Here is a 115,343-nt window from a genome sequence, read left to right on the forward strand (position 1 = left end):
GCAGGCAAAAGCACAGCGTAATCAGTATTTTGAGTCGCAAATTCGCGACTCTATTATTGATAACGAACTGCTGATCCAAGTGCATGGCGAGGTCATCGGGCAGGTCAATGGCCTCACGCATATTGAGTTGGGGGATGCCAGCTTTGGTTCACCTATACGTATCACCGCACGCTGTTATCCTGGTAAAACGGGCCTCATTAATATTGACCGCGAAGTGAATATGAGTGGGCCAAACCACGATAAAGGGATTTTCATTTTGCAGAACTGGCTCAGTGCTAGCTTTTGGCAACTGGCGCCGCTTAGCTTAAATGCCTCATTGGTGTTCGAGCAAGAGTATAACGGTGTAGAAGGGGATTCCGCATCTTGTGCTGAGTTGTTCGCTTTGCTTTCGGCTTTGGCAGGCTTACCTATTCAACAGGGCATTGCAGTGACTGGTGCTCTTAATCAGTTTGGTGAGGTGATGCCGATTGGTGGTGTCAATGAGAAAATCGAAGGGTATTTCCGCGTATGTAAAGCCCTTGGCTTAGACGGGAAGCAAGGTGTAATCATCCCAAGACGGAATCAACGTCATCTACTGTTAGATCAAGCCGTGATTGCGGCAGTGCAAGCTAAACAGTTTCATATTATTGCCATTGATCATGTGCTGGAAGGCATCGAGTACCTGACTGGCTTGCAGGCGGGGATACAAAATCACTTGGGGAACTATCCTGAAGGTTCCGTGATGGGCTACGCCCAACAGGCACTGGCCAATTACCGTAAAACGCTTGAAAGTAATCAGGCGCGACTACACCAGCTACCATTGATCGAATAAGCGTTTTTTAAAAGATTTGAATATGCCAGTAATACTATTTTACAGTGCTAAGCTTGCTCGCTACGATAACAAGCTTTACCATGCGCCCAGCTGTTTTTGTGGCCTTACTTTATACAATCATGCGTCTGGCGCTAGTATCAACTGATATGTTTTGAGTGTTTTCATGGTTCATTCAGCATCTGCAAAAGAAGATCAGCACTGCCGCTTGGATAAGTGGTTGTGGGCAGCACGCTTTTTTAAAACGCGCAGTATTGCTGCAGATGCAGTTGATAGTGGAAAAGTGCGTGTCGATGGCGTCCGTGCAAAAAACGCAAAAGAAGTGAAGCTGGGGATGTTGATTGCCATTAAAAATAAAGACATTGAAATAGAGGTGAGTGTAACTGGCTTATCGAATGTGCGGCGTGGTGCACCAGAGGCAGCGCAACTATATGCTGAAACTGCAGAAAGTGTCGCCAAACAAACGGCATTGAAATTATCACACGAGACTGCATCGGCGGTGCGTGAGCGCGGTGCTGGCAGGCCAACAAAGCGCCAGCTACGTGATATAAAAAAATTTACGGGAATCAAGTTTTAGTGCCATAATTAATAACTATATGGCTAGTTAATTGAAACCCATTACTGCAACAAAAAAACAAAAAATAGGCGTTTGAATATGAAAAAAGAAGTGACCAAAGCAGTGTTTCCAGTGGCCGGATTAGGAACGCGTTTTTTACCGGCAACCAAAGCCAGTCCCAAAGAGATGCTTCCGGTGGTGGATAAGCCACTCATTCAATATGCTGTGGAAGAAGCGATAGAAGCGGGCGCTACCGAATTGATTTTCGTGACAGGGCGCAACAAGCGCTCTATTCCAGATCACTTTGATAAATCTTATGAGCTGGAAGCCGAATTAGAAGCAGCCAATAAGCATGATGTGCTGAAAATGCTGCGCAGCATTTTGCCTAAAAAAGTATCTTGTATTTATATTCGGCAACCGCAAGCCTTAGGACTTGGACATGCCGTGCTATGTGCACGTCCAGTGGTCGGCAATGAGCCGTTTTCTGTGATTTTAGCGGATGATTTAATTGATGCTAAGGTATCTGCAGTTAAACAAATGGTAGATATTTACGACAAGCATCAATCTTCCGTGTTGGGCGTTGAGGATGTGTTGCCGTCAGAAACAGCCAGTTATGGCATTGTGGATGCGTTCCCAATCGAACAAAATTTGTTGCAGCTAAAAGGGATCGTTGAGAAACCACAACCGCAAGATGCACCTTCTACACTTGCAGTGGTAGGTCGCTATGTGCTGAGCGGTAAAATTTTTGAGTGTCTAGAAAAAGTGAAGCCAGGTAAAGGCGGCGAAATTCAACTGACCGATGGTATCGCGATGCTCATGGAATACGAAAAAATACTAGCCTATCGCTTTGAAGGTAAACGTTACGACTGCGGTAGTAAAATCGGCTTTATGCAAGCCAATGTAGAGTTGGCATTGAAACACCCAGAAATCTCACAGCATTTTGCCGAGTATCTCAAGTCTGTCGTCTCCGAGATTAAGTAATCGTCTTGCAGCCAGTGGTAGATCCGCATCAACTTATCGCGCATTCCTCATTAGTCTACACGGCGGATGAGGTAGAGCGTGCGGTTGATGCCGTGGCAAGTCAAATCAATCAACATTTTGCCAGCACATCAATCGTACTCATGTGCGTTATGACGGGCGGTTTATATTTTTCTGGTAAATTACTGTCAAAACTCACTATGCCAGTGGAGTTAGATTACGTACAAGCCAATCGCTATCATGATAAAACCAGTGGCGGGGAGTTGGTTTGGACTAAGCAACCTTCATTAACGCTTATACAAAAGCAAGTGCTACTTGTTGATGACATTCTGGATGAAGGCGTCACGCTCGCAGCCGTATATCAGAAATGCTTAGCGTTGGGAGCAAAGTCAGTTGTGACGGCAGTCATGGCAGATAAGTCCAACCACCAAACCAAGCCGATTGCTGCAAATTTCGTGGCGTTGACTGTGCCTAATCGTTTTGTGTTTGGCTGTGGGATGGATGCACATGGTTGGTGGCGAAATTTAGCAGAAATCCGAGCATTAGATGACGAGGCTAGTTAAGCAAACGCATAGTGTTAGACTGTTGTGAATGTGACACTAGTGTTGATAAATAAATCAACACCTGCGTTTTTAGTAAAAAGTTTATTATTTAACTTTATGTTTTTAAAGGGTTTTTATAAAAATTAGAAGTTGGTACTGTTTGTGCAAGGCTACATCTGAACAATTCAGTTATTGTGAGAGATGGGTCAAATGGTAAATTTAAAACAAAATTGGGAAACAATTTTTGAAGTCATTCAGAAATCTTATGCGATTGAAAAGCATGTGGATTTCTTTAACTGGCTCAAGGACGATGTCAACCCTGTGCTTCCTCATGACGTGCTGCTGGCTGCATGGGGCGAGTTTGACGGGGGAGAGCTCAACTATGATGTTGCTTCCAATATTCCCGGGCTAACCACACAACGTTTAATTGATGCGCCAGGTATTGTTTCGTATCTGATGGCAAATCTGCACAAGCGTTGGATTGATAATGATGAAAAGTGGTTTGTTATCAATAGCTTTGATGCTGCAGGCATTCATGCACAATCGCCTACACCTTTTACCAGCAATCTGATTGAAATGCATTCATTATTGGTTTACGGCGTAAAAGATTTACGTGGCAAACACGATTGTATTTATGTGTTCTTTGATAAATCCCATGTCTTTAATATCCAGCATTCATTGTTAGGCTTATTAATGCCGCATTTAGATGCCGCACTTAGACGTGTTGAATACATCGAACCGTCCATGTCTGACGAAGATATCTTAGAGAGTATTGCCTTGGGTTCACTCAGTGACCGTGAGCATGAGATTTTACATTGGGTCAGAAGCGGAAAAACCAATATTGAAATTGGCATGATCTTGTCGATTAGCTCCAATACGGTTAAAAACCATCTTAAACGTATCTTCCAAAAACTAGACGTTTCTTGTCGTGCGCAAGCGGTAGCAAAATTGGCGCCACACAAAGGAAATTAAAGCATTTAAAAAGTTAAAAACTGTTGCAAAATTAGCGAATTACGTGGTTTTTCTAAAGTTACCCGTATGGACTAATATAAAAATAACGATTGTGTGTTATCTTTATATTATTATTAAAGTCATACGGAGGAAGTTTATGAATATGATTCGCTATATGGGGTTAGTTGCATTTGGTTTTGTTGCGTTCGTTCAATCATTCAATGCGGTTGCTGAAGAGAATTACCGGTTACATTATGGTGACGCGGTATTTATCTCTGTCTGGGGTGAAGACACCCTCCAAAAAGAAGTCAAAGTACTGCCAGATGGAAGTGTTACATTCCCATTAGCAGGCAGAGTAGATGTAGAGAATGCGACCACACAAGAAGCACAAAAACGTATCACAGAAAAATTAAAAGTTTACTTAAATGATCCACAAGTAACTGTCGTGGTTACCAGCGTAGAAGGCAATAAAGCGTATGTGATTGGTAAAGTGCTGAAAACAGGTGCGATTCCACTGAGTGGGCCAACTACTGTACTGCAAGCCCTAAGCTTAGCAGGTGGTTTTGATAAGTTTGCAGAGCTCAGCAAAATTAAAGTCTTACGTACAGTGAACGGTAAACAGACAGTGAGTGCTGTCAATTACGAAAGACTCATACAAGGCCAAAGCTTGGAAAGCAACTTGTTGTTGCAACCTGGCGATACGATTCTTGTGCCATAATCAAACTAACTCACTTAAGAAATCTAGGTTTATTGCATGAGAACCACACCTGTTAAATCTTCTGTGTACTTAAAGTACGCTTGCCTGTTCGGTTGCTTGTCACAAGTTCATCCATTGTATGCATTGGAATTTAAGACAGGTTTTTACTTGCCGACTTCTATCAATTACGACAGTAATTTGCAAATGGTGGAAAATGGCGAGGAGTCAGTAAGCTTCTACAATATTGCTCCAAGACTGAGTCTGGTCGGTGCTGACGAGGTGAATACCATCAACTTGGATGGTAGTATTCTTTTTCAGCGCTCTTCAGATGACCGTATCAGTGAGAGTCGTCGAGATCCAACCGTTGGTTTAGGGTGGACACGTGATTTCACAAAAGGGCAGTTTACGCTTTCAACTAACTATAACAAAACAAGCACACGTGTTTCTGAGCTAAGAAGGACAGGGGTCGTGTTCACAGACGGTAGCGCAGTGAATCGCTCTATTAATGCCGGTTTAAGTTACTTGTTGACAGAGAAGTTAAATTTAACGACAGGCTTGGGTTATCAAGAAGTGAATTACTCAGGTGCTGGGCTGACAGACTTTAGCTCAAAAACAGCAAATGCCAAGTTGAATTATTTGTACAGTCAGCAACTTTCCCCATTTGTACAATTCTCGATTAATAAATACGAGAACGACACCAATACAGTCAATACGATTGTGGGTAGTGACAGTAGTGTTTCTAGAAACGTATTGGTCGGTTACACCTATCAAATCAATCCACAGACAGATTATTCAATTGCAGCAGGTGTAAACCGGGTAAGCTCTGCCGGAAGTGGCTGGATTGGTGTGGCTTCTGCGCGTTATGCCATCAATGAAAAATCTAATGTCAGTGGCGCCATTGCTAGATCGATTGTAGCCAGTGGTTTGGGTGGTTTTCAGAAAAGCGATAGCTTGAATCTTAACTATACTTATGACGTCAATCAAAGTAATCATGTGGGTGCGGAGTTTAGCTGGAATATTAACCGCGCACTGAATGATACGCGTTTTAAACAAATTAACGGATTCTATACTCACGATATTTCAAACAGTTGGGGTGTCAGAACCTACGCTCAATATCGCATGCTTGACGGCAACAATACCAGCGCTGATGGCTATCAAGTTGGTGTTTCACTTAATTATAACAACCCCAACTTTTTTTAAAGAATTAATGCATGTCTGCTGAATACGAATTAACGTTTAACGACTATTTGTCTATTTTTAAACGCAGGATATGGCAAATTGTCATTGTTGCCAGCGTGATTATCATCGCATCAATCCTCGTTGCTATCTTACTACCGCCTGTTTACCAATCGACAGGTACCATTTTGGTCGAATCACAACAAATCCCAACGGAAATTGTGCAGTCTAGCGTCAATAGTTACGCTGATGAACGTATTGAAGTGATTAAACAGCGTGTGATGACGCGTGAAAACTTGTATCGCATCATGCAAAAATACGGATTGTATGAGGATCGCCTTAGTAAAGACTCCACCTCATTCTTACTCAATGAAATGCGTAATAATATTGGTGTGGAGTTGTTGAGCTCCAATACCGGAAACGATTGGGAAAAGAAGGCCACCATTGCCTTCAACGTTTCATTTTCTTACAAAAGCCCGGATGTAACACATAAAGTAGCCAATGAACTGGTGACTTTGTTTTTGGATGAAAACGTCAAAGCCAGAACTGAGAAGGCGACCGAGACCACAGAGTTCTTGAGCCAAGAAGTAGAAATTCTGCGTAAAGAGCTAGAAGCGACCGAAAGTAAAGTGGCTTCATTTAAAGAGCAATATTCAGGTGCATTGCCTGAGCACATGGATATGCATATGACCATGTTGCAACGCTCTGAGATGGACATTAAAGAGATAGACCGTGACTATAAAGCAGCGCAAGAAGAACTCAGATACTTGGATGTAGAACTTGCCTCAGCGAGATCCGGTATTAATCGTAAGTCTGTCGATGCTCCAGTGATGCTTTCTAGTGAAGCAGAAATTGATAAGTTAAAACTAGAGCTGGAAAGGGCACAATCGCTTTATAGTGATTCACACCCTACTGTTAAAGCGCTGAAAAGACGTATTGATAAATTAGAAAGCGCGGCAGCAAGTAAACCAGCACCAGGGTCAGATGACGCCAAGCCTAGACGTGGCGATATCGAGACAGATTTGATGGTGGCGAAGGTGCAAGCACAGATTCAAGCCGCAAAAGCACGACTAGAGTCGCTTGCTGAACAAAAAATTGCTATGCGTAAACGTGTAGATCAATTACAAGCCAGAATCTCGATGAGCCCAGAAGTTGAAAAAGGGCTTTTCAAATTGATGCGTGATTATGAAAACGCCAAAACTAAGTATGAAGAAGTGAAGTCCAAGCAAATTAACGCGAAAATTGCCGAGAACTTGGAGCAAGAAAACAAAGCCGAAAGATTTACGATGTTGGAACCGCCAATCTTTCCTGAGAAGCCGGTGAAACCAAACCGTAAAAAAGTGATTGGCTTAGGCGTGTTTGGTGGGATTGCAGCTGCATTGGGATTAGTCTTCTTGTTGGAAACGATTAATGCACGTGTGCGCGGTGTAGATGCGTTGGAGTCTATTACCAAAGTGCGTACCTTGGTGACGCTACCTTACATTAATACGCAGGCGGAAATTAACCGTAAAAAACATTTCTACCGCTATTTGTTCTTAGGATTTTTGGCCTTTATATTGATCTCTTCCATTATTGTGCACTTTCTAATCATGCCGTTGGATTTGTTAATCGTTAAAATTCTGAATAGATTTGCATAAGGTGTAACGCATATGGAAAAAATCAAAGACGCATTAGAAAAAGCCAAAGAAAAGTCAGCAACGAGCACGAATACTCGTCAGGCCAGCACGAGCAATAGTCCAAGCGCTGCTTATGCCCAAGCTGAGCCTACTGCTGAAAGTGTATTGGAGCAAGCAAACGAGACCAAAATCAATGCGATTAACTACACCAACACTAAGACGATTGAATTAAACCCGCAACACTTAGAGAAAAATCGTATTGTTGCTTACAATAAAAGCGAGTCTGCCACTTGGATTTTTGATAAATTGCGGACACAAGTACTGCAAAAGATGCAAGAGAACAATTGGAAAACACTCGCGATATTGTCACCCACACCAGCATCTGGAAAATCCTTTGTCGCCATTAACTTGGCAATCAGTATCGCCAATCAACCTCAAAAAACTGCCATGCTGGTAGATTTTGATTTGAGAAAACCTAGGGTTGCTAAATATCTTGGTATTGAGTGCGAAAAATCACTGAATGAATATTTGGAGAACCGCGCGGAATTACAAGAAGTACTGGTCAATCCTGGTTTGCCGCATTTGGTCATTTTGCCTACTATGAGACCAGTGAGTCATCCTGCAGAAGTGCTGTCTTCTGCCAAAGTGAATGCACTAATGCAGGATATTGCTACGCGTTATGAATCACGTATTGTGATTTATGATTTGCCGCCAATTTTAAATGCAGATGATGCATTGATTATGCTCAAAAAAGTGGATTGCGCATTGTTAGTAGTTGGCAATGGCATGGTGAAAGAAACGGAAATTGAAGAAGCGATGCACCACATCCCTAAAGACAAGCTGTTGGGCGTGGTATTGAATAAAGCTGAAGTCGGTGTTGAAGAGTATTATTATTAATTAATACGGCGAGCATGCAGGACGTGCATGCTGACGCTTAGCAATGCCAATACCATTTAGCTTGATGGATACTCAAGCTTATTGGTAAAGCGTTGTGACGAAACAGTTTATTCAGAGTACTTTACGCTTTTTATTCTAAACCATAACGAGTGTTCAACCATCCGTTGATTTTTTAGTCAGACCTCATTCATGATCACTAAACTTCTGCCTGTGGCCAAATATGTCCGCGGTATTATCAAAAATAATATTTTGCAGGCTGATAAAAACTTATATCAGTTAGCGGAGGCGCAAGGGCAGAGTCTGAATGTGGTGTATATTTTGCCATCTAATAAAGCCTCAAAAGCTGGGGGCGATAAAGTCATCTATAAGCAGTCTGAGTATATCAATCAAATGGCCTATCTTGGGGTCACTTCTCAGATACTACATCCAGATAATCAAGCATTTAAGCACAGCTGGTTTGAGCATCAGGTTGATTTCAAGCTCAATAATCAGCTTTCAGCACAAACGGATTTTGTCGTAATTCCTGAGGTGATGGTCATTCCACATGCCAAAATGTTGGCCAGTTTAGGCATACGTTTTGGCATTTATGTCCAGAATGGGTACTCGGCCAGCATTCCACTTTATGTAGGCAGTGAGCAGGATTTGCGTGATGCCTATCATGCCGCTGAAGTCATTTTAACAATTTCTGACGATACTAGTGAATGCATGCAGTTGGCTTTCCCACATCTTGCAGACAAGATTCAGCGCATCTATTACTCGGTGGATAGTGGTAAGTTTAAGCCACATGCACAAAAAGAGAATTTGATTACGTATATGCCAAGAAAATTGGCACGGCATTCGGATTTGGTGCGGTTTTTTCTACAGGACAACTTGCCTGCAGGATGGCGCTTGGCGGCGATACATGGATTGAACGAGACCGGTGTTGTTGACTTGCTGTCTAGGTCTAAAATATTCCTATCTTTTAGCGAGTTTGAGGGCTGCCCATTACCGCCCGTAGAAGCTGCGCTTTCTGGAAATATGGTGGTTGGTTATACCGGTGAGGGCGCGCGTGAATACTGGCAGGCGCCTACATTTACCGAAATTTATAATGGTGATATCAAGCATTACGTCAAAGAGATACTACAGACAATTCAACGCTTGGAGACCAATGCGCAAGACGATCAAATGGAGCAGATTCGTCAAAATTTAGCTAGCCGTTATTCTTTAGAGGCTGAGAGGCAAAGTCTTGAGGCTTTTCTTGGCCGTATTGCAAAACGCTAAATCGTAACGCGCAAAACACTCGGTCTTTGGTAGTATAAATCCAAGTGCTAAGTTGGCACTGGCTGTGTCGGCAGACTCTCTAGCAGCAGCACTTTCTTGACTATTTGTGAATATGCTACGCAAAGTGCAATCAGCATATAGTACAAGTAGGGAATAATCAGCGTATCGCTCATGGCTGCAATCATGAACATCACGGCCAGTATGGAGCTGATGAGTGACCGACCAATTTGGAAGAGTTCGTTGTGCACAGTTCTGATTCTCTTCATGGCTCTGTACGCTGCCCAAATAGCAGTTAAAAACATACCGAGATAGAAAAATAATCCAACGTAACCACTGTTAAGCATCACAGAGACATAGATGTTGACCAGATCAATAATGTGCTCGCCTTGGACCATCTTTTTCATTTCAGGCGCTTCTTTGAAATTTCGGTTACCAAACCAAGGTGATTTAGCCACCACAATCAGCGAGGTATCAAGCAGTTGTTGTCTGTAGTCTACATTTTGACTATCCGTTTTACCAACAAATGGCAGTAAATTCATGACCTTACCCCCGATGGGTAGCATGAGCACCAAGGCCAGCGTAAGTATGCCGCCCATTGCCAATTTAAGTAGGTTAGATAAGCCGTTTCTACCAAGGTATAGGTAGATGGTCACGAGTACCATGGCGCCGACCCACGGTCCCCTGGAAAGTGGTGCAATGAGGCCTAAAGCGATAATGCCGAACCCTGCAAGTTTAAAGAATTTGTTTTTAATGGTCGATTGCACAAACAAATAAAAGCCTAAGGCAATCACCATGGTAAAGCCAAAGGCAATGGAGTGGCCGAATGATGAACTCGCACGTAGGCCGCCATCCCGCATTAAGTATCCACCATATTGCCAATATTGATTAAGCGCATGCTGGATAGAGGTGTAGAGTAACCAGCTTTTTCCAGCTTCAAACAAGCCAATCACGGCAGCGGGAAAGCAGGCGACCATGAATCCGGCAAACACTGCCTTAAGATGATCTACATCTTGTACGCGTCGGCTAATGATGTAATAAGGCAAAAACGTCGTCAGAAAGATCACCGCGCACTGACGAATATTGTCGGTCATGGTGGTGCCAATCAAATTAAGACCGATATTGACCAATAGGTAACATAGTAAAAACACGTCTGTGTTAATGCGCCCAAAACTTGGCTGCGGAGACTTGAGTTTAAAGTAGACAATCAGCAGTAGGCCAGCAGAAAGCATCACCAAGTAATCTACTTGCATGAGGTAATTCATGACGCCAAAGCCGGGAATGGCTGCTGTGATGGGTGGTACAGCCGTGAGCAGCGCCATGTATAATGCAAGCGGCTGGGCAGTTTTTTTTACGCGTACGGCAACAAATACGCAAGAAGCTGCTAAAAATAGCCAAAAGTTGAAGGTCAAAAATGCAAAACTGGTCACAACGAGCCAGCTGTTTTTTAAATAATTGAATTGGGTGCTGGGTAAGATACCTGCGGTTGCTTTTTTTGCAAAATGAAAAGCAAATGTTGAGAGCACTAAGATAACAATGTAGGCTTTAATAAACTCAGGCATGAAAACGCATTTTCGAAAATAAAAAACAGAATGTAAGACGCTATCTGTGGTTAAAATTATGTAATGATTATAACAAGTAAGATACTGTCATTAAGTTATATTTATCACTATTTAAAGAATAGCAATTGATTGTTTTTTACAAAGTAAACGTAAGTATTCGAGTAAAGTGTTTTCCGTAAATAGATTGGATTCAGTTTGGTAGACGTATCAATAATTTTCGTGAGTTATAACACGGCTGAAATGACAAAAAAAGCCATTGATTTAGTCAAGCAGTCCAAGCATCAGCTCAATCTTAAAATTTTTGTGGTGGATAATGCTTCGCGTGATGGCTCAGCGGAGATGATTGCACAGACATTTCCAGATGTTACACTCATCACGAATGCAATTAACGTTGGTTTTGGGCGCGCAAATAATCAAGTGCTTCCACAATATCGCGGGCGTTATGTATTACTTTTAAATACCGATGCATTTGTCGAAGCGGATACCATTCAGAAAACAGTTGCCTTTATGGATAGCCACCCAACAACTGGTATTTTGGGTGTTAAGCTACTGGGGCGAGATGGTGTGCTACAACCATCATGCCGTTATTTTCCTACGCCATTCAATATCTTCTTAAACCGCACGGGTCTATTTAAACTGTTTCCAAGTACGCAATTGGTAGATGACATGGCGTGGGATCATCAAAGTGTGCGAGATTGCGATTGGGTGCCCGGCTGTTATTATTTGATTAGAAAAGAAGCGATTGATCAAGTGGGTCTGTTTGATCAACGTTATTTTTTATACTACGAAGAAGTGGATCATTGCTATGCCACCAAGCAGGCAGGCTGGCAAGTAACTTACTTCCCAGATGCGCCTGTTGTGCATATTGGGGGGGAAAGCGCAAAAATAGACCATTCAATTTCTTCTGTCAGCCGACAAGTCAGTGCCTTGCAAATTGAGAGCGAATTATTATATTTCCGTAAGAACCTAGGATTGCTATCTGTGTGCTTACATGTGCTGCTGACCATCATCGCTGAAGCAATTTTAGCAGTTAAACAACTACTTAAAACGCCAGGTCAATTGCGTCAAGTGTTGAATTTTAAAGGGCTTGGCCTGTTTTTAAAGTTAACCTATCTCTCGCGCGCTGGTAGCCGCGTGCTGCGCTAGGTACTTGATATGTTTAATCATATACGTGCAGATTTAACTACTTACCAAAACGATTGGGGAGCCCAAGGGTTTTGGGTGATGGTGGTCTATCGGTTTGGTCGATGGCGCTATCAAATTAACAATACACTTCTGCGGAAAATATGTTCTTTTATTTATAAGTTTTTATACAAATGTGTACAGATACTCACTGGTATAGAGTTTCCTTGTGAGGTGGAAGTTGGCGACGGCTTTGTGATTGACCACTTTGGTGGGATCGTCGTCAGTGGGTATGCCAAATTTGGCCATCATTGCAGAATTAGAAACGGGGTTGTGGTCGGGTTAAAGAATGTTGACGACCCATGCGCGCCAGTGTTCGGGGATAACGTAGATATAGGGGCTGGCGCTAAAATTCTAGGCAATATTCATATTGGCAATAATGTGACTATTGGCGCAAATGCTGTTGTATTGTGTGATGTGCCCGATAATTCGATAGCAGTAGGTGTGCCGGCCGTGGTGAAAGCCAAAAAATGAGTCAGACATTATTAAGCAATGAGTCCACACATGCGTAATGACATCGGGTTTGTTGTCATTGGCCGCAATGAAGGTAGTCGTTTGGTGGACTGTTTGGCATCAATTGCTGCGTATACGCCACGCATTGTGTATGTAGACTCTGCTTCTACCGATCAGTCGGTTCAGCACGCACAGGCACAACATGTACATGTGCTTGAGTTGGATATGTCGATTAAATTCACTGCAGCGCGTGCGCGCAATGCAGGGTTTGAACTACTTCTTCAACATTATCCAGATTTAAGCTACGTGCATTTTGTGGATGGTGACTGCATGGTGGATCAAGCCTGGGTCAGTCATGCTGCAGACTTTCTATCTCATCATGCACAAGTGGCCGTGGTGTGTGGCAGACGGTGCGAGCGTTATCCGCAAGCGACACCTTATAATCAGTTATGCGATATTGAGTGGAACACGCCGATTGGAAAAGCCAAGGCTTGTGGTGGCGATGCCATGATGCGTGTGGCAGTATTCAAGCAGGTGGGCGGGTTTAATGTAAACCTGATTGCCGGCGAGGAGCCAGAGCTATGTATACGCATTAGGCAGCTAGGGTTTGACGTATGGCGCTTGGACCATGACATGACATTGCATGATGCGGCGATTACGCAATTCTCTCAGTGGTGGAAGCGTACGGTGCGGGCAGGATATGCCTATGCTGAAGGCAGCCGTTTGCATGGCGCCGCGCCAGAGCATCATTGGGTCAATGAATCGCGACGTGCATGGATTTGGGGTGGTATCTTACCCGCTTTATGGCTGATTGCTTTGCTGGCATGCCCACTAGTATTTATCGCATTGACAGGTTTGTTTGCAGTGCAGTATTTCCGTTTATTGAGCAAACACAAGCATTTAGGCAACTTTTCTTCAGTCTATGTAAAATACTTGATGTTGGGTAAAGTGGCGGAAATGTATGGGCAATTGCGATACACCTGGCACCGCTTATTGAACGTTAAATCAACGCTTATTGAGTATAAATAATGCTTATTTTAAGTGTATTGACATACAAAATTGCGAACATAACTTAATTCAATATATTTATGACGAATTCAGAAGTTTCTGCTGAAACACCAGACTGGCAACGTGAAAAAAAATCGTTGCTAGAGTGGGCGCCACCACGTGCTTTGTTGGCGAGTATTCGGCGCTATCAACATGCAGATCGCTATTGGCTGGTATTTGCCCGTGTGATAAAGATCGTGGCAGTGTTACAACACCGTTTTTGGTCGGCAGTCACGGGGGCCGATATTCCCATCAATACACAAATTGGCGGCGGTCTATTAATCCCGCATCCCAATGGTATTGTGGTACACCCTGGGGTGAGTATTGGGCCTAATTGTTTGATTTTGCAACAGGTGACCTTAGGTAGCAATGAAGCTGGCGACCTTCCAGCGATTGGTGGGCATGTGGATATCGGCGCGGGAGCTAAGTTGATTGGCAAAGTCCATGTTGGCAACCATGCTAAAATCGGCGCCAATGCAGTCGTTCTTATTGATGTGCCTGCCTACGCAACTGCAGTAGGCGTGCCAGCAAAAATCATTTCCAAGCCGGAAAATTGATGCCGGCATGTATGCAAATATTGCATGGTAAAACAATCTTGAAACACTGCTTGCTCATACAAGCGCCCTTAAACTTATTGAATGCATCGTCAAATGCGCATCACACACTTAATTAATCAATATCCTAAAGTCAGTCATACGTTTATTCGTCGCGAGATTATGGCGTTAGAGCGCCAAGGTTTTGAAGTACAGCGTGTTGCCCTGCGTGGCTGGGATGAAAAACTTATCGACAAAGAAGATATTCATGAGCAAACCTTAACGCAGTACGTGCTAAAAGCAGGATTGCTTGGCTTGCTAAGTGCTGGCTGCAGCGTGTTTTTGGCTCATCCAGTGCGGTTTATAAACGCTGCTATCTGCGCAATTAAGATGGGGATACGTGCAGACCGTAGCGTGCCATATCATTTGGTCTATTTGCTGGAAGCATGTCAAACACTACGTTTCATGCAAGCCTTTCAATCGCAACATATCCATGCCCATTTTGGGACAAACCCAAGCGAAATCGCCATGCTTGTGCATCTATTATCTGGTATCCCGTATAGCTTTACCGTGCACGGGCCGGAAGAATTTGACCGACCACAGTTTTTAAAACTCAAACAAAAAATTGAGCAAGCCAAGTTTGTGGTGGCGATTTCAAGCTTTGGCCGAAGCCAATTACAGCGTTGGGTGGATTATTCACACTGGCATAAAATTAAGGTCGTTCATTGTGGGCTTGAGCCCAGTTTTTATGACGTGGCCATCACGGACAGACAGTATCCCTTAAAGCTGGTTTGTGTAGGCCGCTTATGTGAGCAAAAAGGCCAGCTGCTATTGGTTGAGGCAGCAAAGAAGCTGGCAGATCAAGGGATTGCATTTGAGCTGGTACTGGCAGGGGATGGTGAGTTAAGGCAACCAATTGAGGCGTTGATACAAAAGTATCAGCTGAATACACACATTAAAATCACTGGTTGGATTAGCAGTGATCAAGTGCGTGATTATCTACTGGCTGCCAGAGCGATGGTATTGCCCAGTTTTGCTGAAGGATTACCGGTGGTGATTATGGAGGCGATGTCGCTAAAACGTCCGGTCATTTCTACTTATATTGCTGGCATACCTGAATTGGTAGAACATGAAACCATGGGTTGGTTAGTCCCAGCAGGAGATGTAGATGCACTGACTGACGCCATGAAGAATGCATTATTGGCTTCCGAAGAGACCCTTTTTGCAATGGGGGAGGCTGCATATGCAACGGTCACCAAGCGTCATAACATAGACATAGAAGCCAAAAAATTGGCAGTTTTTATTCAAACAGCACAAGCGAGTAGCCAATAATGACAATATTCGTTGTGATTTTTCTGTTGATATCTTGTGTGGTGTTGATTCCAATAGCCGTACTGTTTGTTCAAATTGTAGCCGCTGTCATTGCCTTGAAAAAACCACAGCATACGCAAACAGTCGCATCATCAATACGTCCAAGTGTGGCGGTAATTGTGCCTGCGCACAACGAAGCGCTTGGCTTAGGCAATACATTACGCTCGATTTTGCCGCAGCTACAAACACAAGATCGCTTGGTTTTAGTCGCGGACAATTGCACGGATGACACGGCAGCAGTGGCACGGGAATACAATGTCATCGTACTCGAGCGTTTCCATCAAACGCAGCGTGGCAAAGGGTTTGCGTTGGATTGTGGTATGCAGTATTTAAAAGATGCGCCACCGGACGTGGTGATGATTATTGATGCAGATTGTGAGATTTCTCAACACTTGATTGAAGAGTTGGCGGTGCAATGTGTTGCGCGGAAACACCCAATACAAGCGAATTATCAAATGCGCTTCCCAACGCCCGGAGGTATCAAGCAGCAGGTGATGGAGTTTGCTTGGTTAGTTAAAAACACTGTGAGACCAATGGGTTATCAATGGTTTGGGTTGCCATGTCAGCTCATGGGCACCGGCATGGCCTTTACTTGGGCAGACTTATCTAATGCTGACTTAGCTAACGGGCATTTGGTTGAAGATATGAAGTTAGGGCTAGATTTGGCTAGTGTAGGCCGTGCCCCTTACTTTTGTGATCGTGTGTCTGTAAAGAGCTACTTTCCAACAACAGCACAGGGCATAGCTACGCAGCGACTACGCTGGGAACACGGCCATCTTGGGTTGATTGCTCAGGAGTTCCCACGCTATTTGCCTAAAGCCATTCAACAAAAAAATGGATTGCTATTTGCGCAACTAATGGATTTAGCAGTGCCACCACTCGCATTATTACTGATGCTAACGTTAGGATTATGGCTGATAGCGTTGTTGCTTGCATGGTTATCGGCGATTGCTTTGCCCTTATTAGTGATGACCATTGCGCTGTGCTTGCTAGGGTTTGGCATATTAATTGCTTGGTACTGGTTTGCGAGAAGCATCATTTCTTTAAACACCTTGTTGCTGGCACCATGCGTTTTACTCATGAAAGTGCCGCTATATTTAAAATTTATAGTGCGTCGACAGGTGGATTGGGTGAGATCAAAACGAGACCATGATTAATACAAATACGAATAAAAGAATCAAATTATTTAACATCGATATCGATCAACTAACGATGAAAGAAACGGTTGAGAGAATTGGACAGTGGCTTTTGTCCGATGAGATCCATAATCACTATGTGGTGACACCGAATGTCGATCATATTGTGAATTTACACAGCAATGTACAGTTCAAACAAGCGTATTCAGGCGCATCTTTAGTTGTGGCAGACGGCTGGCCCGTTGTGCTCACCTCCAAGTTATTAGGCCGTCCCTTGCCAGAAGTCGTTTCCGGAAGCGATTTGGTACCTGCATTGTTTGACTATTTTCAGCATGAAAAAAGCCGACCATTAAGGGTCTTTTTGCTAGGTGCCATGCCAGGAGTTGCTGAAAAGGCTGCAAGCAATATCCATGACAACTGGTCACAAGTGCAAGTAGTTGGCTTATTTAGCCCAGATTTTGGCTTTGAAAAATCAGAGCAGGCTAGTTTGCATATTTGCCAATTGGTTAGCGAGGCGAAAGCCGACGTTGTGATATTTGGCGTGGGTGCGCCAAAGCAAGAGTTGTGGTCTAAACAGTATGCCAAACAGCTCAATACCAAAGTAATTTTGTGTGTAGGTGCGACAATTGACTTTTTAGCAGGTGAAAAAGCAAGGGCGCCGATGTGGGTACGTAAGATTGGTATGGAATGGTTACATCGATTGATGACCGAACCAAAGCGGTTGGCAAAACGCTATTTTGTGGATGCGTTCATTTTTCCAGTCTTGGTATTTAGAGAGTGGAAAGAAAAGTTTTAACGATTTTGATCGCGCGTTTGCGCAAGTACGAACAATACAAATAACAAAGTAGATAGGGTGCGTATGTTTGGTAGTACAAAGCTTTTTGGTAGTAAACAATGGTTGCTGGCTGTGGGTTTGATGCTGACATTGACGTTAGTAGGCTGTGCTTCGCCAGAAGAAAAAGCAAAAGCTTATTATGAAAAAGGGATTGCGCTATTAGAGACTGATCCGGCCAAAGCCAAGTTAGAGTTCCAAAATGCTCTGCAAATGAAAAAAGACATGACCGAAGCCGTGTATGGATTGGCACTGGTTGCAGAAAAACAATCCGATTGGAAAGCATGCTTTTCCCTATTAAATAGCGTGCTGGATAACCAACCAAAACATACAGAAGCGATTGTGAAAATTGCACAACTTTTTTTAGCCGCCGGTGAGATTGATAAAGCCAAAGAAAATGCAGATAACGCGCTAGCCATTACACCAGGCCACTTAGGCGCAACGATGGTGCTTGCAGCGATTGATTTAAAGCAAGGTCAATTTAACCCTGCGGTAGAAAAAGCCAATCAAGTCTTGGCCAAAGACCCTAACAATATAGATGCTTATATGTTGTTGGCTTCTGAACGGTTTGCGCAGAAAGATTTACCAAGTGCACTCAAATATTTAGACCAAGGCATTGCGATTGATCACAAAAGCTTATTGCTTCAACTGTTTAAGGTGAACGTATTGACGGCAACCGGCAACGTAGCAGAAGCTGAAAAAACATTTAAAGCCTTGGTAGAAGCAACACCAAGTGATGCAAACCTCAATGCGAAGTATGCAGAGTTCCTCATGCAGCATGACAAGCAAGCCGAAGCAGAAGTGCAGTTAAGGAAAATTATTGCATTGGATGCATCGGCAATGGCACCTAAAATCAATTTAGTACAATTTTTGCTCAAAACCAAAGGGCCTAAAGTGGGGCGATTGGCACTTGAGCAATTTGTGAAAGAAACCCCTGACGATGTGGAGTTGAATTTTCAGCTAGTCAACTTATATGAATCGCAGCAAGATGCGGCGGCAGCAGAAAGCCAATTGCGCAAAATCATTCAAGTGGCGGGCAACAAACCAGAAGGCTTGAGCGCCAAAGTAAAAGTGGCCACTAAACTATTGGCGAACCACAAAAAAACAGAAGCCATGCAGTTGATTCAAGAAGTGCTGGCGGCAGACGCAAGAAACGTGGATGCGTTGATTGTGAAGTCTGGCGTTGAGATTGATGAAATGCAGTACGAGACTGCCATTGCAGACTTAAGATCAGTATTAAGAGACCAACCAAATTCTGCGCAAGCGTATTACTTTATTGCAAGGGCATATGAGCTGACGGGCTCGAATGCTTTGGCAGACGAAAGCTATACTAAATCGTTGGAGATTAGCAAATACTCGCCAGCTTATGCGGTGCCATACGCAAAATCGCTTATGGGTAAACAAACCTTTGCACGTGCCGAAGATATTTTACAAAACACGTTAAAACGTAACCCCAGCAATATGGCTGCAACCAAACTGCTAGCACAATTAAAACTGGCTAAAGGCGATATTGCAGGTGCGCAAAACATTGCCGATAGCATTCAAAATGCAGCTAACTCAAATTTAGCTGAAATGATTACAGCTGAAATTTTAATGCGCAAAGGGGACGATGTAGGCAGCATTGCCATGTTGGAAAAAGCGCATAAAAAATTGCCGGAAGACATGGAAGCTATCACAGCCATTGTAAAAGTGCATTTGAGTAAACAACGTACAGACACAGCAAAAGCATTTTTAGATACCGTATTAACAGCGCAACCTAATAATTACGATGCAAAATTACTGTTAGCACAAATTTACGATGCCTCGAATGCATCTGCACAAGCACAAGAAATTTTTGAAAATATTATTGTGCTTGAACCTCATAAAACAGAGGCTTATCAACAGCTGGCTTCTTCCTACGCAAAAGCTGGAGATTTGGTGCGTGCAAAAGCGACAATAGAAAAGGGCATTAGCGCCAACCCGAACAGCGCTGAGTTGTATATGCTACTGGCAGAAGTGCACCAGATGAATAAGCACTATAAAGCGGCAATGGAGGTTTATGAGAAAATATTAGCTAGCCATCCGGAGTTATTGGTTGCACTCAATAACTACGTGAGTATTGTGGCCGATTATGAAACCGATCCTAAGTTGCTGAATAGCGCCTATGAGCGCGCGCAAAAACTGAAAGGCTCTGGCATTCCACAGTTTCTGGATACAGTTGGTTGGATTGCGTATCGTGTAGCAAAATATGATGAAGCGTCGCGTTTGTTAAATGAGGCGGTTGCAAAATTACCAGATAATGCGACTTTTCACTATCATTTAGGTAAAGTGTATCTAGCTAAAAATGATCAGGCCAAAGCAAAGGCAAGTTTGGAGAAGGCGTTATCACTTTCAAAAAATCAAGACCAAGCGTTTACTAAAGAAATTGCAGCGCTACTCAAGAACGTATAACGTTTCATTATAAAAAATTAAGGCAACTCACAATATGTATGAAGATTTTTATGGTTTAAAAGAAAAGCCATTTTCAATTCAACCAGACCCAGACTTTTTATTTTTTAGCTTACGCCACAGCATGGCGTATGCCATGTTGGAGTATGGCATTCAGAATCGTGCCGGCTTCTCAGTAATCTGCGGCGAAATTGGCTGCGGTAAAACCACCTTGGTAAGACATCTGCTCAACAATCTGAGCGATCAGTTGCAAGTAGGCATTGTCTACAACACGCATAAACATATCGATGACTTGTTGGGCTGGATTATGCTGGCGTTTGGGCAACCCTATGAAGGCAAGTCCAATATTGCATTGTTTGATGCATTTCAGCAGTTTTTGATTAGAAGTTATGCAGAAGATAAAAAAGTCGTATTGATTGTGGATGAAGCGCAAAATCTCACGGCTGATGCACTGGAGTCTTTGCGCATGCTTTCCAATATCAACGCAGATAAAGACCAGCTATTGCAGATTATCTTGGTCGGGCAACCACAGCTGCGTGATTTGCTAAGAAAGCCAGAATTAACACAGTTTTTCCAACGCGTTTCAGTTGATTTTTACATTCCACCTTTGGAAGACTTTGAAGTGGAAAAATATATCAACCATCGCTTATTAGTGGCAGGCCGAGAAACGCCTTTATTCACGCCTGTGGCCATTAAACAAATCGCATCAACCACCAGAGGTATCCCGCGTAGCATCAACATTTTATGTGATACCGCGTTGGTGTATGGCTTCTCCACCGGTGCCGATAAAATTGATGTTGGCTTAGTGCGCGAAGTGATTAAAGACCGCAATGACTTTGGTGTGCTTGGCTCATAATGCCAGGTCACACGCGTCTTTAGATCTATACTCAGAGAGCTTTTCTTATGCGCCCACTCAACGTATTAATCGTCTGTGAGCATGCTTCTAACATCTTTGGTGGGGAGGCTATGCTTCCCCTCAACTATTTTAGATTGCTATCAAATACGCCACATCAGGCGTACCTGATTACGCATGAGCGCGTCAAAGCCTCTATTCAGCAAATTGCTGATATTCAACAAGATCACGTGTTTTATATTCCGGATACTTGGATGCATAAAATGCTGCATCGGCATTTTGGATTTTTACCAGAACGCGTGCGCGTTGTGATTATTGGTTTTTTAATGCACCTGATTACCCAATGCTACCAATGGAAATTGGCCAGAAAAATCATTCGCGAAAAGAAAATTGACGTGATTCATGAGCCGGCACCGGTTTCTGCCACACAACCGTCCGCCATGTTTGGGCTAGGCGTGCCGGTCATCATCGGCCCGATGAATGGCGGCATGACATTTCCAGAGGCGTTTGCAGATATGTCAGGCAAGTTTGAAAAAGTGGTGTACCGCTTGGTTAAGGTGGTATCAACCTTTTATAACTTGTTGATTCCTGGTAAGTTTTTTGCGGATATGTTGCTAGTGGCAAACCAAAGAACAGCCAATAGCCTGCCACGATTTAAATTGGGTAAGGTAGTTGAGCTGGTAGAAAATGGCGTTTTTACCACTAGAGATGTACCTATTGTGACGCATAAAGACAGCAATATTAATGTGCTGTTTGTTGGGCGCTTGGTGGATTGGAAAGCTGTGGATATCGTGATGGATGCTGTTGCTACCACAACGCAACAGGTGAACTTGATCATTGTGGGCGATGGTGAAGAGCGTGCATCTTTAGAGCAGTACGCCAAAGAGAAAGGCTATAGCAACATCCGCTTTGTCGGCTTGGTGCCACATGTGGAAGTGAATCGTTACTACGATGAGGCCGATATTTTTGTACTACCTAGCCTGCGTGAGTGCGGCGGCGCGGTGGTGTTAGAGGCCATGGCGCGTGGCTTACCAGTGATAGCAACTAACTGGGGTGGTCCAGCAGATTATATTACTGCTGATACAGGATATCTGGTGGAACCCTCCTCTAGGGAGGCCATGGTAAATGCATTTGCGCATCATATTGATGTGTTGGCGGTGAATCCGACACTGCGTTATCAAGTAGGCGCAGCAGCCATTGCGCGCGTGAAAGCGCATTTTATGTGGGACAACAAAATAGACACCATGACGCACTACTATCAGCAAGTTTTATCATCAAATCGATCTTAGCCAATTTATCTATGTCACTTTTTAAAAAAACATTGAGCGAACATTGGCGACTTTTTGTCTTTGCATTGGTCGCTTCAGCTTTAGTGCTTATCTTTAACGATGCCATTTTGGAAATCTGGGTGCGTTGGGGAGAGGAACGTTATAGCCATGCGCCTATCGTCTTCTTATTGGCTATTTACCTAGCCTGGATTAAGCGGCATGAATTAAATGCAGAAAACACCCATGCTTGGTATGGCGTGGGGATAGTTGTCTTTTCGGCCATCATTTTGATGATAGGGGAGCTCAGCGCAATTTGGACTATCGTGCAGTATGCGCTGGTGTTCTTGTTGTTTGGCTTTGCTTGGACCATCCTCGGCGTGCAGATTCGGAAAGTTACCATCCCATTTTTGCATATTTTGGTGGTGATTCCTTTGCCTTACATGCTGGATGTGATGCTTTCCGGCAAGTTTCAACTCATGTCTTCAGATTTAGGTGTGCACATCATTCGCTTGCTCGGTATGTCCGTCTATCAAGAGGGTAATGTGATTGATTTGGGTATCTATAAGTTACAAGTGGTAGAAGCGTGTAGCGGCCTAAATTATACCTACCCGCTGATGACCATCGGTTTGATGATGGGGTATATGTATAAAGCGCCATTTTTTGCGCGGTTTCTGCTGTTTATTACCACCATTCCTATCAGTATCGTCATGAACAGTTTCAGGATTGCGGTGGTAGCTTTGTTTGTCAATCACTCTGGCATTAAAGCAGCAGAAGGCTTTATGCATTATTTTGAAGGTTGGGTCATCTTCATTATTTGCATTATTACCTTGCTGATAGAAGTGAAAGTGATTAACCGTGTGCTTGGTAAACGTGAGTCCTTGGCAGATTCATTTGATTACCTTGAAGCCAAGCATAGCATTGCTGCAGATGCATCCAAGGTCAGGATCAATAAGCGTCCAATCGTGATTGCCTTCATCTGCATATTGGTGACAACCTTATCTACGCTGACCATTCACCATCGCGAAGAAGTCATCCCAACGCGTGTCACGTTTGACCAGTACCCGCTAGAAATAGACGGCTGGGTAGGGCGTCGCCATGAGTTCCAAAACGGCGAAAATGACATACTTAAACTCAAAGATTATTTCTTGGCAGACTATAACCGTGCCAATAGAAACGTAGGCGTGTATTTAGGCTATACCGAATCGCAACGCCGTGGCTTTGTGCCGCATTCCCCCAAAGCGTGTATTCCGGGGGGTGGCTGGGAAATTACTGACACCAAGTTACATCGTATTGACTTGGATGCAAACAAGCATTTTGAAGTGACGCGAATGGTGATTGCCAAAGGCGAGTCTAAACAATTGATTTACTACTGGTTTCATCAACGTGGCCGTGATTTATCGAATGAATTCCCCATGAAATTTGCGCTATTGTATGACGCGATTAAGCTAAACAGAACCGATGGTGCGATTGTGCGTTTTACGACGACAATTTATAAATCTGAAGCTGAAGCCGACCAAGTGCTAAGTGAGTTTGTGCGGTTGAGCTATCCGCAATTTCCAACATTTATTCCAAACTAACAATACGTACTGTGTTGTGTTGAAGTTCCCCTAGAATCGGGTAGATGTAAGCCCGATCCTGGACATGGATTAGTTGTTTGTATGGGAATTTGGTTGTTGTTGCCCAGAGTAGGATTGAAAGATTTAAAGTATCCTCTGTAATCTCCGTCAAATATAGCTCTCAGGGTGATGCGTTTTAAGAAGTACCACGAGAGCACCACATGCGATTCTAGAAGTCGACAATCAAACACTCAATATTAACTGGCGTCCCCGTGGGGACACCAATATTATTTTCGACGCAGCCTGATTGGTTGTATACAACCTTCTTGGCTAAAAACAACCGTGACCGCTTTCAGTATCATAAAGATATACATGTAAATACAGTGGGTTAAGCATTGGTATGTTTTTTGCAAAATAGCCTACTGACTTGTTATCTTTAGGTGCTGAGAATGATGGAGTGGTATGGTATAAATCTGCGGTGGGCATACTCAGAGCTCCTTCCAGGTATCTATCGCCAAACAGTATGTAAGCAGAGTGCATTAGATATATTGCATGATGCGTTAGTACGATTTGCATTGGCAAAGAACCCTAGTCGTTTAGAGCAGCCGCATGCGTTTTTGCAAGTGATTGTGCGTAATCAGTTAATTGATGAATACAATTACAACAAACGCTTTACTTCACTGGATATTGAGTGGAATGGGTCTGACGAAGTAGCCACTTCTGTATCTCATGCGCAAGAAAGTGATGAATTTTTTACTCCCTCAGCAGAGCACATAGCGGACATCAAACAACGACTGGAAGCCACTCAAAGGCTGATAGAAAATCTGTCTCCACGCTGTCAAGAGGCTTTCTGGTTATATAGAATCGAAGGCCTGAATCAAAGTCAAATTGCTCAAAAACTTGGTGTGTCGCGGAATATGGTACAACGTTATGTTACTCGTGCGATGGTTGAGCTGGCAGAAGCGGAAGAGCTGATCAGGTAATTGCGCAATGATCAATAAAATCCAAAAGAGAACACTACGAGAAACTGCTGCAAACTGGCTTTTTCGGCTTCAAGAGATAGAAGCTGATCATCCAGATCGGGGCCGTTTTGAGAGATGGCTTTTGGAAAGTCATGCGCATCAAGAAGCATATACAGAGATGGAGCGCATCTGGCAAAAGTTGGATTCGCCACAACAATTGGGCCTGCTAACAGATGGTCTTAGAGAGAGAAAACACAGGCTGAGTGGTAGTCGAGTCAAATCCGCTATCACTACGCTAAGTGTTATTTTATTTGCTAGTGTTGGCTTCTACACCTATCAACAATGGCAAGATCAGCCTCTATCGCACGTAGCAGCAGTTGGCAGAGCTGGCACCATTAGTAACCAGCAATTGGAAGATGGTAGCAAGCTCAACTTTAGTGCTAAGAGTGAGCTGGATATTACGTATTATCGTGACAAACGTTTGGTCAAACTCAAGCGGGGTGATGTCATTTTTGAAGTGGCTCGTGATGAAGGCCGCCCATTTATCGTAGACTCAGGTACAGCCAAGGTTACGGTTCTAGGGACGCGTTTTGCGGTCAATCGACTCAAAAATCTCGTTCGAGTGAGTGTGGATCATGGAAAAGTGCAGGTTGATGCCCAAGATGTCAACGGAACTCTCTATGGGAAACCACTCATATTGACCAATGGTCAAGTAGCAGAGGTAAATGGTTATCACTCGCCAATCAAGGTAGAACGTGCTGCTTCTGATGGATTCAGCTTTGAGCAAGGCGTTATTACGTTTAATAAAGCTGAATTGCCAGAAATCGCGGAAACGCTTTCCCGATACTATCAACAGCCAGTTGAGCTGCAATCAGCAGATCATATTTACACGCATTTGTCTGCAAGAATCAAAACTCGTAATGTTGGCCTTTTCCTAAGCGGGTTGCCTGACCTTGCTCCAGTCACTATCAAACATGAGTCAAATAGAACAGTCATTTTAGGTCAACAAATTAATCAAAAATAAATTTCACCAACCAGTGTGTAATTTATTTTGCACAGAGTTAGATAGGTATAAGCCATAACTTTTATTGGAATACCGGATGTCTAACCATACACGTGATAGCAACATGCACTTTAAGCGCAAGAAAATTGTTATAGCGCTTTTCACAGGATTCATCGCATCGCATCTGCAAGCTGCTGAGCTAAACACTAAGCTTCCGGCTAAAAAAGAAGCAGAGATGTTGGTTACGATTGATCTGCCATCTCAACCATTGGATATTTCGTTAAGTCAGTTTTCTTTATTATCTGGCATGGATGTTTCATATGATAGTGATTTGGCCCATAAGACACGCGCTCCCGGTGTTAAAGGGCGTATGACTCGTAAAGAGGCGCTTCAAAAACTACTTTCGGGTAGTGGTTTATCCGCTACGATAACTGGCGATAGTGCTCGAATATCCCAAGCGCCTCAGGAAGATAAAACTATCCAACTCGATGAAATCAACGTCCGCGCTAAACGATTTAAACAACTTGGTCCTATGCCGGGTCTTGCTCTCACCAAAGAGCAAATTGCAGGCAATATTCAAAGTATTACTGCCAAAGAAATCAAAGAAGCCCACTCGTTAAGCCTAGCAGACTTATTAAACTCCAAACTGCAGTCGGTCAATGTGAATGATTATCAAGGTAACCCATTTCAAATGGACGTGACTTACCGTGGCTTTACCGCCAGCCCGCAGATAGGGTCACCTCAAGGCCTATCAGTGTTCTTTGATGGCATCCGCGTGAATGAGCCCTTTGGTGATGTCGTGAACTGGGACATGCTGCCCATGAACGCACTCTCTGGTTTTGATCTCATTCCTGGTTCAAATCCACTTTATGGTTTAAACACACTGGGTGGCGCACTAACCATGAAAACCAAAAGCGGTTTTACAGATGCCGGCATCTCTGCTGAAGTGCTGGCAGGTTCATTTGGCCGCAAACAACTGCAAGCCTCTGGTGGCTGGAACAACGCCATAAAGGAAGAAGGCAGCTGGGATACCACAGGTGACTATGCTGCATTTGGTGCGGTTAACCTGTTTATGGAAGATGGCTGGCGTGATAACTCACCCAGTAAAGTGAATCAAGCCTTTGGTAAATTGGAATGGCAAGGTGACCGTGCCTCGCTTGCATTCTCCGCGTTAGGGGTTGTGAACAAGCTGACAGGTAACGGTACTGTGCCACAAGAGCTATATCGGGAAGATCCCGCGGCCGTATTCACCTCGCCAGATGTCACCAGAAATAAATTGATACAGTTTCAAATTGCCGGTGCGTTTGATGTGAATGACAAGGTGAATATTACAGGACAGGTCTATCACAGGCAGAGTAATCGTAGATCAAGTACTGGCGATATTATTGACTATGAATCATTTAATGATCCTGATGCCAGTGCAAGCCATCATGCAAGCCGCCGTGCCGCACCAGGTGAAACGATTAATTGCGCAGTAGCTGACAGTAATCAAGACGGGGTGCCCAATTATTACGTACTGGACGATAGTATGTTATTCCCTTTTTTGTTTTCCGGTAACGGCACACCTTTTAACTACGATTATAGTTTAGCCACGCTCAATGCTGATTTGCCACCAGATTTATTTGCAGCGATACAAAACACTTTAAAAAGCAATCCAATCATCAGTCCGCTCTCCAATGACGGTTGGATTGATACCCCGAGTGGGGGCGGACACCTTTCCCAAATGCTTAGTCCGGGCTTTGGGCTTACTTACGATGATAGGGATGTAGATGGGAATGTGATTGCCACCAAGCATATATTTACCGCCCCCCCCATTAATGCCGATACTTGTGTTTTACAGAGCGCAGGGTTGAATACTGGCAAATTGGGAGAGCAGTTAATATTAGCGGCTTTACCTTATCGAGATAGAGATGGGGCAAATGACATTGTCTCTGGTGGTAAAGCTGCGGGGGTAGTTGAAGGCACTCCTACTGGCATCATCACTAAATCGGGTATTGAACAAACGACAAAAGGTGCGAATGTACAAATCAACTTTAATCTGGATCAACATAAGTTGATGTTCGGCAGCGCAATCGTTCAGTCTTCTTCGGATTATGGTGCAAAGCAGCGTTTAGGTGTGATGGATAATAAGAGAAATGTATACAGCGACCCACTGATGCTGGGTGAGGAATATTACGCAGCAGACCATGATTTTGAAATTAATAAGTTTAACGGTAGCTCCACCACTAAAAGCTTGTACGTGAGTGAAACATGGAGCCCGACACAGACCCTGAATTTGTCAGTTTCTGGTCGTTATAACCATACCAAAGTTAGTAACACTGTTGCGCCTAGGGTGGCCGAGCGCAACTTAACGAGCTTTAATTTCTACAATCATTATCTATTGGATGGCGCGGTAGTGGTGCCGGGTGACACCATTGCAAATAGCCCGATTGACTTATCTAAACCGATACCTGCAGTCAATCCCTATTATTTTGGTGGTGGGGCACCCTTAACAATACTCCCTGGTGCCACTGAAAAATTCAAATATCAACGCTTTAATCCTGCAATAGGCGCTACTTGGCAGGCTAAACCTAATCTCAATATATATGCTAACTGGAGTCAAGGTACGCGTGTACCTTCGGTGATAGAGCTGGGTTGCGCTTACGATGGCACACTAGTCAGCAGGGGTAAAGATCAAAATGGGAACGATATACTTGCGCCACGCAGTATCGTTGAAGGCCGTGGCTGTGCGCTCCCTAGTACTTTGTCTGGCGATCCATACTTGCCACAAGTGAAAGCACAAACCTTAGAAGCTGGGGCGCGTGGCAAGTTTAGTGAGTTCCTTGAATGGAATATCACTGCATACCGCACAGATCTGCGTAATGATATTTATATGACTTCGCTCACCCCAGAGCTTAGTTTTTTTCAAGACATAGGTAATACGCGCCGCCAAGGTATAGAGTTTGGCTTAGCTGGTGAATACGGCAAGTCTGACTTCAGGATTAACTACTCACTCACTGAAGCAACTTTTCAATCCAGATTCAATACCATCAGCCCTAATAACAGTAGCAGGGGCTACTATGGTGTAAACGAAAATATGATTCAAGTTAAGCCCGGTAATGTAATGCCGGGGGTGCCATTCAATAATATCAACTTCAACTGGGGTTATAAATTAACCCCAAAATTTAAAATCAATACCACGGTGGTAGCGCATAGCGATTCGTTTTTGCGGGGCAATGAAAACAATGCGCATACGCCAAGCCAAGGCCCAATAGTAATCAGAAATCTTCAAAACCAAGGTAGGCCGGTCGCAATCAAATTACCAGACAACAATTACAGCGGCAAATCACCGGGTTATGCAGTCATTAATATGAACGCACGCTATGACTTAGGCGGTGGTTGGGCCGCAAGTGCCCTGATTAATAATGTATTAGACAAAAAATACTACACCGCAGGACGTTTAGGCATCAATCCAATTGCGCCATCTACCTTTGGTGCAATTGGGCCAGGTGGATTTAATTACAATTCAAGTGAATGGATCCCATCGCAATTTATCTCTGCCGGCGCACCACGCGGTGTATGGTTTTCGCTTAGCTATGATTTTGACCGCTCTAAAAAAACCGCGCTGAATACGGCCACAATCACCGAACCTAATCTAATCGATATTGACCCCCCTAGCAATGTGCCAAGTATTGAAGAAGCTGCATTTAATAAGCAGTTGGATACTATCAAAGCGTTACCTTTACTTAAACGTACGCAAATATCTACCAAGGTGGCTAAGCAAGAAGTGATCGACAACGTAGAGGTGTGGCGTAAAGCGTTGGCCGAAAATCAAATAAGTGCTTACTTGGCCATGTATGCCGAAGGCTATAGCCCGCCTGGGATAAATCGCGAGCAATGGATAGAGACGGAAAAAATGCGCTTTGTGTTGAGTGCTGGTGAGTCTGTAGGTTTAGATAATCTAGTGGTAGTACCTGAAGGCAAGCGTTTAGTAGCAGTATTTGATCAAAAGACAGCAGCGAATCATCAGGAACAATCGGTTTTAAAAGCACTTACGTTTGAACTTAAAGATGGGCGCTGGCAAATCACGCGTGAGCAAACCACGCCTACTAATCATGTGATGACTACACCCAATAAACCAATAGAGGCTACCCATGAAAAGGCAAGTAGTTTGCAACGGTTAGACAGCCCTAAAAATACAGTGATGACTAAAGCAAATACCCTAGCTTACAGGGAGGCGAAATAATGAATCGATCATTAAAATTTAACCCAAGTAAATCAAACAGAATTAAATTAAATAATCATTTAATACGTATTTCTGTTTTATCAGCCCTGAATTACTTAGCGGTAGTCCATAGCGCATATGCCGATCCATGCGTCGACAACGGCGATGGTACCTATAGCTGCAGTTCTGCCAGCCAAAATGTAGATACAAGCTTGGCAGGCAGATTAATCATTGATAACTCAAGTGGTACAGCTACCTTTAGCAACATCACGACTGAAACCAGTTATTCAGATACGTTTGGTGGGCAGGCAACGATCACACATTCATCTAATAATGTGGGCGCAACAAGTGCCATTAGTTTTAGTGGAAATTACGCCGTTACCATTAACAATATTGGTGGTTTATTAACCATGGATAGGTCTGCCGGTAATTTTAATCCAGCAGGTTGGAGCACTGATTTAGACGGACTGCTTTATAACGACAGGGACGGCCTAGGCCCTGTTCTGGCTGGATATGCTGCGGTAATAAGTGCAGGCGCCAATGTGGATGCTTTAACCATCAATAATATGGATATTTATAATGTTGCCGGATATCCAAATAGTACCAACAGCATACTTGGATTTATTTCGAGCTCAGGCGATTTTTCGCCTACTCATTTTACTGCTACGGTGTTTACAAATACACCACTACTGACCATCAACAATACGACAAATGGCGGTTTTGCCAATATCATTGGCAACGTGGTCAGCTTTGGCGCGGGCACAACATTGATCAACACCAATGGTGGCGGACTATATGGCAATATTTATGCTGTAGATCGTAATCCATTGCTAGTCGCTGCGCAGACTCAATACTTTCAACAGAACGGTGTTGAATTACCTTTGGCATATTCAACCGATGATGTCGGGATTAGAAACAGCACGATTAACAATAGCGGATTTTTGAGTGGCAATATTTACTTAGGTTCTGGTGAGCATGTAATCAACAGTACAAATGCTAATGGTTTTAGTAGTAATATTTTTATTGACCAACGTGAAGTTGCCGTTGTGGATGTTGTTGGCGGTGTGGCAACACCACAAACGCCCATTCATGGCGCGCGTACTTTTACCATGAACGATATTACAGACAGGGGCGGTTATAGCGGGCAGATGAATATCATCGCAACTGCAGACTCTGTGAATACAATCAACATCAGCGCTCAGTTTTTAAATGGCGGTAGTTTTACGGCAAATGGTTTAGGCATCAACACATTGAATCTGAATTGTGCAAACGGGCTTACCTCTACTGACACCACAAAATGTCAAATTATCAATAGCAACGGTAATGTGACAGGATTTACCAGCTATAACCTCACAGGCAATGGCTTTAAGCTGGGAAACAACGTTAATGTTACAGATAGCATCAACTTAAATGCTAACTTGGTCGAATTAACAGTAGCATCAATTTTAACCGCCCCATTAATCACCATTGGCCAGAATACGACAGTTGAATTACTGCAAGACAGCAATAACCCAACTAATCCACTTAATATTGTGAGTAGGGTAGCGGGCAATTTAGTAAATAACGGCACGATCAATCTCAACAGCAATACTTTGGAGGTTGACGGTAACCTTGTAATGAATGCCGGATCTAAAGTGCAGTTGAATGTAACACCTACGACTCAAGGTCATTTCAATAATACAGGTACCGCTACTTTTGATGCTGGCAGCACGTTGGCTCCTGTCGTTAATTTAAGTGCATTTGGTACTTACACAAATATTCGTAATGGTGAGACACGCACCATCGCTAATAATGCCAGTGGAATACCAACGATTGAAAACGCCAACAGTTTATTGCAATGGTTAGCTAGTACAAGCACTGGCGATTTGGTCATTACTGCCAATATTGGAGTGACTGATTTTTTAGCGCCTAAACTGACTACTGCCGCCAAAAATGCAGTCGATGCGCTATTTTCTTATACAGGAAGCGAGAGCTTGTTTTTGGGCTTGCAAGCTCAACTTTTAGCCCAGCGCGATGAAAATCTAGTACAAGCTGCAGAGCGCTTGCACCCGGAAACCAATGATGGTGCTTTCCGTATGGTGCAAGGTAATACCGATAAAGTGTTTGGTATTTTAGAATCGCGGCTGACCAATAACTATCTCAAGGCAACGCCAGAAAATATGCAAGTAGCTACGACAGGAAAGTTAAGTAACCTTGAAGACGGCAGTCCTACGTTAAGCAAAGCTATCTGGGTACAAGGGTTTGGTGATAGAGGTTTACAGAATGGCTTGCAGCAATTTGATGGCTACACTAGTTCAGCAGCTGGCTTTGCAGCAGGTATCGACCAAGCCTTGGATGCTGCCGGCAATCAACAAGTAGGATTCGCTGTAGCTTACGCACGTGGCAATGTGACCAATACGGGTAACACCGTTAATAATCGTTCGGATATCAATAGCTTTTTAGGCGCCGCTTATGCTTCATGGGCAATGGATAATTGGTATATCAATGGCATGGTTGGAGTAGGGCGTAATACTTATGAAACGTATCGTCGATTGTTAGAAAATACCGCTATTGGCCGCCACGATAGCTGGCAGTTCTCTAGCCGGGTCGATGTGGGTATGCCATTATTAATGAGTGATAGTTTTACTTTTATACCATTGGCATCCCTGGATTACAGCCATATTAAGGAAAGTGGTTATAGCGAAAACGGTAAATCTTTAACACCATTATTAGACTCTACTACTCGGCCTGACTTAGCGCCACAGCCAGTCTATATCAATGGCATACCTCAATTTAATCAGGGTCAAACACCTACCAACTTAAAAATAGATGGCCGTACTTTTGACTCTGTGCGTGGTGGATTTGGAGCTAAAGCCATTTATACCTTGCAACAAAATGACTGGGCCGCAGAACTGGAGTTACATGGGTTATATCGCCATGAATTTGGTGATATCGCGCAAGACACAACTGCACGTTTTGCTGCAGGCGGTAACAGCTTTCTTAGCCCAGGCATTAATCCTGTGCGAGATGATTTTGTTTTGGGCGCTAGCCTGCGCCTGACTGGCGACGATGAAAATGACCAGGTGACATTATTAACCACCTATGACGCCAATATACGTAAGCAGTACTTTGGTCAAACCATGACATTAAATTTACGCTATGACTTTGATAAAGCGCCAAGCTATAAAACGGCAGCAAAAGCCAAGCTAGCCAATATGGCGGCAAAAAAAGTACCAGAGCAAAAATTTGGCGCAACAGAAAAAGATATTGCAGCGATTAATCAAGCCATACAGCCAGAAACGCAATTAGCTGATGATGAAAATGTGTTGGATGAAAATCAACAAGCCATTGATACCACTATTAAGAATTGGACTGCAGCGTTAGGTAATAAAAATCTGGATGTTTATTTTAATACCTATGCAACAGACTTTATTACGCCAGATGGAAGCAGTCGCCAACAGTGGGAACGCAAACGCAAGGCAGAGATCAGCAAAGAGAATAACCCTGCTATCAATGTATCGTATCTAACGATAGAACCGAATGGCAACCAAGCCATCGCTGTGTTTACCCAAACGATGGTTGCTGATGCACAACAAACATCCGTGCGAAAAGTAGTGGGTTTAGAGAACAGAGATGGTCGCTGGTTGATAGTGCGAGAGAACAGCATGGCGATTAGCCAGTAAGTGAGAGTTTAATACATGTTAATAAAGCATATAACAACATCCCAGTATGTAAGGTCTGCAGAATTTGCAGATACTGCTACGATTGTGAACGAAGTAAAACAGCATGGATTTTACTCGGAATTTTGTATCAATTTGAATCAAGAAATGAATGATCATGATGCGTTAATTAGTAATATTGAGCACATTGCTGCCCGAGTTGGATTACGTGTAACGTTTAATAAAGAAGTAACAATTTGCATTTTTGAGGATCGGTAATTTTATATAGTTTGATTCTTTGTTTCCAAAGTTTACAGTTAGCCGCTAGTAGTCTTTTGATACTATCTAGAAAAGTGCTAGCTGGTGAGCTTAGGCTTCAATACGCATTAAATAATTTAAACCGCCAATTAAGCGGTTTTTTTATTTCAGTCAACCTGGAAGTTAAATCTAAATCAAAACTAAATGGTGTAAACTGACCGAATGTTGTGTCAAACAACCATAAATAAAATTTTTACGGATAGTTTTGCGGGTAACTTTATCTTGATTTTGATATAAGTTATTGATTTTAAATGTTGAAATTTATTAGATGGTGCCCAGAAGAGGACTCGAACCTCCACATCTTTCGATACTAGTACCTGAAACTAGCGCGTCTACCAATTCCGCCATCTGGGCATCCTGTACTTGCGGCGCATTTTATAGAAAGCACAATTCTTGTCAATTAAAAAAAGTAAAAATAGTTCGCGTGAAAATGATCCATATGCCAAGCGTGAAGCTGCGCAATATGAAACGCCATTACCAAGCCGCGAGCTGATATTACAAGTGCTCTCTGACCAAGGCATCCCCTTGAGTACAGAGCAATTATACGTGTTGCTGGATATAGATACCAGCGAGCGAGAGATTTTTGGTAAACGCCTCAATGCCATGGAGCGCGAAGGTCAAATCATTCGCAACCGCAAAGGCGCATTGTGTCTACCAGAGAAAATTCATTTAATCCCTGGTGTGGTGTTTGGTCACCCTGATGGCTTTGGCTTTTTAGTGCCGGATGACAAACTAAAACATCCTGACGATTTGTTCTTGGGGCCGCGTGAAATGGCGCAAGTGATGCACGGCGACCGTGCCATGGTGCGTATGGCTGGCTTGGATAGAAAAGGGCGTCCGGAAGGTAGAATTGTAGAAGTGCTTGAGCGCGCCAATAAAACGCTGGTTGGGCGCGTGATGCGCGGCCAAGGCGTCACCATAGTAGCGGCAGAAGATAAACGTATCAATCAAGACATTCTCATTCCCTACCATCTAGATATGGATGCAAAAGTCGGCCAAGTCGTAGTGGTGGAGCTCACAGAGCAGCCTTCTTCGCACGCCATGCCCATGGGTAAAATCGTACAAATTTTGGGTAATTATGCAGATAGCGGTATGGAAATCGAAATCGCGCTGCGTAAACATAAATTGCCTTACGAATTTAAGCCGGAAGCGATTAAGCAAGCTGAGGCTTACCCCAAAACAGTACAGCCAGCCGACTACAAAGGGCGTATTGATTTACGTGAACTACCGCTGATTACGATTGATGGTGAAACTGCGCGTGACTTTGATGATGCTGTATTTGCCGAACCACAAGGCAAAGGTTGGCGCTTGGTAGTAGCGATTGCCGATGTGAGCTTTTATGTGAAACCAGGCGATGCGCTAGACAAAGAAGCGTTTGATCGCGGTAATTCCGTGTATTTCCCACGCCGCGTGATTCCGATGTTGCCAGAAGCGCTTTCAAACGGCCTGTGCTCGCTCAACCCGGATGTAGAGCGTTTGTGCATGGTGTGTGATATGCAAGTAGACGGCTTGGGCGTAGTTAAACAATACAAATTCTATCCATCGGTGATGCGCTCAAAAGCACGCATGACCTACACCAAAGTGTATGAAATACTGCAAAACCCAGAAGGGGAGTTGGCACAAGAATACACTTGGTTAATGCCACATTTGCAGCACTTATATAGTGTGTATCAACTCATGCTCAAACAGCGCGAAAAGCGCGGTGCGATTGAGTTTGAATCCTCTGAAACCATGATGATTTTTAACGACAACGGCAAGATTGACAAGATTGTGCCAAGCACCCGTAACGAGGCGCATAAACTGATTGAAGAGTGCATGCTCGCAGCCAATGTCTGCGCAGCAGAGTTTTTGATGTCGCACGAGCATCCGGCTCTTTATCGTATCCACGAAGGCCCCACGCCAGAGAAGTTGGAAGCATTGCGCCTGTTTATGGGTGAATTTGGATTTGGTGTAGGCGGTGGTGAAAAACCACAAGCTAAAGATTACGGTAAGCTCATGGCACGCATTAAAGAGCGTCCGGATGCACAGTTATTACAAACGGTGATGTTGCGCTCTATGCAGCAAGCTGTGTATAGCCCAGATAACGCTGGCCATTTTGGCTTGGCATATGATGCCTATGCGCATTTCACTTCGCCGATTCGACGCTACCCAGATTTATTGATTCACCGTGCGATTAAAGCGGTGGTGAATGGTGAGAAATATAACGCCAAAGACTGGCATGGCTTGGGCACACATTGCTCCATGACCGAGCGACGTGCAGATGATGCGACACGCGATGTGACGAACTGGCTGAAATGCTTCTACATGCAAGATAAGATTGGTGAAGTATTTGAAGGTACAGTGGCTGGCGTGACCAGCTTTGGTCTGTTTGTGGCGTTAGATGAGGTGTACGTAGAAGGCTTGTTACACGTGACAGAGTTGGGCAATGATTACTTTGTGTTCGATAAAGCACGCCACGAAATGCTGGGCGAACGATCAGGGATGCGCTACCGCTTGGGAGATCGTCTCACCATCAAAGTCGCGCGCGTAGATTTAGAAACCAGCAAGATGGATTTTACCCTAGTGAGTAATGGCGGGCTGAGTAACGGTAAATCCAAACAGGTGATAGATGACACGCTAAGCGATATACCAAGCAACCAATCAACCGCTGAAGGCGAGTCTGGCAAAAAAACATTACGCGTAAGCAAACCATTGGTGGAACGTGTTGTGGAAAGCAAACCAAAAACAACACGTGCCTTAGAGCAGGCCAAAAAAGAGCGTAGTGTCTCTAATAACGCAAAGGCTAAGCAGCCCAATGCTGCTAAGTCTGCACACCAAAAGCCTAGTGCTGGTAAAGCCACCAAACCTCCGGCAAAGCATAAACAACGCCTAAAAGATCAAAAAAATAAAGGCAAACCTAAACGTTAATCTGTTTTAAATGAACGTATTTTCTAATTGAATGAATAAGTGAGTAAGCAGTATGTCAGAGTCCCGAATTTTATTTGGCTTCCACGCGGTATTAAGCCGCATGCGCCAACACAGCACCAGTATCCAAGAAATTTTGATCGACCGTGATCGTGTCGATGCACGTATGAAAGATTTGCTCAATATGGCAGACAGTGCCGGCGTGCGTGTCATGCAAGTAGAGCGCAGCCGTTTAGATGGAATGGCAGGTTTAAATGGTCGTCATCAAGGCGTGATTGCACGTGTAGTGGATACGCCGATTCCATATAAAGACATTCACGATATTTTAGAGTCAGATCTCAAAGAGCCGCCTTTTTTCTTGGTGCTGGATGGCGTAGAAGACCCGCATAACTTAGGTGCATGCCTACGTGTGGCTGATGCCATGGGCGTGCATGCCGTGATTGCACCGAAAGACCGTGCAGTGGGCTTGAATGCAACCGTAAGAAAAGTCGCCAGCGGTGCAGCGGAGACGGTGCCATTTATTGCTGTGACGAATCTGGCGCGTACTTTGCGTGAGTTAAAAGACGCAGGGGTCACTGTAGTCGGTACCACCATGGATGCACCTAGCACGCTCCTCAATACCAAGCTTGATGGCCCGATTGCCATCGTTTTAGGCTCAGAAGGTGAAGGCATTCGCCGCTTGACGGCCGAAACGTGCGATGCGTTGGTGACAATTCCAATGTATGGTTCTGTTGAGAGTTTGAATGTTAGTGTGGCTAGCGGTATGTGTTTATACGAGGTGCGCAGACAGCGTAATTTAAACGCTTAATCAAGGACTTGTTATATGCAATACATTTGGCTTCGCAGAGCACTCATCATAGTCTCTTTAGCTAGCTTGGGCTGGTTTATCTTCACAAGCCAGCAGTCTATGTTCATTGTTAAAGTCTATGCAGTGATTGCGGCACTGACATTTATTGCTTATGCGATGGATAAAGCAGCAGCAAAAGGCAATCGTTGGCGAATACCAGAAAGCACTTTGCATGTGCTGGCATTGGTGGGCGGTTGGCCAGGGGCAATATTGGCGCAATCAATATTGCGCCATAAGTCTGTCAAAAGAGAGTTCAGGCTGATCTTTTGGGTAACAGTGGGTATCAACCTATTTGTGCTTGGGTGGTTAGTCACACGCTAGCAAAAGTAGCGTGTATATGGCGATTACATCAAACCTAACGTTTGATGCGTATGTTGTCTTACCCGTTTCAGTAACTCTGCATTGTCAACCAGCGATTCACCGTAAGATGGAATAGCAGCTTTCAGCTTGTGTTGCCAATCTGCTTCTGCAACGCGGTCTTTAAAACAGCGTTGGAGTACATCCAGCATAGCTTGTACGCTGACAGATGCACCGGGTGATGCACCGAGTAGGGCAGCAAGGGTGCCATCTTTAGCGGCAACAATCTCGGTACCAAACTCTAGCTTGCCCCATTTCTCTTCGCTGTTTTTAATAATTTGCACACGTTGCCCGGCATTTTCCAAGGTCCAATCGCTAGCGTTCGCATCCGGTAGAAAATCACGTAAAGCGTTCATGCGCTGCGCATGGGTTTGCTTGGTTTCTTTAATCAAGTATTTGGTTAAATCCATATTGTGGCGGCCCACACTGATCATGGCTTTTAAGTTGTTCATCTTGAGCGATTTGGCTAAATCAAGCTTAGAGCCGCCTTTTAAAAACTTGGTAGTGAACCCTGCAAATGGCCCAAACAATAAGGCACGCTTGCCGTTGATAACACGGGTATCCAAATGTGGTACCGACATAGGTGGCGCGCCCACGGCAGCTTTGCCATACACTTTGGCGTAATGCTGTGCAATGACGGCTTCATTGTGGCAAATCAGCCATTGGCCGCTGACCGGAAACCCACCATAGCCTTTACTTTCGTCAATATTGGCTTTTTGCAGTAAGGGTAATGCACCGCCGCCCGCGCCTAAGAATACGAATTTCGCTTTAACAGTTTGTTTATGTTTTGTTTGCAAATCTTGCAAGTGCACATGCCAGGTATTGTCTTTGGCGCGATTTTTCACTTTGGTCAGGTTGCTGACTTTGGTTTGTTTGAGTAAGGTGAAGCTTGGGCTAGATTGCAGATATCTCACCATATAGCGTGTGAGTGCACCAAAATCAATATCGGCGCCATGTCCAATATAGCTGGCAGCCAGTGATTCGCCATGATGTCTATTGGCCATCATCAATGGCATCCATGCTTGCAGTTGTTCGGGTGTTTCTGAATATTGCATGTCTGCAAACAGATGATGTTGCTTGAGTTGGGCGACCCGTTGGCGTAAAAACGCAATATTCTTTTCACCCCAAACAAAGCTCAAGTGTGGTGTCTTGGTCATAAAGCGGTTGGGTGAGGGGAGTGCGCCTGTTTCTACCAAGTGTGCCCAATATTGCAGTGAAACCTCAAAGGCGGCATTGATATTGAGCGCGCGCTGAATGCCGATGCTGCCATCATCAGCTTGTGGCGTGTAGTTCAGCTCACAATACCCTGCGTGGCCAGTGCCTGCGTTATTCAGTGCATCAGAACTTTCTAAGGCGACATCGGCAAGCTGCTCTACCATAGTGATGGTTAAGCTTGGGTCAAGCGCATGAAAGAGTGTGCCTAAAGTTGCACTCATGATGCCACCACCTACCAACAATATATCTGTTTCTAAATGCGCCACGCGTTCTTTCCAAAGTTAAGAGTTAAGCAAAGCCTCTATTATAATAGTGAGTTATACGCTTTAAAAATAAAAAGCCAGCACGATGGCTGGCAAAAGGTTCTGCTAGGTTTGAACGCAGTTTTTAATATGAGCGTCGTTTTACCGGTGTAAAACTACCTTTGGATTCAATATGTCTAAAGGTAATGCGACCGTTATTGATATCGTAAGGCGATAGTTCTAGCGTGACTTTATCCCCGGCCAAAATGCGGATATGATTTTTCTTCATTTTTCCGCCGGTATACGCAATTAATTTATGTCCGTTTTCTAGTGTGACGCGATAACGTGAGTCGGGTAAAATTTCATCGACCACGCCGTTCATTTCAATCAGCTCTTCTTTAGCCATGTCTGCACTCCAATCTGTAATGAGACCCGTTTTACGCAACAATCTCAGAGGAGCTTGCAAGCAAATTGTAGTGTTTGTTGAGCACTACTTAGGGATATTATGTGAATATGTGCTATATGCACATTCAAAGTGGGCGAAGTATAGACCTGATGCCTCTATATAGCAAATTTGTTGCAATAAGACCATTAATGTGAAGATTATCGCAAAGAGTTAAAATAAAGCTTGACTCGGTTTTATATAGGGCGTACAAGGTGCATTAGGCGTTTTTAAATTTTAATTTGATGAGTCTTGATGACTCTTTTTTTTTGGAAAGTAAAAACTTTCAGGGTGCCTCCCTTTTTAAAGTAAGAAAGTAATATTATGGCAACAGGTATTGTAAAGTGGTTTAATGATGCAAAAGGTTTTGGTTTCATTACTCCTGACGCAGGCGGTGACGATTTATTCGCACATTTCTCAGCTATCGTTGATAGCGGCTACAAAAGTTTGAAAGAAAACGATCGCGTTAGTTTTGACGTGACAGATGGTCCAAAAGGTAAACAAGCTTCTAACATTCAAAAAGCTTAATTCACCTAGAATTCAAACTTGTGAATTCTAAACAATAGAATTCTTAAAAATGGCCCTTATCGGGCCATTTTTTTTACCCATAAGGTTTGCTTGGGCTACACTGACAGTGGTGGTCGCTGTAGTGAATATGCGCTTTGGCATGGTTCCTGCATTGCTATTCATAAAACAATCTTTAAATTAAGCTGTTGAGGGAATGAAGTGGCAATTCGCGTCGCATTACATCATAAAACCAGTTATCAATTTGACCGGCTTGTTAGCCTCTCCCCCCACGAAGTTCGCTTAAAGCCAGCCGCACACGCACGTACGCCCATACTGTCTTATTCCATTACAGTAAATCCGTCGCAACATTTTGTGAATTGGCAGCAAGACCCTTACGGCAATTACATTGCACGGTACGTATTCCCCGAAAAGGTGCGTGCGCTCGATTTTACGGTCGATTTAGTGGCAGACATGACCGTGATTAATCCATTTGATTTCTTTGTAGAAAAGTACGCGGAGCATTTTCCATTTCACTATACAGAGCAACAGGCGTACGAACTTGGTGCATATTTAAAGCCAGAACCTACATCCATTTTACTAACAGAATGGATTACACAAGCTAAACGCGACATTGTGCAACCGGAGTTAGGCATTGCAAATTTCTTGGTGGCACTGAATCAACACTTGCAGCGTGACATTGGTTACTTGGTGCGCATGGAGCCAGGTGTGCAAACGCCAGAAGAAACCTTGACTAAGCGCACTGGCTCCTGCCGTGATAGTGCGTGGCTGCTGGTGCAGATTTTACGCAATTTAGGGTTGGCAGCACGTTTTGTGTCTGGGTACCTCATTCAACTCACTGCTGATATCAAAGCGTTAGATGGCCCCAGTGGTACTACCGTGGACTTTACAGACTTGCATGCTTGGGCCGAAGTGTATGTGCCTGGTGCAGGGTGGATAGGCCTAGATCCTACATCCGGCTTGATGGCGGGCGAGGGACATATTCCTTTGGCGTGTACCGCGGTACCATCTTCTGCTGCGCCGGTAACAGGCTTCACCGATATTGCCGAAGTGACGTTTCAGCATGAAATGACGATTACCCGCATTCACGAAGACCCGCGTGTAACAAAGCCTTATAGCGAGGATGATTGGGCAAAGATCGATCGGCTTGGCAAAAAAGTAGATACTGACCTTAAAAAGCAAGATGTAAGGCTAACGCAGGGCGGTGAGCCTACGTTCGTGTCTATTGATGATATGGATGGCCCAGAGTGGAATACGCTGGCACATGGTGAAAAGAAGCGCGAGTTGGCAGGTAAGCTTGCATTGAAGTTAAAAGCGCATTTTGCCAAAGGAGGTTTGCTACATTATGGGCAAGGCAAATGGTATCCAGGTGAACCGTTGCCACGCTGGGCCATTAATATGTATTGGCGTGTAGATGGCAAGCCTATTTGGCGTGATGCTAGTTTATTCTCCGAGGAAGGCGTAGCAGATGGCTACACCGCTAAAGAAGCAGAGCTCTTTGCGCGGCACTTGGCCATGGAGTTACATTTTCCACAGGCGTGCTTGATTCCCGCCTATGAAGATGTATTGTCGCAAATTAATTTTGAGCAAAACCTGCCCGAAAACATTGATCCGCTAGAAGCGAATTTGAAAGACAGTGAAGAGCGTCGTCGCTTAGCGCGATTGTTAGAAACTGATTTAGGTGCGGTGGTTGGTTTTGTCATGCCGATTAAGCCAGTTGACACTAAAAAGGCAGGGGAATGGCTCACCAGTAAATGGCCGCTCAAACGTGAGCATCTGTATTTGCTTAGTGGGGACTCTCCAATGGGTTTGCGCTTGCCGTTAAGCTCTTTGCCATGGAAGCTACCCAAGGAGATGGAAGCGGAGTTTCCGCTGGATACGTTTGTTGAGCTAGCGTCTTTGGCGGAATATGAGGCAAGCAGTCTTAAACCAACAGTCAGTGTTAAGCATCAATCTGCAAAGCCACTCCCCAAAGAAGTGATTCATACTGCACTTTGTGTGCAAGTACGTGCAGGCCGGTTGTATGTATTTATGCCACCAGTCACACGTTTGGAAGACTATTTGGCGTTGGCTACTGCAGTAGAGAATACAGCGGCCAAACTGAAATTGAAACTGTGGATTGAAGGCTATACGCCGCCACGTGATGCGCGTATCCAAGTATTAAGTGTGACGCCAGACCCCGGTGTCATTGAGGTGAATATTCATCCTTCTGCCAATTGGCAAGAGCTGGTGGATAAAATGACGGTGCTATACGAAGAGGCTAGGCTCGCGCGATTGGGCACCGAGAAATTTATGTTAGATGGCCGCCATACAGGTACAGGTGGCGGTAATCATGCCACATTGGGTGGCGTAACCGCTGCGGATAGCCCGATGTTAAGGCGCCCGGATGTACTCAAAAGCTTGATTACTTACTGGCAAAACCACCCAGCGCTGTCTTATTTATTCTCGGGTACTTTTATTGGTCCAACCAGCCAATCACCACGCGTAGATGAAGCCAGAGATGATAATTTATATGAGCTTTCCATTGCATTTCAGCAAATGGATAAGGTATTGCCAGACATGGCCGAAAGTGAAAAGCCTTGGCTAGTAGACCGTTTATTACGCAACTTATTGGTGGACTTAACCGGCAATACGCATCGCGCCGAATTTTCGATTGATAAACTCTATTCGCCTGATGGGCCCACTGGGCGCTTGGGTTTGGTTGAGTTTCGTGCATTTGAAATGCCACCGCATGCACGCATGAGCTTGCTGCAAAGCTTGTTGCTGCGTGCATTGGTAGCAAGGTTTTGGAAAGAACCTTATCAAGGTAAGTTGATTCACTGGGGCACAGAGCTGCATGATCGTTGGATGTTGCCGCACTTTGTTGCGCAAGATATGGCCGATGTCGTGGCGGATTTACGCGCATTTGGCTACAAGTTTGAAAAACACTGGTTTGATCCTTTTGTGGAGTTTAGATTTCCGCGCTATGGCACGGTGGCTTATCATGGTATTGAGCTGGAGCTACGGCAAGCCATTGAGCCTTGGAATGTGCTGGGCGAGGAAATGAGTGGTGGTGGTACCGCGCGTTATGTGGATTCGTCAGTAGAGCGTATGCAACTGCGTGTGCGTGGCATGACCGATGGTCGCCATATCGTCACCTGTAATGGTCGCCCGCTGCCGTTACAACCTACTGGCATTGCCGGGGAATTTGTGGCGGGTGTTCGCTTCCGTGCCTGGCGTCCGTGGTCAGCCCTGCATCCAACCATTGATGTACAAGCGCCACTGGTATTTGATTTGGTGGATACTTGGAGTGGTCGCGCAATTGGTGGTTGTACTTATCATGTATCGCATCCTGGTGGGCGTAATTATGCGAGTTTTCCAGTGAATGCAAATGAAGCAGAGGCAAGACGCTTTACTCGGTTTTGGGGGCATGGGCATACGCCGGGTAAAATGACAGTAGCGCAGGAGCCAAGGAATCCGCGTTTTCCATTTACACTAGACCTTAGATGGCAAGCCCATTAAACTGTTTGGGTTATGCAATCAATTCTTTATCAAATTCCGTGTCAGGTTGATCACTACAACGAGCTGTTAGACGCTAACGGCTTGCCGCATCCGCATTGGCAAGCACTGATAGAAACCTTGGCGAATGAGCCGGCATCACAGATGCGCCATCGCGTTGAGGCGATTCAGCGCCAAGTACGCGACAACGGCGTGACTTACAATGTATATGCGGATACCAATGGGCTACAACGCCCTTGGGATTTAGATGCGCTGCCGTTTATTTTACCGCATGAAGAATGGGCACACATTGCGGCTGCTGTTGCCCAACGTGCCACATTACTTAATCAGGTGTTATTAGATATTTACGGCGCACAACAGACCTTGAGCGAAGGTTTACTGCCTTCTGCCTTGGTGCATGGGCACGCAGGTTTTTTACGGCCCTGCCATGGCGTGCAGCATGAAGACAATATTGCCTTGCATTTATATGCAGTGGATATTGCGCGCGCGCCCAATGGCCAATGGTGGGTGGTGTCTGACCGTACGCAAGCACCTACTGGCGCTGGCTATGCGCTGGAAAATCGCACCATTATTTCTAGCGCGTTTCCGGATCTATTCCGTGATTTAAATATTCAGCGTTTAAGTGGCTTTTTTACCAGCATGCGCGACAGTCTATCGCACTGGGGGCGGCTGTGCGCGCAAAAGCAAAGCGTGGTGCACCCAGAAATTTTATCGCTGAGCGAAGGCGAGCAACCACTAATTGTCATACTGACGCCAGGCCCTTATAACGAAACCTACCATGAGCAATCCTATTTGGCTGGTTATCTGGGTTTTCCGCTGGTGCAGGGCAGTGATTTAACTGTACGTAATGGCATTGTCTGGCTTAAAACTATTTCTGGGCTGAAAGCTGTACACGTGATTTTACGGCGCTTGGATGATGATTTTTGTGATCCTTTGGAACTGAATGCTGACTCGCTACTTGGGGTGGCGGGGTTGGCACAAGCTACTAGGCAAGGCCACGTGGTGATTGCCAATTCCTTGGGCTCCAACATTTTACAATCCGGCGCATTGTTAGGGTTTTTGCCTAAGCTGTGTGAGCGCTTTCTGGGGGAATCGCTGAAGATGCCTTCCGTGGCGACTTGGTGGTGCGGGGAGCCCAGCGCATTGGAGACAGTGATTGCCAACCTGCATGAACTGGTCATTAAGCCTGCGTTTCCACAAATCAATCAGCATCCCATCTTTGGTGAAGATTTAACTGCCGAAGGGCTCGATGCCTTGATTGAGAAGTTGCGCGAAAATCCACAGAATTATATTGCACAAGAGCAGGTCAAGATCTCGCAAGCGCCTGCTTGGAGCGCACATCATAAGCCTAATCTAAACTCGTTGGCGATTGGCTTACGGGTGTATGCCTGTGCAACGCCCAATGGCTACGCGATTATGCCGGGTGGGCTGGCACGTATTGCCAGTGGCAAAGACGAGCGCGTGATTACCATGCAACGTGGCGGTACCAGCAAAGATACTTGGATTACATCTCCCACAGCAACCTATTACAGCAGTTTGTTGCGTCGCACTATGTCGAGCAGGGATTTGGTGCGTGGCAATACCTATCTTTCCAGCCGCATGGTGGAGAATCTGTTTTGGTTTGGCCGCTACACTATACGTAATGGGCACACCACACGGTTGATTCGCATTGCGATTCAATTCTTAATGGAGTTTTCTGGTGAGCATCGCCCCATTGAGTGGACGACGTTGCGTAGTGTGTGTATGTGGTACGGCTTGATTCCTGATGCAGATGTAGACAGTGATCAGGACACCTCCACAATTGAGCCGGATGACTTGAGCGATGAAGAGATTGAACGCCAGCTTATACACGCTGTGTTCTCAAGTAAAGACCATAGCTTGCAAAGCAGCATACAACAGTTTTTTCAACTGGCGTTTAATATACGTGAGCGTTTATCTGGCGATAACTGGCGCATTATCAATCAAATGTCGCAACGTTTTACGCATAGCAAGCATATGCCCACGCTGACAGAGACATTAGAGCATTTGAATGAGACCTCGGCTTCTTTGGTCACGTTGTCTGGTTTTACATTGGATGGCATGACACGAGACCAAGGTTGGCGATTTATGTCCTTGGGCAGGCGTATTGAACGCTTACAATTTTTGTGCGTACTGCTCCAGCACGCATTGACCATGCCGCCTGAGAGCAATCTAGATTGGTTGCTTGAGCTGACCGATAGCATTGTGACCTATCGTGCGCGTTATTCTGCACAGCCAGAATGGTTGCCTGTTTTGGATTTATTGTTGATGGATGAACACAATCCAAATGCCATGATTTTCCAACTGAAAGGCATGGTCAAATACCTCGCAGAAGTGTCTGCCAACTATGGTGGTGGGGCGCATGAAGCTGTATTTATAGAGCGATTAGAAAGTTTGAAAGCATTGGACCCGGATTTAGCGCTTTACCATGGCAGCTCCACGCTACTGATTTGGCTCAATGATACGTATAAGAAAAGCATTGATATCTCAGACCAGCTTAATTTGCGCTTTTTTAGCTATAGCGGATTGCCCGCCATGGAGCGCTATTAATCATGCGTTATCACGTATTACATGAGACCGAATATCACTACGACAGCGTAGTCACGCTATCGCAGCAGATGCTGCATATGACACCGCGTAACAGCAACGCGCAGTATTGCGAGCAGTATTCGCTCATCATTAGCCCAACGCCAACAGAGCATACGCAGTACTTTGATTACTTTAAGAATTACAGTGACTACATTGCGGTGTTCACACCACACGAGCTGCTCAAAGTCAGTTCTAGCTTTACTGTGTCTTTGCAAAGGCGGCCTTATTGGACAGAGCTGCAAAACAGTTTGCCATGGGAGACCGTGGCACAGCAATTATTGCATCCATCCAATGTAGATTTAGAAGTGGTGGGCTATTTGTACAGCTCGCCCAATGTAAAGAGTAGCCAAGCGTTGATGGATTTTGCATTGCCAAGTTTTTGGCAGGGCAGACCGTTGATAGAAGCCGCGCTGGATTTGACCCAGCGTATTTACCAAAACTTTGAATTTGACCCAGAGGCAACCAATGTGTCTACCCCGTTAGATGAGGTGCTGGCAGGTAAACGAGGGGTTTGCCAAGATTTTGCGCACTTGATGATTGGTTGTCTGCGCTCGTTAGGCTTGGCCTCTCGTTACGTGAGCGGCTATATCTTAACCAATCCACCTGAAGGTAAAGAGCGCCTAGTTGGGGCAGATGCCTCTCATGCATGGGTGTCCGTATATTGTCCAACCTATGGTTGGATAGACTTTGACCCGACCAATAACTGCTTGGTGCAAAGTGAGCATATCACTGTGGCATGGGGCAGAGATTTCAGTGATGTCTCACCTATGCGTGGTGTGGTATTAGGGGGCGGCGCACAAGAGCTGACTGTACGTGTGACAGTCACGCCTGTTCCCTTGATGGCCATGACTTAAAAAAGTTAAAAGTGCGTGTTTTTCACGCCTTCTTCTGCGCCAGCCGCCTCGGTGAGTGCAGCCACATTTTCTTTGGTAAAGAACCCATCAAAACTGCCATAACGCTGTACATACTCAATAATCAGAGATGAATGTTCAGATGCATTGGAGAAGATTTGTTTGAGCCCTTGCTCTTTAGAGCCAATCACATCTAACAAGAAGCCTTTGCCTTGCTGCGTAATGGCATTGACCACAAACTCAATATTCTCCAGCCCATCGCGTTCACCATCTTTCACGGCCAATGCCATGTGGTGTAAACGTGGTCCATAATTACGCACAAAGGTCTCGGTAGGTGAGGGTAGCTTTTCTAAGTGGTTTACAAAGTAGGGTGTGTTGTTGGCGGTAAATACTTTGGCCGGGCTTTTGGATTCCGGTACTTGGTGCACGCTTTTCGTCACATTGGTGGATGAGTTTTGATCCCAAATATTGTAAGCGCCCCAAAAATAATAGCTGCTCCAAGATAAATATTCCAAAATGGCCACTTCACGATTTTGGCTATACACGCGCGTTGCCAAGTGATCGACCGGTAAGATCAAATCATCAATCCGCAAATCCACCTGTAATTGCTTAGCGCCTTCGTAGGCGGCTTGTACATCATTGCGAATGGTACTCATGCCCAACGCGTATACGCGCAAATCGCCCGGATTACGTTCCAAGTACGCCACAATGTTATGTGTATAGGGGGAAGGTTTGCTAATGGCCAAATTGCCAGGCAGTTCCAGCTTACGTACATCGTTCTGATTAAAAAAGCGGAACTCACGTGCTTGCTGGATTTTTTCCACCTCATGCAAATTGGTGACGCGAATAATTTCACCCATATAGCGGCTATTGGGTTTTTGTGACCCTACCGGATAGATTTCATTCAGTGCACGAAAAATGCCCCTAAAATTAGGGTCTTTCACCTCACGTACAATCAAATCGGGGGAGTTTAAATCAATGCGTAAAATGTGTGTCCAGTGAGACTCGCTCTCCAGTGTTACCAAATAATGGTAGGGCGTCATCAAACAGAGCTCAGCAATATAGCTAATCGAATGGTCAGGATCCACCGTAATCATCAGTGCATCAATGTCATGCACCATCTCGGTTAGGCCTAGCCGATCACGCTCTTCTAACAAGCGCTGTAAATACTCTTCAAAAAATGGCGAGTTTTCCTTATCACCATGACGATCAAACTGTAATGAATTCATTCACACACCTAACATACATAAAAATGGCTCACCATATTGGTGCATTGGCCATACAAAGAGCCCCTGCAAAGGCAGGTGCCTGCTATAAAGAAAAGAGACTGCGTATTAAAAGACTTAATAATCAATAAGATGCTAACACTTCCTGCGTTTGACAGCGCTACTTATAGATAGTTATAGCTAATTATGTGCCAATTGTATTGGCTAAAGCATTTGTTGCGTATATGACCAACCCATTGAGGTGATAGCGCGCGCTTGAGTTACTATTTAGCCTGACGAAGGCAACAGTCCAATATGTTGCCGTCATCACTTTTTATTCAATCAATGATTTGCTTATGACCCCACAACGTACATTTTGGACACTGGTGATTTCAGCCGCGGCAATTTTGGCTGTCACGATGGGAATTCGCCAATCCATGGGCTTATTCCTTTCGCCATTAAACACATCAACAGGCCTAGGAGTTGTCACGATCAGCTTTGCCATGGCGGTTGCCCAGTTTACTTGGGGTGCAGCACAACCTCTATTTGGCATGCTGGCGGATAGGGTTGGTTCATTCAAGGTCATCGTGTTTGGCACCTTCATGTTGGCGCTTGGCTTAGTTATCACGCCATTTGTAAGTTCTGGCTTTGGCCTAATCTTTGCAATCGGCATCCTTACAGCGGCAGGCGCAGGTGCAGGCAGTTTCTCAATTTTGATTGGGGCTGCTGCACAAAGGTTGCCAGCAGAGCGTCGTTCTACAGCCGCAGGTTTTATTAATGCTGGCGGTTCTTTTGGTCAGTTTATCTTTGCACCACTCACACAGGCACTCATCAATGCATATAGCTGGGTCATTGCGATACTCGTACTGGCCGCCACATCGCTAACGACCATCCTTTTGGCACTACCATTACGCAATAAAAAAGACGATGCAGAGAAGCATGTCGTAGCACAGTCCGATGGCATCAAACTAGGCGAGCAACTACGTATTGCCTTTAAAGACCGAAGCTATCTTTGTCTGCATGCAGGATTCTTTACCTGCGGCTTCCACATAGCATTTTTAGTGACCCACCTACCTGGCGAAGTGAATTTATGCGGCTTGTCGGCTTCAGTAGGCGCAGCTTCACTCGCTATTATTGGTCTTGCTAACATAGTGGGCAGCATCGGCGCAGGTTGGCTGGGACAAACTAAGCGCATGAAAATGATTTTATTTTGGATGTATGGTTCCCGTGCCGTTGCAATTGCCATCTACCTAGTGGCGCCCAAGACAGAGCTGACCTTTTATATTTTTGCAGCGGTACTTGGCTTAACTTGGCTATCAACAGTACCGCCTACGGCCGGGCTTGTAGGCAAATTATTTGGCACCCGCTATTTGGGTACACTGTTTGGTTTTACACTGCTGAGCCATCAAATTGGTGGTTTCTCTGGGGCTTGGCTAGGTGGCATCGCTATCGTCAAAACTGGAAGTTATGACTGGATGTGGTACGCAGATATCGTGCTTGCAAGCGCAGCAGCACTGGTCAATTTACCCATTCGTGAAGAGCATCCAAAGCGCTTAGTCGCTTAAAAAATCATACTATCCAATAACGATTAGAGGATGCTATCAGACAGTGTTACGCTTATACTTTAAGCAACTGATTTTATCGATATTAAAAGATGTGAATAGCGCTAGAAGTGTATGTAGAAAAGCACACACCAAAAGCAAAAAAGACTTAGGTAGTTAAACCTAAGTCTTTGATATATTTGGCTCCTCGACCTGGGCTCGAACCAGGGACACACGGATTAACAGAGCTCCATAGTTTTCTATATTCCATGCGGGTTTCGGCATGATTCCTGCTCCGCAAAATGTCCGTTTTATACCTCTTTAAAGCCTTATTCTATGCGGGGTCATATTTTTTTGCGGAGCAATAATAAGCCCAAATTTTGAAAAGTATCTCGCTTAGAATTAAGAAAATTAATCAGGTTGCCTAAAGTATTACTTATCATATTTAGAGAGAAATTATTGTTCGGATATATAGTTATATATGAATGAAATTTAGGCGGAATAAATGCGAGTACTAGTTATAGGGGCAGGTGCTAGTATTGAGGAAGCACGGCGGTCTAACGTACCTGAAGAGTATTGGCCGCCAGTAATGAATAATTTTGCAGAAAAGTTATGGAATAATCATTCTGGCTTTTTTAATTATTGGTTACCAGACTATCTATCTTCTCTTGGTTATGACGCAGTATCTGATCCGACAGATTATTTTATAGAGTTGTCAAAAAGAAGCCCTGAATCCATAAATATAGAACGACTATTTGAATTTTGCTGGAACAATAAAGGAAAAAAATTTCCAGAAGATTGGCAAAACTTAATCTATCACGGCATTTTAAATCCATTGAGTTTTCTTTTAATTATGGGTTTTTTTAATGAAGGCCAATTGATTGAGCTAAAAGCAGGAGGAATAGTTACTCGAAAATTAAGTGATGGCGACATAGTCTTAAGCTTAAATTATGAAACCTTATTTGAGCTTGCTGCTGAACAATCAGCTCGTAAAATAACTTACTCTCCAAATATTTTTAATGGTCAGGGTCTGTTGATTGTAAAACCTCATGGCTCGATGAATCTTTTAGCAAATGAGCATCGATTTAAATTTTGTGATCTCAATTGCATTGGTTCGGTACACTCAAGCTTGGATGACTATCGAAATTGGACCGCAATCATTCCACCTAGATTTAATAAGCAGTATGAGCAGCATCCAATAGCAAGGATGATAATAAATCCTATCTCAAATATTAAACCAGATGTATTAACCTTTTGGGGTGTTGGTCTAACAGATAGCGACATAGACCTTGTTCAAATTTATAAACAATGGATTGGTTCGGCAACACGTATTGAAGTGATTAACCCTGATCGTGTAGTTGAAAGTCGTATTCAAGAGGTGTTGAATTCGGAAGTTATATACTACGCTACACTTGATGAGTGGGCTCTTGCATCCTAAAGTTAAATGGGGAAAAAATTTAAAGGGCAGTTTGAAAACTGCAGCTTATCTTTACCATTTTTAATGTATAGTACAATCGGATTATTTTAAATTAATGTCCGTTGATATTTACTTAATAATCAATAGGTTAAATTGCATTTTTTTCTGATTTTGCGGAGCGCTCCGCAAAATTTAAGAAAATAAAAAAAGCCTTACATCGCTGCAAGGCTTTTAGAATCTGGCTCCTCGACCTGGGCTCGAACCAGGGACACACGGATTAACAGTCCGTTGCTCTACCGACTGAGCTATCGAGGAATCGGTAGTACTTGTGAAGGCGTGATAATACTGGCTTAGCGGTACTTGGTCAATCGAAAATTGGGTAATTTTTTGAAAAAATCTAAAAAAATTTGGTTGGGTGTTATTGGGTTATTTGGCCTGTTATTTGTTTTGCCTTTTTTCATCCCTACAGCCAGCTATCTTGCACAATTTGAGCATCAAGCATCAGAGATATTGGGTGTGCCCGTCAAAATTAACAGTGCACATATATTTTTCATGCCTACGCCACGTATCCGTATTGATGGGATAGTGGTGGGTGATGCAAAGCAAGCCACGGTTCAATCGCTGACGGTGATTCCAAGTATCCGTACCTTTTTTTCGGATACGCGTGCGATCCAGTTAACGGTGGACCAGCCTGTGCTCAAAGAGAGTGCGTTGCCAATATTGACGCAATTCATGAATAAGCCTCCGTCGTCAGCTAAGCCCTCTGTGATTGTCACGGCAATAGATATTCAAAAACTGACGCTTGATTGGCCTAAACGCAAGTTACCTATCTTGGATGCTGAGATGCGTTTTGACAATGATATGCAATTTTTAAATGCATCGATTACGAGTGAGGATGGGCAGATAGAGGCTGAAATCACCCCGCACGAAGCTGGGCAAGCTATTGTGGTGAAGTTGCAAAACTGGTTGTTACCATTAGAAAAGCCTTGGCAGGTTGAACAGGGACGATTGGATATGATGTTGCATGGTAGTCACCTAGATATTTCCAAATTCACGTTAGCAATGTATGGCGGTACTATCAACGGTAATGCAACTTTAGATTGGCAGCGTCAATGGAAGCTCAATGGGCAATTACATATCAAAGAAGTCTCGCTCAAAACACCAACAAGCATGATCAGCGCCAGTACCTATTTGGGCGGACGTTTAATGGCTAATGGTCGCTTTGCGGCTACCGCTAGCAATGCAGAAGCGTTGATGAATCAGCTACGTGCCGAGTTCGCGTTTACGGTAACTCAGGGTGTGTTATATGGCATGGATTTAGTCAAAGTCGCCAGTTTACTCATCAAGCAAAATGTTGCAGGGGGAGAAACGCAGTTTGATACGTTTACAGGGCAGCTTGCCATTTCAGGCAAGCGCTATCACTTAAAACGTTTGAACGTGAGCTCCGGATTGTTATTGGCCAAAGGGGATGTCAGTATTAATGCGCAAGAAAAACTGGATGGTAGCGGCGAGGTAGCATTGAAGCAGAGCGTAGGACTGGTGTCTGTGCCTGTTATCGTATCTGGAACAGTGAATCAACCCGTGGTGTTGCCATCAAAGGCTGCGCTGGCAGGTGCTGCATTAGGTACGGCGGTACTAGGGCCAGGCTTGGGAACCAGCCTTGGTTCCAAGGCTGGCAGTGCTATGAGTGGGTTAAAAGACTTATTTGGCGGTGATTAGGCTGAGCATTGATTAGCTGAGTGCTTTTTCAATGCGGTCTAGCGCTTCTTGCAAGTTAGCCATGCTGGTGGCAAACGAGATTCTGAAATAGCCTTCGGCACCAAAAGCAGAACCCGGTACAACGGCCACATCAAACTTTTCGAGTAAATACTCAGCCAGTGCCATATCTGTAGTGGCTGTTATTTTTCCAGCATTGAATAGGTTGGCAATCGCACCGCGTGCATCTGGAAACGCATAAAACGCGCCACCGGCCATTAGACAACTTAACCCAGGCATAGCGTTAAAGCGGTCAACCACATATTTATGACGCTCTTTAAACGCGGCGACCATGGGTTTAATACAGTCTTGCGAGCCGCTTAACGCAGCTTCTGCCGCATATTGCGAAATGGAAGCAGGGTTGCTGGTAGATTGGCTCTGCAGAATTTCCATGGCTTTGATAATGTAAGCTGGGCCAGCGGCATAACCAATGCGCCAACCTGTCATGGAGTACGCTTTAGACACACCGTTTAACACGATACAGCGGTCTTTCAAGCCGGGTGCCGCGTTGAGAATGTTATAAAACTTCTCGCCGGTGAGGTTCACATGTTCATACATATCATCGGTAGCCACTAGCACATGCGGGTGTTTTAATAACACTTCGCCCAATGCTTTCAACTCATCTAGGCTGTAAACCGCACCAGTTGGGTTAGAAGGCGAGTTAAACATTACCAGTTTTGTTTGGGGGGTAATCGCAGCTTCTAGTTGCGCAGGCAGTAATTTAAAGCCTTGTTCAATACCACATTCAATAATTACTGGTTTTGCTTCTGCTACCAAGGCAATATCAGCGTACGATACCCAGTAAGGCGCAGGTACAATCACTTCATCGCCTTTGTTCAACACAGCCAAACATAGATTAAAAATCGTTTGCTTGCCGCCCACACCCACAATCACTTCGTTTACTTGGTATTCAAAACCATTTTCATTTTTAAACTTGGCGACGATGGCTTTTTTAAGTGCGGGAATACCGCTGACTGGGGTGTATTTTGTGTAGCCAGCATCAATGGCGGCTTTCGCGGCGTCTTTAATATGTTGGGGCGTATCAAAGTCTGGCTCGCCTGCTGCCAAGCCAATAATTGGGCGGCCTTCAGCCTTATATTTAGCGGCTTTTGCCGTAATGGCTAAGGTTGGGGATTCTTTGATGGATTGAACGCGTTGCGATAAAACGGCTGATGCAGAATTGCTCAAAATAACTTCCTTAGGCGTGCTTAAATAAATGTTTTTACATTAAAAAACATTATTTTACGCAAAAAACGCAGCTATTTACAGAGAAATTTCGCTTAAAGAATCTAACCCAATGAGTCCGTAAATATTAACAAGATTTTCCGCAGCCAAGCAGCTCTATGTACTCGTTGGCTAAATCTTCGCTAATGTTAGCTAAAGCCACTTGAATGCGATGCATTTCCGCTGAATCTCCCTTGCTTTTTGCAATCAACCCAACGTGTACCAGTGCATCGTAATTATTCGCATCCAATAGAAATGCTTGGTTAAATGCTTTTGCGGCCAAGTCCGTTTTATTTAAGTTTTCCAGCGCCGTGCCAAGGCTGTACCATGCTTCTGCAGTTTTCGGTTCTGCTGTGGTCCATTTTTCGGACACCTCGGCAAGTTTCAGCCAATCTTCACGGGATTCCGGCACGGCGGCTTGCATGTAGTAAGGTTTTTTGTCTTCGTCTTCTTCCCATAAGGCTTTGCCTTGAATCGGGAAAGTTGTGATTTCAGGTTGTTTTTCCAGCGATTGCAGCCATTCAATTGGCAGCGCGAAATGAATAGCGCCACCAATACCTGCGGTTTTGAACGTGTTGATGCCGACGAGTTTGCCATCCATATCGAACAGGCCGCTGCCGCTAGCGCCCATCATAAACTTGGCACTGGTACGGATGACATTGCCAGGGTTATCTGGATACAAGCCTTTGACATTACCACGCGAGGTTAGTGGTGCAGGTACACCATTAGAGTGACCGATGCCTGCGACTTCCTGCCCACGTTTGAGCGTGGTGCTACTGCCTAGTTTGGCTGGTTTAAAAGGCATTGCTTGTGTGGAGACCAAACATAAGTCATGCCAAGTGTCTGCTTTGACAGACGTGATGGGGTAGGTGTCTTCCCCGCGTGAAATCCATGGTTGCTTGGTGGCGCGCAGTACATGGCAATTGGTAATGACTTGGTTTTCTGCTACAACTACGCCGGAGCCATAGGCTAGACCGCCACTTGTGTTGTAGCCGCGTATCATCACAACACTGTAAAAAGAGTCCATCAGGGCTTGCATATCATAGGCTTTTGCAGGCACAGCAACGGAGAGCAAGCTAAATAGCAAAAATAAGTGACGCATGATGACCCCAATAGAATGTAATTTTATGTTTTGTTAATGGACTCTATACGCTTTGCAAAGTTCTTGAAAGTCATGATTCAGTTTAAGAAACTGACTTAAAGCCTGCTAAAATCCAAACTCAACTTATAGCGCTTGGGTGTCCATGTGTTTGTTACGTTTCCAAATAGTAAATATCAATTACATCAACCATTTCCGCCAGCAGGAGATCAGCCGCAAGCCATTGATAAGTTAACGCAAGGTATTGAAGATGGCTTGAAATTTCAGACACTGCTAGGTGTGACTGGATCGGGTAAGACCTATACCATGGCTAATGTGATTGCGCGCACTGGTAAGCCTGCCATTGTGATGGCACCCAATAAAACGCTGGCGGCGCAACTCTACAGCGAGTTCAGAGAGTTTTTCCCCAATAACTCCGTCGAGTATTTTGTCAGTTACTACGATTACTATCAGCCTGAGGCTTATGTACCGTCGCGTGATTTGTTTATCGAAAAAGACTCCAGCATCAATGAACATATTGAGCAGATGCGACTATCGGCCACTAAGGCATTGTTAGAACGCGAAGACAGCATTATCGTGGCGACAGTATCGGCCATTTATGGTATTGGTGACCCGACTGACTACCACAGCATGGTATTGCACTTAAAGCAGGGCGATAAAATGAGTCAGCGCGATGCCATAGATCGCTTAATCGGCATGCAGTATGACCGTAATGACTTTGATTTTGGTCGTGGCTGCTTCAGAGTGCGTGGGGATGTGGTTGATATTTTTCCAGCAGAAAATAATGAAACCGCTGTGCGTGTGAGTTTGTTTGATGATGAGGTGGAAACCATTACCTTATTTGACCCGCTGACCGGACAAGTTTTCAATAAAATTCAACGCTTTACCATTTACCCATCAAGTCATTATGTCACCTCCAGAGAGACTACGATTCGCGCTATGGAAGGCATCAAACATGAGTTGCGAGACCGGGTTAACTTTTTTATTAAAGAAAATAAACTGGTAGAAGCGCAACGTATTGAACAGCGCACCCGTTTTGATTTGGAAATGCTCAATGAAATCGGCTTTTGCAAAGGCATTGAAAATTACAGCCGCCATTTGTCTGGCGCTAAACCGGGAGATCCGCCGCCTACGTTGATTGACTATTTGCCCGATGATGCGCTGATGATTATTGATGAAAGCCATGTCACCGTGCCGCAAATTGGCGGTATGTATTTGGGTGATCGTTCACGCAAATCTAATTTGGTGGACTACGGCTGGCGCTTGCCATCGGCCATGGACAATCGACCGCTTAAATTTGAAGAGTTTGAGCGCATCATGCGCCAGTGTGTGTTTATCTCTGCCACGCCTGCCGATTACGAAAAAAACCATCAGCAACAAGTGGTGGAGATGATTGCGCGCCCAACCGGGTTGATCGACCCAGAAATCACGGTGAAACCTGCTGATACGCAAGTGGATGATTTATTGGGTGAGATTAAACTAAGAACAGCAGTAGGCGAGCGCGTATTGGCCACGACTTTAACTAAGCGCATGGCTGAAGACTTAACCGATTATTTGTCTGAGCATGGCGTGAAAGTGCGTTATTTACATAGTGATATTGATACGGTAGAACGCGTGGAAATTATTCGTGATTTACGCTTGGGCGAGTTTGATGTGTTAGTCGGCATTAATCTGTTACGAGAAGGCTTGGATATCCCGGAGGTCTCGTTGGTGGCAGTGTTGGATGCAGACAAAGAAGGTTTTTTACGCTCCGAACGTAGTTTGATTCAAACCGCTGGCCGGGCAGCACGTAATTTAAATGGTAGCGTGATTTTTTACGCCAATCGTATTACACGCAGCATGAAGCTGGCGATGGACGAGACCACACGCCGACGCACGATACAAACGGCGTTTAATGAGGCAAATGGCATTACACCTAAAGGGGTGAGCAAACGCATTAAAGATATTATTGATGGCGTGTACGATGTGGAAGATGGCAAGCGAGAGCGTAAAGCGGCGCAAGAGCAAGCTAATTACGAGAGCCTAAGTGAAAAGCAGTTGACCAAAGAGTTGAAGCGCTTAGAGAAATCTATGCATGATGCAGCCAAGAATTTAGAGTTTGAAAAAGCGGCTAATTTTAGAGATCAACTCAAAAAGCTCAAGTTGAGGGTGTTTGGCGCTGAAATGCCAGATTTAAAATAGTATTAATAAAAATCAATAATTTAAGTTTAAATATTAAAGTAATTTATCATGATAATATCGGATTATTCACACTATATCGGCTCCGCAGGGGCGGTGATGACAACCATTTCATTTGTCCCGCAAGTGATCCATTCATACCGTACGCGTGATTTATCCGGCGTCTCGCTCTCCATGTATAGTATTTTTACGTTGGGAGTAGGACTGTGGCTGTTGTATGGTGTGCTTAAACACGATTGGCCATTGATACTAGCCAATAGCATTACGTTCTGTCTGGCTGCTATCGTGCTTGTATTGAAGATCCAGCAATCAAACAAAAAGTAGAGACATGCCATAAAAGTTGGAACTGATTTGAATGCTGCTTACTCAACCTAAGTATGACTAAACTATTCAAGAAATTGCCTGGCTTTATACAAAGTCCATCAGGGTTTGAATGGGTGTTATTTAAAAGGCTACCTATTTTATTTTTGATGGGCACACTGCTCGCCAGCACGCCAATCATCTATGCGTATTTTTTTAATCAACCCATTGATTTAGAAAAACAAAAAACTATTTATATGGCGCTAGGTTTGATTTTTAGCTATTGGTTTTTTGTTGGCGCTACTGCAATTGGATGTGTATTGGTGATGATCATGAAAGGGCCTGCTTATGTTGCAGACCCTTATCCCTTACCCAAAGAAGACCCTGAGCTGGAAAAATCTTCGATTAATAGTTAGTGCTCGATGAACAACAACTATTGGCCCAATGAACGCAGCCCTGTCATTTCCCCATGCTGGTTAAAATCAACCGTCACGTTTTTCTCTGTTTGCATGTGCGTTAATGTTGCTTCATCTATGTTGAAATAACTGGCTATTACATTGCTTTTGATGGGTTCGGCGCCGCGCCGTCTAGTTTTGTTCTTGAACCTTAGCTGTTCAAGGTTTGCCCAAGCAATTAAAAAGCCACACAGCATCACAATGAATAATAAGTAATTGAGCAGCAGATGCTTAAACCCTAATATGCCGTTGAGATCAATCATATGGTACACAAACGTTTTGTAGCCCAGCCACCACGCCACTAGCGAGATAAGCGGTAGCCATAAGTAAACGTAGATAAACCATAAAAATAACGTCACGGACAGCCAAACAGATTTGAGCGTTTTAGATTGTAATTGTGCGTTTTCAATAATCATAAAATCACCTTATTTGGGTAAATGATGTAAACCGCGGTCAGGGCTGGTCCAGACTGCTTTTTTCTGCTTATTACGGAGAATTGCTTTTGGAAAGCCAATGACGGAGGTAATGGCAGACAGCACCCAGAACAGCATGGGGTACCAAATCATCCAGTAGTAATAGCGTTTAATACGATGCTCGTATTTGCTATCAATCAGCAGGCTGACACCGAACTGTAGCAAGCAGGTAAAGCCTAAAATCACACCGTTCCAACCTGGTAGCAAGGTGTTGACGTACAAAGCTGGAGGTAATGGGATAAACTTCCCAATGGCCCACAGCAACATAATCGCCACCATCACGTATGCCCAAATGAGGCTGGTGATCAGTTCTAAGTAGATAATCCACATGCGGCGTTTGCGCCATAAATTGAAAATATCAAAATATTTCAATAAGACTTCGGCGCCGCCTTGTGCCCAGCGTATGCGCTGTTTAAATAAACCTTTCAATGTTTCTGGCATTAAAATCCAACATAAAGCATTAGGCTCAAAGCGCACATCCCAATGATTGGTTTGGAGTTTCCAACTGATATCAATATCTTCGGTAATCATATTTGTGCTCCAGTAGCCCACCTGATGCAGAGCTGATTTTCTGAACATCGACACTACGCCGGAGACAGTGAAAATGCGGCCGTAAACACGTTGCGCGCGTTTGATTAAGCCGATGATAGAAGAGAATTCACCCACCTGTAATTTGCCCAGCAGGCTAGAGCGGTTGCGAATTCTGGGGTTGCCCGTGACTGCGCCTACACGTGGGCTTTCAATACAGTGGCGCATCATCCATGTAATACAGTGTGTATCTAATACGGCATCGCCATCAATACACATTAAAAATTCGTTTTTAGAGAGCATGGCTGCTGCACGTAAACCAGTGGCCTTGCCCTGGTTACTGCTCAAGTGAATGGCTTTTACCTTGTGATGCTTGGCCGCTAGCCGGTTTAATTTTTCTCCGGTGTCATCGCTGCTACCGTCGTTTACCGCGATAATGTCATAGTCGGGGTAATCAAGTTGCAGCATGGCTTCTATGGTGTCAACCACATGCGCACCTTCGTTAAAGCAAGGCACAATTATGCTTACCGGCGGGTACTCGGGCAGGATAGGCGCTTGTGTAAAGTCAGCGTCTTTTCTTTCCCAATGGAAATAATAATAAAGTCCGCCCACTATCCACAAGTAAGCCATAAACAGTGGGTAATAAAATGCAAAATCTAAGAGAAATTGAATCATGATTTATTTGGGTAAGTAGGGAAAATCACGTGCCGACATATAAGGCCGGATTTTTTCCACATTGGGTTGGTTGTGAATAAAGTCATCAGCGTAATAGCCAATGTGTTGCGCATCATTGCGCAATAGCAGTGAGAACTGCTCAACTAATACTGCATCTTGAATCGGCTGTTTGCTGGCCCAGTCAAAAGACTGTAATTCAAAAATAGTTTTTTTGATGCCATTTGGTGTACGCTTGGCTTGCTTCACAAGTGCTGTAAGCCATTGTTTGGAGTCTGATACCTTCTCCATCTTAGGCATGGCCATGACGGCGGTGTAATCGTAATGACCTAAAAAGTCTGCATAATTTTGGGCCAGCCACGCTTCGCTTTGTGGGTTCAGCATTGCGTTTGCGTATAGATTCCGCGCAGTTTTGAGACCCGGTTGATATTGTTTGACCACATTGGCTAGCTCGACGGTAAAGTCAGTTATCCAGCGACTTTTCAAAGATATCCACTGTGCTTTTTGTGTCGGATTGGCCTGGATACGGACTATGGAGCGGGGCAGTTGCCACTGCTTTTCATATACATCAAGTGCAAAATGGCTGTTATCTTCCTCGTCATTGAAGGTAGCATCATCATGAAAAATAATGCCTTGGAATAGCGCGTGTGTGGCTAAGTCTTCATAAATGTCTTTGATCAGGGTGCGAGCTTCTGGCGAAAACGGGCTTAGGCGGCGATAGGTACCTGTATTTGCGCGCTGGGTAAGTGCCGTAACGCTAAGTTTTGCTTGCAAGGTTTTATCCGGTAAATCATAGGCCAGTACTGGCATCCAAGCGTAGACGTTAACACCTGCGCGCGTATTGAGCTGGCGCGCTACGCGGCTAAAAATATCTGCTCGAACCGGCAGATGGCGATTTTGAAAATACACAGCATCTGCCGTGCCATCACCATCTGGGTCAGCAAAGGCTTGTAAATACACGGTGGTTGGCGCGAGCGATTTGATGCGCTCAATTAGCCCATCCAGATTTTTCCACATCTGCGCTTCGTCTTTGTCGTACACATAGTCTAAGTCCACATGTACAACACGCTGCTGATCATGCTCAATTTTGTGGCTGAGTATGCGGATAAGTGTTTCCTCATTGAGGTTGGCGTCAATAAGCGCACGGTTGATATTAGATAGCTCTTGGATGTTGTTCGGGTGCTCAGTGTTGTCATCCAGTGAAAAAGTGATCGGCATGCCTAGCTGCTTGGCGATATCGAGTGTCGTCTGGTTGTATCTGCCATAAGGCCAAGTCATGATACGTGGCCTTTTTCCTGTAATACGTTCTAGATAGTCGCTATTACGTTTTAAATCGTCAGTAATCCGTGCGACGTAAGCCGCTTGCGTTTCATAGCGTTTGCTTTCCGGATCGTATTGGTGCGTGATTGCTGCAGGCGCAGTGCTGCCATACGGGTTCAACAGCACGCCACGATGCAAGTTGTAGCTATGTGAAGAAAACTCAATCAGCCCGGATTGCCCCATCTCTTTGATTTGTGCCGTGCTTAAAAAACCATTTCTTGGCACCTGCACATCACCATAATTAACCATGGCTGTAGGGGCTGCATCTAACCAGCTACCTACCAGCGCAACCACAGCTGGGTATTTAAATAACTTGAGCAATGGGTAGGCGTGCGTATAAAAGCTTTGATAGCCATCGTCAAACGTGAGTAATACTGGTTTAGATGGCAATGGTTTGATGCCTTGTTGCGCATCTAGAATGTCGTTGACGCTAATAGGATGGTAGCCATGGTCGCTGAGCCAAGTTAAATGGCTGGCTAAGTGTTTGGTAGAAAGTAGGGTGGTTTCTTTTTCCAAGCTGCCATCGACTTCGTCTTTGATATCATGATAGCAAAGCACATCGTAACTGATGGCAGTTGGCGTGGCTTCAGCCATTGTTGTTGTGAGCAACGCTAGTAGTAGAAGTCCGTGGGATAGCAAGTTAAACATAAATAAAGTCGCTGTTAAAAAAGTAAGTTAATGTGGCCAAACAAGCTGCTGCGAGACTCTCTGATACCGTCGTAAGGTTGGCTACGGCGACCGATGCCATACTCCAAGTTCAGCCAGCGATTGATATCCCAATCATGGCTATAGCTAATCGCCCAAGTAGCGCCGCTACCAAAGTCCTGCTGCTGATAATTGCCTATACCGAGCGCCAGGCGCTGGGTAAACGAGCGGTCGTAACGGCGCCATGTCAGCCAATCCTGTCTTAAGGTAGCGCCAATGGCAACATCACTTTTAGGATTAAAGTACACTGTGTTATCACGGCTATTGCGAGAGGCTGATGCATCGATGCGCACATTGGCTTTGTAATGCGGTTGTGTGTACATGCGTCTATCCCAAGCCACTTGTAGGTTCTCACGTGTATTGCCATCGGACATATGCATATAGCCTACGGACGCGGCGGCCTGCGTGAGCTCGCTCCAGCGGTAAGTCAAGCCTGCAGTCATCAGGTCACCTTGAATACCCACGCGCTGGCCTCTTACCGGTGCTTGTTGAGAGTTAAACGCAATTTCTGAGTTGAATAACCAGTAATCATCTGCGCGGTACTCAGCACGCACCGCGCCGGTCGCGCCATGACCATCTTGGGTGGCGAGCCCTAACTGTGAGGATATCAGCCAATCGTGGCTGCGATACTCTAGTCCAACTGCTGGTGCAAGTACGGCGCCTGATCCTTCCGGGAAAGTGCCGTGGTTATAGTCTGTATTCGCATATACACGGTAGTTGTCGTTAAATGGTGCTGAGTACAACCATGCATTGATATAACTAGACTTAGTGCCAATGGCCGCACCAGAAGATTTGCCAGTATTGAAATCACTGATGAATTGTCGTTTTTGATGCAAGTCCCAGCGTTTATTCAATTCCTTGAGCGCTGGATCATCGGGCGTGATGTAGGTGTTGAGTGTCTGAATTTCTTTGTCAGCCAGCACCCAGTCTCTGCCATCCAAGTAAGTGTGGGCTAATCCATAGCGTGCTTGTGTGTCGTACTTATCTTGTGCCAGATTGTCTTGGTATGTTTTTCCGGCCAAATCAATCCACCCACGCCAGCGCCAAATGTTTGCTAAGTTATTCTTAAGCTCAGGGTTGCTCGGACCGATGTTTTGTAATGCAACGAGCGCTTGTTCACTCCCCGCTAAGTTATCACCATAGGCCATTCCCATGGCGGCCACGGTGTCTGCCTGAAGCTTTTTGTCGTTTTGACGTACTGTAGGGTTGTCATTACGATTCAGATAGCTTGGTTCTTCCGCCGCAATTTTTTGAATGTGCGCTGTTGCTTCTTCAAATCGCTCTAACTCGATCAACGTATAAAACTTATCTAATTTGGTATTGTAGTTTTGCGGATCCTTGACAAGGATTGCGTCCAGTACAGTAAGCGCATGTTCAGGTTCGCGTAGCTCAAGGTAGGCATCTGCCACAGCGCTCATTGCGTAAACTGGAAGTTCGATATGCTGTGCGTTGAGTTGATTGAAATGAGCAATGACCTCTGCCGCGCGGTGGCGGTCGCGTAATGCCAACATGCGGTCAAACACTAACTTGCGTTTCGCTATATCGTTAACGTCTACTGTTGCCCAGTCGCATTGACAGGCCTTGTCCAATGCGTTTAATGCTTGGTCGGTATCAGCATACGGGCGTAATGGATTTTGTGGCTCAAGTTCACCCCATCGTACGTAAGAAGCCGCACGACTGGCCTTAATAGGTTGTGCTTGATTGGCTTCAAATTGATATTGTTGCTGTAGCTCATTGGCTTTGCTGGTGGCGCCTAAATCGCTTGCGGCGGAAGCCAGTGTGCCTGCCATGGCTGTGTCTTTGGGGTTCAGTGCCAGCAATCGTTGGCTAGCATCCAGTATTTTAATTGGGCTGTGTGTTTGCTGACCTAAATAGAGTTGTGCATTTAGTAGCTCTACATTCCCTGCATAGTTTTCTTTTAATGTGGCAATTTCGGCTTCGGCTAGCGTATATTCCTGGCGATCAATTTGTACCAATGCATGTGCAATTTTGTAGTCTACCAATTGAGGGTTACGCACAATCAGTGTTTCATAATGTTGTAATGCTTGTGTAAAATCACCGGTTTGGCGTGCTTTTTTGGCCAAAGTAGCAAGGGTTTGTTCTGATATTTCGTCAGTTCTGTTGTGTTGGCTGGCAGCTAATAGCGTATGGCTTTGCATGCCAAATGCCAAAATAATTGCAATGCTCATCTTACGCATGGCGCGTGTTGCAATAGGGTTAGACTGCTTGATACGGTTCATATGAGTAGGCATTTTTTAAACTTATAATTGAGACAAAATAAATAAGCGCAACATGGAAAAAGCAAATTTTGTGCCAAAAGAACTTTACCATTATAATGAATGAGATACGTCAACTTTATTGTAAAAATTCATTAAAAAATTATGTGTTTTAATCCGTTAAAATAGAGGCTGAGTGAAGGGGAAATGATGGTGTGTAAGGTATTCTCGCCTGCGCTTACCGCAAATTATTCTATCTATATTTTGTTGGGATATTGGCTTTAACAAACTGACTTAGGGATTGATGTGTAGTATTCATGCGTTATCAATGCGTTAAGGCCGATAAATCGTTTGATTAATAAACCCTTTTGACCTATAATCGCGGACTTTCCAACCTTGCCACACCACAACGCATATGGGTGGCTTTAACCAAAAGGAGATTCCATGCGACATTATGAAGTAGTATTTATCGTTCACCCAGATCAAAGCGAGCAAGTGCCTGCGATGATTGAGCGTTACCGTACGCAAATCACTACAGGCGGTGGCAACATTCACCGTTTGGAAGATTGGGGTCGTCGTCAACTTGCTTATCCTATTCAAAAAATTCACAAAGCGCACTATGTGTTAATGAACATTGAATGCAGCCAAGAAGTGCTTGAAGAGTTAGAGCACGGCTTCAAATTCAATGACGCTGTATTGCGCCATTTAACATTGTCTACTAAAGCCGCTGTGACTGCGCCAAGCCCAATGATGAAAGAAGAGAAATCTAAATCAGTATTGGCAGACGCACCAGCAGCAACAGAGGCAGCTGCAGCGTAATTGAATAAATTAGTGCTGAGTGGTGCTGTAACCTCGATTGAGCCGTTACGCTACACACCAGCAGGATTACCGTTGTTGAGTTTTGTGTTACATCATGTTTCAGAAGTAAGTGAAGCAGGGTTAAAGCGAAAAATTGAATGTGAAGTGAGTGCTGTGATGATGGGCGAACTGGCCAATACAGCGATTCAATTGGGAAGCCAAATCAAAGCCGCAGGTTTTTTGGCAAAGCGAAGCGCAAAAAGTACACAACTGGTAATGCACATACAGAATATAGCGCTTATTTAAATATTAAAGTTTAGGAGTATTACCATGGCAAGAGATATGTACAAACGCCGCCGTTACTGCCGTTTCAGTGCAGAAGGCATCAAAGAAGTCGATTATAAAGATGTGGATTTACTGAAAGATTTCATTTCAGAAAACGCAAAAATTATTCCAGCCCGTATGACCGGCACAAAAGCTAAATACCAACGTCAATTAACCTCAGCGGTTAAACGTGCGCGTTTCTTAGCATTGCTACCATACACAGACAAACACCCAGGCTAAGGAGAGCAAGATGCAAGTGATTTTATTAGAAAAAGTAGCCAACCTTGGTGTGTTGGGCGATATCGTTAAAGTTAAAGACGGTTTTGGCCGCAACTTTTTAATTCCACAAGGCAAAGCAAAACGTGCAACAGAAGCTAACAAAGCCGAGTTTGCTGCGCGTCGTGCAGAATTAGAAAAACAACAAGCAGATATCTTGGTTGCAGCAAAAGCACGTGGCGAAAAATTAGCTGGTGTGAATGTGCAAATTACACAAAAAGCAGGTGTGGATGGCCGTTTATTCGGTTCAGTAACCAACATTGACGTTGCTGAAGGCTTAAAAGCACTCGGTCACGATGTGGTGAAATCTGAAGTGCGTATGCCAACAGGTCCGTTGAAAACTATTGGTGAGTTCCCAATCAGCGTGGCGTTACATCACGATGTAGTAGTGGACATCACTGTGACTGTGGCAGCAGAAGCTTAAGTTTTAAGCTGCAGTAAAAAAGCCGATCTTCATGGTCGGCTTTTTTTATTTCTATCATCGACGAGATAAAATAAGGCTATGAAGAAATTATATGTATGTTTGTTGCTGTTGACGGCGCAATCCTTTGCTTATGCAGAAGATACCATTGAGGATGGCCGTTTTTGGTTAACCCTAAGTCATGATTATCATATCAATGATCAATGGCGTATCAATTTGCATGTGCAGCCACGCTGGCGCCACGAGGGCCGTGAGTTTGATCAGATTATTTACCGGCCTAGTATTTACTATAAGGTGGCGCCAAGTCTGAGCGTGGGAGGGGGGTATGGTTATATCCTGACGCATCTCACAAGTGGCGGTAATACACACGAGCAGCGCTTATGGCAGGATGTCATTTACCAAACCAACCTTACGGAAGACATTAAGTTTCTATCGCGCTCAAGATTAGAGCAGCGTCATTTAGAAGGCCGGTCAGACGTTGCGCACCGCTTTCGCCAGACCGTGCGGCTTGCTGTGCCAACGCGGCTAATCAGTGGATTAAGTGCAGTGTTTTATGATGAGTATTTCGTCAATATGAATGATGCAAGTTGGGGTGTGCATCGTGGCTTTGATCAAAACCGTGCTTTCGTTGGCGTGAATTATCTATTCAATCAACACGCCAACATGGATGTCGGCTATTTAAACCAGTATGTGAATCGTCCAAATGTAGATGTTGAGAATCATGTTCTGGCGATTACGATTAACACGCAATTTTAGTTTTACAATTTTGTTAATCAGCGTTTCGAGCACTGCTATAATCGCCTTATGGCAGACGAACAATTAGACGCATTAAAACTCCCCCCACATTCCATCGAAGCAGAGCAATCTGTTATAGGTGGTTTGTTATTAGAAAATGAAGCACTCGATAAAATCGCAGATATTTTATCGCCAGATGACTTCTATCAGCATGATCATAAAACGATTTATCAGCATATTGCCAAGCTAATTGAGCGTAATCGCCCGGCGGATATTGTCACTGTTGCGGAATCATTGGAAAGCACTGCTGAGTTATCCGCAATGGGTGGCATCGCCTATTTAGGCGCACTGGCGCAGAACACGCCAACGGCCGCCAATATTCGCCGCTATGCAGAAATCGTGCGTGAACGCGCGATTATGCGCAAGCTGGTGGCTGTGGGTTCTGATATTGCTGGCAGCGCATACAACCCCAATGGGCGGGATGCGCAGCAATTATTGGACGAAGCCGAAGCCAAGATTTTCCAGATTGCCGAAGGAGGCAATCGTAAGTCTGAAGGCTTCCAAGACATCAAAGAGCTATTGCCTCAAGTGGCAGAGCGTATCGACATGCTGTTCTCACGTGATAACCAAAGTGATGTAACTGGCATTCCCACAGGCTTTTCCGATTTAGACTCCATGACGTCTGGCTTGCAGCCTGGCGACTTGGTGATTGTGGCTGGTCGTCCATCCATGGGTAAAACAGCTTTCTCATTGAATATTGCTGAGAACGTAGCGCTGGATACAGGTTTGCCTGTGGCGGTATTCTCAATGGAGATGGCGTCTACACAACTCGCCATGCGTATGATTGGTTCAGTCGGGCGCTTAGATCAGCACCGCATGCGTACTGGTCGATTAGAAGATGAGGATTGGGAAAAGCTGACCACAGCACTAGGCAAGCTGAACGAAGCGCCCGTATTTATTGATGAAGGCGCGGGTTTGAGCAGCTTTGATGTGCGTGCGCGTGCCCGACGTTTGCACCGCCAAACCGGTAAGTTGGGTCTAATTGTGATCGACTACTTGCAGTTGATGTCAGCACCTGCCGGTAAGCAAGGTGAAAACCGCGCGACTGAAATTTCAGAGATTTCTCGTTCACTTAAAGCATTAGCCAAAGAACTGGATGTGCCGGTGATTGCGTTATCTCAGCTGAACCGAAGCGTGGAGCAGCGCCCTGATAAACGCCCAGTGATGAGTGACTTACGTGAATCCGGCGCGATTGAGCAAGATGCGGACTTGATTTTGTTTATTTATCGTGACGAAGTGTATAACCCGGATAGCCCGGATAAAGGCACGGCAGAAATCATTATCGGTAAGCAACGTAACGGTCCTATCGGGCGTGTGCGACTCACCTTTATTGGTGCCAATACGCGTTTTGAGAATTTTGCCAATTCGGGTCATATGGCAGATGAATACTAGTTTTTATTTTTCAAAGTGGATAAAGCCACTTTTAAAGCCAGTTCTTTACCTTTTTTGCGCTTCTGCAGTCATCGTAATCGCTGCAATGGCTGTTGCTTGGTATTTATTGACACCTGATCATGATATTTTTAAAAGTGAGAAGTTTGATAAAAAATTATGGCGTGAAGATGCCTTGGCTAATCGGCTCAGCAACCCAAAGGATTGTCAACGCGGTCGTATGACTCAACACGTCATTGATACTATCCGCAATGCTCACCTAACCAGAAACGATGTTATCAATATGTTAGGTGAACCAGATAATTCTAACTCCGCTTTGTTTCAATATGATATCGGATGGTGTGGCTATATTGATCCTAATACGCTTGATATTGAGTTTATGGAAGATGGTTATATATACCAAGCTGGAATTGTTAATCATTAAATTGAGATTTTAAATTGCGTCCTATTTTAGCCACAGTATCCCAGCAGGCGCTCGCCCATAATCTAAATGTGGTTAGGCAACTCGCGCCTGATTCCAAGGTCATGGCCGTGGTGAAAGCCAATGGCTACGGTCATGGCTTGTTTAACGTGGCACATGGTTTAAACGATGCGGATGGGTTTGCCGTGCTCGGCTTGAATGAAGCCATTGATTTACGCGAAGCAGGCTTTACGCAGACTATTTTGTTATTAGAGGGTGTATTTGATGCGCGCGAGTTGAATATTGCAGCGTCATACCATGTTGAAGTGGTCGTACATTGCCAGCCACAAATCGCAATGCTACAACAGACAAGCTTGATTGCACCGATGCATGTGCACCTGAAAATGAATACTGGCATGAATCGCTTAGGTTTTCAGCCAGATGCCTATTTGCAAGCGTATAGCGAATTACAAACCTGCGTCAATGTGTCGGACATCACCTTGATGACGCATTTTGCGACTGCGGATGAAGCAGCGGGCGTAGAGAAGCCTCTCCATACATTTCACTCTGTGGTCAAACAATTGCCAAATGCACAATCTGTGGCCAATTCAGCCAGTATTTTGCGCTACAAAGAAACCCATGCAGATTGGGTGCGCCCAGGCATTATGTTGTATGGTGCAAGTCCTGTCAGCGGCACGCCGGTTGAGTATTTCAATCTGAAGCCGGCCATGCAGTTCACGAGCCAGCTCATTGCAACGCAAACGCTAGCGGCGGGGGAGAGTGTAGGTTACGGACAGCGCTTTACGGCAACACAGCCTACGCGTATTGGCATTGTGGCGTGTGGTTATGCGGATGGCTACCCAAGGCATGCACCAAACGGTACGCCCATCGCGGTGAATGGTAAATTGACCCAAACCTTGGGTCGTGTATCGATGGATATGTTGTTCTGTGATATCACATCTATCCCAGATGCGCTCATTGGTTCCCCAGTGGAGCTATGGGGCAATACGGTTGCCGTGGATGCTGTAGCCGAAGCTTCAGGTACCGTAGGTTATGAGTTGTTATGCGCCGTTGCACCCAGAGTGCCAATGAAAGTTGTAGATTGATGGCCAAAGTAAAATCGGTGTACACCTGTACCGAATGCGGTGCAGCCGAGCCGAAATGGCAGGGCCAATGCCCAAGTTGCAATGCTTGGAATACGCTGGTCGAGAGCGTAGCCGAGACGGGCGCTTCTACTAACCGCTATGCCAATAAGTTTGAAGGGTTGGCGACCACTGGTCAGTTACAAAAGCTTTCGACGGTGCAAGCTGCTGAAATCGCACGCATCCCGACTGGGATTAGCGAGTTTGATCGCGTGTTAGGAGGGGGCTTGGTGGAAGGTGGTGTCATCTTAATTGGTGGCGACCCTGGCATTGGTAAATCGACATTACTGTTACAGACGTTGTGCCACCTTGGGCGCAATAGCAAGGCTATTTATGTCAGTGGTGAAGAGTCCCCGCAGCAAATTGCCATGCGTGCGCACCGCTTGGGGTTAGACGCTTCAGAGTTGGACTTGCTGGCTGAAATTAACTTAGAGAAAATTCTCGCCACGCTACAAACCCATAAACCCAATATTGCGGTCATCGACTCTATTCAAACCGTGTATTCTGAAGCGCTACAATCTGCACCTGGCTCGGTAGCACAAGTGCGTGAATGCTCAGCGCAATTGACGCGTCTGGCCAAGCAATTAGGTATCACGGTGATATTGGTGGGGCACGTGACTAAAGAGGGTGCTTTGGCAGGGCCGCGTGTGCTGGAACATATTGTCGACACCGTACTGTATTTTGAGGGCGACCAGAACTCGTCATTCAGATTGATTCGCGCCTTTAAAAACCGCTTTGGTGCGGTGAATGAATTAGGCGTGTTTGCTATGACGGAAAAGGGGCTGCGTGAAGTAGCCAATCCTTCCGCATTGTTTTTATCGCATCATGAAAGCCAAGTCGCGGGTAGCTGTATTACAGTCACCATGGAAGGAACACGTCCGTTATTGATTGAAGTGCAGGCGCTAGTGGACGAAAGCCACGCGCCCAGCCCAAAACGCTTGTGTGTAGGCTTAGAGCAAAATCGTTTAGCCATGTTGTTAGCCGTACTGCATCGCCATGCAGGCGTCGCATGTTTTGATCAAGACGTATTTATTAATGCTGTAGGTGGTGTGAAAATTAGTGAGCCTGCGGTGGATTTAGCCGTATTGTTATCCATCGTTTCTTCCTTAAAAAACAAACCTTTAAACGATAAACTTATAGTATTTGGTGAGGTTGGGTTGGCGGGTGAAGTGCGACCTGTGACAGGTGGTCAGGTACGATTGAAAGAGGCAGCGAAGCTAGGCTTTACGCAAGCGATTGTGCCAAAAGCCAATGCGCCAAAAACCAAGATTGCGGGTATGGAAGTGATTGCGATTGATCGTTTAGAGCAAGCCTTGCAAGTGATTCGGCAACACTAATTTTTGTAACCTGGTTCTCGTATTTAGCCTTTGCAAGCTAGTTATCTTGCAATATCAAATTGGCAGCAGCAATTCCACTACGTACTGCGCCCTCAATTGTGGCTGGATAGTCGCCAGCGGTATAGTCACCAGCAAGGTATAGATTGGGATAAGCTGTCTGATGATTTGGGCGGGCTAGATTGACATCACAACTAAATGTAGCGCGCTTTTCAGTCACCACTTTATGCCATATTGGTTTCTCAAGCTGTGGAATCGCTTGTGTCAATTCTGTATGGATAGTCTCAGCGAGTGTAGTCTGATCCATCTCTATATCGGCATGCGCGCTGATGACAACCGCCAATAACCCATCTTGACCACACACTTGGCCTCGATCAAACACCCATTGTGATGTGCTATTGACCATGCCTAGCATAGGCTGCGATAAGCGGGTGGTCTTGTTGTATTGCAAATAGACTGTAGTGATAGGCTGGTAAGCAAACTGTTCAGTTGCTTGATTCAGTAATGGAAGCGTCTTAGTCAAGTACTTCACTTGATGCGGCCCCGTTGCAATAATGACGTGGCTAAATACAAGCTCCTCTTCTTGCGTGGTGAGTGCGTAACCATGTTCTGTTTGGCGAATGGCTTTCACTGTTGTACTGGTGAGAATACGGCCACTTTGCTGAGTAACAAAATCCGCCCACGGTGCACTCAGTAGCGTGGTTAAATCTGTTTTAGCCAATAAGACATCTGCATCATGCGTTTTCTGATTAAAGCTATCGCGCAACACGTTTAAGAATACTTGTGCGCTGGCTTGCTGCAACGGTGTGTTTAACGCAGCCAAGCACAAGGGCTCCCACAATGATTGAATCAGCGTTTTAGTTTGATGTTGGCGAGACAAAAATGCGGCTAAAGTCTCATCTTGAGGCACTGTAAATGCATGCCATTTCATCCACACCATCATGCGTAACGCACACCATTTGTCACGCAGTGATAAGCCTTGCGCAGTGAGTAGGCCCGCCAATATATGTAGTGGTGCGGGCAAATAGGTTGGGGCTTTTAAGCGAAAATAGCGTTGCTGCGCAAGGTCAAGCACCGAGAGTGCGAGTGGGATACATTGAATCGTTTGATGTAGCGGAGCGTGGGTCAGCTTGAGTAATCGCAAAGTTTCACGATAAGCCCCCAACAGAATGTGTTGGCCATTGTCTAAAGAAAGGCCTTGATATTGAATGCCTTTCGCCCGCCCACCCAATTGGCTGTTGGTTTCAAATACGGTCACATTTGCATCCGCGTTTGCTAAAGTCACTGCCGCGGCCAATCCTGCGACACCGCCACCAATAATGGCAATTGAACGCTTAGGCATATTTGAAGTAGGTATGTAAGGCTAGCCTAAATTTTCGGAATGGGGGCAGAGAGGTTTTGTGATTGAGTACTTTTTCTGGCTCAGCTTTAATTTCACGTAATAACGTGCGGTAGATGGCAGCCATCATTAAGCCTGTACGTTGTTGCTTGGTATCTTCTTTGGGTAGCTCGTTGAGTGCTTTGTCATAAAAAGTCTCAGCACGCTCGATTTGAAATGCCATTAAGGTTTTGACTGCCTCAGTTTCGTGGCCTTGTAAAATGTCTTCCTCAGTCACGCCCGCTTTTGCCAGTTCATCCAACGGCAAGTAAATACGGCCTCTACGTGCATCCTCGCCAACATCTCTAATAATATTGGTAAGCTGAAACGCCATGCCTAAATCATGTGCATATTTAAGCGTTTTGCGATGTTGGAAGCCAAAAATCTGTGCAGAAAGCAAGCCTACGACACTGGCCACGCGATAGCAGTAGAGCTGAAGTTGTTTGAAATCTTCATAGCGATTGAATTTTAAATCCATCTCCATGCCATCAATAATTTCCTGAAAGTGCTCTTCTGCCAATTGATATTGCTGCACAATAGGGGTAAGTGCTTTGGTGACCGGATGCTGCGCTTGCTTGAGAAATAAACGCTGGATTTCAGTTTTCCACCAGTTGAGCTTGGTCTGAGCGACTTGATAATCGGTGCATTCATCCACCACATCGTCGACCTCGCGGCAAAATGCATAGAGCGCTGTCATGGCCTCTCGCTTTGCTTTGGGTAGAAAAATAAAACTAAGCGTAAAGCTAGAACCGCTCTCGGCGGTTTTTTGTTTGCAGTATTGGAGTGGTGTCATCGTTGGGCTTGGTGTTATCGTTGGACCAGTGCTTTTAGCAAAATGATAACCCAATCCCCCATGTTTAATTGAGGGCGATGATAAAAAATATCGCCATTGCACGCTTTTAATTTGCTGATGATACGTTCACCGCCGGCGATGATCATGCGTAATTCAAAGCCTAAGCGCCCGGGCAATTGTTTGCCTAAAGGTTTGCCACGTGTTAATAATTGTTCGGCACGGCCAATGTTCATTTGCATGAAAGATTGCCATTGGGCATTGACCTGTTTGTCCGCAATACTTGATTCGTCAATACCTGCAGCTAGCATCTCGTCTTGGCATAAATAAATGCGGCGCTTACCTTCATTTTTATCAAAGTCGATTGCAATATCCTGATAAAAGTTGATGAGTTGTAACGCGGTACAAATGTCATCTGATTGTTGTAGCTTCTCGGGTGTGGCTTGGCCATATAAATGCAGTAGTAGATTGCCCACTGGGTTAGCCGAGCGCTGGCAATAATCAATGACCTCAGTAAAATTGGCATAACGTGTTTTGGTGACGTCTTGACTAAAAGCATCCAGCAGATCGAAAAAAGGCTTGAGTGGTAAACGGTGCGTTTGGATTGTTTGCTGTAACGCGCTAAAGAAATCAGTATTGGGATGAATATAGGCCTGTATCAGCTCTAGCTCATCTCTAAAGCGTTGCAGGTTCTCTAATCGTTGTGCCGGGGCAATGTCCCCTTCATCAGCAAAATCATCGGCCTGACGAGCAAAACTGTAAATCATTGCAACCGCCGCGCGATAACGCCTGGGCAATAACACAGATGCCACTGGAAAGTTCTCATAGTGCTGCTGTGCATGCTGTAAGCTTGCTTGCGCAATAGCCGAGTGCTGGTGTAAAGGTGCTGATGTATTGGGGTTGGTGTTCATGAGGCGTAAAGTATGCCATAAATTAATCGTCGCCTCAGCATGCACTACTATTAAGTGCATACGTTACAATAATCAAAATTATCGAAAGAAGGCAGTTATGTTAGGAATCATTGGTGGAACAGGCTTAACCGAGCTGCCCAATTTAAATATTCATCGGCGCCTGATTGCGCGTACGCCCTATGGCGAGCCATCACAACCGTTGGTATTTGGTGATGTGGATGGCGTAGAAGTAGTGTTTCTTGCTAGACACGGCGGTGGGCATACCATACCGCCACATGCGGTGAATTACCGCGCCAATATTTGGGCATTACATTCTGTAGGAGTGTGCGAGTTATTGGCAGTAGCCACAGTGGGCGGCATTCATTTGCAATTGCGTCCGGCAGACATTGTGCTACCGAATCAAATCATTGATTACACCCACGGCCGTAGAAATACCTACCACGATGGCATTGAATTGCCAGTAAAGCACATTGATTTTACCGAACCATATTCCGCAGAAATGCGTCAAAAATGTTTACGCGCAGCACAAAACATAGCACAACCGTTAATTGAAGAAGGGGTGTATGCCTGTGTGCAGGGGCCGCGCTTAGAGACTGCCGCTGAAATTAATCGATTGGAGCGGGATGGTGCCACCATTGTTGGCATGACAGGTATGCCAGAGGCGGCGTTGGCGCGTGAATTGGGTGTGGCATATGCCGCAGTATGCCCTGTGGCCAATTATGCTGCTGGACGTGGCGATAGCGTGAATGGCATTCAGTTCGAAGGCGTCATCCCACTACTGAATCAAACCATGTTGAAAGTCATGCGTCTCATTGAACAAATTGCCAAGGAGCGATAAGTCAATATGGCTATTAGAACTGTGCTTAGAATGGGTGACCCGATACTGCTGCAAAAAGCAGCTGCGGTGACGCAATTTGACACGCCAGAGCTGCATGCGTTGATTCAAGACATGCAAGATACCATGGCGCATATGAATGGCGCAGGCATTGCGGCGCCACAAATTGGTGTGAGTTTACGTGTAGTGATTTTCGGCGTGGGTAGTAACCCACGTTATCCGGATGCTGAACAGGTGCCCTATACAGTGTTGATTAATCCAACGCTTAACCCGGTGGGGGATGCGCAAGAGGATGGTTGGGAAGGGTGTTTATCTGTGCCTGGCTTTAGAGGGGTGGTGCCTAGGTACGAACGCCTACATTACAACGGGTTTGATCAATACGGAAACACTATCGATCGGCTAGTTTCAGGCTTTCATGCACGCGTAGTGCAACACGAGTGTGACCACTTGGATGGTATTTTGTACCCCATGCGCATTCAAGATTTAACAAAATTTGGCTTTACTGATGTACTTTTTCCAAATCAGGATATTCAAGACGACTAATTCTTTGCTATAATGCCGTCTTTCGCGGAAGGGCGGTAGCACGCAAGGTTGTAATATGTGCATGCTGCGGTCTTCAGACTGTCTAATCAATAGTCTAAAAAGCGATAGTGTTTTATTTGGAAGAGTGGCAGAGCGGTTTAATGCTACAGTCTTGAAAACTGTCGAGGGTTCACGCCCTCCGTGAGTTCGAATCTCACCTCTTCCGCCACTATATATAAGCTCAATATAATCAATAGTTTAGGTTGTATTGGGCTTTTTCTTTTACCACATCAATTTACCACATCCAATCTGCCGCTAATACATGCGTTTATGTGTTAATGCTTGGTACATTTGCTTTCGAGGTTAAAACACCCACTTCTCAAGTCTGATTAAGTCTACTAACTTGATACATGTTAGATTCTCTGCTCTACAGACATCAGGTATCTTGGGGCTATTTGCTTTACCATTATTCTCTTCACTAATTACCATTAACGGTTCTTGGAATGATAGAGCTAGAGCAATCACAAAGGGATCACATTCCGACCTTCCTTTGGTTGTGTCAACGAGCCTAGGGTGTCTGCCCATAACGTGAGATAGATGGGGTTGCTGCACATCATCAATTTCCATAAATAGGTGAGATGGCTGCGCTTGAGCCCATTGATAGATGTCATCATCTTTTTTTCGGAGTTCGTTTAATACTTCGACCGAAGCAACAACTATCCCGTTTGTAATTAACCCTTCCAGCTTTTCCCAGAAAGAGGTGAAATGTTCTGGTGGATACGCTCTTCTCCACGCATGGATAATGCAGCTAGTATCAATGCTATATCTTGGCATTTGTAGTGCACTCATCTAGAAGCCTCTAGCTTATGTTCAAGTGCAACTACATGAGTAGTTCTCAATCCTAGGTAGCCTGATACTTCACTTAGAGTAAGCCTGTCCTGATAATAGTTCTGGAACACCAGCTCAAGAAACCTTTTTCCGTAGTTACTTAGAGCCTCTTGAGGCATGTTACGTTTCATATCCCTTTTAGCTCTGCTGTAGGCTTCGAGTTCTTTTATTGCTATATACTCAACTCGGTACTGGTCTCGTTTACTCAAGTAAAATGCAGAGGACGTTAACCCTAATGTAGTAAGTCTCCGGACAGCAGCTTCCTTGCTTACACCAAATTTTCCAGCAATACTTGAAATTTCTGCATCACTCCATTCCTCCTCATTACCATGATTTCTTACAACCTCATCATTTCTAAAGATAGTCTCTGGCATGAGTGCGGCTGCTGCTACCTGATTGCAGTACACCTCTAAGGCTTTATCTTCTGGAGGCCTTTGCGAGTCAACATCCAAATCGGAAACACCGCTTTTACGAAGACCTAAGTGAGCTAACTCGTGCAGTAACGAGAATAACCTCCTCACTGGAGCATCTTTTCTGTTGATTACTATTACTGGTAGCTCTGGATATGCTAGTGCAAAGCCTGAAGCCTCTTCAGAGGCAATGCGAATAGATTGAAATACTAATACACCAGCATCTTCAATTCGCTCTCGCCATAACTTAAACCCAGTTCTGCCCGTTGTATCACTTCTGTATGGTTGCTCAGTCGTGGACAATCCGAAGTACTCTCTCATCATCAAGCCAGCACGTTCAGGGTTATCCTTCATGTTGATTTCGAAATCGAGCTCCTTCGTGCCTTCACTACCTATGTCTGCAAGCATTTCTATTGCAAGCACACGCCGTTGATTAGCTATACGAATTTCTTGAGTAAGTTCAGGTGAAAATTGCCTTGGAGCTTCTGGAGATGTTCTTCGGAAGTCGCTGATTACCATAAAGCCGCTAGGCACTTCTTGTAGGTAAAAAACGCTTAATGGTCTTTTGTACAGTGATGCTAGTTCTCTTAACTGAGGAATCGATGGAGACGCGCTGCCATTCTCCCAGCTAACTATCACATCTAAATTTTGCTTAATAGAAGCACTGACTGCTTCTAGGGTGAACCCAGCAGACTCTCTTGCCCAAATTAATATTTCAGGCTTAATGTGTGCGTATATACGTGCTGCCATTGATTACTTATAGGTTAGTGGTTCTTAATGATAACTAATATTTCTCATCTTACACTTCATATGTTAAATTGAACACTGTTACATAGTTCAAAGTTGTTAACTTATGCCAAGCGGTGGAAAACGAGAAGGGTCAGGACCCAAAAAACCAATGAGTCCTTACAAAGAGAAGACTTCAGTAATACGAGTGCCTAACAGCCTCAAGACTGAAGTACTGGTGTATCTTGAAGAATACAAAAAGACAATCGCTAGGGGCTCTGAGCGATTACCTAGCGTCCCTCAAGCCTCACCTAATCCACCAGCACTAACTAGGCCTATCTATAGCGGTAAGATATCAGCGGGTCAGTCTAGGTTTCCCTCACCAGCTCAAGACTATGAGCAGAAGTTCTTAGACCTTAATGAGAGATATGTAAGTAATCCTCCAGCTACCTTCTTCTTTGAAGTTAAGGGGGTCTCTATGGAGGGAGCTGGTATCTTTGATGGAGACACAGTCATAGTAGATAGGGCAGCCAAGTTCAAGTCCTCAAGTATTGTGGTTGCTGAGGTTGATGGTGAGTGGATGGTGAAGCGACTGTATAAGAGGGGTGATGTCGTTAAGCTATTATCTGAACATCCTGACCATGCACCTATTGTATTTTCTGAGGGGCAGGAGCTAATAATATTTGGTGTGGTAACCTATGTCATCCACCAGCCAAAATAACCGCGTATACGCCCTCTGTGATGCAAACTCCTTCTATGCTTCTTGTGAGAAAGTCTTTAGGCCTGACTTAAGAAACACTCCTGTAGTTGTCCTCTCAAACAATGATGGTTGTGTTGTGGCACAAAGCAAAGAAGCAAAGGCAATGCTTGACCTATGGATGTGCAGACCTTGGTTCGAGATAGAGGAGGAGGCTAAGAAGCTAGGTGTTGTTGCCTTCTCATCCAACTATGAGCTGTATGCCAATATGAGTAACCGCTTCATGACCATCTTAAGACAGTTTGCTCCTAGGCAAGAGGTTTACTCTATTGATGAATCCTTCCTAGACCTTACAGGAATCAAGCGTGACCTAGTGGCCTATGGTAAGGAGATTAAAGACACTGTAATGAAGTGGACTGGCCTTCCTATATGTGTAGGTATGGGAAGCACTAAGACACTCGCTAAGCTTGCTAACCACTGTGCAAAGAAACAAGCGCACTTCAATGGAGTATGTGACTTCACCAGCATGAGTCAGACTGAAGTAGACGCTATGATGCAGAATCTCCCCGTATCTAAAGTGTGGGGCATTGGTAACAAGCTAGAGGCCAAGCTCAATAAGCTAGGTGTGCATGATGTTCTAAGACTCAAGAGGGCTGACCCTAAGAGAATCCGTGACGAGTTCGGAGTGTTGCTTGAGCGTACAATCAAAGAGCTAAATGGTGAGTCTTGGTTAGAGCTAGACGAGACACTCCCTGAAGCTAAACAAGTGATGAGTTCGCGATCCTTTGGGACTCGTGTGACTTCCCTACAGGAGCTAGAGGAGGCTGTTAGTTTTCATGCTACCAATGCTAGTGCTAGGCTCCGTAAGCACGGCTTGTATGCTAATGCTGTATATGTCTTCATTCAGAATAGTCCCTTCGATAAGGCTCAGTTCTATGGAGCAAGTCTTACCGTTGCTATGCCTTCACCCACTGACAATACCTTACAGGTAAACAGGACAGCTCTATGGATTCTTAAGAAGCTCTTTAGAGAAGGTATTTACTATCAAAAGGCTGGTGTGATGCTTATGGAGCTAGTGCCGTCTCAAGGACAACAAACAGACCTCTTTGGGTTTACTCTTGGAGAGGGTAAGGCTAGCAAGCTGATGGACACCTTAGACAGTATCAATCAGAGGTATAGCAAGGGTACAATCAAGCTTGCCTCTGAGGGAATCCATAAGGCTTGGGTAATGAAGAGGGGATTGAAGAGTCCAAACTACACTGGTGAATGGAAGGAATTGCCAGTGGCTCTGTAGTAGCATAGCGTATTAAACAGTACTCAGAGTACCACTCAGAATGGATTTACAATGGCTGATACACCAAAACAAATACCTATTGAGGCACTTAAAAAAGTAGTGCTGAATGCTCCTGAACACGAGCAGACAAAGATTGTTGACTATGTTGAGTGGCAGAGCAATAAAGGTAGAAAGAAAAATAAGGTAAAAGTAGTGCATCTGGAGCGCCTGACTTCAGAAGTTGTATTTGGAAAAAAACATGATGTATGGGACGTCCACACAAATGAAGTAGATGGGAGGTGGTGGGTTATTACTGAACCTACTAACCTATACTCTCAAACCGAGTTTGTCTCTCTCGATTACACGTTATCGTTCCATATAGGTGTTACTGCCAGAGTAGCTGCAAGAGACGCCAAGATAGCTCCTGAAGACTCAAGAGATAGACTTATTTCTGTATGGAGGAGATGGGAAGATGCAGCAGAGGCAATTGAACACGCAATAGAGTCTGCTGACTTTCAATCTATCGGTATGAAATGTAGGGAGACTTTACTTCAGGTAATCAAAGCAATTGACGTGTCCTTAATTGATGTCCAAGATCGTCCTAAGGTTGCGGATTTCGTTGGCTGGTCATTACTCATAGCAGATAAGTTTGCTGGCGGAGAGCGGAATCAATATATAAGAAGCTATCTTAAAAGCTCTTCGGAGAAGGTTTGGCAACTGGTAAATTGGGTTACTCACACTAGAAATGCTACTCTTTATGAGGCTGAGCTGAGTTTGGAAGCAACGGAAGCTTATATATCCGCTCTTGCTAAAGTCATTATTCATCACGAATCAGAACCCCCATTAGTGTGTCCTAAGTGTAGTTCGTATAGGATTGATTCTATATATGAGCCCGACCAGAATCTAGATCCACCTTATGTTAATCTTTGCGCTGCTTGTGGGTGGAATAACTACAGTGAGCGATTGGTAGAAGACAATGATTGAGTTAGCTTAGGCCATCTATCGTGAACCCAAGCGTAATCTTGAGGTGTATCTTCAGTAACCACATAGACCCGCTGCTCATCGTCATGATTCACTATAAGAGCTTCTATAGCTTTCCCCTGAGGAACATCAATCCAATGTGATACCTTCTCAGCATCCTTCTCCATGAATCCATGAGCTGCTAACTGAACAAAGGTAGGGTTATAGCGTTCCCACTTACCAAGTTCAATTGAGTCAGACCTTGCCCATCCTCCTTGCACGAAGGGAGCTTGCTCTTCTTTGCGTCTACCCCATTTAACCCATTCAATATTGCCGTCAGTCTTGACCACGGGAAGTGCTGCCTTAGGATTGGGGAAGTAAATCTTCCATTCCTTACCTGATGAATCAGTGTACCTAACACCAGAGCACATAGCTTTACCTTGTAGCCTTTCTCCAGTCCCATGGAGGTGTAGGGTTAGGTTCTACCCATAAACCTACTCTAGATTCTCTAGCGTATTCCTCAGCATGTAAATAGGAGAGCCTATCCTCTAAGGGTTGTTCCTTCTTGTATTTCGTATAGTGCCACGCTAGGCCTCTCTTGATTTGCTCTAGGTTAACATCAAGGTCATTGACCCACACCTTCCCGACAATACGTTCATATCGGTCATGTTTAGACCAGTCCACCAGCACAGTCTTGTTATAGGTTAAATCCGAAAGAGAACGCTTAGAGACCTGACCAAAGGGCTGTTTCTTCTCGGGTGCATCCATGCCAGCGAGCCTTATCTTGTACTGGGTGTTGGTTGTATCAAGAACAGTGATTGTGTCCCCATCGGTTACACCTACGACTCTCCCTTGGAGTAACTCTGCATATGCTGGTGAGAGAAAGAGGAGGGAAGCTAGGGCTACTAGGTATTTAATCATTTTGGAGAAATGTCTGAGAAATTAAAAGTCTTAATACTCTATTACGCAGCTAGAAAATAGCTCACCTTGTATATTTATTTTCCCTTATTATGCTTCAATAATAAAATTGAATCAGTATTCTCTTGGGAAGTAGGGAGCCATGTTATGAAAAATATTGAGCTTTTTAATTATTATGCGACTGTGGCTCTAGGAAACCTCTATGAGAATTTTCCTATACCCATCACTTTAAGTGGACATAGTTTAGCTGTTAATTATATTGGTCGTGATTTGGCTTATGAAAAAGATATCACAGCTGCAATAGCTAACGATATTAATCCAGATAGTACTAATTGCCCTATGCAAGAAACTAAGCTGTTAACCGAAAATGAATCTAATGCATCTGCAACTATAGTTTGGCTAGTAGAGGCTGGCTATATAATTAAAAAGACCTCGGGTGACCTTAGTAATAAATACGTGCTATCTACTAAAGGACTTGAGGTCTTATCCTGTATTCCTGACAGTATTGGCGGTAAGTCATTAGGGACAAAGTTGCTAGAAGCTTCAAATAATGTTGCAGGTGAGACAAGTAAAGCACTCATTTCAGCAACAATCGGTCAAGTTATTGGTGCCGCCTTTAGAGTAGGTATGGGATACCCTGCGATTTAGTTTTAAGCTATACAGACCATGTCTCCTCGGAGGACATGATATAACCTGTTATAAGTGTATTGTAAGGGATGCCTTTGAAATCTTTTAAGTGAAATCCTAGCGTTTCTCTTAGAGATTTCACAAAGAAAAAAATAGACACACAAATACAGATACCCTAAAGAATCATGAAGACTCTTTAGGATGACTGTAATTTATATCTACTATTTAGCGCTTATTTTTACCTGACGCAATTTGTACGCCTGTGCCGCGTGTACCCTTCAAATCGCGTCCTTCATTAGTGGAAATGCTTTGTGCGCCTGTGCCTCTAAGCCCGGGAAGATTATGTCCAGCATCGTCATCAACAATCTGAGTGCCAGTACCTTTGAAGCCTCGCATTGCGTGACCTTCATCATTAAGAACGAAACGCATCCCTGTGCGTCTATCTATACTTGAGGCTAATTGTATACCTGTTCCTCTATTATCTTTATTTAGGTCTCGGTACTCATTATCCATTTGTATCTTAAGACCAATTCTTGGCTCTACTGGGTAGCACATCTGTAACCTTTCTTCTTAAGGTAAGCTGCTCCGTTAGCTACATAGAAGTCTTGTAGACCATCTCTGGCATCGTTAATCTGTAGCCAAGTCTTACAACCTTTACACTTAGATCGGTTACGTGAGATAGGAACTATGTGAGGTGTACTGCATAGGGGGCAGGGTAGAGTCCTGCGGGTGATATCGTTCATTTACTTTCTTTCAATAATGGGTTGCTAGGCTGAGCTAACAACAATGGGAAGTGATTAAGGGATTCAACTGTAAGAGTCTCTATAGGTATCACTAGAGACAAGTTGATAATGCTTAATAGATTGAAACTTGTTAGTAGAGTGTTCTATAGATAGTTAAGATTGACCTGACACAATATTTATATTGAATATCATGTAAGTCAGTAACAGAGGTATAACTCAAAATACAGTTAGTCTAATTAAAGAATTAACCTTAAGAGTTTTTTAACTGTTACTTGAGTTAAAAGAGAGAGTTGATTGATACAGTGATTAGTGTGGTTAGTTAGATGTGTTAGTTCTAATCTATTTATCTTTGTATCTGTCTCTCTTTCTATTTATCTCTCTATCTATAGGCTAGCGGTGGCTAAGATTAATTAACCGTGGTTAGCGGTGGCTAATCATGAATTAGAAATTGTCTTCATCAACCTCTTTCCTCTGTTCGAAATTGGTAGGGTTGCTAAGTGAGTTGCCTCCACGAGGCTTGCTAGCTCTTTCTGATTGCTTTCTACTGTTAGCTATAGTTTCATTAAGCTGCCTGTCCAACTCAACATGATAATAATTACCGTCATCATCCAAAGGGAAGAATTCATTGAGTATGTCTGCTAAAGCTACTTCACCAGCAGCATCCTTTATTCCTAACTTTCTATGGAGGTGCTGATTAATCTCAGGTAATTTGTTAGCAGAAGACCAATAAAGCAGAAGTAACTTAACGTAAATTGCCACATGTGTATCGCTGTGACCTGATAGCTCTATGGTCAGCCCTGCTACATTAACCTTAAACCAAGCCATTACATCTTTAGTTGTCTTAGCGGCCATCGCTATTAACTCCTAACAGTTGCTGGTGCTCACCAAGCAATATCACTAGTGCCTGATTGTTATTGATTAGTGCGTTGTGTTTCTCTTGGTATTTCCTCTGGAAGTTCTTGAGGTAATCAAAGGTTGGTATAGGTAGCGCAAAGCTCCTAAAGACCTTCTTATGTGTGTTGTCTTGCATTGTTTCCTTCGTCAGTAAGTTGATTGAAATGTAATGTGTTATTACTAAGGTATGTACGTTAGCGTGTAAGTCATTGATTTATCCGTTGAGACCGTTGATTAATATGGGCTTATTCTTAACTTCAAATCTATGTTCATTACTAAGGTGTACACTTCAACGCGTAAGCGTTTGATTCCACGTTAAAGTGGCTCATATGCACCCATACCAAAACCCTCAAGAATTACCCCTCTAGAACCCTTATAAATCCTCAGTGAGATATTGCGCTTATTGACTATACCTAAACAAATGTTTTAGTATGGTTATAAGTTCATTTAATCAGGGGTTAGGTAATGAGTAATTCACAATCCAAAAGAGTGGCCTTGTACGCTCGCGTAAGTACAGAGAGTCAAACTACAGATAATCAATTGGTCGAACTTAGGGCAGTCGCTGAGAGAATGGGGTGGGTTGTCGTAGGGGAGTTTATCGACCATGCTATTAGCGGAGCTAAAGGAAGAGACCAGCGACCAGCATTTGATAAGTTGCAAAAGGGAGCCGTTCGAAAAGAGTTCGATATGGTTGCTGCTTGGTCAGTGGATAGGTTAGGCCGAAGCCTTCAGCATCTTGTGGAGTTCTTAAGTGAGATTCATGAGAGCGGTGTAGACCTATACCTCCACCAGCAAGGAATCAATACAGGTACTCCAGCAGGGAAGGCTCTGTTTCAAATGTGCGGTGTCTTTGCTGAGTTTGAAAAGTCTATGATTAAAGAACGTGTCATAGCTGGTATTGCAAGAAGTAAGGTAACAGGGACTAAATCAGGCAAGCCTCACGGTAGACCAGCGAACCTAGCTAATCCTGAGCCACAGATAAAAGCCTTGAGAGCAGAGGGTAAGGGTATGCTCAAAATTGCTAAAGAATTAGGTGTCGGTGTTAGTACCGTTCAGCGAGTACTTAAGGCAGCTTAGCGGCTTGTGCAAAGACCCCTAGAAGCTCTTAAAATAACTGGGGTATATCTTAGGTTATCTCACCTTAAGATAATCGTTTATACGTCGATTGCATTTTCACTTTATCGGGATTGGTTTAAGTTTCTTCTAGGTGATAGTTTCTTATAAGTAATTGTTTATAAAGAGAAACATTAGGAATTGTCAATTAATCGTGTTAGTCTTACCTTCTCTCTAGTCTTCCTAGAGCCTAATCAATAACAAAAGGACAATGACACTATGAAACCTATCTACATGCAACTCTTCGGTTTTGAGCTAATGATTGAACCCACCAGCTATTCAGCTCTTACTTACAACAATGAACTCACAGAGGTGGGTATGGAACGTGAGATTCAGTTAGGTAAGGTAAGAGTGCTTATTAGTAGAGTGGCTAAGTCATCTCCTCGTCAGTTCTTACTTGAACAATACTAGCCTCAAGCTAACTCGTTACGATCTACCAAAGAAGCCCTAAGATAATCTCAAGGGGCTTTTGTTTATCTATTTGCTGGTGAGTAGGAAGCTAGGCGATTTCCATATTGGGATTTGAAACTGAGCTGAATACTGGTGAGGAAGGGCTAGGGTTTCGGAAGGAAATCTTAAGATACTTAGGGGTAGAGGGGGGGATGGATAGCTTCCCACGCTATGTAACCCACTCACAATTTTCTGGTAATTTTAAAACCCGTTTGAACATTAAAACAGTAATTTCAAATCCTACGGAAGACATAAATTCATTGTGCTAGCTTACAGTTGTGCATTTTGCGGACAATGATTGTTTAGGCTGGAGGAATGCGGAGGTGTTTGAAAGGGTTAATCTCTATAGCGGTTGAAAGTTCACACAAACTTTTCAGCGTAATGCCTTAGAGTGCCTGAACAAGTCTGACTTACATTATCCCATGAGTGAGTTTTAGCCTTTCCCAACAATAATGTTCCGGCTAAGCTCGCTTCAGATGCTGTTAGCTTATAAGTAGAAGCCATAACTGTGATGTGCTCAGTATTACTATTGAACATTTTCTCAAAGGTCTCTTTTAGCCCCAATCTTGTTATATTAAGTGCGTCAAATCCAAATCCGAGAAAGAAAATGTTTCTTGCTTCCACAAACCAGCTCTCTATTTCAACATTAGTTTCTAGGTTGTCTCTGTGTTCCGGAATAATTTTGATATTACCAGCGGCTTGGAAAATGAACGAATCACTATGATTGTTCTTGTAAGGTAGTTCCGTTTTAGAATACCCTTGGCTGAGTTCTCCCAAATGGCCATAGAAGTGGATTATTCGTATTCCTTTTAATGCTTCTTTTGCTATATCAGTTTCTACACCAAATGTATTACAAAAAGAGGTTAATAAAAAAGCTTCTAATGACCTGTCGTAATTAAAAGTAATTATTTTTAAATTGTTTTTTGCAAAATCTTCAATGCTATGAACATCTGCGACCAACTTGTTCCACAAAAGGGCGTACCAGTCATCCTCGATGTTAAGGTTAAAATACTCAATATCTTCCTTGCGGCTGATAATGTTTGCAATAATTGCTTTACCGATACCCACATACTCACTTCGTCGAGCAAGGAAAGAGTCGATTGAGTTGACATGGGAATTTCTGAATGCATTTACAAAGTTACTAACTTTTAAACTGCTAAATGAGCTATCGAATGATGGTGGAAATTTCACCTCGCAAATAATCTTTTTGAGTTCGGCACCAGAAGGGAACCCGTAGGGAATACTTGCACCAGCGCCTAATACTAATACAGTTGGAAACTTAATCATTTTATTTTAAGAGTGCAAGACTAATCTCTATTGATTATCAGGCCATTGTTATTTATCTGATTACCGCTACGGGTTGAACCGTTAGAAGACCCTTCAGACTCTCTATTAGACTTCCTAGAGTTATATCCTGAGTCCTCGTTACGATTCCTTCTATAGTCATCACCGGAGAGGGTGTAAGACTTAGGCTCGTTACGCTGGTTAACATATCTATCATTGTCCTTACGGGAATAGTCCCCTGCAATAGCTGAGACTGAGGTAAGGAGTGCTACGATCACTACGCTTAGTTTAATCATTATTGATATTGTTCTATGTAATTAAGGTGTAAGGTATCTTAGCATAAGATTCTTTTAGTCAAATTGAGTACAAGTCTGCTTAGTTAAACTGGTATTGCACCTTTTCAATAGCTGCTTTTTTGATAGCCAAACTATTTCCCCCTGAGTAAAGCCCATAAGTCATAGTCTTCTTCTCATGTCCAACTATATCCGCAGTTACCCCCTCAGTTATACCAGCGTTCTCTAAGAGGGTCACAAAAGTCTTCCTAATTGAATGGAACACATGAGTTCCTGTATAACCTAGGCTTGTCTTTAGCTTCCCAAATCGTTTCCCTACATTGTTGCTTCTATCACCATATTTATTGAATGTTAGGCCAGACAATAAATAGCCATCCGTTGACTCCTCCCTTAGTCGCTTGAATGTTTCTTTAAGATCGCTATGGATAGGGATTTCCCGAACACCAGCTTTGGTCTTTGAGTTTACTATTTTGAAGGAATCTATATTGATGTTTACAAGCTTAAGCGAGCAAATCTCTTCGATACGTGCTCCAGTATATGCACCGATATAGATTAAGTCGGCCAGTGATTGGTCATTGCTTGATAGAGCAGCTCTCCATAAGTTAACAATTGAAGCAGGTTCAAAGGGTATGTAGCCTTTCTTACTCAATTTCTTAGCTGGTGGTAAGAGGCCTTTGAGAGAAAGTGGCTCATCGTTAATACTCACTGCTTCTATTCTCCTCAAGTAACCCCAATAATTTCTCGCAGAGATTAACATTCGGTTAGCTGTGCCTACACTGTTTCCATCAGCCTGAAGACCATCAATCCACCTCTTAACTTCGAGCTTGGTTACCTTCTCGATGGATTTGAACTGTTTAAGGAATGTTTCAACATCTTTCACAGTTTGGTCTTTGGTCTTCGGTACTAACGATATCTGCGCTACCCAATTCTCGTAATGAGTGTCTAGGGGAGTGCGCTTGCCTGTAGCAACCTGATAGAAGTCTTCTGCATGTTCTAGGTCATGCTTAACTTCCAGTTCCTTAGCTTTGTCTAGAAGTTGCTCCTCGAGTACATCTAGCACAACTCCTTGTGCACTTGCCAAGTAGCCTTTCCATCGTAAGGCTTCGTTATGAACAGCTCCGGTGTTACCCCTTGCTTCCTCTATTTGGGCTTTCCACAGAGCTACTAAAGGAAGGGCGAGGCGACACGCTTCTTTCTTGCTTGTGGTCTTAAGGGTTTTAAAAAACTTAAACTTGCCTAGGGTTTCCCTTACGTCCTTTGGTATAATTAGGACTGCGTACCAAGTATTAGCTCTCAGCTCTATGTTGTTGCTCACTTGCTACCTTCTTTTGTTGTCGTTATTGGTGACGTTTTACCACATCAATTTACCACATGCAATAGGCTTGGAAGCACGAATTTGTGCGGATTCAAGGGGTTATGATGATTTTCCAGAATCTCTCACCTCTTCCGCCAGATTTTACGATGCCGCTTGCTAGCGGCATTTTCATTTAACGGTTAAGTTAGGTAAAGGATTTAACATGAGTCAAATTATTATCGATCACAATCCATCTCAAGAAAAATTGAAAGAGCTAGGCGTTTCTAGCTGGTCTATCTGGGATTGCGAGCCATCAAAATTCCCACTGGATTTCAGCATGACTGAAAGCGCTTATGTGTTAGAAGGCGAATTCCACGTGACACCACAAGGTGGCGAAAAAGTGGTTATTAAAGCCGGTGATTTTGTTGTATTCCCAAAAGGTTTGAAATCACAATGGGAAGTAGTGAAAACATTGAAAAAACACTACAAACATTCTTAATTGCAATTGTGTGTTGAAAGCATAAAATAAGCCTTGAGATTTCAAGGCTTTTTTATTTCTACCATGAGGGGAGTGAAGCATGGCAACAATACATGTAGAAAAACCGGATCAAGCAAAACTAGATGCGTTGGGCGTGTCTCGCTGGCCCATTTGGACGAAGGAAGTTTCTACGTTTCCATGGTCCTATAGCTCGAAGGAAGTTGCTTACATTTTGCAGGGTGAAGTGACGGTAACACCAACAAATGGCGCGCCTGTGAGTTTTGGCGTAGGAGATTTAGTCACATTTGAAGCGGGATTAGACTGCACTTGGCACGTCAAGCAGCCGCTTAAAAAACACTATCATTTTGAGTGACTGCTACATGGCTAGCACTGAAGTGGTTGTTGAGCTTGATTACAGTTGTGAGAACGCAGCTTCTAAGTTTTTGATGGCTTCAACGTTGAGTTTTTTACCATGTGGGGCAGAGATCAAGAAGTGATCCTCAACACGATTGCCCAATGTGTTGATGTTTGCGTTACGCAACTCAATATGGCAACTTAAAAGAATCTGTGCCATTTGCGCCAACAAACCCGGCCGGTCATTGGCAATGATTTCCAGTTGATGATACTGGTTGTGGCTATCGGCAAAAATTTGCACCTGCGTATTGATCGGCATGTGTTTGACTTGCCGGTTCATCCTACCCTGAATCGGCTTCTCTAGCATGCCATTTTGAATGAGTTCTGCGGTTAATGTGGCCTCGATATGATTTAACAAACCACTGTAACTTACTTGTTTAGTAGATTGTTCTAAAACAATAAAATTGTCTAATGCGTATCCGTGTTGCGTAGTAAAAATTTTGGCCTGCGCAATGTTGTAGTGCATGCTATCGAAGAAGTGGCAAATGCGCGCAAAAATATCATTGCGGTCTTTTGCATAGATCATTACTTGAATGCCGTCACCTTTCGGGCTCAATCTGGCCCGTACAATGGGTACCAACGTGTTCTTATGTGGCATCAATAAGCGGCTTTGCCATGCAATTTCATCACTATCAAACCGGGTAAAGTATTGCTCACCAAAACTTTCCCAAAGTGGTGCAGCAGAACTTTGAGAGAGATTAAAACTCGCCAGCTTTTTGCTGACTTCTTGTTTACGTATCTCAATTTGCGTTAAAGAGTCTTTGTGCTCTGCGCGTAGTATGTGAGTGGTTGAAAAGTACAGACTTTCAAGCAATCGCGCTTTCCATGCATTCCAAACTACAGGGCTGGTGCCACGGATATCGGCAACCGTAAGCAGATATAGTGCGGTCAGTCGGTATTCGTCTTTCACAAATTGTGCAAACTGCTCAATCACTTTAGGGTCAGATAAATCAGACTTTTGTGCCGTGCTGGACATTTTTAAGTGGGCTTGTACCAGCCACGCCACGAGCTCTGTTTCGGCTTTTTGCAGGCCATGTAACTTACAAAAGCGTCTGGCATCTATGGTGCCTAAATCCGAATGGTCTCCACCACGTCCTTTGGCGATGTCATGAAATAGGGCGGCAAGATAGAGCAGATAAGGCTTGTCAAAATGCGCGAATAATTTGCTGCACAGCGGAAACTCATGGGCTAGCTCTGGTTTGGCAAAGCGACGTAAATTACGTAACACATTTAAGATGTGCTCATCCACCGTATACACATGAAATAAATCATGTTGCATTTGCCCGATGATTTTGCCAAACACAGGAATATATTGCCCTAACACGCCATAGCGATTCATGTTGCGCAAGGCACGGTTGACGCCATCTGGCTGCGATAGGATTTCCAGAAACAGCGCTTTGTGCACGCTGGATTGTCGAAAATCGTGGTTGATCGATTTTTTAACCCGTTGTAACTCACGGATCAGGTCGGCGCCAAACCCTTGGATGCTCTGATGCTGCTGCAGCAGTAAAAAGCTCTCAAAAATAGCAGCAGGGTTAAGCTGGAAAATATGGGCAATATTGGCATGGAGTAATCCATGCTGTACATAAAAATGACGATTGATTTCTGTGATGCGGGCAGGCGAGTTCGCTAAGTTTTCTTGAAATGTTTTAAGCAAAATCTCATTCATTAAACTGATGTATTTAACGCTTTGGTAATAGCGGTGCATCAGCTGCTCGCTGGCGCGCTTATGTGGCGTGGTGACAAAACCTAAATCAGCAGCCAACTCATTCTGAAAATCAAATAATAAGCGGTCTTCTCTGCGTTTTGCTAAGTAATGCAAGCGTACGCGTAGCGTTTGTAAGTTAAGTTCATGCCGCTTAATTTGACGCAGTTCTTTGTCAGAGATGATGTTATTTTTGCGTAGTTCTGCCCATGTTTTGCCCCAGCCTTGGCTTTGCGCAATCCATAGAATCATATTTAAATCACGTAATCCGCCTGGGCTTTCTTTTAAATTCGGCTCCAAGTTATAAGCGGTGTCATTAAATTTTGCGTGCCGATTTTGCTGCTCTTTTAATTTCTTTTCCAAGAAAGAGGCGGGGGCCAAGGTGTTATTCACCTCTACCTGAAATAATTGAAACTGCTTTTGTGGGCCGATAATCAGGCGCGATTCAATTAAGTTAGTCAGAATCGTGACATCGCGCTGCGCTTCCTCCAAGCATTCGGCATGGGTGCGCACGCTATGCCCAACGTTTAAACCAATATCCCACAAAATGCCAATTAAACTTTCAATCTTTGCTTGCTGATCTTGTTCAGTATCTTCTGGCTGCAAAATCAGCAAATCAATATCTGAGTATGGAAAAAGCGTTTGACGCCCATAGCCACCGACGGCAATCAGGCAGATGTCTGGGTGAAGCTGAAGCTGCTGCCACACCTCTGCCAGTAGATGATCAATGCTGTGGCTGAGTTTTTTGAGTAAGCGGGGCGTGTTCTGGTGGCTAAAAAATTGCGACTCTAAGTTGGCATGCTCAGTCTTTAGCGACTGACGCCAATTTAAAACAGCTTCTTTGGTTGCTGTCATTTAGGCAGGCAGAGGGCTAGCCGGAGAGCCGGCAGAAACCGTGAGTACTTCATACCCGGTTTCGGTCACAAGCACCGTGTGTTCCCATTGCGCAGATAGGCTGCGATCTTTGGTGACAATAGTCCAGCCGTCCGGCAATTGTTTAATGTCGCGCTTGCCAGCATTAATCATAGGCTCAATGGTAAAAATCATGCCTGCCTGTAGCTTTAAGCCAGCACCGGGGCGCCCGTAATGCAGCACTTGTGGCTCGGTGTGGAATTTCTTCCCGATGCCATGCCCGCAGAACTCGCGGACGACACTAAATCCATTTTTCTCGGCAAAACTTTGTATGGCGTAACCAATGTCGCCCAAAGTCGCTTGCGGTTTTACTTGCTGAATACCTAGCCACATAGCCTGATAGGTTAAATCGCATAAACGCTTGGCTTGGATTGAGGTCTCGCCAATCTGAAACATACGGCTGGTGTCACCGTGGTAGCCATTTTTAATCACGGTAATATCAATATTCACAATGTCACCATTTTTCAGCACTTTGTCACCGGGTACGCCGTGGCAAATCTGATGGTTGACCGAGGTGCAAATTGATTTTGGATATGGTGTGTGACCATCTGGCGCATAGTTGAGTGGCGCCGGGATTGCTTGTTGTACGTTGACGATGTAGTCATGGCAAAGCTGATCCAGCTTTTCGGTGGTCACACCGTGTACAACAAAGGGAGTAATATAGTCTAGGACTTCTGAGGCAAGTTTGCCGGCAATCCGCATCTGTGCGATGTCTTCAGCATTGTTAATTGTAATAGCCATGATCGGTAAAAAATGATTAATCAACACACATTTTAACATGAGCAAGTTTAAGTAACGCCATTTAATAAAATAGCCGGTAAAAACACGTTTAATCGTGCAATCTGACAATCAGCGTCTCGGGTACCCTATTAGGCGAACATAGGAGATGTGTATGAATACACTTGAGCAAGCGTTAAGCAGCAGCACGGTAGCTGACTGGATTGCGTTTTTTCAAACCGCTGATATTCCGGTACTAAGACAAACCGCTAGAGATATCGCTACCCTGAAAGCCGACGAAGACAATACAAGTGCACGTGATATTACGCTAGCTGTACTAAAAGATCCCATGATGGTGTTTAAGGTGCTTACTTATGCACAACGCCATAAAGGTCGGCAGCAACTGCAAGATTTGGTGCAGGTGGAGCAGGCTGTGATTATGCTGGGCACCAGCACGTTTTTTAATCATATTTTGCCCGAGCCTACCGTAGAATCAGTCATTGGTACGCGAGTGATTGCGCTCACTCATTTGCTAAAGCTCATTAAGCGTGCGCATCGCGCATCGCACTATGCAATTGAATGGGCTGCCTATTTAAAAGACTTGCATGCTGAAGATGTACGTCTGGCCGCACTATTGCGCGATTTAGCAGAAATGTTGATGTGGTGTTTCGCGCCGGAGAAAATGCTTGAAATTCATCAAAAGCAGCAGCAGGATCGGCAATTACGTAGCACGGATGTGCAACTACAGGTGCTGACATTTAAGTTGATGGACCTGCAAAAATCGTTGGTGGAGGCGTTTGGTTTACCACCATTGCTGACGGAGTTGATGGATGAAGATAAAGCTGATGCGCAACGTGTGAAAAACGTACGCTTAGCAGTCAATTTGGCGCGACATACTGCCAACGGTTGGGATGATGCAGCGCTGCCGGACGATTACAAAGAGATTGCCGATTTGCTCCATGTGGACGTGAGTCGTGTGATGCATTTAATTGGTGCGCCCAACGTATCTGCCGAATAGTCATTGGCAGCAGATTTTAGCGTGATTTACGTAATCTAAAACTAGCAAATTCAATTGCTTAGTGGTAATATTCTGCCTTCGCATTTCAATAGAAATGTGTTTTTAAATCTACACACAGCCTAATCTAGGGTGCCTAAACATAGCGAGTGGTATTTAACTGCTTGATTTTGAGGGTGTTTTTAGCGTTGTGTGAATTCATAACCCTTTGAGAGTGAGAATAGTATGTCAGTAACCATGCGTCAAATGCTAGAGGCCGGTGTTCACTTTGGCCATCAAACCCGTTATTGGAATCCAAAAATGGCCGAGTACATTTTTGGTGATCGTAACAAAATTCATATCGTTAACCTTGAAAAAACATTGCCAATGTTTGAAGATGCACTTAAATATGTGCGTACATTGGCGGCTAACAAAGGTCGTATTTTATTCGTAGGTACAAAACGTCAAGCACGTGACATCGTAAAAGAAGAAGCTGCGCGTGCAGGTTGTGCATATGTGAACCACCGTTGGTTAGGTGGTATGTTAACTAACTTCAAAACAGTGAAGCAATCTATCAAACGCTTGACTGACTACGAAGCGATGTTGCAAGACGGTAGCTTGGAAAAATTTGGTAAAAAAGAAGCTTTAGGCTATAAGCGTGAAGTGGAGAAGTTAGAGCGCTCTATCGGTGGTATAAAAGAGATGGGTGGCTTGCCAGATGCGATTTTCATCATTGACGTAGGTCATGAGAGCGGTGCGATTACTGAAGCGCAAAAATTGGGCATTCCAGTGATTGGCGTTGTGGATACAAATAACTCACCTGATGGCGTGACTTACATTATTCCTGGCAATGATGACTCAAGCCGTGCGATTCGTTTATATGCACGTGGTATTGCGGATGCAGTATTAGAAGGCCGTGCTAACGCGATTACAGAGATCATTAAATCAGCAAAAGAAGAAGAGTTTGTTGAAGTAGCTGAAGCAGCTGCAGAGTAATTGCTTTTTAATCAAAAGGGGCGCATAGCCCCTTTTTGTATTCTCAAATAATGAATATAAACATTGAATCATCAATTTAGATTAGGAGTTTAAGATGGCTGAGATTACCGCAGGTATGGTAAAAGAATTGCGTGAGCGTACAGATGCGCCCATGATGGATTGCAAAAAAGCATTGACTGAGGCTGAAGGCGATATGACGCGTGCTGAAGAAATTTTGCGCGTACGTTTTGGTAACAAAGCCAGCAAAGCTGCTGGCCGCGTTGCAGCTGAAGGTACGGTAGGTATTAATATCAGCGCTGATGGCAAAACAGGCACATTGATTGAAGTGAACTCTGAAACAGACTTCTGTGCAAAAAATGAAGATTTCTTGAAATTTGTGGCTGAACTTGCACAAGTGGTTAATAGCAATAGCCCAGCCAATATTGAGGCAGTGGCTACTTTACCTATGCGCGGCGCGACAGCTGAAGAAGCGCGTGCACAATTGGTGGGTAAAATTGGCGAGAACATCACGCCACGTCGTTTTGTGCGTACGGAAGCACAAGGTAAATTAATCAGCTACGTGCATGGCAGCAAAATTGGCGTGTTGGTGGATTTGGTGGGCGGTGATGAAGCCTTGGGTAAAGACATTGCGATGCACATTGCTGCTGCAAAACCAAAATCATTGGATGCGTCAGGTGTGGATGCAGCGTTGATCGAGACAGAGCGTCGTGTTGCGATTGAAAAAGCAAAAGAAGCCGGCAAACCAGAAGCGATGCTAGAGAAAATTGCAGACGGTACAGTGCAGAAATTCCTGAAAGAAGTGACATTGTTGAGTCAAACATTTGTTAAAGATGATAAATTGTCGATCGAACAATTGTTGAAATCCAAAAATGCTTCAGTGGCTTCTTTCACTATGTATACTGTAGGTGAAGGCATTGAAAAAGCAGTAGTGGACTACGCTGCTGAGGTGGCTGCTGCAGCTAAGGTGTAATTAAAAGCATTGTAGCGCTACTGTTTGTTCGGTGGTGTTAAAGAGGTGAGTTTGACTAACGTCAAGCTCACTTTTTTTTGGCTTGCAGCACCTAATCACCGCTTAAAAGTTTAGGCAAACAAGGTGGTTTGTGATTAAATAAGCAAAATTTTAAATTAAGGAATAATATGGATAAACCTGCCTTTAAGCGCATTTTACTTAAACTTTCAGGCGAGGCTTTGATGGGGGATGATGCCTATGGAATCAACCGCATCACCATTGCGGCAATTGTTGCGCAAGTCAAAGAAGTGGTAGATTTGGGCGTAGAAGTAGGTGTAGTCATTGGTGGCGGTAATATCTTTCGTGGCGTAGCGCCAGCAGCCAGTGGTATGGATAGAGCGACAGCCGACTATATGGGCATGCTGGCCACTGTAATGAATGCGTTGGCATTGCAAGATGCCATGAAGCATGCGGGTATTCCAGCACGCGTACAAAGTGCGTTGAATATTGAAGCAGTGGCTGAGCCCTATATTCGCGGCAAAGCCATTCGCTATTTAGAAGAAGGGCGCGTAGTCATTTTTGGTGCTGGTACCGGCAACCCCTTCTTTACCACCGATACCGCTGCAGCGTTGCGCGGTATGGAAATTGATGCAGAAATCGTGTTAAAAGCGACTAAGGTCGATGGTATTTACACGGATGATCCGAAGAAAAATCCAGACGCAAAACGCTACGAGACAGTCACCTTTGATGAGGCGATTCAAAAAAACCTTAAAGTGATGGATGCGACAGCATTGACGTTGTGTCGTGATCAAAAGATGCCAATCTCAGTATTTAGTATTTTTAAACCAGGCGCTTTAAAGCGCGTGGTGATGGGTGAAAATGAAGGCACACGCGTAGTACTTTAATAGTGCTTTAATATGCAATAGTGCGTTAAGAAAATTGTTGGAGTAATGACATGTTAGATGATGTAAAAAAATCTGCTGAGCAGAAGATGCAAAAGTCGATTGAGGCTTTAAAAAACGATTTGGCCAAAGTACGTACTGGTCGTGCACATACCGGTTTGTTAGATCACGTGATGGTGGAATACTATGGATCTATGGTGGCCGTGAACCAAGTAGCCAATGTGAATCTGGGCGATGCGCGTACGATTAACGTACAGCCTTACGAAAAAAACATGATGGCCAAAGTGGAAAAAGCCATTCGTGATTGTGATTTGGGCTTGAATCCGGCGACCAATGGCGATGTGATTCGTGTGCCGATGCCAATGCTCACCGAAGAGCGCCGCCGTGATTTGACTAAAATCGTACGTACCGAAGGTGAAAATGCCAAAGTGGCGATCCGCAATGTGCGTCGTGATGCAAATGATGCCTTGAAAAAGTTGGTAAAAGATAAAGCCATTTCAGAAGATGATGAACGTCGCGCACAGGATGAAGTGCAAAAGATGACGGATAAATCCGTGATTGAAGTGGATAAACTGCTGCAAGTGAAAGAAGCGGATTTGATGGCAGTATAACTACCGCCATTATTGTTTATAGTTGCATAAAGCATTTAGGCCAAAAGCTAATTAATCAGGGTTAAATAATTGGGTTTTTTCTCAAGCAGCACACAAACCATTCCTATTAGTGGAGACATTCCTAATCATGTAGCCGTGATTATGGATGGTAATGGGCGTTGGGCGCGTAAGCGCTTTCTGCCGAGAGTTGCCGGCCATAAGCGCGGTGTAGAAACCGTACGCACGTTAGTAAAAAAATGTGCTGAACTGAATGTAAAGTACCTCACCTTATTTGCGTTTAGCAGTGAAAACTGGCGTAGACCAGAAGAAGAAGTCTCATTTTTGATGGGGCTGTTTATGGATGCGCTCAAGCGTGAAGTGGTCAAGTTACATGACAATAATATTCGTTTGATTTTAATCGGGGATAGCGCAAAGTTTGGTAGCGCATTGATTGAGCAGATTCGTGTCGCAGAGCAGCTTACCGCGAATAACACGGGCCTTACGCTGACCATTGCGGCCAACTATGGTGGGCGCTGGGATATTCTACAAGCAGTAAATAAGATGCAGCTTGCGCATCCTGAAAAAGCAGGGCAGTTTGTTGAGAGTGATATTGCTGAAGCACTCTCCATGCATTATGCACCAGAGCCAGATTTATTTATCCGTACTGGCGGTGAGACGCGTATTTCTAACTTCCTGCTTTGGCAATTGGCATATACCGAGTTCTATTTCACAGACGTGCTGTGGCCAGACTTTGACGATCAGGCATTTCTTCAGGCAGTGCAATCCTATCAGCAACGTGAGCGTCGTTTTGGGCGCACTAGCGAGCAGTTAACAAGTAGTTCGGCCGATGCTTAAAACCCGCATTTTGACAGCATTGGCACTGCTTGCCTGTTTCATTCCGGCACTTTTTTATTTAGACGATGTCATTTGGTCTTGGCTGATGCTGGTATTGACGCTATTGGCATTCAGTGAATGGGCGCAATTAATTGGTCTGAATGTCAATCAAACCCGCCTTTATCTATTCTCATCATTGATTTTAGCGTCATTTGCAATTTGGCAGATGACACTTAACTTTCATTTGTTTTTCTTTCATGCTTTAACCGTATTCGCAGTTGCTGCGCTATTTTGGGTAGTGTTGGTGCCTATCTGGCTAGCCAAAGGCTTGGTTTGCCGAAACAAAATCATTAATGTAGGGATTGGCTGGCTATTATTAGGTAGCCTGTGGATGGCCTTGGTTTGCGCAAAGAGAGTGGATCCGTGGTTGTTGCTGATTATTATCTCGACCATCTGGATTGCGGATAGCGCGGCTTATTTTGCGGGTAAACGGTTTGGCAAACACAAGCTGGCACCCAGCATTAGTCCTGGTAAAACTTGGGAGGGTGTCCTCGGTGCGCTTGCTGCGGTGAGTTTGTTTGCGTTGTTGCTCATCTTGTCTAACGCGCACCAGCCTTGGATTATCTTGCCCGGACTGTGGGTTGTGGCTGTGTTGGGGGTGTACGGTGATTTGTTTGAGTCCATGTTTAAACGGCAAGCCAACATCAAAGACAGTGGGCAGCTTTTACCTGGGCACGGCGGTATTTTGGATAGGATTGATGGCGTGATACCTGCATTACCTATCGCTATTTTAATGCTCTATATTTACCATTACGTGCAAGCAATGGTATAAGTACGGTCAGATTCATTTCTTACGCGGATTTTAGATTGCAAAACGTCACCATACTTGGCAGCACAGGCACTATCGGACAGCAAACACTCGACGTGATTGCGCGTCATCCTGCACGTTTTAATGCCTTTGCACTGGCAGCTAACAATAACGTAGATAGTTTGTTTAAGCAGTGTCTTCAGTTCAAACCACGCTATGCAGTGCTGTTAGAAGAGCAAGCGGCGCATCAACTCACGCAACGCTTACGCGAAGCTAATTCCTTGACTGAGGTCTTGCTAGGCATGCAAGGGTTGGAGTTCGTTGCAAGCTGTGATGATGTACAGGTCGTCATGGCGGCGATTGTGGGTGCTGCCGGACTGAAACCTGCAATGGCCGCAGCCAATGCTGGTAAGCGTATCTTACTGGCGAATAAAGAAACATTAGTGATGGCAGGCAGCTTGTTTATGCAAGCGGTCAAGCAAGGCGGCGCAACATTATTGCCTATTGATAGTGAGCATAATGCTATCTTTCAGGTGATGCCACCAGTATCACATGCCCATTTGCAAGAAGGTGGCGTGCGCAAGGTTATTTTGACGGCTTCTGGTGGCCCGTTTAGAAACTACAGCCAAGCACAATTAAAACAAGTCACTACTGAGCTGGCGTTAAAACACCCCAATTGGGTGATGGGTGCAAAGATCACCATAGACTCAGCAACCCTGATGAATAAAGGGCTGGAAGTGATTGAGGCACATTGGTTGTTTAATGCACAGCCGGAACAAATTGAAGTGGTGGTGCATCCACAAAGTGTGATTCACTCTATGGTGGAATATGTAGATGGCAGTGTGCTGGCACAGTTGGGGAATCCTGATATGCGCACGCCGATTGCTTACGCACTGGGATACCCTGAGCGTATTGAGGCTGGTGTCAAGTCTTTGAATTTGATAGAAATTGCGCAGCTACAATTTGAGAAACCGGACATGGAACGTTTCCCTTGTCTGCGTCTAGCGTATGACGCGCTCAAATTGGGTGGTACCGCTTCAACCATTCTAAATGCTGCAAATGAAATTGCCGTTGCAGCATTTTTGCAGAAATCATTACATTTTTTAGAGCTCCCACAATTAATTTCAGACGCGCTGATGGCTATTCCTACCGAGGCAGTGAGTAGTTTGGAGCAATTGATTGAAGTGGATGCGCGCGCTAGAGCGTATGCGCGAAATTGGTTGGCTAACCATGCCAATGTTGAGGTGTTAAGCGCATGATGACTGTATTAGCATTCATTGTCACTATTGGTCTGTTGGTGACAATCCACGAATATGGACACTATCAAGTCGCACGTTGGTGTGGCATACGTGTATTACGTTTTTCTATTGGCTTCGGCAAGCCGTTGTGGAAAACAACCCTAGGTAAAGACCGTACAGAGTTCATTTTGGCAGCCATTCCATTGGGTGGTTACGTCAAAATGTTAGATGAACGTGAGCTCCAACAAGAGCAGGCAGACCCTCAATTACGCGGACGCGTTCCTCAGTATTCTGAACAGGAGTTGGCAAACGCATTCAATCGTAAATCAGTGTATCAACGTATGGCCGTTGTATTGGCAGGCCCCGTGGCCAATTTATTGTTGGCAGTGATTTTATATTGGGGCTTGTTTTTATTAGGTGTCACAGGTATCAGGCCCATCGTGGGCGAAGTGCAGGCAGATAGTTTGGCTAGTCAGGCTAGTTTGAAAAAGGGTGATGTCATCCAAAAAGTGGATGGTCAGCCAGTGAAAACTTGGCAAGATGCTCGGTGGGTGCTGTTAAACGCTTCTCTTGAAAAGAGTGCGGTGGAAATAGAGACATTAGATGCTGGCAATGCTTTGCATCTCACAACACTCAGTTTTGATGGTGTTAACAACAATGCGGAAGAAGATATCTTACATAAGTTAGGCATGGACATGACCAAGCCTGATGTACCGGCCGTGATAGGCGAGCTGTTGCCGTCATCTGTGGCAGTGGCTGCTGGGTTTCAAGTGGGCGATCAGATTATTGCTTTGGATCATATCGCGGTGAAAAACTGGGAAAGCGTGGTCAGCTACGTCAAAGAAAGCCCCAATAAGCAGATTCAATTTGAAGTGTTGAGACATCAGCAATCTATTCGTATTAATGCGACGCCAGAAGCGATCACGGAGAATGGTAGTACAGTAGGGCGTTTGGGGGCAAGTGTTAAGGTTGATAAGCAAGCGTTGGAAAACCTGCTCGTTGAGGTGAACTATTCCGTGCTGGAGAGTCTACAAAAGGCAGTAGAGAAAACTTGGGATACTTCGGTGTTTAGCCTCAAGATGCTTGCCAATATGGTGACTGGTAAAGTGTCTTGGAAGGGCATCAGCGGCCCGGTAAGTATTGCCAGTTTTGCCGGAGAAAGTGCAAGTTTGGGTATTAAAGTGTTTTTGGGCTTTTTAGCGCTGGTAAGCATTAGTATTGGTGTGCTCAACCTTTTGCCGATACCTGTGCTGGATGGCGGGCATTTGATGTATTATATCGTAGAAATTTTTAAAGGGTCGCCTGTCTCCGAACAGGTGATGATGATGGGTCAGAAAATTGGTCTTGGGGTACTAGGCCTTTTGATGATGGTCGCAATCTTTAACGATATCAATCGTTTTATGATTGGTTAATAGAAGCAAAGTAATGAAATTAAAACCAAAAATCATTTCAGCATTGATGTTTGCTTTATTAAGCAACTCCGCTTTGGCGATAGAGCCTTTTGTCATTAAAGATATTCGGGTAGAAGGCTTGCAACGTACAGAAGCTGGCACGGTATTTAACTATTTGCCTATGCAAGTGGGTGATGTGATGAGCGATGAAAAAGCCACACAAGCCATTAAGTCTTTATATGGTACGGGCTTTTTTAAAGATGTCCGCGTTGAGGCTGAAGGTGATGTACTGGTCGTGACTGTGCAAGAGCGTGCTTCTGTTGCGCAGATTGACTTTAGCGGCAATAAATCATTTCCTTCCGACAAAATGAAAGATGGTTTGAAGCAAATCGGCATTTCTGAAGGCCAGATTTTCGATAAATCCCAATTAGATCGTGCCGAGCAGGAAATCAAACGCCAGTATTTGTCGCAAGGTAAATACGGCGCATCTGTCAAAACAGTGGTCAGCCCATTAGAGCGTAACCGTGTCGCTGTGAAGTTTGAAATTGAGGAGGGCGCGGTTGCCAAAATTCGTGATATCAATATTGTTGGCAACCAAGCATTCACCACCGAAGATTTACGCGCAGAGTTTTTGCTGACTACACCTAACTGGATGAGTTGGTGGAATAAAGATGACCAATACTCCAAACAAAAATTAACCGCTGACCTAGAAACACTCAAGTCTTTCTATATGAATCAGGGTTACCTTGAGTTTGCCATTGATTCAACGCAGGTGTCTATTTCTCCTGATAAACAAGACATTTATATTACAGTCAATATCACTGAGGGTGAAAAATACACCATTAGCGATGTGAAGCTTGCAGGTGATTTACAAGTGCCTGAAGCTGACTTGACCAAGCTCATTACAATTCATAAAGGCGATGTATTTAATCGCCAACTGGTATCAGAAACCAGCAAAGCATTAGGTGACCGACTCAGTGAAGATGGCTATGCGTTTTCAAACGTCAATGCCATTCCGGAAATCAACAAAGAAAATCACACGGCAGCATTTACATTCTTTGTCGACCCTGGGCGTAAAGTCTATATTAGACGCATTAACCTGACTGGGAATACACGTACACGGGATTCTGTATTGCGCCGTGAAATGCGTCAATTAGAGTCGGCTTGGTATGCAGGTGAAAAAATTAAACGCTCAAAAGAACGTCTGGATCGTTTGCAATACTTTGACAACGTAGAGTTGGAAACGCCAGCAGTACCAGGTACAAATGACCAAGTAGACTTGAATGTCAATGTGACTGAAAAGGCGACTGGCAGTGTTCAGTTTGGTGCCGGTTTATCCAGTAATGAAGGCGTGGTATTAGGCTTCAATATCAATCAGCCTAACTTTTTGGGTACGGGTAATCGTGTCGCCACGCAAATCAACACAAGTAAAGTCAATACGGTATATTCACTTTCATTCACGGATCCTTACTTTACACCAGATGGTATCAGTCGCGGTTTTGATGTGTATCGTCGTGACGTAGACACAGATACTAGTCAGACGAGCCAGCTGGGTTCTTATCAAAGCTCATCTTACGGCTTCGGCGTACGCTTTGGTTTGCCACTGACTGAGCGTGACTTTTTATCCGCTGGTATTACCGCTGACTTTACCCAAATTGATTTGAATAGCAGTAGCCCAGTTCAATATATTAATTTCTGCGGTAACACTAGCGGTTGTGATAGTAACTCGGTGCAATTGTCTGCAGGCTGGACCTATGATTCGCGCGATAATATCTTGTTCCCAAGTAAAGGTGTTTTACAGAAACTGACGGCAGAAGTGGCAATACCCGGCCTTGATTTGCAGTACTACAAACTTAACTATCAGCACGCATGGTATAAAGATCTAGGCAGTTCCTTCACACTCATGTTGAATGGTGAACTCGGTTATGGCGACACCTATGGCGGTAAGAAATACCCATTCTTTAAAAACTACTATTTAGGTGGCGTGAACTCATTACGTGGCTTCCAGAATGGTTCACTTGGCCCGCGTGATATTGATCCTACGACGGGACAGGAGTTCTCCGTGGGAGGTACCAAACGCGTGCTTGGTAACGTAGAGTTATTTATGCCCGTACCTTTGATTAAAGACACTAAGCAGTTTAGATTGAGTGCTTTCTTGGATGGCGGTGGTGTGTACGCTGGGTCGGAATCTATCAATGCCGATGCATTGCGGTTTTCAGCAGGTGTAGGTGTCACTTGGGTATCACCGTTTGGTCCGCTAAAGCTAATTTTAGCCAAGCCGCTGAATGATAAAGAGGGTGACGATACACAAGTGTTACAATTCCAATTAGGGCAGCAGTTTTAATTCGGCCGTGAATCCTATAAGATGAATGGATATCCAAGGAGTATTGATTGAAGCAATTTTTTGTATCGTTAACTGTTGTATTAGGGGTGGTGTTAAGCGCGACTGTTAGCGCAGCAGAACTCAAAATAGGATATGTGCAGGTCGATAAATTGCTGCAAGAAGCTCCGCAAACTGCAGAAAGTGGTAAAAAGCTCGAGAAAGAGTTCAGCCCGCGTTCACAAGAATTAGATCGCTTGCAAAAGCAAATTCGAGATTTAGAAGCTACCTTAGACAAAGACCGGTTGACGACCACAGATACTGAACGTCGTAACCGTGAGCGCGATGCTTCTAATCTCAAATTAGAATTTCAACGTAAACAACGTGAGCTCAGAGAAGACATTAATCTCAGAAAAAATGAAGAGCTAGCTGTGCTGCAAGACCGTATCAATAAAGCAGTTACGTCAGTGGCCGAAACAGATAATTTTGATTTGGTCGTGTACGGCGGCGTAGCCTATGCCAGTAAGAAAATAGACATTACCGATAAAGTACTTAAGCTTTTAGGTAAGAAGTAGCATCTCACGCGTGCTAGGGTGAGATGATGCTGACGATTGCCGCAATTATAAACACGCTGGGGGGTGAGGTGTCTGGGGATGCTTCCACGCCAATCGATCGTGTTGGTTCACTGGGCTATGCGCAGGTTGGTGCAATCGGTTTCTTTATGGATACCAAGTACTTAAACGCACTTACGCAAACGCAAGCGAGTGCCGTGATTCTTAAGCCAGAACATACGCATTTAACAGCACTTCCTAAAATCATTACCGACAATCCTTACGCTTATTTTGCTAAGGTTTCTTCGTTGCTTAATCCTCAACCACAACGTGTTGCTGGCATTCATCAGAGTGTCGTGATTGGAGAGCATACACAAATTGACCCAAGTGTGTCGATTGAAGCAAATGTGGTGATTGCTGATCACGTGACGCTGGGGGCAGATGTTTTTGTAGGTGCTGGCTGTGTCATCGAACACCATGTGGTGATTGAAGCGGGAACAGTGCTTGAGCCCAATGTCACCATTAAGCACGGCACTAAAATTGGCAAGCACTGTCATTTATATACGGGTTGTGTGATTGGTAACGATGGCTTTGGTTATGCAGAAGAAAATGGTCGCTGGGTAAAAATTCCTCAAGTCGGTCGTGTGGTGATTGAAGATCATGTCGATGTTGGCGCAAACACCACTGTGGATAGAGGTGCGATTGACGATACCGTGATTGAAGAGGGTGTAAAGTTGGACAACCTGATTCAGATTGCCCACAACTGCAGAATAGGCGCACATACGGTGATTGCTGGTTGCGTGGGTATTGCAGGTAGTGCCATTATTGGCAAGCATTGCAAAATTGGTGGTGCTGCCATGATACTTGGACATTTGACGATTACGGATGGCGTTACTATTTCGCCTGGCAGCATGATTATGCGTTCGATTCGCCAAGTTGGAACCTATACTGCGCTCATGCCGTTCCAAGAACATGAGGCGTGGCTGAAAACCGCCGCAAATATTCGCCACTTGAACCAATTAACAGATAAAATAAAAGCTTTAGAAGATGCTATTCATCAAATAAGTCATCAAGCAAAATAATCAGAGTTAGAGAGTCGCTATGTCAGAAAATGCAATAAACAGTATGGATATCCACGAAATATTGGATCATTTACCGCATCGTTATCCTTTTGTATTGATAGACCGTGTGCTCTCGATGGAAATTGGTAAGGAAATCACAGCGCTCAAAAATGTGACCGTAAACGAACCGTTCTTTCCCGGACATTTTCCTTATCACCCGGTAATGCCTGGCGTGTTAATTGTAGAGGCGATGGCGCAAGCTGCTGCAGTACTTTCATTTAAAACCATGGGTACCAAGCCCAATAATGATTCTGTGTACTATTTTGCGGGAATCGACAGTGCAAGATTTAAAAAACCAGTGTCTCCTGGCGATCAAATTATTCTCAATGTAAAAATTGATCGTATTTTAAAAGGTATTTGGAAATACACTGGAGTTGCAACTGTGGATGGTACAGTGGTCGCTGAAGCCAGCATGATGTGTATCCTGAAGGCCATCGAAAAGTAATTGTGTGACTGCTAACCGCCAGCCTAGTATCTAACCACTCAAGTAAACAAAGATTAGTGTATGACAACAAAAATTCATCCGACGGCAATCATTGACCCTAAGGCGGAGCTTGATTCAAGTGTTGAAATTGGTGCATACACTACGGTAGGTGCGGGTGTGCGCGTGGGAGCGGATACACGCATTGGCAGTCATGTTGTGCTTGAAGGCCCAACGACTATTGGCAAGCACAATCAGATTTTCCAGTTTTCCTCTTTAGGTGCACAACCACAAGATAAAAAATACCGTGATGAGCCAACAACCCTAGAGATTGGTGATAACAATACGATTCGCGAGTTCTGTACGTTTAATCGGGGCACCATTCAAGACAAAGGCACCACCAAGATTGGTAACGATAACTGGATTATGGCTTATGTGCATATTGCGCATGACTGTGTGATTGGCAACAATACCATCATGGCCAATAATTCTTCGTTGGCAGGGCATGTGGATATCCATGATTTTGCAATTTTAGGTGGGTTTACTTTAATCCATCAGTTTTGCAAAGTGGGTGCTCATGTCATTACCGCAGTAGGTTCTGTGGTGTTTAAGGATATTCCGCCTTATGTTACAGCGTCTGGCTACGATGCGCAGCCGCATGGCATCAATTCCGAAGGTTTAAAGCGTCGCGGCTTTAGCCCGGAAAGTATTTTAGAAATTAAACGCGCTTATAAAGTGTTGTATCGTAATAGTCTTACATTAGAAGAAGCTAAACTAGAGTTAGCCAGCATGAAGGGAAGATGTTCAGATATCGGTTTGCTTACTGATTTTCTTGATATATCTACACGCGGTATTATCCGCTAGATTACTAAAAGTATCGTATGTCAAAAACCGCACCCAAAGTGGCCATAGTTGCCGGGGAAGCCTCAGGGGATTTATTGGGCTTTCATTTGATTCAAGCGTTGCAATCCGAGCGAAGTGATATAGCCTTTGTAGGCATTGCCGGGCCCAAAATGATTAGTTTGGGTGCGCAATCCTTGTTTCCCATGGAAAAGCTATCTGTACGCGGCTACGTTGAAGTCATCCGCCATTTATACGGACTACTCAAACTACGTAAGCAGTTGCTAAAACAATTACTAGAAGCTAAGCCTGACGTATTTGTCGGGATTGATGCGCCGGATTTTAACTTTTGGCTAGAGCGTAAATTAAAAGCCAAAGGCATTCCAACTATTCATTACGTGAGTCCCTCTATTTGGGCATGGCGTAAGGGGCGTATACATAAAATCAAGCGTGCGGTCTCGCATATGCTTGCATTATTTCCTTTTGAGGCACCTATCTACGAGCAAGTGAATATGCCGGTCACTTATGTGGGGCATCCTCTGGCCGATGTGTTGCCAATGGAACCCGATGTTGACAAAATACGTGAGACGCTGAAAATTCATGCCAATACCATTGTGGTGGCCATGCTGCCTGGTAGTCGTCAATCTGAAGTCACACAGCATGCGCAGCTGTTTGTGGATACCGCGCAGATTATTCAACATGAATACGCAGATACGACACAAGTGGTTTTTTTAGTGCCGCTCATTACACGCGAAACGCGCGAGATTTTTGAGAGGGCAATTCATGCCGCCTATCTTTTGCAACCTGAGATGGTGTTGAATATGCAAATAATGTTTGGCCATGCGCACGATGCAATGGAAGCCGCAGATGTCGTGATTGTGGCTTCTGGTACCGCAACATTAGAAGCAGCCTTGCTTAAAAAACCGATGGTCATTACCTATAAAATGCCATTTTTGAGTTGGCAAATTCTCAAGCGTATGCAATATCTTCCCTATGTAGGGTTGCCCAATATCCTTGCAGGTAAGTTCTTAGTGCCAGAGCTCTTACAACATGAGGCAACGCCACAGAACGTGGCTGATGCAACCTTGCGTTTACTCAGTGATAAAACCTATTTGCAAACGTTAAAAGATGCATTTAGCCATATCCATCAGAGTTTAAAGCAAAATAGTGCGAAAAAAGCAGCCCAAACTGTACTCAGCTATTTATGATCGTGGCACCCTATATCTGCGGCGTAGATGAGGCAGGCCGTGGCCCTTTGGCAGGTGCTGTCTATGCAGCGGCTGTAATACTCGATCCTTCACGCCCTATTGAAGGTCTGGCCGACTCTAAGAAATTGACCGAAAAAAAGCGAGATGCGCTTGCCATAGAAATTAAAGCGTACGCACTGGCATGGTCTATTGCCAGTAGCTCGGTGGAAGAAATTGACCGGATTAACATACTGCAAGCCAGCTTGCTTGCTATGCAACGCGCCGTGACGCAATTGCAAGCTGAGTTTCAACATGCATTAGCCGGTATTGAAATATTGGTGCAGGTTGATGGCAACAAGTGCCCAACATTGAATCTACCTTGCGAGGCGATCGTGAAGGGGGATAGTAAAGTCCAAGCAATCTCCGCTGCTTCTATTTTGGCAAAAACTGCGCGTGATACAGAGCTTTATTTGTTGGATCAACAATACCCTATGTATGGCTTTGCACAGCATAAAGGCTACCCGACAGCAGCACATATGACCTTATTACAGCAGCATGGTGTCTCGCCAGTGCATCGCCGTAGCTACGCCCCAGTGAGGGCGTTGTTATCGCTAGGCCAGTAGTAAAAACACTGTAGGCTTTTTATGCAAATCCGGCAGTGGGGTTTGTTTCCACTTGGCTACGGTTTTGGTCAGAATCAATTCATCCGCTAGGCTTACATTGCACGCCACACACAGTCTGGTTTCCGCATGGCAATGTGCCAAAATGTCTTCGAGCATGTGCTGGTTACGGTAGGGCGTCTCAATAAACATCTGGGTTTCGTGCATGGCTTTTGAGCGTTTTTCAATGTCTTTTAATTGCTGTATACGTGCCGCTTTATCGCTGGGTAGATAGCCTAAAAAGGTGAAGCGTTGCCCATTCAGGCCGCTCCCCATCAACCCAAGTAGAATAGCGCTAGGGCCAACAAGTGGCACGACTCGAATCCCTTTTTGATGCGCAAGCCAAGCAAGTGATGCCCCAGGGTCAGCAATGCCAGGGCATCCCGCTTCACTCATGAGTCCAACATCCACGCCAGCTATTAACTCTGTCAATAACGCAGCTAGCTCTTTCTCTGCGGTGTGAGTGTTCAGTGTTTTAAAGGTAATGTCGCGGATGGGTGTTGGGTGCTGAATCTTAGACAGAAAATGGCGTGCAGTTTTTTCATTTTCTACAATAAATGTATCAAGTGTGCGAATACGCGCCAATACTTCAGTGGGAAGCACATGTGCGACTAAATCATCCCCAAGGGTGACCGGAATAAAATACAGAGTGCCTGATTTCACTTGTGGTAGAGAGTGGTGATTAGTATTTGACTTGGGCGCGATAGCTGAGTGTGGTACTGCCCTCAGCTGGCACTTCTATTTGCCAAATAGCCAGTTGGCTATTTGCTTTGCGGTGCGGCGCACTTTCACTCAGGATTTTCCAATCGCCAGAAATGGGTTCTTGAACACTGACCACCACTTTTTCTTTTTTGGCATTTTTGAGCGTGATTTCGTATGCGCTTTCAAACGCATTGATGCCCTTAGTTGGCTTTGGCAGCACTTTAAATTGGGTTTGTTTTTTATCTGCCGTCACATCAAAAGCATCGCCAAGTTTTAAGCGCACCGTTTCATTTTTGGGCGTGTGGTCAATGGTATCTTCACCCACAAATTGTGCATTACCGGCATTGTCTTTTTTATACACGCGTAAAATACCTTTGGGCAAAGGCAAGCCAAGTTGCGCACGCTCTGTATTGTCAAACTCAACAAATACGCCCACTTTCATTTTGGTACCAATTTCGCCATATTGGCCTTGGTAATAGTAGTCAGCACCTTTTAACACCAGCTCTTTACGTGCAGGAATGTGCTGAGCGCTTAATAAGGCTACTTGTTTGGTTTGGTTATCGGCAATCGTAGTGGCGCGATCTAGCGTGTATAAATGATATTCCAACAGCGATTCCTCTTGCATAGGCATAGCGGCCTCTGCCATGGCCATATCACTGCGCATGGTTTTTACCATGGGTCTGCCTTGTGGATGTACACGATTAACATCACCTGCAACCAGTTGCAGTTTTGCATGTTGATACGTTGCGCCACTGGTGTTGGATAGTGTGACCCAGCTGGATAAATCAATACTGTCTTCTTTTGCATTCAACTCGGCTACGTAGTCTGCTTTCCAGCCCAAGCCGCCAGTTAAATAGCTGAGCTCCACAGTTTGTTGCTGCGCTACTTTGTTGTTAACCACTGTGGTGAGAGTGGGGCGGTCACGCAAGTTGGCAGGAATCGTGTCAAACACAATTTTCCCGTTAAGTGACCCGTTAAACGGACCGGTTTCAATACGATTGCCGATCTTGAGTACCACGCCGTTATTGGCAGAAAGTACGGTAGCTACCTCGTTAGTTTCTACACCAGTTGCCGGATTACTTTTTAATAGATTGACGGTTTTACCCACATATTTTTCTAATAATTTTTCTGGGGTGAGTAAATCAAAATCAAAGTTTTGCTCTAACACGCTTATGCTGCCCACTGCATTGATGCTTTTAAATAAGGCTGTTTCCGGACGAATCTGCGCACTGACATCACGTAGAGCAATCGTTTGTATGCCTTTGCTGAGTTTGATGGCGCGTGTGTCTTTTACCAGCGCGAGATCATTGTTATAGATAGTAATGGCAAGCGACTGTTGGTCTTTGGCCAAACTTAACAGTTCGTTACTATCTTCAGCGGCAGTGAGGGAAGTCACAAATAGGGGTGAGAACAAAAATAAAGTTAAATATTTGGGAATATGCATTTATCTCATCTGTATCAGTGTGTGCGGTGAGAAAGCTTGAATCGAATAGTCACAATGGCAAGCGCTAAACCTAGTAATAAGTACACGGCTTTCGGTACAGGTACGTTGGATATTGGATTGAAAGGACCACCGTTGCCTGGCTCATAAGGTGGAGGTGGTGGACCAGGAGGCCCAGGGTCTTTTGGTTCTTCAATAGGTTTGTGAGGGCCGAGTGGTTGATCTTTCTCGAAATACGGCGTCTTAGGAGGGTATCGTTGATCGTTAGGTGACCCTACAATAAAAAGAGGGTCTTTAATGTCCTCTGGCACTTGGTCAATAACAAAGGTTTGAGCGTTAGTGTCACTCGTGGTACTAGGGTCGCTTAGCTGAGCAACGTGAATAGGTGATTTACGCTCTTCATTGACTTCTTTTACGACTGTTGGATTGGTTAAATCGCTAATCATCTGCTTATAGCGTTGAAAATAGTCGCCCTTGTTGGCAAATTTATTTTGTAGAAAAGCTAAGTCTAATGCGGTTGGTGAACTGCCTTTGCGTGTCGGGTCTGTGGCAAACGGGTTGTCACGTAATGACTCAAGAAATGCGAGCCATTTTTTTAATTTTTCGTTATCAGAGTAGGGGGATTGTGTATCACAGTTGATTAAACAAGGACGTTCTTTGAATAGCATGTCATGAAAAGCAGCATAACCAAGCAATGTGATCAGAGCTGGTAGTAAAAACATGAACACTTTAATTGTTTTTTTCTGTGTAGACATATAGTTAGCTTTTTAATGAAGGCTAATAATCAAATATGAATTGCATAATACGCTATATATTGGAATTTTTACAGCACCTACAACTATATATTGTAATTTTTTTAATTAAACGTTTAATTAAACGATAGTGACGCCCTCATTGGAAAACATAGTAATCAGCTTAATTAATGGCAAGCCAACCAATGCGTTGGGGTCTTCGCCTAACATTCTTTCAATCAACACAATGCCCAAGCCTTCGGATTTGGCGCTGCCGGCACATTGGTAGGGTTGATCTTTTGCCAGATAGTTTTCGATGGCCTCGTCAGAGTAATTTCTAAACTTGACCAAAGTAGGCACCACTTCGGATTGTATATTGCCGGTGGCCGCGTTTAGCAAGCAAAGTGCACTGTAGAAAGTGACTTCACGGCCGCGCATCAATTGTAATTGCTTGGTAGCATTTTGATGATTAAGCGGTTTGCCTAAAACGGTATTGTCCAATGTGGCGACTTGGTCACAGCCAATGACCAATGCATGCGGGTATTCATCCGCTACTTTTTTCGCTTTTTCTTCAGATAATCTTAATGCCGTTTGATGTGGCTTTTCATCTGGATAAGGCGTTTCGTCAATTTTTGGGGAAACACAGCTAAATTGTACTTGTAGCTTTTGTAGCAGCTCGCGCCGATAGACTGAGGATGAAGCGAGGATGATGGTTTGTTTCATAAGCGAGATACAGTAAGACCTGCCATGTGGTTCACTGGCAGGCCTCGCTGATTAGTCAGGCTGAATTTCAAGTAAAGACTCATCCGGTGTCACGGTGTCGCCTTTAGCGACATGTACGGCAACCACTGTACCTGTTTTAGACGCTTGAATTTCATTTTCCATTTTCATTGCCTCAATCACCAGCACGCCGTCCCCCGCTTTCACTTTATCGCCCACATTGACCTTTACTGCGACAATAGTGCCCGGCATGGCGGTAGTGACACAGCCCGCATGGTGTGGGCGAGGGCGGCCACTACTGGTAACAGATGCAGTTTTCTTTTTTGCGGTAGATTTGCCGCCAGATACTTCTACTTCGCTCAGTGTTTCTACAATGACCTCTTCGGCAATACCATCCACAGAAACGTAGAATGGACGTTGCTCTTCACCGGCATGACCACTTCCAGTCAACTTAATGTGGAAAGTCTCGCCGTGTAAGGTCACTTTAAATTCGTTTGGTGCGTAGCGCGCAGATGAAGTATTCACAGCCTCTTTGGTGAGCAGTGCTTCTGGTTTTAATGAGCCAGCATTGCGCTCCTGCAAGAATGTTTTACCAATGTCCGGGAACATGGCATAGGTCAGTACATCCTCATCATTTTGCGCAATACGATCTGCTTCTGCTTGTAGTTTTGCCATTTCTGGCTCCAGTAAGTCAGCGGGTCTGCAAGTAATGACTTTACCATCACCCACTGCCAGTTTTTTTACTTCCGCATTGACGGTAGAGGGTGCTTTGCCGTATTGACCTAAGAAGTAATTTTTTACTTCATTGGTAATGGACTTATAGCGGCCACCAGTCATCACATTAAGCACTGCTTGCGTACCAACGATTTGTGAAGTTGGTGTGACCAAAGGGGGGTAACCCAAATCTTCGCGCACACGCGGGATTTCTGCCAACACTGCATCCATTTTGTCCAGCGCGCCTTGTTCTTTCAGTTGGTTGGATAGATTGGAAATCATGCCGCCAGGCACTTGGTTCACCAATACACGTGTATCCACACCGGTAAATGCGCTTTCAAATTGCCAGTACTTCTGACGTACGTCTTTAAAGTATGCGGTAATTTCTTGAAGCTTAGCCAAATCAAGGCCAGTGTCGTATTCGGTACCTTTTAGTGCAGCCACCATACTCTCTGTCGTTGGGTGGCTAGCACCTTCAGAGAATGAAGAGTTACAGGTGTCGATAATATCCACACCATTTTCCACACTCTTGAGCATCACCATGCTAGCCAGACCAGACGTTGCATGACTATGCATGTGAACTGGTAAACTAACTGCTGATTTAAGCGCCTTTACTAAGTCACCGGCAATCGTCGGCGTGAGTAATCCGGCCATGTCTTTAATACCAATACTGTCGCAGCCCATGTTTTCCAATGTTTTGGCCATGTCTACAAAGTAGGCGATGTCATGTACAGGACTAGTCGTATAAGAGAGGGTGCCAATGGCGTGTTTTTTTACTTTTTTAACCGCTTCAATTGAAGTTTGTAGGTTGCGTACATCATTGAGTGCATCAAAAATACGGAATACATCAACACCAGCATTGGCCGCTTGTTTTACAAATGCGTGCACCACATCGTCAGAGTAATGGCGATAGCCCAGTAAATTTTGGCCACGCAACAACATGTTAATTTGGCTGTTTGGCAACCCTTTACGTAGTTTTTTTAAGCGCTCCCATGGATCTTCTTTTAAAAACCTGACGCAAGCATCAAAAGTGGCGCCGCCCCATGCTTCTAATGACCAGAAGCCTACGGCATCTAATTGTGGGCAAATAGGTAGCATATCCTCAGTGCGCATGCGTGTTGCGATTAGAGATTGATGACCATCGCGTAAAACCAATTCGGTGATATGTATTTTGCTCATAATTTTTTAGTCTAAAACGTTAATAATTAAATGCCTTCGTGTGCTGCAATCGCTGCAGAAATGGCTGCAGCAAATAACTCAGGTGGAAACTCGGTTTTGTAGTTAACAAGCTCCGGGTGTGCTTCCACAAAGCTGGTGTTAAAGTTAGCATCTCTAAAGTCGGGATGCTTCATGATTTCTTGGTAATATGGAATGGTGGTTTTAACACCATATACCACCATGTCATCAAGTGCTCGTCTGCCACGCTCAATGACGCCTTCCCAATCTAGCGCCCAAACAGTCAGTTTCGCGCACATCGAATCATAATAGGGCGGAATAACATAACCACTGTAAATGGCAGCATCCATTCTGACCCCAGGGCCGCCCGGAGAGTAGTAGCGCGTAATCTTACCAAAGCTTGGTAGAAAGTCATTTTTAGGATCTTCCGCATTAATGCGGTATTCCATGGCAAAGCCACGGAAATGAATTTCGCTCTGTTTGTATTGCAATGGCAGTCCGTAGGCTACGCGAATTTGCTCCTGCACAATATCCACGCCAGTGATGGTTTCTGTCACCGTGTGCTCCACTTGCAAGCGCGTATTCATTTCCATGAAGTAGAACGTATTGTCAGAATCAAGCAAGAACTCTACGGTGCCTGCATTTTCGTAACCCACTGCTTTGGCGGCTTTCACTGCCAATCCGCCAATATAGTCACGTTGTGCTTGGCTAAGTTGTGGGGAGGGTGCAATTTCAATCAGTTTTTGGTTGCGGCGTTGAATAGAGCAATCACGTTCAAACAAGTGAATCACATTGCCATGGCTGTCGGCCAATACTTGTACTTCAATATGGCGTGGTGACACCACACATTTTTCTAAGAACACTTCCGGCTTACCAAAAGCTTTGCTCGCCTCGGAAATGACACGGTCGTAATTGGTCAGTAAATCTTTCTCAGAGTCACAACGTCGAATGCCGCGCCCACCACCGCCATTGGTGGCTTTGAGCATGACTGGATAGCCGATTGAGTTGGCGAGCTTGACCGCCTCGTCCAAATTTTCCAAGTTGCCATCACTGCCCGGTGTGCATGGAATGCCAGCACTGGTCATGGCATTGCGTGCTTGAATTTTGTCGCCCATTTGGCGAATCACATTGGCATCCGGACCAATGAATTTAATGCCACGGCGTGCGCAGATTTCGGCTAATTCCGGATTCTCGGATAAAAAACCGTAGCCAGGATGCAACGCATCACAGCCTGCGGCTACAGCCACGTTGACGATATTGTGCGCGTTCAGGTAGCCAGCAACGGGATCCGTCCCAATGTTATAGGCTTCGTCCGCTTTTTTTACATGCAATGCATGGCGATCCGCCTCTGCATAAATGGCAACCGATTTAATGCCCATCTCAGAGCACGCGCGCACAATGCGTACAGCGATTTCCCCACGATTAGCGACCAATATTTTTTTGAACACAAGACACCTGAATTCTGACTAACAAACTTTTCAATTGTAACACGGGCGTCACTGCTTATAAAGGTGACGCTGGCGACAATTTGCCCCAACGTTTAGAATG

General features: G+C 44.5%; 102 protein-coding genes and 3 tRNA genes (1 of these 105 cut by a window edge). 74 read left to right on the top strand and 31 right to left on the bottom strand.

The features are described 5' to 3' along the window. The 11 genes from A3Q3_RS0101355 to A3Q3_RS0101400 all read left to right on the top strand — a co-directional run. Positions 1–811, top strand: partial view of a Lon protease family protein gene (locus A3Q3_RS0101355; protein ID WP_020181769.1) — the final stretch only. Its footprint begins 1,352 nt before the window's first position; 811 of the gene's 2,163 nt are visible here — the last part of the coding sequence; its start codon lies off the left edge, out of view; its stop codon occupies positions 809–811. 163 nt (positions 812–974) lie between these two features. Beyond that, positions 975–1,385, top strand: coding sequence for an RNA-binding S4 domain-containing protein (locus A3Q3_RS0101360; RefSeq protein WP_020181770.1), 411 nt, complete (start codon positions 975–977; stop codon positions 1,383–1,385). Between the two features lie 78 nt (positions 1,386–1,463). Then, entirely contained in the window at positions 1,464–2,345 is an 882-nt protein-coding gene (gene galU, locus A3Q3_RS0101365; RefSeq protein ID WP_020181771.1) for a UTP--glucose-1-phosphate uridylyltransferase GalU, read from the top strand. A gap of 14 nt (positions 2,346–2,359) precedes the next feature. Further along, positions 2,360–2,905, top strand: coding sequence for a hypoxanthine-guanine phosphoribosyltransferase (locus A3Q3_RS0101370; RefSeq protein ID WP_232418438.1), 546 nt, complete (start codon positions 2,360–2,362; stop codon positions 2,903–2,905). Positions 2,906–3,094: 189 nt separating this feature from the next. Next, positions 3,095–3,856: an XrtB/PEP-CTERM-associated transcriptional regulator EpsA gene (gene epsA / locus A3Q3_RS0101375; RefSeq protein WP_025224110.1), complete on the top strand. Its 762-nt coding sequence runs from the start codon at positions 3,095–3,097 to the stop codon at positions 3,854–3,856. A gap of 136 nt (positions 3,857–3,992) precedes the next feature. Continuing rightward, positions 3,993–4,553 (top strand): polysaccharide biosynthesis/export family protein, encoded by a 561-nt coding sequence (locus A3Q3_RS0101380; RefSeq protein ID WP_020181774.1) that lies wholly within the window; start codon positions 3,993–3,995, stop codon positions 4,551–4,553. 36 nt (positions 4,554–4,589) lie between these two features. Beyond that, positions 4,590–5,732, top strand: a complete 1,143-nt coding sequence (locus A3Q3_RS0101385; protein WP_020181775.1) for an outer membrane beta-barrel protein — start codon at positions 4,590–4,592, stop codon at positions 5,730–5,732. A gap of 11 nt (positions 5,733–5,743) precedes the next feature. Then, entirely contained in the window at positions 5,744–7,345 is a 1,602-nt protein-coding gene (locus tag A3Q3_RS0101390) for a Wzz/FepE/Etk N-terminal domain-containing protein (protein WP_020181776.1), read from the top strand. A 277-nt stretch (positions 7,346–7,622) separates the two neighbouring features. Further along, entirely contained in the window at positions 7,623–7,781 is a 159-nt protein-coding gene (locus tag A3Q3_RS14635) for a hypothetical protein (protein ID WP_369751681.1), read from the top strand. After that, a complete protein-coding gene (locus tag A3Q3_RS14640) occupies positions 7,772–8,221 on the top strand; it encodes a CpsD/CapB family tyrosine-protein kinase (protein WP_369751647.1) in 450 nt (149 codons plus the stop codon). Before A3Q3_RS14635 ends, A3Q3_RS14640 begins: the two co-directional genes overlap by 10 nt. A 189-nt stretch (positions 8,222–8,410) precedes the next feature. Next, entirely contained in the window at positions 8,411–9,481 is a 1,071-nt protein-coding gene (locus A3Q3_RS0101400; RefSeq protein ID WP_020181778.1) for a hypothetical protein, read from the top strand. 47 nt (positions 9,482–9,528) lie between these two features. Here A3Q3_RS0101400 and A3Q3_RS0101405 read toward each other — a convergent pair whose 3' ends face one another. After that, the gene (locus A3Q3_RS0101405) at positions 9,529–11,040 is read right to left on the bottom strand and encodes an O-antigen ligase (RefSeq protein ID WP_020181779.1); all 1,512 of its coding nucleotides are present in this window, start codon (positions 11,038–11,040) and stop codon (positions 9,529–9,531) included. Positions 11,041–11,235: 195 nt separating this feature from the next. Between A3Q3_RS0101405 and A3Q3_RS13460 the strand changes: the two genes are divergently transcribed. From A3Q3_RS13460 to A3Q3_RS0101480, 15 genes are all read left to right on the top strand, one after another. Continuing rightward, positions 11,236–12,186, top strand: a complete 951-nt coding sequence (locus tag A3Q3_RS13460; protein ID WP_255349033.1) for a glycosyltransferase family 2 protein — start codon at positions 11,236–11,238, stop codon at positions 12,184–12,186. Between the two features lie 9 nt (positions 12,187–12,195). Continuing rightward, positions 12,196–12,696: a serine O-acetyltransferase gene (locus tag A3Q3_RS0101415; RefSeq protein WP_020181781.1), complete on the top strand. Its 501-nt coding sequence runs from the start codon at positions 12,196–12,198 to the stop codon at positions 12,694–12,696. A gap of 30 nt (positions 12,697–12,726) precedes the next feature. After that, positions 12,727–13,704, top strand: a complete 978-nt coding sequence (locus tag A3Q3_RS0101420; RefSeq protein WP_020181782.1) for a glycosyltransferase family 2 protein — start codon at positions 12,727–12,729, stop codon at positions 13,702–13,704. 59 nt (positions 13,705–13,763) lie between these two features. Beyond that, complete coding sequence (locus tag A3Q3_RS0101425; RefSeq protein ID WP_020181783.1) at positions 13,764–14,279, top strand: serine O-acetyltransferase; 516 nt, start codon at positions 13,764–13,766, stop codon at positions 14,277–14,279. Between the two features lie 93 nt (positions 14,280–14,372). Continuing rightward, positions 14,373–15,587 (top strand): glycosyltransferase family 4 protein, encoded by a 1,215-nt coding sequence (locus tag A3Q3_RS0101430; RefSeq protein ID WP_020181784.1) that lies wholly within the window; start codon positions 14,373–14,375, stop codon positions 15,585–15,587. Continuing rightward, positions 15,587–16,783, top strand: a complete 1,197-nt coding sequence (locus A3Q3_RS0101435; RefSeq protein ID WP_020181785.1) for a glycosyltransferase family 2 protein — start codon at positions 15,587–15,589, stop codon at positions 16,781–16,783. Before A3Q3_RS0101430 ends, A3Q3_RS0101435 begins: the two co-directional genes overlap by 1 nt. Beyond that, positions 16,776–17,558, top strand: coding sequence for a WecB/TagA/CpsF family glycosyltransferase (locus A3Q3_RS0101440; RefSeq protein WP_020181786.1), 783 nt, complete (start codon positions 16,776–16,778; stop codon positions 17,556–17,558). The genes A3Q3_RS0101435 and A3Q3_RS0101440 overlap by 8 nt, the downstream gene beginning before the upstream one ends. A 63-nt stretch (positions 17,559–17,621) precedes the next feature. Further along, on the top strand, positions 17,622–20,024 hold the full coding sequence (locus A3Q3_RS0101445; RefSeq protein ID WP_020181787.1) for a tetratricopeptide repeat protein: 2,403 nt from the start codon (positions 17,622–17,624) through the stop codon (positions 20,022–20,024). A gap of 34 nt (positions 20,025–20,058) precedes the next feature. Then, entirely contained in the window at positions 20,059–20,877 is an 819-nt protein-coding gene (locus A3Q3_RS0101450) for an ExeA family protein (protein ID WP_020181788.1), read from the top strand. A 47-nt stretch (positions 20,878–20,924) separates the two neighbouring features. Continuing rightward, a complete protein-coding gene (locus A3Q3_RS0101455; RefSeq protein WP_020181789.1) occupies positions 20,925–22,163 on the top strand; it encodes a glycosyltransferase in 1,239 nt (412 codons plus the stop codon). Between the two features lie 11 nt (positions 22,164–22,174). Beyond that, entirely contained in the window at positions 22,175–23,719 is a 1,545-nt protein-coding gene (gene xrtD, locus A3Q3_RS0101460; RefSeq protein ID WP_020181790.1) for a VPLPA-CTERM-specific exosortase XrtD, read from the top strand. A gap of 428 nt (positions 23,720–24,147) precedes the next feature. Continuing rightward, positions 24,148–24,681 carry a sigma-70 family RNA polymerase sigma factor gene (locus A3Q3_RS0101465; RefSeq protein WP_020181791.1) on the top strand — a complete coding sequence of 178 codons (534 nt, stop codon included), beginning with the start codon at positions 24,148–24,150 and terminating at the stop codon, positions 24,679–24,681. 7 nt (positions 24,682–24,688) lie between these two features. After that, positions 24,689–25,684 (top strand): FecR domain-containing protein, encoded by a 996-nt coding sequence (locus A3Q3_RS13465; protein ID WP_020181792.1) that lies wholly within the window; start codon positions 24,689–24,691, stop codon positions 25,682–25,684. A 76-nt stretch (positions 25,685–25,760) separates the two neighbouring features. Beyond that, a complete protein-coding gene (locus A3Q3_RS13470) occupies positions 25,761–29,888 on the top strand; it encodes a TonB-dependent receptor domain-containing protein (RefSeq protein ID WP_020181793.1) in 4,128 nt (1,375 codons plus the stop codon). Continuing rightward, the gene (locus A3Q3_RS0101480; RefSeq protein ID WP_020181794.1) at positions 29,888–33,529 is read left to right on the top strand and encodes an autotransporter domain-containing protein; all 3,642 of its coding nucleotides are present in this window, start codon (positions 29,888–29,890) and stop codon (positions 33,527–33,529) included. The genes A3Q3_RS13470 and A3Q3_RS0101480 overlap by 1 nt, the downstream gene beginning before the upstream one ends. 563 nt (positions 33,530–34,092) lie before the next feature. Here A3Q3_RS0101480 and A3Q3_RS0101490 read toward each other — a convergent pair. After that, a tRNA-Leu gene (locus tag A3Q3_RS0101490) sits at positions 34,093–34,177 on the bottom strand. A 39-nt stretch (positions 34,178–34,216) separates the two neighbouring features. Here A3Q3_RS0101490 and rnr point away from each other — a divergent pair. From rnr to A3Q3_RS0101505, 3 genes are read left to right on the top strand one after another with little or no spacing between them, the layout of a single operon-like run. Next, entirely contained in the window at positions 34,217–36,730 is a 2,514-nt protein-coding gene (gene rnr, locus A3Q3_RS13475) for a ribonuclease R (protein WP_020181796.1), read from the top strand. Positions 36,731–36,782: 52 nt separating this feature from the next. Further along, the gene (rlmB, locus tag A3Q3_RS0101500) at positions 36,783–37,535 is read left to right on the top strand and encodes a 23S rRNA (guanosine(2251)-2'-O)-methyltransferase RlmB (protein WP_020181797.1); all 753 of its coding nucleotides are present in this window, start codon (positions 36,783–36,785) and stop codon (positions 37,533–37,535) included. Positions 37,536–37,550: 15 nt separating this feature from the next. Then, a complete protein-coding gene (locus A3Q3_RS0101505; protein ID WP_020181798.1) occupies positions 37,551–37,895 on the top strand; it encodes a DUF1294 domain-containing protein in 345 nt (114 codons plus the stop codon). Positions 37,896–37,918: 23 nt separating this feature from the next. Here the strand turns inward: A3Q3_RS0101505 and mqo are convergent, their stop codons facing one another. Together mqo and infA are read right to left on the bottom strand one after the other, a co-directional pair. Further along, entirely contained in the window at positions 37,919–39,412 is a 1,494-nt protein-coding gene (mqo, locus tag A3Q3_RS0101510) for a malate dehydrogenase (quinone) (protein WP_020181799.1), read from the bottom strand. Positions 39,413–39,533: 121 nt separating this feature from the next. Then, positions 39,534–39,794: a translation initiation factor IF-1 gene (gene infA, locus A3Q3_RS0101515; RefSeq protein WP_020181800.1), complete on the bottom strand. Its 261-nt coding sequence runs from the start codon at positions 39,792–39,794 to the stop codon at positions 39,534–39,536. A 360-nt stretch (positions 39,795–40,154) separates the two neighbouring features. Between infA and A3Q3_RS0101520 the strand changes: the two genes are divergently transcribed. From A3Q3_RS0101520 to A3Q3_RS0101535, 4 genes are all read left to right on the top strand, one after another. Further along, entirely contained in the window at positions 40,155–40,358 is a 204-nt protein-coding gene (locus A3Q3_RS0101520) for a cold-shock protein (protein WP_020181801.1), read from the top strand. A 198-nt stretch (positions 40,359–40,556) separates the two neighbouring features. Further along, complete coding sequence (locus A3Q3_RS0101525; protein ID WP_020181802.1) at positions 40,557–43,856, top strand: DUF2126 domain-containing protein; 3,300 nt, start codon at positions 40,557–40,559, stop codon at positions 43,854–43,856. Between the two features lie 12 nt (positions 43,857–43,868). Further along, positions 43,869–46,421, top strand: coding sequence for a circularly permuted type 2 ATP-grasp protein (locus A3Q3_RS0101530; RefSeq protein ID WP_020181803.1), 2,553 nt, complete (start codon positions 43,869–43,871; stop codon positions 46,419–46,421). A gap of 2 nt (positions 46,422–46,423) precedes the next feature. Further along, entirely contained in the window at positions 46,424–47,314 is an 891-nt protein-coding gene (locus A3Q3_RS0101535) for a transglutaminase family protein (RefSeq protein WP_020181804.1), read from the top strand. A gap of 5 nt (positions 47,315–47,319) precedes the next feature. Here the strand turns inward: A3Q3_RS0101535 and A3Q3_RS0101540 are convergent, their stop codons facing one another. Beyond that, positions 47,320–48,540: a hypothetical protein gene (locus A3Q3_RS0101540; protein ID WP_020181805.1), complete on the bottom strand. Its 1,221-nt coding sequence runs from the start codon at positions 48,538–48,540 to the stop codon at positions 47,320–47,322. A gap of 332 nt (positions 48,541–48,872) precedes the next feature. Here A3Q3_RS0101540 and A3Q3_RS0101545 point away from each other — a divergent pair, with 332 nt between their 5' ends. Further along, positions 48,873–50,081 carry an MFS transporter gene (locus A3Q3_RS0101545; RefSeq protein WP_020181806.1) on the top strand — a complete coding sequence of 403 codons (1,209 nt, stop codon included), beginning with the start codon at positions 48,873–48,875 and terminating at the stop codon, positions 50,079–50,081. Positions 50,082–50,562: 481 nt separating this feature from the next. After that, positions 50,563–51,495: a hypothetical protein gene (locus tag A3Q3_RS0101550; RefSeq protein WP_020181807.1), complete on the top strand. Its 933-nt coding sequence runs from the start codon at positions 50,563–50,565 to the stop codon at positions 51,493–51,495. 218 nt (positions 51,496–51,713) lie between these two features. On the opposite strand, the gene A3Q3_RS0101555 is transcribed toward A3Q3_RS0101550, so the two are convergent. Then, positions 51,714–51,789: transfer RNA gene (locus A3Q3_RS0101555), tRNA-Asn, on the bottom strand. A gap of 72 nt (positions 51,790–51,861) precedes the next feature. On the opposite strand from A3Q3_RS0101555, the gene A3Q3_RS0101560 reads away from it, so the two are divergent. Then, entirely contained in the window at positions 51,862–53,193 is a 1,332-nt protein-coding gene (locus A3Q3_RS0101560) for an AsmA family protein (RefSeq protein ID WP_026361678.1), read from the top strand. Between the two features lie 12 nt (positions 53,194–53,205). Here A3Q3_RS0101560 and A3Q3_RS0101565 read toward each other — a convergent pair whose 3' ends face one another. After that, positions 53,206–54,417 carry a pyridoxal phosphate-dependent aminotransferase gene (locus A3Q3_RS0101565; RefSeq protein ID WP_020181809.1) on the bottom strand — a complete coding sequence of 404 codons (1,212 nt, stop codon included), beginning with the start codon at positions 54,415–54,417 and terminating at the stop codon, positions 53,206–53,208. Between the two features lie 124 nt (positions 54,418–54,541). After that, a complete protein-coding gene (locus A3Q3_RS0101570; protein ID WP_020181810.1) occupies positions 54,542–55,555 on the bottom strand; it encodes a trypsin-like peptidase domain-containing protein in 1,014 nt (337 codons plus the stop codon). 144 nt (positions 55,556–55,699) lie between these two features. Between A3Q3_RS0101570 and uvrB the strand changes: the two genes are divergently transcribed. The 3 genes from uvrB to A3Q3_RS0101585 are packed head-to-tail and all read left to right on the top strand — an operon-like array spanning position 55,700 to position 58,446. Beyond that, positions 55,700–57,733 (top strand): excinuclease ABC subunit UvrB, encoded by a 2,034-nt coding sequence (gene uvrB, locus A3Q3_RS0101575; protein WP_020181811.1) that lies wholly within the window; start codon positions 55,700–55,702, stop codon positions 57,731–57,733. A 48-nt stretch (positions 57,734–57,781) separates the two neighbouring features. Beyond that, positions 57,782–58,054: a SemiSWEET transporter gene (locus tag A3Q3_RS0101580; protein WP_029647423.1), complete on the top strand. Its 273-nt coding sequence runs from the start codon at positions 57,782–57,784 to the stop codon at positions 58,052–58,054. Between the two features lie 53 nt (positions 58,055–58,107). Then, positions 58,108–58,446 carry a hypothetical protein gene (locus tag A3Q3_RS0101585; RefSeq protein WP_020181813.1) on the top strand — a complete coding sequence of 113 codons (339 nt, stop codon included), beginning with the start codon at positions 58,108–58,110 and terminating at the stop codon, positions 58,444–58,446. Between the two features lie 17 nt (positions 58,447–58,463). Here the strand turns inward: A3Q3_RS0101585 and pgaD are convergent, their stop codons facing one another. The 4 genes from pgaD to pgaA all read right to left on the bottom strand — a co-directional run bounded on the left by pgaD (position 58,464) and on the right by pgaA (position 64,423). Further along, positions 58,464–58,901, bottom strand: a complete 438-nt coding sequence (pgaD, locus tag A3Q3_RS13480; RefSeq protein WP_020181814.1) for a poly-beta-1,6-N-acetyl-D-glucosamine biosynthesis protein PgaD — start codon at positions 58,899–58,901, stop codon at positions 58,464–58,466. 9 nt (positions 58,902–58,910) lie between these two features. Further along, a complete protein-coding gene (gene pgaC / locus A3Q3_RS0101595; RefSeq protein WP_020181815.1) occupies positions 58,911–60,161 on the bottom strand; it encodes a poly-beta-1,6-N-acetyl-D-glucosamine synthase in 1,251 nt (416 codons plus the stop codon). Between the two features lie 3 nt (positions 60,162–60,164). Then, positions 60,165–62,072: a poly-beta-1,6-N-acetyl-D-glucosamine N-deacetylase PgaB gene (gene pgaB / locus A3Q3_RS0101600; RefSeq protein ID WP_020181816.1), complete on the bottom strand. Its 1,908-nt coding sequence runs from the start codon at positions 62,070–62,072 to the stop codon at positions 60,165–60,167. Positions 62,073–62,140: 68 nt separating this feature from the next. Next, positions 62,141–64,423: a poly-beta-1,6 N-acetyl-D-glucosamine export porin PgaA gene (gene pgaA / locus A3Q3_RS0101605; RefSeq protein WP_020181817.1), complete on the bottom strand. Its 2,283-nt coding sequence runs from the start codon at positions 64,421–64,423 to the stop codon at positions 62,141–62,143. 420 nt (positions 64,424–64,843) lie between these two features. Between pgaA and rpsF the strand changes: the two genes are divergently transcribed. From rpsF to radA, 9 genes are all read left to right on the top strand, one after another. Further along, entirely contained in the window at positions 64,844–65,218 is a 375-nt protein-coding gene (rpsF, locus tag A3Q3_RS0101610; protein WP_020181818.1) for a 30S ribosomal protein S6, read from the top strand. After that, positions 65,219–65,503 (top strand): primosomal replication protein N, encoded by a 285-nt coding sequence (priB, locus tag A3Q3_RS0101615; protein ID WP_020181819.1) that lies wholly within the window; start codon positions 65,219–65,221, stop codon positions 65,501–65,503. Between the two features lie 24 nt (positions 65,504–65,527). After that, positions 65,528–65,761 carry a 30S ribosomal protein S18 gene (gene rpsR, locus A3Q3_RS0101620; RefSeq protein ID WP_020181820.1) on the top strand — a complete coding sequence of 78 codons (234 nt, stop codon included), beginning with the start codon at positions 65,528–65,530 and terminating at the stop codon, positions 65,759–65,761. A gap of 10 nt (positions 65,762–65,771) precedes the next feature. Beyond that, positions 65,772–66,221: a 50S ribosomal protein L9 gene (gene rplI / locus A3Q3_RS0101625; protein ID WP_020181821.1), complete on the top strand. Its 450-nt coding sequence runs from the start codon at positions 65,772–65,774 to the stop codon at positions 66,219–66,221. A gap of 78 nt (positions 66,222–66,299) precedes the next feature. Further along, positions 66,300–66,974: a DUF2490 domain-containing protein gene (locus A3Q3_RS0101630; RefSeq protein WP_020181822.1), complete on the top strand. Its 675-nt coding sequence runs from the start codon at positions 66,300–66,302 to the stop codon at positions 66,972–66,974. 48 nt (positions 66,975–67,022) lie between these two features. Beyond that, positions 67,023–68,405 (top strand): replicative DNA helicase, encoded by a 1,383-nt coding sequence (gene dnaB / locus A3Q3_RS0101635; protein ID WP_020181823.1) that lies wholly within the window; start codon positions 67,023–67,025, stop codon positions 68,403–68,405. After that, positions 68,395–68,826 carry a hypothetical protein gene (locus tag A3Q3_RS0101640; RefSeq protein ID WP_152604039.1) on the top strand — a complete coding sequence of 144 codons (432 nt, stop codon included), beginning with the start codon at positions 68,395–68,397 and terminating at the stop codon, positions 68,824–68,826. Before dnaB ends, A3Q3_RS0101640 begins: the two co-directional genes overlap by 11 nt. Before the next feature lie 14 nt (positions 68,827–68,840). Then, positions 68,841–69,908, top strand: coding sequence for an alanine racemase (gene alr / locus A3Q3_RS0101645; RefSeq protein WP_026361680.1), 1,068 nt, complete (start codon positions 68,841–68,843; stop codon positions 69,906–69,908). Beyond that, positions 69,908–71,281, top strand: a complete 1,374-nt coding sequence (radA, locus tag A3Q3_RS0101650) for a DNA repair protein RadA (protein WP_020181826.1) — start codon at positions 69,908–69,910, stop codon at positions 71,279–71,281. Before alr ends, radA begins: the two co-directional genes overlap by 1 nt. A gap of 37 nt (positions 71,282–71,318) precedes the next feature. Here radA and hpnE read toward each other — a convergent pair whose 3' ends face one another. Genes hpnE through hpnC form a run of 3 tightly spaced genes read right to left on the bottom strand, consistent with a single transcriptional unit; the run spans position 71,319 to position 74,417 of the window. After that, on the bottom strand, positions 71,319–72,620 hold the full coding sequence (hpnE, locus tag A3Q3_RS0101655) for a hydroxysqualene dehydroxylase HpnE (protein ID WP_020181827.1): 1,302 nt from the start codon (positions 72,618–72,620) through the stop codon (positions 71,319–71,321). Continuing rightward, a complete protein-coding gene (gene hpnD / locus A3Q3_RS0101660) occupies positions 72,613–73,449 on the bottom strand; it encodes a presqualene diphosphate synthase HpnD (protein WP_020181828.1) in 837 nt (278 codons plus the stop codon). Before hpnD ends, hpnE begins: the two co-directional genes overlap by 8 nt. 14 nt (positions 73,450–73,463) lie before the next feature. After that, the gene (hpnC, locus tag A3Q3_RS0101665; RefSeq protein WP_020181829.1) at positions 73,464–74,417 is read right to left on the bottom strand and encodes a squalene synthase HpnC; all 954 of its coding nucleotides are present in this window, start codon (positions 74,415–74,417) and stop codon (positions 73,464–73,466) included. 37 nt (positions 74,418–74,454) lie between these two features. Between hpnC and A3Q3_RS0101670 the strand changes: the two genes are divergently transcribed. The 3 genes from A3Q3_RS0101670 to A3Q3_RS0101680 all read left to right on the top strand — a co-directional run bounded on the left by A3Q3_RS0101670 (position 74,455) and on the right by A3Q3_RS0101680 (position 75,943). Continuing rightward, entirely contained in the window at positions 74,455–75,195 is a 741-nt protein-coding gene (locus A3Q3_RS0101670) for an S-methyl-5'-thioinosine phosphorylase (RefSeq protein ID WP_020181830.1), read from the top strand. Between the two features lie 6 nt (positions 75,196–75,201). Beyond that, entirely contained in the window at positions 75,202–75,735 is a 534-nt protein-coding gene (gene def, locus A3Q3_RS0101675; protein WP_020181831.1) for a peptide deformylase, read from the top strand. A gap of 118 nt (positions 75,736–75,853) precedes the next feature. Next, positions 75,854–75,943: transfer RNA gene (locus A3Q3_RS0101680), tRNA-Ser, on the top strand. 134 nt (positions 75,944–76,077) lie between these two features. Here the strand turns inward: A3Q3_RS0101680 and A3Q3_RS0101685 are convergent. Both A3Q3_RS0101685 and A3Q3_RS0101690 read right to left on the bottom strand, forming a co-directional pair. After that, on the bottom strand, positions 76,078–76,563 hold the full coding sequence (locus A3Q3_RS0101685; protein WP_020181832.1) for a DUF4411 family protein: 486 nt from the start codon (positions 76,561–76,563) through the stop codon (positions 76,078–76,080). Next, positions 76,560–77,762, bottom strand: a complete 1,203-nt coding sequence (locus A3Q3_RS0101690; protein WP_020181833.1) for an XRE family transcriptional regulator — start codon at positions 77,760–77,762, stop codon at positions 76,560–76,562. Before A3Q3_RS0101690 ends, A3Q3_RS0101685 begins: the two co-directional genes overlap by 4 nt. A 148-nt stretch (positions 77,763–77,910) precedes the next feature. On the opposite strand from A3Q3_RS0101690, the gene A3Q3_RS0101695 reads away from it, so the two are divergent. Genes A3Q3_RS0101695 through A3Q3_RS0101705 form a run of 3 tightly spaced genes read left to right on the top strand, consistent with a single transcriptional unit; the run spans position 77,911 to position 80,692 of the window. Then, positions 77,911–78,459, top strand: coding sequence for a LexA family transcriptional regulator (locus A3Q3_RS0101695; protein ID WP_081623291.1), 549 nt, complete (start codon positions 77,911–77,913; stop codon positions 78,457–78,459). Further along, positions 78,437–79,729 carry a Y-family DNA polymerase gene (locus A3Q3_RS0101700; protein WP_020181835.1) on the top strand — a complete coding sequence of 431 codons (1,293 nt, stop codon included), beginning with the start codon at positions 78,437–78,439 and terminating at the stop codon, positions 79,727–79,729. The genes A3Q3_RS0101695 and A3Q3_RS0101700 overlap by 23 nt, the downstream gene beginning before the upstream one ends. Positions 79,730–79,780: 51 nt before the next feature. Further along, positions 79,781–80,692: a hypothetical protein gene (locus A3Q3_RS0101705; protein ID WP_020181836.1), complete on the top strand. Its 912-nt coding sequence runs from the start codon at positions 79,781–79,783 to the stop codon at positions 80,690–80,692. Here A3Q3_RS0101705 and A3Q3_RS14480 read toward each other — a convergent pair. Both A3Q3_RS14480 and A3Q3_RS0101715 read right to left on the bottom strand, forming a co-directional pair. Further along, positions 80,659–81,099: a hypothetical protein gene (locus A3Q3_RS14480; RefSeq protein ID WP_020181837.1), complete on the bottom strand. Its 441-nt coding sequence runs from the start codon at positions 81,097–81,099 to the stop codon at positions 80,659–80,661. The two genes, A3Q3_RS0101705 and A3Q3_RS14480, sit on opposite strands and share 34 nt — an antisense overlap. A 4-nt stretch (positions 81,100–81,103) precedes the next feature. Next, the gene (locus A3Q3_RS0101715) at positions 81,104–81,589 is read right to left on the bottom strand and encodes a thermonuclease family protein (RefSeq protein ID WP_020181838.1); all 486 of its coding nucleotides are present in this window, start codon (positions 81,587–81,589) and stop codon (positions 81,104–81,106) included. A 144-nt stretch (positions 81,590–81,733) separates the two neighbouring features. On the opposite strand from A3Q3_RS0101715, the gene A3Q3_RS0101720 reads away from it, so the two are divergent. After that, positions 81,734–82,234: a hypothetical protein gene (locus A3Q3_RS0101720; RefSeq protein ID WP_020181839.1), complete on the top strand. Its 501-nt coding sequence runs from the start codon at positions 81,734–81,736 to the stop codon at positions 82,232–82,234. Positions 82,235–82,438: 204 nt separating this feature from the next. On the opposite strand, the gene A3Q3_RS14485 is transcribed toward A3Q3_RS0101720, so the two are convergent. Continuing rightward, the gene (locus A3Q3_RS14485) at positions 82,439–82,642 is read right to left on the bottom strand and encodes a hypothetical protein (protein ID WP_232418325.1); all 204 of its coding nucleotides are present in this window, start codon (positions 82,640–82,642) and stop codon (positions 82,439–82,441) included. A gap of 755 nt (positions 82,643–83,397) precedes the next feature. Beyond that, a complete protein-coding gene (locus A3Q3_RS0101730; protein WP_020181841.1) occupies positions 83,398–83,808 on the bottom strand; it encodes a DUF1376 domain-containing protein in 411 nt (136 codons plus the stop codon). A gap of 507 nt (positions 83,809–84,315) precedes the next feature. Here A3Q3_RS0101730 and A3Q3_RS0101740 point away from each other — a divergent pair. Next, positions 84,316–84,927, top strand: coding sequence for a recombinase family protein (locus A3Q3_RS0101740; RefSeq protein ID WP_020181843.1), 612 nt, complete (start codon positions 84,316–84,318; stop codon positions 84,925–84,927). Between the two features lie 846 nt (positions 84,928–85,773). Here A3Q3_RS0101740 and A3Q3_RS0101750 read toward each other — a convergent pair. Together A3Q3_RS0101750 and A3Q3_RS14085 are read right to left on the bottom strand one after the other, a co-directional pair. Continuing rightward, a complete protein-coding gene (locus tag A3Q3_RS0101750; RefSeq protein ID WP_020181845.1) occupies positions 85,774–86,700 on the bottom strand; it encodes a hypothetical protein in 927 nt (308 codons plus the stop codon). Positions 86,701–87,072: 372 nt separating this feature from the next. Then, positions 87,073–88,305 carry a tyrosine-type recombinase/integrase gene (locus A3Q3_RS14085; RefSeq protein WP_020181846.1) on the bottom strand — a complete coding sequence of 411 codons (1,233 nt, stop codon included), beginning with the start codon at positions 88,303–88,305 and terminating at the stop codon, positions 87,073–87,075. A gap of 202 nt (positions 88,306–88,507) precedes the next feature. Between A3Q3_RS14085 and A3Q3_RS0101760 the strand changes: the two genes are divergently transcribed. Beyond that, positions 88,508–88,783, top strand: a complete 276-nt coding sequence (locus A3Q3_RS0101760; protein ID WP_020181847.1) for a cupin domain-containing protein — start codon at positions 88,508–88,510, stop codon at positions 88,781–88,783. 79 nt (positions 88,784–88,862) lie between these two features. After that, positions 88,863–89,135 (top strand): cupin domain-containing protein, encoded by a 273-nt coding sequence (locus A3Q3_RS0101765; RefSeq protein WP_020181848.1) that lies wholly within the window; start codon positions 88,863–88,865, stop codon positions 89,133–89,135. Between the two features lie 39 nt (positions 89,136–89,174). On the opposite strand, the gene A3Q3_RS0101770 is transcribed toward A3Q3_RS0101765, so the two are convergent. Together A3Q3_RS0101770 and map are read right to left on the bottom strand one after the other, a co-directional pair. Beyond that, on the bottom strand, positions 89,175–91,736 hold the full coding sequence (locus A3Q3_RS0101770; RefSeq protein WP_020181849.1) for a [protein-PII] uridylyltransferase: 2,562 nt from the start codon (positions 91,734–91,736) through the stop codon (positions 89,175–89,177). After that, positions 91,737–92,534: a type I methionyl aminopeptidase gene (map, locus tag A3Q3_RS0101775; protein WP_025224195.1), complete on the bottom strand. Its 798-nt coding sequence runs from the start codon at positions 92,532–92,534 to the stop codon at positions 91,737–91,739. A 151-nt stretch (positions 92,535–92,685) separates the two neighbouring features. On the opposite strand from map, the gene A3Q3_RS0101780 reads away from it, so the two are divergent. From A3Q3_RS0101780 to rnhB, 16 genes are all read left to right on the top strand, one after another. Further along, complete coding sequence (locus tag A3Q3_RS0101780) at positions 92,686–93,528, top strand: HDOD domain-containing protein (protein ID WP_020181851.1); 843 nt, start codon at positions 92,686–92,688, stop codon at positions 93,526–93,528. A 222-nt stretch (positions 93,529–93,750) separates the two neighbouring features. Next, positions 93,751–94,500, top strand: a complete 750-nt coding sequence (gene rpsB, locus A3Q3_RS0101785; protein WP_020181852.1) for a 30S ribosomal protein S2 — start codon at positions 93,751–93,753, stop codon at positions 94,498–94,500. Between the two features lie 94 nt (positions 94,501–94,594). Next, the gene (tsf, locus tag A3Q3_RS0101790) at positions 94,595–95,470 is read left to right on the top strand and encodes a translation elongation factor Ts (RefSeq protein WP_020181853.1); all 876 of its coding nucleotides are present in this window, start codon (positions 94,595–94,597) and stop codon (positions 95,468–95,470) included. 167 nt (positions 95,471–95,637) lie between these two features. After that, complete coding sequence (pyrH, locus tag A3Q3_RS0101795) at positions 95,638–96,354, top strand: UMP kinase (protein ID WP_020181854.1); 717 nt, start codon at positions 95,638–95,640, stop codon at positions 96,352–96,354. 50 nt (positions 96,355–96,404) lie between these two features. After that, a complete protein-coding gene (frr, locus tag A3Q3_RS0101800) occupies positions 96,405–96,962 on the top strand; it encodes a ribosome recycling factor (protein ID WP_020181855.1) in 558 nt (185 codons plus the stop codon). Between the two features lie 69 nt (positions 96,963–97,031). After that, a complete protein-coding gene (locus A3Q3_RS0101805) occupies positions 97,032–97,796 on the top strand; it encodes an isoprenyl transferase (RefSeq protein ID WP_020181856.1) in 765 nt (254 codons plus the stop codon). Continuing rightward, positions 97,789–98,607: a phosphatidate cytidylyltransferase gene (locus tag A3Q3_RS0101810; RefSeq protein WP_020181857.1), complete on the top strand. Its 819-nt coding sequence runs from the start codon at positions 97,789–97,791 to the stop codon at positions 98,605–98,607. Before A3Q3_RS0101805 ends, A3Q3_RS0101810 begins: the two co-directional genes overlap by 8 nt. A 35-nt stretch (positions 98,608–98,642) precedes the next feature. Beyond that, complete coding sequence (gene ispC / locus A3Q3_RS0101815) at positions 98,643–99,842, top strand: 1-deoxy-D-xylulose-5-phosphate reductoisomerase (RefSeq protein WP_020181858.1); 1,200 nt, start codon at positions 98,643–98,645, stop codon at positions 99,840–99,842. Beyond that, complete coding sequence (gene rseP / locus A3Q3_RS0101820) at positions 99,839–101,233, top strand: RIP metalloprotease RseP (protein ID WP_025224200.1); 1,395 nt, start codon at positions 99,839–99,841, stop codon at positions 101,231–101,233. The genes ispC and rseP overlap by 4 nt, the downstream gene beginning before the upstream one ends. 13 nt (positions 101,234–101,246) lie before the next feature. Then, positions 101,247–103,556, top strand: coding sequence for an outer membrane protein assembly factor BamA (bamA, locus tag A3Q3_RS0101825; RefSeq protein ID WP_020181860.1), 2,310 nt, complete (start codon positions 101,247–101,249; stop codon positions 103,554–103,556). A 47-nt stretch (positions 103,557–103,603) separates the two neighbouring features. Next, positions 103,604–104,107, top strand: coding sequence for an OmpH family outer membrane protein (locus tag A3Q3_RS0101830; protein ID WP_020181861.1), 504 nt, complete (start codon positions 103,604–103,606; stop codon positions 104,105–104,107). Between the two features lie 26 nt (positions 104,108–104,133). Beyond that, the gene (lpxD, locus tag A3Q3_RS0101835) at positions 104,134–105,165 is read left to right on the top strand and encodes a UDP-3-O-(3-hydroxymyristoyl)glucosamine N-acyltransferase (protein ID WP_020181862.1); all 1,032 of its coding nucleotides are present in this window, start codon (positions 104,134–104,136) and stop codon (positions 105,163–105,165) included. Between the two features lie 19 nt (positions 105,166–105,184). Continuing rightward, on the top strand, positions 105,185–105,649 hold the full coding sequence (fabZ, locus tag A3Q3_RS0101840; RefSeq protein WP_025224203.1) for a 3-hydroxyacyl-ACP dehydratase FabZ: 465 nt from the start codon (positions 105,185–105,187) through the stop codon (positions 105,647–105,649). A 60-nt stretch (positions 105,650–105,709) separates the two neighbouring features. Then, positions 105,710–106,489, top strand: coding sequence for an acyl-ACP--UDP-N-acetylglucosamine O-acyltransferase (lpxA, locus tag A3Q3_RS0101845; protein WP_020181864.1), 780 nt, complete (start codon positions 105,710–105,712; stop codon positions 106,487–106,489). A 17-nt stretch (positions 106,490–106,506) separates the two neighbouring features. Continuing rightward, positions 106,507–107,673, top strand: a complete 1,167-nt coding sequence (gene lpxB / locus A3Q3_RS0101850) for a lipid-A-disaccharide synthase (RefSeq protein ID WP_020181865.1) — start codon at positions 106,507–106,509, stop codon at positions 107,671–107,673. Further along, a complete protein-coding gene (gene rnhB / locus A3Q3_RS0101855; protein WP_020181866.1) occupies positions 107,670–108,275 on the top strand; it encodes a ribonuclease HII in 606 nt (201 codons plus the stop codon). The genes lpxB and rnhB overlap by 4 nt, the downstream gene beginning before the upstream one ends. On the opposite strand, the gene A3Q3_RS0101860 is transcribed toward rnhB, so the two are convergent. The 6 genes from A3Q3_RS0101860 to A3Q3_RS0101885 form a co-directional block, all read right to left on the bottom strand. Continuing rightward, positions 108,264–108,974, bottom strand: a complete 711-nt coding sequence (locus A3Q3_RS0101860; protein ID WP_026361683.1) for an SAM-dependent methyltransferase — start codon at positions 108,972–108,974, stop codon at positions 108,264–108,266. The genes rnhB and A3Q3_RS0101860 overlap by 12 nt on opposite strands. A gap of 19 nt (positions 108,975–108,993) precedes the next feature. Beyond that, entirely contained in the window at positions 108,994–110,457 is a 1,464-nt protein-coding gene (locus A3Q3_RS0101865) for a DUF4139 domain-containing protein (RefSeq protein WP_020181868.1), read from the bottom strand. A 14-nt stretch (positions 110,458–110,471) separates the two neighbouring features. Then, a complete protein-coding gene (locus tag A3Q3_RS0101870) occupies positions 110,472–111,209 on the bottom strand; it encodes a hypothetical protein (protein WP_020181869.1) in 738 nt (245 codons plus the stop codon). A gap of 117 nt (positions 111,210–111,326) precedes the next feature. Further along, a complete protein-coding gene (locus A3Q3_RS0101875) occupies positions 111,327–111,908 on the bottom strand; it encodes a nucleoside triphosphate pyrophosphatase (RefSeq protein WP_020181870.1) in 582 nt (193 codons plus the stop codon). A gap of 51 nt (positions 111,909–111,959) precedes the next feature. Further along, on the bottom strand, positions 111,960–113,798 hold the full coding sequence (gene oadA, locus A3Q3_RS0101880; RefSeq protein WP_020181871.1) for a sodium-extruding oxaloacetate decarboxylase subunit alpha: 1,839 nt from the start codon (positions 113,796–113,798) through the stop codon (positions 111,960–111,962). Between the two features lie 26 nt (positions 113,799–113,824). Further along, a complete protein-coding gene (locus tag A3Q3_RS0101885; RefSeq protein WP_020181872.1) occupies positions 113,825–115,243 on the bottom strand; it encodes an acetyl-CoA carboxylase biotin carboxylase subunit in 1,419 nt (472 codons plus the stop codon). Positions 115,244–115,343 lie beyond the last annotated feature (100 nt).

The sequence above is a fragment of the Methylotenera sp. 1P/1 genome, assembly GCF_000384355.1.
In the GTDB taxonomy this organism is placed as follows: Bacteria; Pseudomonadota; Gammaproteobacteria; order Burkholderiales; family Methylophilaceae; genus Methylophilus.

Excerpts from the sequence above, each read along its gene's own strand:
- A3Q3_RS0101360 (WP_020181770.1), top strand. The coding sequence starts at position 975 with ATGGTTCATTCAGCATCTGCAAAAGAAGATCAGCACTGCCGCTTGGAT.
- galU (WP_020181771.1), top strand. The coding sequence starts at position 1,464 with ATGAAAAAAGAAGTGACCAAAGCAGTGTTTCCAGTGGCCGGATTAGGA.
- epsA (WP_025224110.1), top strand. The coding sequence starts at position 3,095 with ATGGTAAATTTAAAACAAAATTGGGAAACAATTTTTGAAGTCATTCAG.
- A3Q3_RS0101380 (WP_020181774.1), top strand. The coding sequence starts at position 3,993 with ATGAATATGATTCGCTATATGGGGTTAGTTGCATTTGGTTTTGTTGCG.
- A3Q3_RS0101385 (WP_020181775.1), top strand. The coding sequence starts at position 4,590 with ATGAGAACCACACCTGTTAAATCTTCTGTGTACTTAAAGTACGCTTGC.
- A3Q3_RS0101390 (WP_020181776.1), top strand. The coding sequence starts at position 5,744 with ATGTCTGCTGAATACGAATTAACGTTTAACGACTATTTGTCTATTTTT.
- A3Q3_RS14640 (WP_369751647.1), top strand. The coding sequence starts at position 7,772 with ATGCTGGTAGATTTTGATTTGAGAAAACCTAGGGTTGCTAAATATCTT.
- A3Q3_RS0101400 (WP_020181778.1), top strand. The coding sequence starts at position 8,411 with ATGATCACTAAACTTCTGCCTGTGGCCAAATATGTCCGCGGTATTATC.
- A3Q3_RS0101405 (WP_020181779.1), bottom strand. The coding sequence starts at position 11,040 with ATGCCTGAGTTTATTAAAGCCTACATTGTTATCTTAGTGCTCTCAACA.
- A3Q3_RS0101415 (WP_020181781.1), top strand. The coding sequence starts at position 12,196 with ATGTTTAATCATATACGTGCAGATTTAACTACTTACCAAAACGATTGG.
- A3Q3_RS0101420 (WP_020181782.1), top strand. The coding sequence starts at position 12,727 with ATGCGTAATGACATCGGGTTTGTTGTCATTGGCCGCAATGAAGGTAGT.
- A3Q3_RS0101425 (WP_020181783.1), top strand. The coding sequence starts at position 13,764 with ATGACGAATTCAGAAGTTTCTGCTGAAACACCAGACTGGCAACGTGAA.
- A3Q3_RS0101430 (WP_020181784.1), top strand. The coding sequence starts at position 14,373 with ATGCGCATCACACACTTAATTAATCAATATCCTAAAGTCAGTCATACG.
- A3Q3_RS0101435 (WP_020181785.1), top strand. The coding sequence starts at position 15,587 with ATGACAATATTCGTTGTGATTTTTCTGTTGATATCTTGTGTGGTGTTG.
- A3Q3_RS0101440 (WP_020181786.1), top strand. The coding sequence starts at position 16,776 with ATGATTAATACAAATACGAATAAAAGAATCAAATTATTTAACATCGAT.
- A3Q3_RS0101445 (WP_020181787.1), top strand. The coding sequence starts at position 17,622 with ATGTTTGGTAGTACAAAGCTTTTTGGTAGTAAACAATGGTTGCTGGCT.
- A3Q3_RS0101450 (WP_020181788.1), top strand. The coding sequence starts at position 20,059 with ATGTATGAAGATTTTTATGGTTTAAAAGAAAAGCCATTTTCAATTCAA.
- A3Q3_RS0101455 (WP_020181789.1), top strand. The coding sequence starts at position 20,925 with ATGCGCCCACTCAACGTATTAATCGTCTGTGAGCATGCTTCTAACATC.
- xrtD (WP_020181790.1), top strand. The coding sequence starts at position 22,175 with ATGTCACTTTTTAAAAAAACATTGAGCGAACATTGGCGACTTTTTGTC.
- A3Q3_RS0101465 (WP_020181791.1), top strand. The coding sequence starts at position 24,148 with ATGATGGAGTGGTATGGTATAAATCTGCGGTGGGCATACTCAGAGCTC.
- A3Q3_RS13465 (WP_020181792.1), top strand. The coding sequence starts at position 24,689 with ATGATCAATAAAATCCAAAAGAGAACACTACGAGAAACTGCTGCAAAC.
- A3Q3_RS13470 (WP_020181793.1), top strand. The coding sequence starts at position 25,761 with ATGTCTAACCATACACGTGATAGCAACATGCACTTTAAGCGCAAGAAA.
- A3Q3_RS0101480 (WP_020181794.1), top strand. The coding sequence starts at position 29,888 with ATGAATCGATCATTAAAATTTAACCCAAGTAAATCAAACAGAATTAAA.
- rlmB (WP_020181797.1), top strand. The coding sequence starts at position 36,783 with ATGTCAGAGTCCCGAATTTTATTTGGCTTCCACGCGGTATTAAGCCGC.
- A3Q3_RS0101505 (WP_020181798.1), top strand. The coding sequence starts at position 37,551 with ATGCAATACATTTGGCTTCGCAGAGCACTCATCATAGTCTCTTTAGCT.
- infA (WP_020181800.1), bottom strand. The coding sequence starts at position 39,794 with ATGGCTAAAGAAGAGCTGATTGAAATGAACGGCGTGGTCGATGAAATT.
- A3Q3_RS0101520 (WP_020181801.1), top strand. The coding sequence starts at position 40,155 with ATGGCAACAGGTATTGTAAAGTGGTTTAATGATGCAAAAGGTTTTGGT.
- A3Q3_RS0101530 (WP_020181803.1), top strand. The coding sequence starts at position 43,869 with ATGCAATCAATTCTTTATCAAATTCCGTGTCAGGTTGATCACTACAAC.
- A3Q3_RS0101535 (WP_020181804.1), top strand. The coding sequence starts at position 46,424 with ATGCGTTATCACGTATTACATGAGACCGAATATCACTACGACAGCGTA.
- A3Q3_RS0101540 (WP_020181805.1), bottom strand. The coding sequence starts at position 48,540 with ATGAATTCATTACAGTTTGATCGTCATGGTGATAAGGAAAACTCGCCA.
- A3Q3_RS0101545 (WP_020181806.1), top strand. The coding sequence starts at position 48,873 with ATGACCCCACAACGTACATTTTGGACACTGGTGATTTCAGCCGCGGCA.
- A3Q3_RS0101550 (WP_020181807.1), top strand. The coding sequence starts at position 50,563 with ATGCGAGTACTAGTTATAGGGGCAGGTGCTAGTATTGAGGAAGCACGG.
- A3Q3_RS0101570 (WP_020181810.1), bottom strand. The coding sequence starts at position 55,555 with ATGCGTCACTTATTTTTGCTATTTAGCTTGCTCTCCGTTGCTGTGCCT.
- A3Q3_RS0101580 (WP_029647423.1), top strand. The coding sequence starts at position 57,782 with ATGATAATATCGGATTATTCACACTATATCGGCTCCGCAGGGGCGGTG.
- A3Q3_RS0101585 (WP_020181813.1), top strand. The coding sequence starts at position 58,108 with ATGACTAAACTATTCAAGAAATTGCCTGGCTTTATACAAAGTCCATCA.
- pgaD (WP_020181814.1), bottom strand. The coding sequence starts at position 58,901 with ATGATTATTGAAAACGCACAATTACAATCTAAAACGCTCAAATCTGTT.
- pgaC (WP_020181815.1), bottom strand. The coding sequence starts at position 60,161 with ATGATTCAATTTCTCTTAGATTTTGCATTTTATTACCCACTGTTTATG.
- pgaB (WP_020181816.1), bottom strand. The coding sequence starts at position 62,072 with ATGGCTGAAGCCACGCCAACTGCCATCAGTTACGATGTGCTTTGCTAT.
- pgaA (WP_020181817.1), bottom strand. The coding sequence starts at position 64,423 with ATGAACCGTATCAAGCAGTCTAACCCTATTGCAACACGCGCCATGCGT.
- rpsF (WP_020181818.1), top strand. The coding sequence starts at position 64,844 with ATGCGACATTATGAAGTAGTATTTATCGTTCACCCAGATCAAAGCGAG.
- rpsR (WP_020181820.1), top strand. The coding sequence starts at position 65,528 with ATGGCAAGAGATATGTACAAACGCCGCCGTTACTGCCGTTTCAGTGCA.
- rplI (WP_020181821.1), top strand. The coding sequence starts at position 65,772 with ATGCAAGTGATTTTATTAGAAAAAGTAGCCAACCTTGGTGTGTTGGGC.
- A3Q3_RS0101630 (WP_020181822.1), top strand. The coding sequence starts at position 66,300 with ATGAAGAAATTATATGTATGTTTGTTGCTGTTGACGGCGCAATCCTTT.
- dnaB (WP_020181823.1), top strand. The coding sequence starts at position 67,023 with ATGGCAGACGAACAATTAGACGCATTAAAACTCCCCCCACATTCCATC.
- A3Q3_RS0101640 (WP_152604039.1), top strand. The coding sequence starts at position 68,395 with ATGAATACTAGTTTTTATTTTTCAAAGTGGATAAAGCCACTTTTAAAG.
- radA (WP_020181826.1), top strand. The coding sequence starts at position 69,908 with ATGGCCAAAGTAAAATCGGTGTACACCTGTACCGAATGCGGTGCAGCC.
- hpnE (WP_020181827.1), bottom strand. The coding sequence starts at position 72,620 with ATGCCTAAGCGTTCAATTGCCATTATTGGTGGCGGTGTCGCAGGATTG.
- hpnD (WP_020181828.1), bottom strand. The coding sequence starts at position 73,449 with ATGACACCACTCCAATACTGCAAACAAAAAACCGCCGAGAGCGGTTCT.
- hpnC (WP_020181829.1), bottom strand. The coding sequence starts at position 74,417 with ATGCACTTAATAGTAGTGCATGCTGAGGCGACGATTAATTTATGGCAT.
- A3Q3_RS0101670 (WP_020181830.1), top strand. The coding sequence starts at position 74,455 with ATGTTAGGAATCATTGGTGGAACAGGCTTAACCGAGCTGCCCAATTTA.
- def (WP_020181831.1), top strand. The coding sequence starts at position 75,202 with ATGGCTATTAGAACTGTGCTTAGAATGGGTGACCCGATACTGCTGCAA.
- A3Q3_RS0101685 (WP_020181832.1), bottom strand. The coding sequence starts at position 76,563 with ATGAGTGCACTACAAATGCCAAGATATAGCATTGATACTAGCTGCATT.
- A3Q3_RS0101690 (WP_020181833.1), bottom strand. The coding sequence starts at position 77,762 with ATGGCAGCACGTATATACGCACACATTAAGCCTGAAATATTAATTTGG.
- A3Q3_RS0101695 (WP_081623291.1), top strand. The coding sequence starts at position 77,911 with ATGAGTCCTTACAAAGAGAAGACTTCAGTAATACGAGTGCCTAACAGC.
- A3Q3_RS0101700 (WP_020181835.1), top strand. The coding sequence starts at position 78,437 with ATGTCATCCACCAGCCAAAATAACCGCGTATACGCCCTCTGTGATGCA.
- A3Q3_RS0101705 (WP_020181836.1), top strand. The coding sequence starts at position 79,781 with ATGGCTGATACACCAAAACAAATACCTATTGAGGCACTTAAAAAAGTA.
- A3Q3_RS14480 (WP_020181837.1), bottom strand. The coding sequence starts at position 81,099 with ATGTGCTCTGGTGTTAGGTACACTGATTCATCAGGTAAGGAATGGAAG.
- A3Q3_RS0101715 (WP_020181838.1), bottom strand. The coding sequence starts at position 81,589 with ATGATTAAATACCTAGTAGCCCTAGCTTCCCTCCTCTTTCTCTCACCA.
- A3Q3_RS0101720 (WP_020181839.1), top strand. The coding sequence starts at position 81,734 with ATGAAAAATATTGAGCTTTTTAATTATTATGCGACTGTGGCTCTAGGA.
- A3Q3_RS14485 (WP_232418325.1), bottom strand. The coding sequence starts at position 82,642 with ATGCGTTTCGTTCTTAATGATGAAGGTCACGCAATGCGAGGCTTCAAA.
- A3Q3_RS0101730 (WP_020181841.1), bottom strand. The coding sequence starts at position 83,808 with ATGGCCGCTAAGACAACTAAAGATGTAATGGCTTGGTTTAAGGTTAAT.
- A3Q3_RS0101740 (WP_020181843.1), top strand. The coding sequence starts at position 84,316 with ATGAGTAATTCACAATCCAAAAGAGTGGCCTTGTACGCTCGCGTAAGT.
- A3Q3_RS0101750 (WP_020181845.1), bottom strand. The coding sequence starts at position 86,700 with ATGATTAAGTTTCCAACTGTATTAGTATTAGGCGCTGGTGCAAGTATT.
- A3Q3_RS0101760 (WP_020181847.1), top strand. The coding sequence starts at position 88,508 with ATGAGTCAAATTATTATCGATCACAATCCATCTCAAGAAAAATTGAAA.
- A3Q3_RS0101765 (WP_020181848.1), top strand. The coding sequence starts at position 88,863 with ATGGCAACAATACATGTAGAAAAACCGGATCAAGCAAAACTAGATGCG.
- A3Q3_RS0101770 (WP_020181849.1), bottom strand. The coding sequence starts at position 91,736 with ATGACAGCAACCAAAGAAGCTGTTTTAAATTGGCGTCAGTCGCTAAAG.
- map (WP_025224195.1), bottom strand. The coding sequence starts at position 92,534 with ATGGCTATTACAATTAACAATGCTGAAGACATCGCACAGATGCGGATT.
- A3Q3_RS0101780 (WP_020181851.1), top strand. The coding sequence starts at position 92,686 with ATGAATACACTTGAGCAAGCGTTAAGCAGCAGCACGGTAGCTGACTGG.
- rpsB (WP_020181852.1), top strand. The coding sequence starts at position 93,751 with ATGTCAGTAACCATGCGTCAAATGCTAGAGGCCGGTGTTCACTTTGGC.
- tsf (WP_020181853.1), top strand. The coding sequence starts at position 94,595 with ATGGCTGAGATTACCGCAGGTATGGTAAAAGAATTGCGTGAGCGTACA.
- pyrH (WP_020181854.1), top strand. The coding sequence starts at position 95,638 with ATGGATAAACCTGCCTTTAAGCGCATTTTACTTAAACTTTCAGGCGAG.
- frr (WP_020181855.1), top strand. The coding sequence starts at position 96,405 with ATGTTAGATGATGTAAAAAAATCTGCTGAGCAGAAGATGCAAAAGTCG.
- A3Q3_RS0101810 (WP_020181857.1), top strand. The coding sequence starts at position 97,789 with ATGCTTAAAACCCGCATTTTGACAGCATTGGCACTGCTTGCCTGTTTC.
- rseP (WP_025224200.1), top strand. The coding sequence starts at position 99,839 with ATGATGACTGTATTAGCATTCATTGTCACTATTGGTCTGTTGGTGACA.
- bamA (WP_020181860.1), top strand. The coding sequence starts at position 101,247 with ATGAAATTAAAACCAAAAATCATTTCAGCATTGATGTTTGCTTTATTA.
- lpxD (WP_020181862.1), top strand. The coding sequence starts at position 104,134 with ATGCTGACGATTGCCGCAATTATAAACACGCTGGGGGGTGAGGTGTCT.
- fabZ (WP_025224203.1), top strand. The coding sequence starts at position 105,185 with ATGTCAGAAAATGCAATAAACAGTATGGATATCCACGAAATATTGGAT.
- lpxA (WP_020181864.1), top strand. The coding sequence starts at position 105,710 with ATGACAACAAAAATTCATCCGACGGCAATCATTGACCCTAAGGCGGAG.
- lpxB (WP_020181865.1), top strand. The coding sequence starts at position 106,507 with ATGTCAAAAACCGCACCCAAAGTGGCCATAGTTGCCGGGGAAGCCTCA.
- rnhB (WP_020181866.1), top strand. The coding sequence starts at position 107,670 with ATGATCGTGGCACCCTATATCTGCGGCGTAGATGAGGCAGGCCGTGGC.
- A3Q3_RS0101865 (WP_020181868.1), bottom strand. The coding sequence starts at position 110,457 with ATGCATATTCCCAAATATTTAACTTTATTTTTGTTCTCACCCCTATTT.
- A3Q3_RS0101870 (WP_020181869.1), bottom strand. The coding sequence starts at position 111,209 with ATGTCTACACAGAAAAAAACAATTAAAGTGTTCATGTTTTTACTACCA.
- A3Q3_RS0101875 (WP_020181870.1), bottom strand. The coding sequence starts at position 111,908 with ATGAAACAAACCATCATCCTCGCTTCATCCTCAGTCTATCGGCGCGAG.
- oadA (WP_020181871.1), bottom strand. The coding sequence starts at position 113,798 with ATGAGCAAAATACATATCACCGAATTGGTTTTACGCGATGGTCATCAA.